Raw genomic sequence first — 115,343 nt, 5'->3', positions numbered from 1 at the left:
GAACGGACAATAACTAACGATTCGTTGTAAATTCTGCATTGTGACGGTTTTTCGCAAAAATATCTGTCGATATGCTGTTATTGCGTTTTGCGGACGTCGGTATATTATTTGCTCTTCGCTTCGTACTCTTCCGTCCATGCGGCGGTGCGGGCGAGCTCGGCTTCGGCGCGTGCGATGGCGGCTTCGACTTGCGGCGTCGCGGTGCCGCCGTAGACGTTGCGCGCGTTGACGACCGCTTCCGGCTGAAGCACGTCATAGATGCGCTCGTCGAACAAAGACGAAAACTGCTTGAACTCGTCCAGCGTCAGATCGAGCAGGAATTTGCCTTGCTGGATGCAGTAAAGCACCGTCTTGCCGATGACTTCATGAGCTTGGCGGAACGGCAGCCCTTTGTTCACGAGGAAGTCGGCGATGTCGGTCGCGTTCGAGAAGTCTTGGTTGACCGCGCGGCGCATGTTCTCCTTGCGGACCTTCATCGTCTCGATCATCGAGGCGAACAACTGAAGCGCTCCTTGCAGCGTCTTCACCGTGTCGAACATGCCTTCCTTGTCTTCCTGCATATCCTTGTTGTACGCGAGCGGCAACGACTTCAGCACCGTTAACAGGCCGACAAGGTTGCCGTAGACGCGGCCTGTTTTGCCGCGGACGAGCTCGGGCACGTCAGGGTTTTTCTTCTGCGGCATAATGCTCGATCCCGTACAGAACGCATCGTCCAGCTCGACGAACTGGAATTCGGTCGAGGACCAAAGGATCAACTCTTCGCTCAAGCGGGACAGGTGCGTCATAATCAGCGAGGCGCCCGCCAGAAATTCGACGATGAAGTCGCGGTCGCTGACGGCGTCCAGGCTGTTCTCGTACACTCGGCCGAAGTTCAGCTGCTGCGCCGTGAATTGGCGGTCGATCGCGAACGTCGTGCCCGCAAGCGCCCCCGCTCCGAGCGGCAACGCGTCGATACGCTTGTAGCTATCTTGCAGTCGCTCGATATCGCGTCCGAACATGGAGACGTACGCCATCAGATGATGCGCGAACAGTATCGGCTGGGCGCGTTGCAAATGCGTATAGCCCGGCACGATCGTATCGAGATTCTGCTTAGCCTGTCCGATCAGCGCTTCCTGCAGCTTGCGCAGCATTTCGACGAACTCCACGACGCGTTTGCGCAAGTACAGATGCATGTCCGTCGCGACCTGGTCGTTACGGCTGCGTCCCGTATGCAGCTTGCCGCCGACCGGTCCGATCTCTTCGATCAGCGCTCTCTCGATGCTCATATGAATGTCTTCGTCCGCGACCACGAACGCATGCTCGCCGCGAAGAATCCGCTGACGCACGATCAGTAGTCCGTCTTTGATCTTCTCGACGTCCTCCGCCGGAAGAATGCCGCATCTCCCGAGCATTGTCACGTGCGCAAGGCTGCCTTGGATATCTTCCTCGGCCAGCTCTCTATCGAACGTGATCGACGCCGTGTATTCTTCGACCAGTTGGTCGGTTTGCTTCGTAAATCTACCGCCCCACAGCTTGCTCATTGCCTTGTTTACCCCTCTCTATTCCTTCAACGCAAAACCCTTGCCGCTACCTCGCGAGAATTACCCGGTTCGGACGAGTATTTAAACGGCTGTCGCCGTCCTTAGCCGTTAAACGGCAAAAGGGGAGCCGGTCCCGCGAAGGTGCCTCCCGCATTGCCCCGCTGCCCGCGGAGGATGGTTCGGCAGGCCTCGCGGCCCTTCTCCCTTTCTGGTGGTGCTTATCCATTAATGCCCGAAGCGCCGTTCACGCCGGAAGATACCTTCAAGCGCAGCGCGTTCAAGCGGATGAAGCCGGTGGCATCGCCTTGATCGTACGCTTGCGTAGGGTCCGCTTCCATCGTGGCGATGTGCGGATTGTACAAGCTGACAGGGCTTTTCAGGCCGGCGGCCATGATGTTGCCTTTGTACAGCTTAAGGCGTACGGTGCCGGATACGTTCTTCTGGCTTTCGTTCACGAGCGCTTGGATGGCAAGTCGCTCAGGCGCGAACCAGAAGCCGTTGTACACGAGCGAGCTATATTTCGATATGAGGGAGTCGCGAAGGTGCATCACTTCGCGGTCCATCGTGAGGGATTCGATCTTGCGGTGAGCGGTGAAAAGAATGCTGCCGCCCGGCGTTTCGTACACGCCGCGGCTCTTCATGCCGACGAAGCGGTTCTCCACCATGTCGACGCGTCCGATGCCGTGCTTGCCGCCCAGCTCGTTCAGCTTCTCCATGATTTCCAGCGGGCTAAGCTTGACGCCGTTAACGGCAACGCAATTGCCGGCTTCGAAGTCGAGCTCTACGTATTCCGCTTGGTCCGGCGCTTTCTCCGGGGAGACGCTCAGCACGTACATGTCTTGCACGTCGTCCGCGCTGGAGTCGAACCATGGGTCCTCGAGCATGCCGCTCTCGAAGCTGATGTGCAGCAGGTTGCGGTCCATCGAGTAAGGCTTCGCCGCGGAAGCTTGCACGTTGATGCCGTGCTTCTCGGCATAGGCGATCATTTCCGCGCGTCCCGGGAACGCTTCGCGGAACGCCTCGTCGCGCCATGGCGCGATGACTTTGATGTTCGGCGTAAGAGCGGCGGCCGTAAGCTCGAACCGAACCTGGTCGTTGCCTTTGCCCGTCGCGCCGTGCGCGATCGCGGTTGCGCCTTCGGCGATCGCGATCTCCACCATCCGCTTAGCGATAAGCGGGCGGGCGATCGACGTGCCGAGCAAGTATTGTCCTTCGTAGAGAGCGCCGGCTTGGAACATCGGATAGATGAAGTCCTTGGCGAATTCCGCGCGCAGGTCGTCGATGTATACTTTGGACGCGCCGGTCTTGATCGCTTTCTCCTCGAGACCGTCCAGTTCTTCCTTCTGGCCGATATCCGCGGTGAAGGTGATGATTTCGGCGTCGTACGTTTCCTTCAGCCACGTGAGAATGACCGAGGTGTCGAGACCGCCGGAGTAGGCCAATACGATTTTTTCTTTAGCCATGGGATCGTTAAAGCTCCTTCATATCGATAAAATAATTACTGCTCAGCCTATCGTCACAGCCGACGAACGAGTCGCCAGCCTAAATAACAACCATTCGCAGTTATTTCTGGTCTTCCAATTGCATCTGTCGAAAATAACGACGATATGCCGTTATTTTCCCTTAATCTGCGCTTGCCGAACATCATTGCGAGAAACAACTGTCGATAGGCTGTTATTTCACCCAATTAGTCATTAATCACAGAAATAACTATCAATCCGTTGTTATTTCCGCTAAGGGGCGCCCGTGTAAACGACGAGCGCTCGCGGCACGCCTTACATAATCGCGGCCATGATCGCCTTCTGCGCGTGCAGCCGGTTTTCCGCCTCGTCGAAAATAACGGAGTGTTTGCCGTCGATCACGCCCTCGCTGACCTCTTCGCCGCGATGGGCGGGCAGGCAGTGCATGAACAGGTAATCGGACTTCGCCGACGCTACCAGCTCCTCGTTGACCTGGAAGCTGCCGAACGCTCTCTCGCGTTCCTTCTGCTCTTCCTCGAAGCCCATGCTCGCCCATACGTCCGTATAGACGATGTCGGCGCCTTCTACCGCTTCGCGAGGATCGCGAACGATGTCAACGCGGCCGCCGGTCTGCGAAGCGACGTCGCGGGAGCTCTTGACGACTTCCGCGGCCGGATCGTAGCCTTCCGGAGAAGCGCTGGAGAAGTGCATGCCCAGTTTAGCCGCACCCATCATGAGCGAGTGGCTCATGTTGTTGCCGTCGCCGATGTAGGCGATCTTCAAGCCTTCCAAACGGCCCTTCATCTCGAGCACCGTCTGGTAATCGGCGAGCGCTTGGCAAGGGTGCGAGCGATCGGACAGCGCGTTGATGACCGGGATCGTCGCGCCGCGCGCCAATTCGATCACGTTGCGGTGGCCGAACGTACGGATGATGATGCCGTCGAGGTAACGCGACATCGTCTGCGCGGTATCGCGGATCGTCTCGCCTCGGCCCATCTGGATATCGTTCTTGCTCAAGAACAGCGCATGGCCGCCGAGCTGGAACATTCCGACTTCGAAGGATACGCGCGTACGCGTGGACGATTTCTCGAAAATCATGCCGAGCGTCTTGCCGAGAAGCGGCTGATACACTTCTCCGGCTTTGCGTTTGCGCTTCAGCTCGATCGCGAAGTCGAGCAAATACCGGATTTCTTCCGGCGAATAATCGGTAAGTCCGAGAAAGTCTCTGCCTTTAAGCTGATGAGCGATCTCTTCGTGATTCAACGTCGTGTTCAACGTAAGTCCCTCTTTTCCTCAGGGGCTGACGGAATTAACCGCTGCCTGTTCCGTAAGTAAGGCGGCGATCTGATTCACCGCGGTATCGATTTCTTCATGGGTAACGATCAAGCTAGGCAGCAACCGAATGACGTTCGGGCCTGCCGTGACGACCAGCAATCCGCGGCGATGAAGCTCGGAGACGAGCTCCGCGACCGGCTCCTTGCAGAGGATGCCGATGATCAGGCCTTTGCCGCGAATCTGATCGACGATCGGCACCCCCGCGAGCTTCTCTTGCAGCTGCGCGATCAAATACTCGCCGGCTTCCTCGGCCCGAGCGACGACGTTGTCCTTCAGGAACGTCTCGATCGTCGCGATAACCGCGGCCATCGCAAGCGGCGTGCCGCCGAACGTCGTTGCGTGCGCCCCCGGCACGAAGCCGTTAACGACGTCGCCCTTCGCCAGCATCGCGCCGACCGGCAACCCGCTTGCGATGCCTTTGGCCAGCGTGATAATATCCGGCTCGACGTCGTAATGCTGATAAGCGAAGAGCTTGCCCGTACGGCCCATGCCGGTCTGGATCTCGTCGATGATCAGGAGCAGCCCGTGGCGATCGCACAGCGCGCGAACGTCGAGCAGGAATTGCGGGTCGACCGGAATGACGCCGCCTTCCGCTTGCACGAGCTCCAGCATGATTGCCGCCGTATGCTCGTTAATCGCCGCTTCGAGCGCAGGAATATCGTGAAGCGGAATATCGTAGCGGAATCCTTCCGGCAACGGCTGGAATCCTTCTTTGACTTTATCTTGGCCGGTGGCGGTCAAAGTCGCGAGCGTGCGTCCGTGGAACGATTGCTTGAACGTAATCACTTCGTAGCGATCGACGCCCTTGACCTTCTGTTGATAACGGCGCGCGAGCTTGATCGCCGCTTCGTTCGCTTCCGCGCCGCTGTTGCAGAAGAACACGGCGTCGGCGCAGCTGTTCTCTACGAGCAGCTTAGCCGCCTTCTCCTTGTTCGGGTTGCCGAACAAATTGGAGACGTGCCACAGCTGATCCAACTGAGCGACCAAAGCGTCCTTAACGCTATCCGGCGCATGGCCTAGGTTCGCAACCGCGAGACCGCTCATGAAATCCAAGTACTCTTTGCCCTTGTCGTCCCATACGCGGCTTCCTTTGCCCTTAACCAAGGTGATGGGATAGCTCGCGTACGTATTGAACAGTGCGCTTTCGCTCATGTCGATCTCTCCTTATCCGCGTGTGATCCGCGTTCCGATTTGTCCTTCCGTAACCGCCCGGCTCAGTACCCGCTCCGCCGCTCCGTCCACGATCAGCACTTCTTTCACGTTGCCGTGCAGGCAGCTCATCGCGGCGCGGACTTTCGGAATCATGCCGCCGTATATCTCGCCGCTGGCGATCATCTCTTCGATGTCCGCGAACGTGACCGTCGGCAATACGGCCTTCTCTCCGTTAACCGTCCTCATAATGCCAGGCACGTCGGTGACGACGATCATCGTGTCTACGCCAAGATGCGACGCGACCGCTCCCGCCGCCGTGTCCGCGTTAATGTTGTAGCGCTGGCTCGCGCCGTCGATCCCGATCGGAGCCACGACAGGAATATAACCCATAGAGATCACGCCTTCGATAATCTCTGCCTTCACGCCAGATACGTCGCCGACCAATCCGACCTCGTCGCTGTTCGCCACCGGTTTCGCATCGATCATATTGCCGTCCGTGCCGGATAGTCCGATCGCTCGCGCGCCGTTCTTCGCCAGCTTGCGCACGATCTCCTTGTTGATCCTTCCCGCCAGCACCATCTCCACGACGTCGAGCGTCGCTTCGTCGGTCACGCGAAGCCCGTTCACGAATCGGCTCTCGATGCCGAGCTTGCCGAGCGTCTCGTTAATCGCAGGGCCGCCGCCGTGGACGATGACCGGCTGAACGCCTCGTTCCTGCAATTCGCGCAAATCTTGGAAAAAAGCGTCCGGCAGCGCCGCGAGCGTACTGCCGCCGCATTTCATCACGAATCTCTGTGTACTCATGTCTGACTGCACGCTCCTCTTACGAACGATAGGCGGCATTAATGCGCACGTATTCGTACGTCAGATCGCAGCCCCATGCCAAGGCGGACCCGCTGCCCATGTTCAGGTTCACATGGATGTTGATGGTGTCGCCCTTTAAGTATTCCAACGCGATATCTTCATCGAACGCGACCGGGCTCGATTGCTCCAGCACGAGAATATCCCCCAGCCTGATATCCACCGTGTTCACGTTCACGGGCTGGCCCGCGCGGCCTACCGCGGCAATGATGCGGCCCCAGTTCGCGTCCGCGCCGTAAATGGCCGATTTCACGAGGCTCGAGCCGATGATCGTCTTCGCGATCGCCTGTGCGGCTTCATCGCTTACGGCCCCGATCACGCTCGTCTCGATCAGCTTCGTCGCGCCTTCCCCGTCCCGGGCGATCATCTTCGCCAGCTCTTGGCACACGTGGCGCAAGCCCGCGAAAAACGCCGCATAGTCCGGATGGTTGCCCGTCAGCTCGCGGTTGCCCGCCAGCCCGCTCGCCATCGCGACGAGCATGTCGTTCGTGCTCGTGTCGCCGTCGACCGTAATCATATTAAAGCTGAGGTTCGTCACTTCGCTAAGCGCTTGTTGCAGAAGCTCGGAGCCGATAGCGGCGTCCGTCGTCACGAAGCCCAGCATCGTCGCCATGTTCGGGTGGATCATGCCGGAGCCTTTGGCCGCGCCCGCGATCGTAACTTGCCGTCCGTCGATCGTAACCGATACGCAACTGACCTTCTTGACCAAGTCGGTCGTCAGAATCGCTTTGCAGAACTCTTCGGCGCCTTGAACGTCGTCCCGAAGCTGCGAAGGCAGCTTCCCGATGCCCGCGTTCACCTTCTCCATGTTCAGCAGAACGCCGATGACGCCGGTCGAAGCGACGGCCACTTCGTTCTTGTTCACGCCGAGCGCTTCCGCCATGCGCGATTGCATCTCTCTAGCGTCGGCTTCTCCTTGCTCGCCGGTGCATGCGTTGGCGTTGCCGCTGTTGACGAGCATCGCCCGCAGCGTGCGGCCCGCGATCAGACTCTCGCGCGTCACTTGCAGCGGAGCCGCCTGGAACAAGTTCGTCGTATAGACGGCGGCTGCGGCCGCCGGTACTTCGCACACGATCACGCCAAGATCGTTGCGATCCGTCTTCTTCAATCCGCAATGCAAGCCGGCCGCCTTAAAGCCTTTAGGCGTCGTAACGCCGCCGTCCTGCACGATCGTAAACAGCTGTTGTCCCATTATGTTCCGTCTTCCCTCTCGTCCGTGTATTAAGGATATACCGGCGCGAACGCCAATCCCAACGTTTCGTCCCAGCCCATCGTCAGGTTCAGGTTCTGTATCGCCTGACCCGCGGCGCCTTTGACCAGATTGTCGGTCACCGAGATGATGGTGATTCGGCCCGTACGCTCATCTGCGGAGAACCCGATATCGCAATAGTTCGAGCCGTACACTTCCTTCGTCGCCGGAAGTTGGCCCGCCGGACGAACGCGGACGAATTTACGCCCTTCGTAGAATTGCCGATAAAGCTCGACGAATGCCTCGGCGCTCCGCTTCTCCGTCATCGTCGCGTACGTCGTAGCCATAATGCCTCTCGTCATCGGAACGAGATGAGGCGTGAACGTCACGACGACGGGACGGCCCGCCGCCTCGGACAAGACTTGCTCGATTTCCGGCGTATGCTGGTGAGAGTTGACTTTATAGGCTTTGAAGTTCTCGTTGACTTCGGAATAATGATTGCCGAGGCTAAGTCCGCGACCCGCGCCGGATACCCCCGACTTCGCGTCGATAATGATGCTGTTCGGATCGATCCAGCCTGCCTTGACCGCCGGATAAAGGCCGAGCAGCGACGTCGTCGTATAGCAGCCCGGATTCGATACGAAATCCGTCGTCTTCACTTGCTCTCCGTACACTTCGGCCAGCCCGTAGACGGCGCGCTCGACGTCCGCCGCGACGGCAGGCTCGTGTTTATACCACTGGCGGTACGTCTCTCCGTCTTTCAGTCGATAGTCGCCGGAAAGATCGATGACCTTCAGTCCCGCAGCCAGGAATTCCGGCGCGAGCTTCATGCTGACGCCATGCGGCGTAGCGAGGAACACGACGTCCGCTTTCCCGCGGATCAGTTCTACGTCTACGCCGTCCAGCAGATCGGTATGGATCGCCGTCAAATGCGGAAAAGCGTCCGCGAACGACGTTCCCGCGCTGGAAGACGAAACAACCGAAGTGATTGTCACGTAAGGATGAGATTGTAGCAGTCGGATAAGTTCAACGCCGCCGTAGCCGGTAGAGCCGACGATGGCCGCGCGGATATGATTCGTATTCATAGAGATGCCTCCCCGCCTATCAAAGATATTCGTTAGGTCGCCGAGTGTGCCGATCCGGCCGATAACCTTGTCGCGCTCGCAGAAAACCACACTCATTGTACCGAATATAGGACAGGAATGAAAGCGAGTTTTTCAAGGTCTGATGATGAATTATTATACACTCGGAGTATTATTTATACAACATTTATGCATCATTTTTCACAACTTATTTTCACGGACACGCGCTATAGCAGCTTCTCGTCATAGAACCCTTCGCCCAGCACCTCTGCCGCGTTGCTAATAATGACGAACGCATCGGGATCGGCATCGCGCACGAGCAGCTTCAACCGCGTCACTTCGTTCTGACCGACGACGACGAGAAGCACCGGCCGATCCTCCCCCGTATAACCTCCGACGCCCTGCAGCCTCGTAAGACCGCGGTCCAGGTCGTTCAAGATCGCATCGGACACGAGCTGCGGTTGCCTCGAGATGATGAACGCGGCTTTGGAGGTCTGGACGCCGGTCTGCACGAAATCGATCGTCTTGCTCGTTACGAATAGACCGATCAGCGCATACAGCGCGTTTTCCAGAGAGATGAATAATCCCGCCGACGCGATAACCAGTCCGTCCAACACGGCGACCGAAAGCCCGAGCCGAATACCCGTTAACCGATGCAGGATTTGCGCCGCCACGTCGAGTCCTCCCGTCGAGCCCCGGCCGCGAAAGACGAGCCCTAGGCCAAGTCCGACTCCGAGCCCCCCATACACGGCGCCGAGCAGCGGCTCGTGGGTGGGAGGCTCCCAATGGGAAGTGAGCAGGACGAATAACGGCAGCAGCACGGAACCGACCGCCGTCTTCGCGCCGAATTGCCTTCCAAGCACGAGAATGCCCGCGAGGAATAACGGGATGTTGAGCGTCCATTGCGCGTATGCCGGAGGAATATCGAATAGATCGTTGATGATGACCGAAATACCGGACACGCCGCCCGAAGCGATTTTATTAGGTAATAAAAACAGGTTAAAACTAAGCGCGATTAAAAAGGAACCGATAAGAAGAGCCGAATAGCTCAGGATCGTCCGAATCGCCGGCGTCGTCTTGCGGCTGCGGCGGTTGCCCCCGTCTGCGCGGGATATAGGTTGAGCCATGCTTCCTTCTGCGCACCTCCTCGTGTTGTCATGTACAGCTTGTACCCTTGTCGTACAAAATATGAAAGATCTGCCGCGATTGCCAGCAGATCTTTCGCATAAGAGAGCCTATTCTACCGCGTAGCTACTCGGACTTGTCGATCCAACTGACGAACACTTCGACGACGAGCGGGTCGAATTGCGTGCCGCTCTTGTCGATAATCTCGCTAATCGCCTCGTCCTTCGTGAGCGGCCTCCGGTAAGAATGACCGTGCGTCATGACGTCGTACGCGTCCACGAGCGCAAGCAGACGGGACATCTCCGGGATTTGCTCCTGCTGCAGTCCGTAAGGATAGCCTTTGCCGTCCCATCGCTCGTGCATGGACAAGATCGCCTCCGCCAACGCCGGTTCGCCGAGCGAGAAGGCCAGCCGATAACCGATCTCGCTGTGCGTCCGCATGATCTCCCATTGCTGCGGCGTCATGTTCTTATCGTGCTGGAACACTTCGTGCGGAATGGCCATCTTGCCGACGTCATGAAGCTTGATGAGCAGGAGCAGCAGGTTCATCTGCGCCGAGTTGCGGGCGACGCCGAGCCGTTCCGCCAGCTCCACCGCCATCGTCGTTAAACGCCCGATGTGCGCGGGGTCCTCGACGCCCTGCGAGTACATCGTCTCCGAGATGTCCTCGATCAGCTTGCGACGAACGCTGCGGCTCTCGACCAGCTTCTTCTTATACATCTCTTTCTCCGCTTGCCGGAACAATTGCTCGTAATCCTGCGCAGCGGTTGCGGCCGTCGCGGTGCCGACCGCCATGCTAATCTTGATCGGATCGGGCTCCGTGGCGTCGCATGCTGCGCCGAGCGCTCTCACTTTCTCGGCGCAGCTCTTGGCGTCGGTCCCCGGCAGCAGGACGAGAAACTCGTCTCCGCCCCATCTCGCGCACACCGCCCCGTTGCCGAACGCTTCGCGCAACAGCGCCGCGCTGCGAATGAGCAGCTCGTCCCCGCGAAAATGGCCGAACACGTCGTTCACGAGCTTCAGCCCGTTCATATCCGTCATCACCAAGCTGAGAGGCGCGTCGATCGGTTGGAGGCGGTCTTTCACTAACCGTTCGATGAAATTCCGGTTGTACAAGCCCGTCAGCATATCGTGGGTGCTGTAATACTCGAGCCGTTCTCGGGATTGCCGCTGCTCCGTCATGTCCGTCAGTATGATCATGATCCGCGCGTCGTCGCCGCTGCGTCTTACGAATCTTTTATATTCGATGCGCACGAGCAATCCGTTCTTCTCGAACGTTCCCGGAAGCCTTGCCGCGAGCGCATCGGCATCGGCCGTCTCGTCGAGCATCAGGGTGAGCACATTCTCCGCGTCCATTCGCTGCACCGGGTCGTCCGGCCACAACAGCTCTCCGATCTTCTGTCCGGATATTTTGCGGCCTAGAATCCGTTTGCATTCCGCGCTGGATTGCTTCTGTACCTTCAAGGAGCGATCGATCGTCAAGAACCCCTGGCTCGCGTTGTCGAGCATCGATTTCAGCTCGGTTTCCATGCGCATGAGCGCAAGGCTTTGCGAGTCGCTGATGTTCCATATTTTATTCGTCTCGAGCAGGAACTTCTCGTAACGGCTCAATAGCGCCGCATAGGTGGCTTTGCGAGCATCGCCCATTTGATCGTCTGCTTCGAGCTCTTGGCGAACGGCTCCTATCAATTGCCGCTCTTCGGCGAACATCTCGAGCTCCCTTCTCCGCGTTCCCATGCGTCACCGCCTCTTAGTTTGTCGTTATACGTTAGGTTTGAATGCGAGCAGCGTCATGTCGTCCCTCTGGGACTCTTCTTGCATATAGGCGGACAGCGTAAGTTCGAACTGCTCCCGTTGCACGGCGAGCGGGGCCGTACGTTGCCGTGCCAGCCAATCCAGCAATCGCGTCCGGCCGAGCGATGCGGTGCTGCCCGCGCCGTTCTGATCCACGATGCCGTCCGTTATGAGATAAAATACCCGTCCGGCATCCGCTTCGAAAACATGATCGGTATACGCGATATCGACCGGCGTGCGACGGTAGCCGATTTTGCGCTTGTCGCCTTTAATGCTATGCATGCCGCTCTCGTCGCCGACCGCCAGCGTGACTCCCGTGCCGGCGTATACGGCGCGATCGTCCATGATGAACATCAAGCCAAGATCCAGGCCGTCATCCGATAATCCGTCTTGTTCCATCTGATGCAGCGTTTCCTTGAGCAGCACGTTCAGCTTGCCCAGCACCGCGGCCGGTGAATCGTGCTCCCCCGAATCGGCGATCCTGTCCAGCAGCGAGACGCTCAGCATCGTCATGAGCGCGCCGGGCACGCCATGCCCGGTACAGTCGCCTACCGCCACCCACTGAACGTCGCCGACTTTCCTCAGCCAATAGAAATCGCCGCCCACGACGTCCCGAGGCTTCCATACCGCGAAATATTCGCTGAAGCTGCTCTCCAGCCTCTCATCCGCAGGAAGCACGGACTGCTGAATCCGATTCGCGTATAGGATGCTGTCGGTCATCTCTTTGTTGCGTTCCGCCAGTTCCTTCGTCCTCGCCCGTACTTTGCTCTCCAACTCCTCGTTCAAGCTGATGGCGCGCTTATACGGATCGGCGAGCTTGCGAGAGATGTAGATGAAGAAGAAGACGATCAGAACGATGGAGACGATGACGGCGATCGCGGTATTCAGCTTAATCGAATCGAGGAATCCGACCGTCTCGTTGCGGGGAATCTGGGCGATCACCCGCATCTCCGCCGAACGGAGCGGATAACTGATCATATCGACGCGCCGGCCTTCGTTATTGTCGGTTTCCAGAATGAGCCGCTCGCCCGGCATCGCGTCCTGCAGCCTAGAAACCGTCTTTTCCGGCAAATAGTCCCCGATCTTCGCCCCCGTCTGGGCGAACGTATCGGACAGATGAATCGTGCCGTCCGAGCCGACCATCCACACGTGGCTTTGTTGGCCGTATTTATAGGCCACGAACTCCTCGGACAACGCCTTGAGGCTCATGCCGACGCCGGCTACCCCAAGAGGATCGTTCGGATCGCCGATCAGCACGTTGACGAACACGAATGTATCCTGACGGCTTTTGTTCGAATCTACGACGACTGCCGTACGTTTGCCCGAAGCAAGCGTATCGAAAAACCACTGATCGTCCGGATCGTCTTGGTTGACGCGTTCGAGCACTTCGCCGTTTTCCGCCCAGTATTGGTTGGTCACCGCACTGACGACGAACGAGTTTGTATAATCGAACGAATGCTGCAAATTGACGAGTTGCATCCTGACGATATCGCCGAGCTTCTCGTCCTTCTCTCCGCCGCTAAGCCACTCGGTGACGGACGGATCCATCGCGAGCCCGAGAGACGTCTCGACGGCGCGGTCGATTCTGGCTTCGACTTGGCTGCCGATCGATTTCGCGGTGCGGACGAGATCGTTCGTCTTCAGCTTGTTCATCACTTCATTCTGCGTGATCCGGAACGAGAGAATGCCGGTAATGCTCGTCGCGAACACGAGAAGCACGCCCGCCAATACGATTACCCGGAATACGCTTCTGTCGTACTTCAGCCGCCCTTGCGGTTCGCCGGTACGATTCATTGTTCCGCCGTCTTCGGGATAATCTGGAACGGAAGCGTTAAGTCTTCCTTGAACTCCTCCGCGCACTCCAACTCGCTCTCGTTATCTTCGTCGTATAGCCAGCGAACCGCAACCCGCAAGCCGTCTTCATAGGCAGCCTGCAGCTTATCCAGCAACATCAACAGACATTTCGTGCTCGTCGTGTTGATGTAAGGCAGCTGCAGCTCCACGGAAACTTCAATTCCCGGGGCAAGTTGCTCGAAATAATCGTCGATCCATTGCAAGAGCGGCTGATAGAAGGCAAAGGCGTTCTCCGGATACGATTGGCCGTCGATCGACAGTCGGTTCGCCGCAGGATCGAATCGAATCTCGGGCGTGCTCCTCGTTGCCTCCAGGTTGATCGCTTGTATCGTTCCCATCCTATACAACCGCCTTTAACGTGAAAAATGATAGGCTTTCGTCCAGCGGAGTCACCGTGTATTCGAGCGGGAGCGTCGCTTTGCGCGCCATGTCGATGAGACCGACCCCCGCGCCGGCTTCCGCCGGGTTCTCGGACAAGCCTTGCCTAAGCCGTTCTTTATAAAGCTTCTTCAGTTCGTCTTTGTTTAATTGAAGGATTGCGTCGATGCGAGACGTCAGCTCCGGGATGTCCGCGTTCTCGACCAGGTTGCCCGAGCATATAAAGTTGCCTTTATCGTTCATGCCGATCGAGACGACGCTCGATTGAGCGATTCGATCTTTAGCGGCGCCTTCTCGCCGATTGGCGCAATAGTTCTTAATATTCTGGGTTTGCTCGATGTAGATGGAGAACGTATGGATGATTTCTTTGGTGGATTGATGTTCGTTCTCCAAATACGTCTTAACGGCCTCGCCGTATTCCTCGATCAGCTGTTGCGACAGCCGTCCGGAAAAGGTGATCAATATGCCGTTCTTGCGAAGCAGAGATTGAACTTCCAACAAGTGATTATCGTTCATCGTCCGTACTTCCTCTCCGGGTATACGATATCCCATGGAATGGAAACGCCATTAGGACCCATTATAACATAATACGCCGACGCTTTTGACAGGCTGCGACACATCCCGAGTGAATAAAAAAAGCAGGGGACCCGCGCGGGGCTCCCTGCTTATCGTTATATGGATTAAGCATCCGACTGTCTGATCTGACTGCGCAAATATCCATCGATGAATGCGTCCAGATCTCCGTCCATGACCGCGCCGATATTGCCGGTCTCGACCTGCGTGCGGTGATCCTTCACCATGCTGTACGGGTGGAACACGTAGGAACGGATTTGGCTGCCCCACGCGATGTCTAGCTGCTCGCCGCGCACGGCGGCCAGCTCTTTCTGCTGCTCTTGGATCTTCAGCTCGTAGAGCTTCGATTGGAGCATCTTCATCGCTTTCTCGCGGTTCTGAATCTGCGAGCGCTGCGTCTGGGACGCGACGACGATTCCCGTCGGGAGGTGCGTCAGCCGAACGGCGGAGTCCGTCTTGTTAATGTGCTGTCCGCCCGCGCCGCTGGAGCGGTACGTGTCGACGCGCAAATCTTCTGGACGGATCTCGATATGAATGTCCTCGTTGATCTCCGGTACGACGTCGCAAGATACGAACGACGTATGGCGGCGCCCCGAAGCGTCGAACGGAGAGATGCGCACGAGTCGATGCACGCCTTTCTCCGCTTTCAAATATCCGTAGGCGTTATGGCCTCTAATCTGAATCGTAACGCTCTTGATCCCGGCTTCGTCGCCGGGCAAGTAGTCGATCAGTTCGACTTTGAAACCGCGCTTCTCCGCCCAACGGGTATACATCCGGTACAGCATGGACGCCCAGTCCTGGGACTCGGTGCCGCCTGCGCCCGGGTGAAGCTCGAGAATCGCGTCCAGCTTGTCGTACGGCTGGTTGAGGAGGAGCGTCAGCTCGAACGAGTCGATCTTGGTCGTGAGCGCGGCGACGCTGCCCGCCCACTCGACCGCCATGTCTTCGTCCATCTCTTCCGTCAGCATATCGAGCATCTCGGACAAATCCCGCGCTTCCCGCTCCAAGCTCTCGTACTGCTCGACGACGGACTTGATCGCGTTAAGCTCGCCGATGATCGACTGCGCCTTGTCGTTGTCGTCCCAGAAATTCGGTTCGGCCATCTTGACTTCGTAGTTCTCGATCTGCTCCCGCTTCAGATCTAAGTCAAAGAGACCCCCTAAGTTGCTGAAGTCGCTTCGCGTTCTCGCGAAGATCTTGCTTATCCTTCACATCGATTTCGTACATCGCAATATCACCTCATGAAGTCTAGAACGCCTTGCGGCGCTGTTCCGTTAGTTTATGCGGCCGTGGCACATTTTGTATTTCTTGCCGCTTCCGCATGGGCACGGATCGTTGCGTCCGATCTGCGCTTCGTCTCTCTTGACCGGTCTCTTCGGCCCTTCTTCGGCTTTCGGATCGACCGCTTGGCCTTCCGCGACCGCTTCGCGCTGCGGTTTCTTCTCGACTTGCGCCTTCATGATGTAGAGCGTAACCTCTTCTTCGATCCGCTCGATCATGCCGAGGAACATGTTGTGTCCTTCGAATTGATATTCGCGCAGCGGATCGTTGCCGCCGTAAGCACGGAGATGGATGCCTTGACGCAAGTGATCCATCGCGTCGATGTGGTCCATCCACTTGCTGTCCACGGCGCGCAGCACGACGACCTTCTCGAATTCGCGCATCGTCTCGGCGCCGATCGTCTCTTCGCGTTCGTTGTAGAGATTCTCCACGAGTCCCATGAGATTCTCGACGAGCTCTTCCTTCTCCTTGCCCCATAGATCGTCTTTGGTCAGACGGCCCTCTGGCAGGTAGTGGGTATGAGCATAAGAGACCAAGCCTTCCAAATCCCAATCCTCAGGAACGTCGTTGTCCGAACAATGGTTATCCACGGAACGGTTGACTACGGAACGAACCATCGGTTCGACGATATCGCGGATGTTCTCGGCATGGAGAATTTCGCGGCGATCTCCGTAAATTTTCTCCCGTTGCAGGTTGATCACGTCATCGTATTGCAGAACGATCCGACGGGCATCGAAGTTGCTGCCTTCGACCCGCTTCTGGGCGGACTCGACCGCGCGCGTGATGAGACGGCTCTCGATCGGAGAATCCTCGTCGAAGCCAAGGCGCTCCATCATTCCCATGATATTGTCCGCGCCGAACCGGCGCATCAATTCGTCTTGCATCGACAGATAGAACTGCGAAGAACCCGGGTCGCCCTGACGGCCCGCGCGACCGCGAAGCTGGTTATCGATCCGCCGCGATTCATGGCGCTCCGTGCCCATGATGTGCAAACCGCCCAAATCCGCTACGCCTTCTCCGAGGATGATGTCGGTACCGCGTCCCGCCATGTTCGTGGCGATCGTTACGGTCCCGCGTTGTCCCGCTTGCGAGATGATCGCGGCTTCTTCCGCATGGTACTTGGCGTTCAGCACTTGGTGCTTGACGCCTTTCTTCTTCAGCATTTCCGAGATGCGCTCGGAGTTCTCGATCGACACCGTACCGACGAGAACCGGTTGTCCCGTCGCATGGCGTCTCACGATCTCTTCGACGACCCATTTGTACTTGCCGTTCTCGGATTTATAGACGATGTCCGGCAAGTCCAGACGGATATTCGGACGGTTCGTCGGCACTTGAATAACGTCAAGCCCGTAAATCCGCTTGAATTCTTCTTCCTCGGTTTTCGCCGTACCGGTCATGCCGGCCAGCTTGCGGTACATCCGGAAGTAGTTCTGGAACGTTATCGTAGCGAGCGTCATGCTCTCGTTCTGGACTTTGAGCTGCTCCTTCGCTTCGATCGCTTGGTGAAGACCGTCGCTATACCGTCTGCCAGCCATAAGACGGCCGGTAAATTCGTCGACGATAACGACTTCTTCCTCTTGCACGACGTAATCGACGTCGCGCTTCATGATATTGCGGGCGCGAAGCGCTTGGTTAACGTGGTGGTTCAAAGTTACGTGCTCGTGAGCGTACAGGTTGTCGATGTTAAACGCGCGCTCGACCTTCGTTACGCCTTGTTCGGTCAAGGCTACGCTGCGCATCTTAATATCGACGGTGAAATCTTCGTCCGGTGTCAATTTGCTGACCAGACGATCCGCGGCATAGTACAGCTCCGTCGACTTCTGCGCTTGACCCGAGATGATAAGCGGCGTACGCGCTTCGTCGACGAGAATGGAGTCGACTTCGTCGATGATCGCGTAATGGAGCGGACGTTGTACCATCTGCTCCTTGTAGAGCACCATATTATCGCGCAGGTAATCGAACCCGAACTCGTTGTTCGTGCCGTACGTAATATCGCAAGCATACGCCTGCTGCTTCTCTTCGTGGGACAGCCCATGAAGGTTGCAACCGACGGTCATGCCCAGGAATGTATAGACTTGTCCCATTTCCGCACTATCGCGCTGCGCGAGATAGTCGTTGACCGTTACGACGTGAACGCCTTTGCCTTCGAGCGCGTTCAGGTAGACGGCCAGCGTACCGACCAGCGTCTTGCCTTCGCCGGTTCTCATCTCGGCGATTTTGCCGCTGTGCAACACCATGCCGCCGACCAGTTGAACGTCGTAATGGCGTTTGTTCAGCGTGCGTTGGCCCGCTTCGCGTACGACCGCGAAAGCTTCCGGCAAGATGTCGTCGAGCGTCTCGCCTTTCTCTAAGCGTGCGCGGAACTCATCCGTCTTGGCGCGCAAGCCCTCGTCGCTAAGGGCGGAAACCGTCGATTCCAGTGCGTTGACCTGGTCCACGATTTTAAGCAGCCGCTTCACTTCGCGTTCGTTGGCGTCGCCGAATATTTTTTTGACTAATCCGAGCATATGGGAAATACCCCTCTCTCCTGCGGGTAATACAACATCTTCTCATTTTAACAGTTTGGCGAAAATGGAGCAAGGAAAGGGCGGTTAAAGGGGCTATTTCCCTTCTTATAGCGAAAACCCGATCGCCTTCTCGGCGACCGGGTTGAATAGATGCGTTATGTTATTCGGCTTCGATCAAGCCGTACTTACCGTCATGGCGACGGTACACGACGCTGATCTCCTTCGTCACATCGTTGGTGAATACGAAGAAGTTATGGCCCACCAGGTCCATCTGAAGAATCGCTTCTTCGACGTTCATCGGCTTCATATTGAACTTCTTCGTCCGCACGAGCTCCAGATCGTCTTCTTCGTCGCGATCAAGCGTAGACACAGTGCTCTGTCCGCCGCCGAAATCTTCCTTGAAGAGCGCTCTGGCCGAGTCCGGATGCCGGAAGTTGCGATTGATCTTCGTCTTATGCTTGCGGATCTGACGTTCGAGTTTGTCCACTACGTAGTCAATCGAAGCATACATGTCCTCGCGTTTCTCTTCCGCGCGGAGGTAGAATCCCGGCAGCGGAATCGTAACCTCGACGGCCTGCTGGCCCTTCGTTACGCTTAGGGTTACGTTAACATCAGATTGGGGAGGGGCTTCAAAGTACCGTTCCAGCCTACTTAGCTTCTTCTCGACATAATCACGAAGAGCATCGGTAACTTCCATACGCTGACCACGAATGTTGTATTTCATGCGGCAGGCCTCCTTTGCTGATTACAGCTCTATCATAACATATTCGGAGGAGCCCATTCAAAACATTCCGCAAATAAATTTGAATTTTTAGAAAACTTTTAGACGAGCCATTAGGACGTGTATTTTTGCAGTCTTTCTTTCGCAGGCTCGTAGCCGTAGGAGTCCGACAACGCATAGTACTCCTTAGCATTGGCATCGTTCCCGATCGACTCGTAGAACACGGCAAGATTATAGGCGGCTAGATAGGTAGAAGCGCCGATAACGATCTCTTTCGCTCCCGCTCGGCCAAGCTCCAAACATTTCAGATAGCTGTTCTCGATATTGCCGACGACCGAGAAATCTTGCGCGTCGATGGCGTATTCCAGCAGGAACTGCGCGACGGAGAAGGCGAAGTCGGGGGATTTATCCAGCCACTCGACTTCGTTGCTTGCGAGCTCGAGCGCCGCTTCGTATTGTTTGTTAACCGTAAGCACTTCGAGTAATTCGATGATCGTCTCTAAAGCGAAAGGAGGATTGGAGCCTTGCAATAACCCATAGGCCTTCTCCGTATAATGCTGCGCAAGGTTATATTCGTCCGCTCCGCGGTATTGTTTGCCGAGTTGGAAATTCAAATAAGCGTCATCGGGTTCTTCTTCTAAAGCTTTCAGCAGTAACGGGATGTTGCGAGTTCCCTTGTCCGTCTGAAAATAACCGTCGTGCATCAATTTCAATCCGGTTACGACCGTAGGCATCAGCGGCGTCAATTGTTCATGAATGCGTCCTTCGAATCTCGCGCCGCGAGGAAACAGCCGAGCCATATAATCGGTAGAGTGGAGCGTCTGGCCATTCTGCTCGTATTTTGAAATGATTTCGATTAGGCCGGCGCGTTTCGCATTCGAATTCGTGAATTGCTTAATCGATTCGGAGAAATCCTCTTGGAAATACTGATCGGCATCGAGTACGAGCACCCAGTCTCCGGTTACATGCTCTAACGAATAGTTGCGGGCAGCGGCGAAGTCGTCGATCCATTCGAAGCGATATAATTTCGCATCGTATTGCTCTGCGATCTCTACGGTACGATCCGTCGAGCCCGTATCCACGACGATGATCTCATCTACCATATGCGCGGCGCTTTTGAGGCATCTGTCCAAGTATTTCTCTTCGTTCTTGACGATCATTGCTAACGAGATCATAATTGCGTTCCCCTTTGCTCGCATGTGAGTCTATCCTCTAGAATACAACAAAACCCCGGAGAATGTCTCCGAGGTTGAGTGACTGGCAATGGAAGTTACCTATTAGACGCTTACATTATTTATATGCGGCGTCTTCGCGCCGGTCAATTATACTTTGGTAACGTTAGCAGCTTGAGGACCGCGAGCGCCTTGAACGATGTCGAACTCTACGCTTTGGCCTTCTTCAAGAGCCTTGTAACCGTCCATTTGAATAGCGGAGAAGTGAACGAATACATCGCCGCCTTGCTCTGTTTCGATGAAGCCATAACCCTTCTCTGCGTTAAACCATTTAACTTTTCCTTGCATCTACTAAACATTCCCTTCATCTTCAAATGACGTTAGACATAGGCTATGCGGCCTGTTCCACAATCCGAATATAACATCAGGGAAAGTTTGGTGTCAATGATTTTTTGTAAGCGGTGTCATCGTTGGCGTTTTGGTGTATTTAGTTTTTTCTGAAGTCGTTTGAACGGGGGAAAGTACACCTAGACAATGCCCCCCTCCCGTAAAGTAGGATGTTGCTATGAATTACTGTCAACGAGTGTGAAAGTGTTCGATCTCGATTAGTGTTAATTTAGGATATGGAAGAAATTTTGCTCTCGTTTTGGCAAGAGAATTTACCGATATATATATTCAAAGATGCTAACGAGAGGAAAGTTGATATTGGTTCAAGATGAAATGTTACAGAATCCCCAACCTTTCTCCTTACAGGAACAATTCGATCAAATCCGAACTAAGTATGAATTATTTACCGATGTACCATCTTTCATGAGATGGCATATTAGAACGACGGGGAGCCGTATCCAATCAACCGATAAGGTAGCGATTTGGGGTGCCGGAGTACATACCGTTAATCTTGTGGAGTTTCTTGGTGGTAAAGTTCCGATATCCTTCATCGTAGATTCAGACTCTTCAAAGCATGGAACGGAATTAATGAGCATTCCCGTAAAACAACCGGAAGCCATAGACAGCGAAAATATAACCACGGTCATTGTATCAACAATACGTCATCGAGACGAAATAAAAGCGACATTAAAGTCACAGTACCCAATGGTAAAAATCGTTGATTTTTATGACATCTATACTGGAATCATATCGAGTGGCGAAGTGATTCCATTCTATTCGGAAGAAATCTATATTCCCTGTTTAGACATTCATCTGCTTCGTGCTCGGATTGAACTCGAAGAAGATGACGGAATTGTGGAAACTTTATACAGAATGCTTTTATCCTATTTACTAGACATCAAAGAATTGGATCAGTTTGCAACTTTCTCCCACCGTTATATCGAAAAAGGATTCTCGGATGCAAACCGTGTCGCTCAATTAAACAATGAGATAGAGCAATTGTTGATAAATGCGAATGAAGCGATCCGTCAACGCGCAACTAAAGACATCGTCTTATTGGTTTTTGATGGGATGCGGCAGCGGGATTTAGCAATGTGCCCTTCTCTGTATGAACTGGCAACCCGATCTATTTCCTTTCGCAGTGCATATAGTCCTTCAACTTATACCAAGAGAAGTTACCTGGGAATGTTCAATGGACAGGATCTGGCGAGAGATGAGTTTTTCACCGGACACGTTGACGGTTCGAAATCTTCCATATTTCAGTGGTTGGAAAAAAGGGATTACCTGCTTTTTCAATATGCTGCTCCCGTCTTTGAAAACGTTAGACGCTTAAATCATTTGAAGTTGGGGAAACAATCCGTTATTTCTATCAGTTGGTGGAATGTGATGTGTCATCTACACGACTCTGACGCTCCTCAATTTCATCTTATCCATGTAATGGAAACGCATTTCCCCTTTATTTGCGCACAACACAAAGGGACGATAAATACCAGGTACACTCCAGTGGATTACTTGAAGGGCAATGGCGAGCTGCATCGAGAAAGCCTCTCCCAGTATAAAGAAGTCTTATCTTTCATAGATGGAAAAATCAAAGATATTCGCTCCAAGCTTCCAGACAATTCAATGGTAATCGTGTGTAGCGATCACGGGAGCGCGATTGGCGGAGACGAACCCACAGGTCATCTGATGAAATGCAAGGATGAATATATTCATGTTCCATTTATCGTTAACCACAAAGATTTAATTCCAGAGACCCATGATGAACTATTAAGCATGACTGAGTTTGATTCAATGTTGACTAGTTTATTGGAAAGCGGCAAAGTAGACGATTCCCTATTCACAGCGGAAGTAATTACCGAAAGAGATACGATTTATAATACGGGTTGGCTCCTTTATCCGGTTGTCGTAAAGAACTTGGGTGTGTGGATAAACGCATTCAAAATGGTCCGAAACCATACTCACAAATACGTCCTGTTCGAGAACAGCGATGAACTGTTGTTTCAATTGCCCGATGAAACGACTAATCTTGTTTGTGATCCTCAACATCAGCATATTCTGCAGGATTTACGCAGCAAAATAACAGCCGATTTTAGCTATTTAAAACCAAGAAAAAAATAAGAGGTGGCCCCATTGAGTAGAGCATTTACGATGTTGTTGACAGGACTTAGCGGTGCTGGGAAAAGTACTACGGCTCAAGCCGTTGCAGAGCAGTTGAACATGAATGGCCATCGGGTCGAAGTTCTGGACGGAGATGTCGTCCGGGATGAAATCGGTCATCTTTTCGGTTATTCGAGGGAAGAACGGCTGAAGGTAAGCAAAATTCTTCGATTCACTGCAAAAATGCTCAATCGGAATGGCGTTTCCGTTGTAATCGCCGCCATATCTCCTTATCAGGAAATGCGCAACAATTATCGTCAAGAAATAGAGGATTACGTAGAAGTATACGTCGAATGCTCCCTTGAGGTATGTATTGATAGAGATACCAAAGGACTGTATAAGAAAGCTTTACGCGGAGAAATGAAGCACGTTATCGGCGTGGATGAAATATTCGAAGTCCCCTCTTCTCCGGATGTGGTATTACATACTTCGAAAAATACCCCAGATGAATGCATGGAACAATTATGGCAGTGGTTGAGGAACAAAAAATATGTATGAGCACCTTTATCCTTACGTTACGGAAGATAATCGGGAAAACAAACAATTTTATATGTACTCGACGTTCCATGGTTTCCCTTTTATCCAGGCATATAAGGAATCTCGTGATCTAGCGTTCAGACGCTTCCAAGACAAAGTAGAGGCTTCCTCTACAGATGAGCCCAATGTCGCTCTCGTCAATCCATTTCTCTTCGAAATCGGATATGATGTTACTAACGACAATTCAGACGTGTTGGACAAATGGATCCACAGCTTTGAAATCCGCAAACGAGTGTACAGCGCGTACGACATCGACTATAGACCCTTGGATACAAGCGATTATAAAGACTCCGGCCCATATGTTAGGTTAGCATCTGCCATAGCATTGAAGTTACATGATGGTGGAGGATTAAAATACCTAAACACGTTGTTAAAACTAGTCGACACGATCCTCTCATTCGAGGCCGAGCTTTCGAATAGAGAAATCGAAATCATGTTGATCGTTCTCGCTATTGAGAAGCAAACCGTTATGCAACTCCAAACCGCAAAGGGATTAGGCGTATGAAGATACTAAACGATTTTATATTGCTTGGAGCGAATACCGCTAGAACGAAAGCTTACTTGCAACTAATGGCGCGAAACGGTCTCATTCCTTCATATGCGTTAATCATGAGCCCTTCTCCCGAAAGTTTGCGCCAAGAGTTTATCTCCTACGAAACCCGTTGTGAATCACTTAACCAAAAGTCGATCGAATACTTTCAGCTTGAAGAGCCGGTCTTATTTACTTTGAATGAATACGGGATACCGTATACTCTCATTGAAACCGATTCCGTCAATTCGGAAGAATCGAAGAAGGCATTAGCTGAAGCTCCATCTCCATATATCGTTTATTCCGGTTTCGGTGGACAAATATTGAAGAAGCCTGTTCTTGAACTCGGCAAACGTTTCCTTCATATTCATCCAGGAGTCGTACCTGAATACCGAGGCAGTACAACGGTATATTATAGTCTGCTTAATGAGGGTCGTATCGGAGCCTCCGCCATTTTTTTGGAAGAAAAAATCGATTGCGGACCTGTGCTTAAAACCAAATGGTTTGAACTAAAGCACCCTTTGCCTAATTTAGACTATATACTTGATCCGTTCATTCGTGCTTCATTACTTGTAGAGGTTTTGAAGGAATTTGTAGACACTGGCCATTTTGAGTTTAGTACGCAAAGTGCCACCGCAGGAGAAACTTTCTACATCATTCATCCCCTCCTGAAACATTTCGCAATATTATCGACGCAATGAGATAGGGAGGCAACTTGCCATGACCTCTTTTACGTTCAAAACAAAAGCGCAAAATTTAGTTCAGCTTCGGCCGATAATCAATAAATCAAATATATTACAAGCCGTATACTTTACTGTTAGCCAGTGGGAGCAGAACCACTCCTACTGGATTGAACATGTCATCGCAAAATTTGAAGTCTCGTTGCTGGCGATAAGAAGCAGTTCTTTATGCGAAGATTCTTTCGAATCATCTCTGGCTGGGCAATTCGAAAGCATATTAAACGTCGAACCTCGCCCATCAGACATAAAACTTGCCATTAATGCGGTAGTTGCTTCCTATAAAGAATTTACAACGGATTATCAGGATTTTGAAATTCTCGTACAGCCCATGTTGCCTGATGTAAAGTGCAGCGGCGTTCTGTTCACTCGAACATTGGAGACGTTCGCCCCCTATTATGTCATTAATTACGACGATGTTTCATCATTAACGGATTCTGTAACGAGCGGGGCTTACAACACTCAGAAGCATGTTCTCGTGTACAAGCATGCCTCCCCCAAGAACCAATGGTGGAGTAACTTAATTGAAGCCGTACGTGAGCTCGAGTCTGTTTGCAACTGCGATTCGCTTGATATTGAATTCGCATTGAATTCGAACGATGAAGTCTTTATCTTTCAAGTTCGCCCTCTTGTATCGAATGTAATACGGCATCATGGCTTGATGGATCAAAAAACAAAAAAACAAATTTCAGAGATCCAGGCGTTCGCTGAATATAGAAGGCAGCGCAAACCAGGGATGTTCGGAGAACACACGATTTTAGGACAGATGCCGGATTGGAATCCCGCGGAGATTATCGGCACTCGTCCCAAACCGTTGGCATACTCGCTTTATAATCATGTCATAATGGATTCGGCATGGCGGAAGGGTCGCTCTGTACTAGGGTATCAAACTCCCGAATCCTATGGTTTAATGGTGCAAATTGCGGGCCGGCCTTATGTAGACGTCCGGTCGAGCTTCAATTCATTATTGCCTATGGGCTTATCTCCCGAATTATCGGAAAAACTTGTTAACTATTATATACAGAGGCTATTCGAGCACCCTCACTACCATGACAAAGTAGAGTTCTTTATCGTCCATTCCTGTTTGGATTTCAAGTTTTCTGAAGTAGAAGCACTTCTCAAGCAGCACGGCTTCTTCAACGAAGAAATTCATGCACTGCGTTCCTGTCTTCTGCAATTGACCCAGAACCTGATTGACGATAGCGATAAGTTAATAAATGGTTTACTGGAACAAGTCGATTACCTTCAAACTAGACGTAGGGCCTGGGAAACAGCGGATGCTCTTCCCACGACGTTGCTCACGGCCATCGATGTATTACTGAAGGATAGTATGGTTTATGGCACGGTTCCCTTTGCTTCGATAGCTCGGTGCGCGTTCATCGGCACTCAAATTTTACGCTCGCTGGTCAGTACAGGCGTACTGTCGGAAGATGAGCTGCATCAATTTCTAATTTCGATAGAAACCGTCGCAAGTGAGTATACAATGGATATGCACTCGTACTCCAAGGGGGAATTATCCTTAGAGGAGATGTGCCGCAGATATGGTCATCTCCGGCCGGGCACTTATGATATTACGGCACCTAGATATGACGAGCGTCCAGAAATCTACTTTTCCGCATCGGCAACCGAGATCCGGAAGGAACAACAATCCCGCTCGTTCCAATTCAGAGCCGAGCAGTTGAGTGCTATACAGTCTCTTCTCTCTTCCGAAGGCTTTAATGTTTCCGTGCATAAATTGCTAGATTTCATATCTAGAAGTATTATGCTGCGGGAGAAAATTAAGTTCGAGTTTACTAAAAACATTAGCCTTGCTTTAAAATATATCGGTGAATTTGGGAAGTATCATGGCTTTACCGTTGACGAGATGGCCTTCCTTCCGATTGAACATTTGCTTCGGTGGGAGCAGGAACCGTTGTCGGACAGCTTTGTGGATCAGTGTAGATACTTGATAGACGAACAAAAATTTATTTATACGGGACATGCTCAATTAGTCGTTCCCGATCTAATCATGAATACCGAAGACCTTGAAGTCATTCGAATGATTCAGTCGAATCCCAACTTTAGCTCAAGCCGCCGAATCGTAGCCGAATCGGTATTGCTCCAACACTCCGTTGCTTCGAACGATTTAGATCTGAAAGGAAAAATAGTCATGATCGAAAACGCTGATCCTGGATACGATTGGTTGTTTTCTCGTCAAATCGCCGGTCTCATCACGAAATATGGGGGGGTTGCCTCGCATATGGCTGTACGTTGCTCGGAGTTCGGAATACCTGCAGCGATCGGTTGCGGGGAATGGTTGTTTAAGGAACTTCAAAGAAGCGTGTATATCGACTTGAATTGTCAAGAAAAACGAGTACGTCCATGTGAGGCCGCATTATGATCGCAGTAATAACTCAACGAGTGATCCAGGATCCGTTATATGGGGAGATTCGCGACGCATTAAGCCATGAATGGTATAGCTTCCTGAAAGCTGCCGGATTCGATCTTGTCATTCCGATTCCTAATACGGGTAAGTCCGTATCTGATTGGATCAAGCACGTTAAGCCGGATTTAATCGTACTCTCCGGGGGCAATAATGTCGAATATGGCCAACTTCATTCGGAAACCTCTTCACCATTAAGTAAGATCAGAGACGAGTCAGAAGCTGCTCTGCTGGAAGTTGCATGCTCTGGACAGATACCGGTCTTGGGAGTCTGTCGAGGCATGCAATTTATTTACGCCTATTTCGGCGGTCAGTTGTTACGAAAAAGCGGGCATGTCGCAGCCTCGCATGAGATCAAACTTAATCTCCCTAATGATGCAGATCCAATGGAGTGGAAAAGCAATGTCGTGAATTCCTATCACAACTACTGCATCGGCAGTCATCTCCCCGAATGTCTGCAACCCATTGGTTATCATGTCGGGGATCATACCATAGAAGCTTTCGTTCATCGGGATTACCCCATGCTGGGCGTCATGTGGCATCCTGAGCGCAATAAGCCGTATTCGAAATTGGATATTGAATTGATTCATACGATCCTTCGTTTTCCTAAATAAGGAGGGCCTATCATGAAGGCTATCATATTAGCAGCCGGTCAAGGCAAGAGGTTACGACCGCTGACCGCAGATCGCCCTAAAGCCATGGTTGAGCTGCATGGTCAAACGCTTCTCGATCGACAAATAGCACGGTTTCACAAGTATGGAATTTATGACGTCACCGTGGTGACCGGATATTGCGGTGAATCGGTCAAGAGTAACTACTCCTTTAATGTTAAAAGCAATGAAAGTTATGCATCCACGAACATGGCATACTCTCTCTTTTGCGCCAGGGATCAATTGCTCGGCGGAGACGATGTTATTATTTCGTATGGGGACATCCTATATGATGATCAGGTGTTAGAAACGCTACTATCTAGTCCTCGCGATATCGCGATAGCAGTCGATATGGAATGGAAAAGATACTACTCAGAACGTTTCGCAAATCCATTCGAAGACGCGGAGAGTCTCATCTATGACAAGGAATATCGATTGATCAGTATTGGAAAAAGTAATCCCCATCCCGACGAAGTAATGGCACAGTACATCGGTCTACTCAAATTTTCCGGAGACGGGTGCAAATTTTTACTGTCCACGCACGAGAAAGCCCGCGATTCAACTGATTTGATTGGCTGGGGAAGGGCTTTCCCTAATGCTTATATGACCGATCTGGTACAAGAATTGATTAACAGAGATATACCGGTTCATGCCGTGCCGATTCGAAGAGGTTGGTATGAAATAGATAGCTTATCCGACTATGAAGTTGTAAACAGATCTATAATCCTTAATTAATAATCGAGTAGATGGGGGCGGCTAGCCCCCGACCTCTCACACCACCGTACATGCGGGTCCGCATACGGCGGTTCCTAAAAGTTAACGAGTTTCAAGATAACGAGTTGTCAGACTTAACAGCCCTTGGTCACTCCAGTAGGAGTGATTAAGGGCGTTGTTTATGTTTCGGGACATTTCCCAGCATCCGCGGCGAGCGTTTGCCATCATTCTTGCCGCCCACTCCGGTACACCTAGGGCACGTAAGTTTCGGAGCCTGGATTTAGGTAGTTTCCACTGCTTCCATAGGCACATGCGTAGTCTTCGGCGAATCCATTCGTCGAGTCGTTCGCAGTGCGTCTTTACGGATGCTAGCCGGAAGTAGCCTATCCAACCCATCAGGTAGCGATTTAATTCTTGCAGCCTCTTCTCCATCGAGACGCCTCGCGTACGCGAGGTTATCTCCCTGACGCGTTCCTTTAGTTGTTCCAGTTTCTTCGGCGCGATTCGAATCGTCGCGACTTTGTTGCTGAGAAAGCTGAATCCAAGGAACTTGCGGTTCCATGGGCGGTCTACCGCACTCTTGTCCCGATTCACTCTTAGTCTGAGCCTCTCCTCTACAAAGCGAATGACCGACGCCATTACGCGTTCACCTGCACGCTTGCTTCGGACAAAGATGTTGCAGTCGTCCGCATAACGCACAAACTTCAAGCCGCGTTCCGTTAACTCTTTGTCCAGATCGTCCAACAGGATGTTAGCTAAAAGCGGGCTGAGCGGACCGCCTTGCGGCGTTCCTTCCAGCGTCTCCTGCTTTGTCCCGTCGACCATGACTCCGGCATTGAGGTAGGAACGAATCAGCTTCAAGACACGCTTGTCCGCGACTTTTCGTGCTACCCTTGCCATGAGGATGTCGTGGTTCACTCTGTCAAAGAACTTCTCCAAATCTATGTCTACGACCCAGCGATTTCCTTCTTGAATGTAGGACTGCGCTTGTTTTACTGCGTCATGGGCACGTTTCCTTGGGCGGAATCCAAAGCTGTTCGGTGAGAATAACGGGTCGAAAATCGGTGTCATTACTTGCATGAGGGCTTGTTGGATCAAGCGGTCCATTACGGTTGGGATACCTAACAGCCGCACCCCGCCTCCGGGTTTGGGGATTTCCACCCGTTTGACTGGCATCGGTCTGTACGTACCCAATTGGAGCTGCGCTTTCACGGTTTCCCAGCATTCCCATACGTGTGCTTGTAGCTCGGCTACCGTCACGTTGTCTATGCCGGGCGCTCCTCCGTTTTGTTTCACTCGCTTGTAGGCTTCTCGGAGATTTCCCTCCTCGAGCATTTGATCCAGCAAGTCGTGCTTTCCTTCGCGAGAAGAAAGGTCGGTTTGTGCCGACGAAGAACTCGGCGCTCCGGCATACCCTTGCGGTTTCACCGCTACCCTTTGCCGCGAGCTCCCTTGCGGGATATTCTGCTGTCGTTGTTCTTCGCGCGAACGCATCGATTTCTTNTCTCCTTTAGGTTCAGCCCTTCCGGTGTTGTTGCAACAACACCGTACTATGGCTTCTGCTGACTCCTGCGGATTCAGCGCGACTTCTCAGCCACGGTTACGCAAATACTTCGCATATTCCACAGGTCTCCCCAGATAAGAACGTCATCTTTCCGCCCGCGCTCGCCCAAGTTTACGGCTGCAGCCTTTGGCAGCTTAGGATTTCGTCATGTGATGGTGACTCATCCGACTGCAACCGCCTCAAATTGGATTCGTGTACCTCGAGCCGTGCGTTTGCCTCCAGCTTCCTTCGGATTCCGCCTCGCGGCGGACACCCTTGCTCTTGGCTATGGTAGGCGCTTGCCAGCCCCCATTCCGGACTTTCACCGTAGAGATGACGCCCATGCTGGGCGTACATCAAAAAAGACAAAGGATATCCTCGGATATTCTTTGTCTTTTTTTGTTTGCAAGCCGTGACTATTTCACTTGTTGGGCAACGCATTCTTTAATCGTTTGATATACTTTTTGTCCGCTGGTCCCATCTATATTCGAATAAACCTTTGATGCCAGGTCTTTGCGGTTTTCAGCTAATGGATCCAACCCTTTTGCAAACTTTTTGATAATCTCGAACCATGGTTCGGACTGATCGAACGTGTAGTAAAATGCATCGGAAGGTACCAGAGAGCCTTTGGGCATATTCCCATCCCAAAAGAGCACCCTTTTCCCTGTTAAAAGATAGGAGCGTAGGAGCGAGCCATCATAAGATATTAATACATCAGCGGCCTGCAATGCAGGCAAATAGTCATCCGACTCATCTAAAATGATATGTTTATACGCCGGGTGTCCGTCATTAATTTTTTTAATTAAGTTAGAATAGTATTCGAATAAGTTAGGTGTGTACTTCATGATTGATATTTGCGTAAGCGGATGCGGGCGCCAAATGACTACGCTGTTCTCGACATATCGTGGAAAATGAAGAAAATCCGCTAATCTCTCGACTTTCCCTGGCGTTTGATCTGCGAAATATAGACACCCTGTATTTAATACATAAACCGTCTTTCCTTCGATTTTGTCTTTCCAAGCTTCGGGATAAGGAATTTGTTTATTAATAACTTTGGTCATTGCATCTAACTTGGGAGAACCGAGTACCAGCAACTTCTCCTCTGGTATTCCGTCTCGAACCGCGGCCTTCTTCAAATATTCTCCGGCCAAAATAACTTTATCTACGTTCTTAACTGAAGATAGATTATAACTGCGATCTCCCTGACTATTAGGTTGAATAAACGAGGACATATGATACGGGACATAAACCAGCATGTCGGTAAAGTTTTTCAAGTTGGAAGTAAAGTAATGTTCATGTACTCGGGTGATCGTGTTGTATTGATCGTAAATGTTATGAACGAATATAATGTCCGGTTCCTCTTGTTCCAAATTATAGTCATTATAATGAGTTATAGGTACATCAGGCGGAAACCGGTCCCCTTCGTAAGTAGGGATCGCCTCGTTTTGAGATAACTGATAATAGGGAATTGGAACAACGCGCGCCACGCAATGCTCATCCTTTGCCGCAGCTTCGTATATGGTTGCTAGGCTATCCCACATGGAAGCTTTGTAAGGTAGGAACACCACATTCAACTTCACATTAATTTCAACATTAAACATTTCTTTAAGCATTCCGATTTGCTCGGACAACGCATGAATCTTGTCCGCGTTTACTTCGACATCACCATTCCAGAATGCATTGAAAGAACCTTGTACGTTCTTAAGCAGATCGATTGTGCGAATAGGCGACTCTCTTTCTTGTTCCAAATGATATAGAATGGCATTTAACGCAGCTAAGCAATCGGAGACTGCAGTCTCAGGATCGTTAACTCGCAATAACAGTCCGTTCATTTCCGAGATAGTATCAAATAACTCTGCTATTTTTCTTTTTTTACTTAGAAACATTTCGTCACCTCTATTTTTCATTTTTTCTCAGCCATATGCTTCCACCTTGAACGGGTAAATCGTAAGGCCATTTCTCCAAAAATAGATCCATGTGCTTGTGATCCATCATATTCTGGAAGTACTGAATAGAATACGCCGAATTATTTAGCAAGAATGCTCTAAGTAAATAAAGCTCATTCCAAATCAAACCGTCCATGATCCACTTCTTGGGATATTCAAAGGGATAGAATATATCATGCAGGTGAATATATACCCCTTTTTTTAGTCGCGGCAGTATCTCAAAGAACAAATAGTTCACATCAGAGTTCACTTTGCTAACATGAGTGGAATCGATAAACAATATATCTCCGCTATCTAATTGTTCAAACACTTCCAATGGAACATCTTGCAGTCCTCTATCAATTAGGCTTATCCGATCGGTTGGTTTTAGAATCGATTTTAATAGATCAGGATATGGCTCGATAAAGGTTAATTGAACTCGATTATCCAAAAAAAATTCATTCGTATCCAGTGTAACTGCAGAGGTGTATCCTGATCCCACTTCAATCATTTTATTAGGCTTCAAAAGGCGAAGCATGCAATGCAGTCCGACTGCATCCGATGCGCTTAAGCTCGTATTTCCCAGTCGATGCCTTAACGGTGTAGAACCTAATTCAACAGAAATGTCTTCCCACTGTGGGAGCGAGGGATATAAATTAATCATTTCTCTAAGCAACGTAAGTTGTGTTTCTTCGTTCAAATCGATATCTAACACCTGTTTAGTTGGATCGAATATAGATTCGGACTTTTCCATAATCTCGTCAATATCCGGATAAAGCGAATAGAAGTGCCCGATATAGGGAAAGCGCTGATATGTATTTTCATTTTTGGATTGCGGTACAAATCTCAACAATCTTAAGACGTCAGACGAAATGACATGAGAAAACTGAAGACGCTCCAAATCCTTCATCATATCTTCTGAATGATAAGGGGATACAAATACGAGAGCGTTATCTTTATGAGAGCATAATTGCTCTATGGAGAGGCAGGGAATTCCGCGAATTAATGTTCCTTGTTTGCTCGGACTATTATCGCAGAAATAATTCACTTCGATATTTGCCGACATCAAATATTGCATTAATAACAACCCGTTTTGACCAGCTCCATAAATAACGATATAATCAGGCTTTTTGCTGTTCTCAAACCTGCTAAAGATCATATCCATTAGGGTTTTTCTTAAGTTCATTTTAATAACCTCTATTCTTGTCTTGTTTAAGAGGAATTATTTTCTTGAAAGTATTTAAAAAACAATTTGGGATTGGCAAACAACTTAGACTTGGACGCAATTTTCTCATCCGGCCATTCCCACCATCGTATCTCGTTTAAAATTGTTATTTCTTCCCGGCTAAACCGATACTTTATTACTTTAGCGGGCACTCCTGCGACAATAGCGTAATCCGGTACATCTTTAGTCACGACTGCCCCGGCCGCAACAATAGCTCCGTTCCCAATATGAACGGATGGCAATATTACTGTTTTAGCTCCGATCCACACATCGTTCCCGATTACGATTTTGCCATTCTTCGTTAATGCGTTTATATCCGCTAGGCTGTGGGTATCCAATAAGTCACTCGGTATAAACTCGCCCATATAGTCATTCGGGTGGTATAAAAACGGGTGGGTTGTAATCAAGGTTGTAGGGTGGTTAACCATCCCGATTAGCGAGTGCGTATTGATTGAGCAAAATGCTCCAACGCTCTCTAGGAGAGTATCCGGATAGCAATGTTGCTCGACTCCATAACTATACTTTCCGATTTTTACGCCATGGATAATCCGCTCTCCTCTTGCTGCTTCATTAAGTCTAGGTTTAAGGATCGAAAAGAACTCTTCGCCTTCCTTATACCCCATTTCCGACAGCTGGCGTTCAATTTCCTTGTAGTATGTACTGGCAATAAGAACAAACAATGATTCTTTCTTCTCTTCTTTTATTGCGTGCGGCGGCTGTACGGTAGTTCCCATAATTATTGAGCCATGTTTAATAGGATCGTTATCTACGAAGCAACTAGCTTCATTAGATACCATTTTTAATGCCGCGTGGGTTAACTTCCCTACTTTTCCGGAACCGAATATGATTATTTTTCGGTTTGCGATCGTTGCTTCCAACTCCATCAGTTTTTCAACGATTTTTATGAGTATCTTCAAACACCTCTTGATTCCTCATAATATTTACAAATTTCGAATATCGTTTGATTGAATTTAGGCAGTAATGCCTGCACTTCGGAAGACGAATAGTCAAGACCTTCAATGTCGTCCAATGCACTAATCCATTTAACCGGCGGTACTTTGACTAAGAGACCGTCTAGTTCACGTTTAGTCACGACATAAGGAAAACCAGTTGATTTCAATTGATTAACGATTTCGTTCGGCGTTTGTGTAGCAACAATTACAAGCGTACGTTCTTTGTCTTTCGCAAGCTCTTCCGGAGGAATGCATTCTACGTTCCCGAACTGCCGTCCCCACTTCGCAGGGTTATTATCCGAAAAGCAATTAACAAAAATCAATTTACTCCGCAACTCTTGAATCAATCGCAAACCGTATTGTCCTGCGCAAAAGATCGCCAACCTGTCTGCCTTGCCACTCGTTAGCCCTTTAATATATTTTCGAAGGTTAGAGAGTTCTTCCGACAGATTCTCAGGAACAGTTGCCGATTGCATTTTCCGATTCGCATAACGGTAGGATTCTTCCATGTTTATAGCCTTAAAAAAAATGCTCATTCTATGATAAAAATTATATGGGCTGCCGTACATAGCACTCATCTCGGCTTCGGTCAGCTCATCCATAAAGCCAATATGTATTTGATCGCGTTCGGTTTGATGCGAGGATAGCGTTTTTCCTCTTTGCGCTGCGTGCTCCCTGCCAATAACCAAGGGTTTGGGAACAAAAACGATCGTTTGATTCCTCATCATTCGAAACCAAAGGTCATAGTCTTGGGTCGTAACCAAAGCTTCATCAAAGACGCCAACGCGTTCAAAATGGCTTTTGTGAATCAGAAGCCCGCAACCATGAATCAACCCTTGCAAAACAGGGAGAACCGAATTGGTTAAATAGTCCATTGGATATGTGTTGCTGTGTATAACGTGGGTGATTGTTTTAGACGGCTCCTCCAGTAAATCGTATGCACAATGAACGAGTGCCGTCATATCTCCATTGTCACGCAACGCCTGAATTTGCCGCTCTACTTTGTCGGGGTAGTATAGATCGTCGTGCGATAACCAAGAAAAGTACTCCCCCGTCATCTCTTGGATGCCTAGGTTAAGCGCGGTAGAAACTCCCCCGTTTTCCTTAGATAAATAACGAATTTTATTCTCGTAGGATAATGCGATTTTTTCCGTGGCTCCGTTATCGTTAGAGCCATCATTGACTACAATGATCTCCAGATTGGCGTACGTCTGGGCAAGAGCGCTATCAATCGCTTCCCGTAAGTAATTCGATCCGTTATACACCGGTATGATGATAGACACTAAAGGCTCTCTCATTTCCATTCTCCTCTCATCCTATACTCTCGTATCTGGTGCCTTAACGTATATCGAACGGACAATAGGACTTTTCCCATACTTGCCGATATAATGTTTTTTCTTTTTTTTCAGCGCAAAATACAGGAGGTTTACAAGCCTCCACTTCATGAATAACGGAATGAAGACGCTATCTCCTTTTCTGAAGCGCTTATACACTTTGCCTGATCGAATTACGATTTCATTATTTACGATTGCCGATAGCCTTTGCTCAATATCCGTAAAATGTTCCGAATAAGCGACCATTCGTACGATTCCTGCAATTAATTTGTCGTAGAACAATTGCAGAAGAATGGTTTTCTGCTGCTCGTTAATTTGGCCCTCCACAATGAAATACAGCCTCTCAAAATAGATAAGCCTCAGTTCATAAAGATCCGGTGCAAATTGCGACACTGTACTTACGCGTTCCAATGGATCATAAATGTAATGGATGTAGAAAACTTGGTCGAGCACAAGTGCTTTTTTGCATTTAGAAAGATAGTCTAACGTAAAAAGCCCGTCTTCGCCCTTGGCATAAGACGAGTTGAATCGAAGTTCATTCGCCTGCATAATGTCGTTCTTAAACATCATATTACAAGAACTCCACACGATCGGTGCGACTTTGGAATCCTTGTAAGATAAAACCAATAACTCGCTTACAGCAAACAGCCGAGTTTCGGTTAGCCGGGTTTCTGCGCTAATTCCTTGCCTTTCTTGCCCAACGTTAGCAAATCCGCAAATCACGATATCGCAATCCGAATTTTCCATTTCGGTCACGAACGTTTCCGTCATATGGCTAACAATGACATCATCCGAGTCGACAAACTGTATGTAACGTCCTCGGCTAATCTCAAGCGCCTTGTTACGCGCCGCAGATACTCCGCTATTTATCTGGTGTACGACTATAACGCGAGAATCCCGGCGAGAATACTCATCGCATATTTCCCCGGACCCATCTTGCGAACCGTCATTTACCACAATCACTTCAATATTCTTGTAGGTTTGTTCCAAAACACTTTCTAAAGCTCGACCTACGAACTTCTCCGTGTTATAAACTGGGATAATTATTGAAACCAATGGTTGTTCACTATTGTTCATCACTCCCCCCCCAATGCGCAAGTTTATATTGAGCTACGCTTTTACAATCCGCAGAGACATCCTCTCCAGCATATAATTTCTCAATTACCTTAATCTGCTTTCTCAAGTCATAACCTGCCTCTTCAATGAGGCGGTCTTGCACGACACGTTCATACCCGACTGCAATCCGGCAAACCTGTTGTACCCAATTCGAAACCTCATCGTTGATAAACTCAAGGTTGGTGGTGATCTGCGCTTCTAGAGGGACGCTTTTGCTTGCCAAACATTTCAAGCCTGCAGCTTGAGCTTCGATAAGAACGAGGCCTAACCCCTCGAATCGAGACGGCAACAAAAAGACATCCATAGCCTGCAATAACTGTGGCACATCCGTTCGTTTTCCCAAGAATATCACGGATTCCGTTAACCCATAGTCTTGCACTCGTTGCCGAATTTCCGGTTCCAACTCTCCGCTGCCGACTAACATCAACCTAGCGTTAGGCATTTTCTGATAGATCTCTCGGAAAATCTCGATGAGCATGGCATGGTTTTTAGAATAGGTAAATCTCCCAATGTGCCCCATCACGAAACATCCGTCCAAATCAAGCTTTGCTCTGTATGCCGCCCTAATGTCTGGAGAAAAACTGAATTCGGAAAGATCGATTGCGTTATTAAAAATACGGATTTGATTCTTGGGAATCTGATCTCCAAACAACCAATCGGCAGCTGCTCTTGAACAAGCTAGAAAATGCGTGCCGTAATCAACCGGAATCGTATCTCTGTAATAATGATGTTTCTTTATGCTCTCGTTCCTATTTGTTTCATTTTGAATATCGATCATAGTGCTATGAGAGTGGACGATCACAATCGGCACTCCCCTCTCAATAGCCAGTTCCTCGACCAAATAACCTTTCCAATAAGACGTGTGAAGATGAATCGCATCATAGCCTTCGTCCAAGATTCGATGCATTTCCTTCTTGAACTGCTCTTCATCTTCTTCCGAGGAACAAGACAAGTAATGGATTTTGCAACCCTGGGCGGTTACCTCATCGGCGAAATCCAACGACTTACTTCTCGTCGCAAAATCGAACCGAAACCGACTTTGATCGATGAATCTCCAATTCTGAAGTACGTACTGAGAGACTCCGCTGCCTGAATTCGTTAGTGGCATATGCAGTATTTTGATTTTCTTCATAACGGACCTCGATTACACCTTAGTCGGTGTCAGTCTATTCGTTAAAAACGTCTCGATAATGCCGTTAATGGCAATCGATTCTTTCGGCGTCAGCTTGTACCCTTTTCTCTCGTTTCCGTAAATCATCGAGATGAAATCGCTCAATTCGTAACGAAGACCTTCCCCTGCAAACTTGGAAAAGAACTTTTCGTTCTGCTCCTGCTTCTCGTGGCGCACCTCAAAAAATTGCGTTTTCCACCACGGCGCCTCGACATAAATATATCCTTGCGTACCAGAAATCAGCAACTGACCTTCCGATTTGACACCAAGGCCGACTTTCGCGGTCGACGTCGCTCCCTTGTACTTCAAATAAATTTTAGTATACAAATCAACGCCGTTCTCGTCTTCGAATGAATCGAATCTGAAGTCTAGATAGTCTGTTCCAAGAAGTTTCACGATCGCAAGCAACGGATAACTTGCCAGTTCGGTTACGCTACCTCCATTTTCTTCCGTCCTTAACTCGCGAATATCGCCGGATACCAACTTCGTAAATGTAGCTTCTACATCGCGAATCTGACCGATTCGCCCGCTTTTCGCAATGGCCAGTAATTGCAGAAAACCTGGCGCATAAGCCGTTTTGATCGCTTCCAATAGCACGAGTCCTTTGTCTCGGGCAAGCTGATAGACTTCCTCAGCTTGACTCGCCTGCAAAACCATCGGCTTCTCGCACAAAACATGCTTGCCCGCTTCCAATGACTTGCGAATATATTCGTAATGAGAATTGTGAGGAGAAGCGATGTAAACGGCATCGACCTTGTCGAAGAAAGATTCTAATTCGTCCGTATGAAACTTTAATTCGAACTTTTCGGCGAACAGGCGCGCGCTTTCGAGTTTCGGATTAAACACGCCTTCAAGGTTCGTTCCGCTCACGTATTTAACCTCTGGCGCGAACCTTGCCGCTATTCTTCCGCTGCCAATGACGCCCAGCCTTATGATCTTGTAAGCCTGTTGCCGAATCATCGTGCTCGATATCCCTTTGGTACGTTCCAAATAAACGACATCGCAATATTGTTTGAGGAAGTCGAACTTCCCGAACCAATCCGACCCTACCGTAAATATATCGATGCCGTATTTCTGAATATCTTCGACCTTCTGACCCTCATGGTCTTCGATAATAATCTCGTCCGCGAAACCGGTCGCTTTAATATTCTCGATTCTCTCCATCAGAGAATTCACGACGTTCATTTTGCCTCTATACTCGTCATACTTCTCCGTCGTGACGCCTACGATGAGGTAATCTCCAAGTTCTTTGGCGCGCTGAAGGAGCCTGTAATGGCCATCGTGAAATAAATCGAACGATCCGTATGTAATGACCTTTCTCATAGACCGAACACCTCTTCTTGGGAGTTACTCTAGCGGCAACAACCGATATCGAGTGGCCGCGTGGCCTTGCCGCTGTTCAACCGGCGGGAGCTCCATGTACTTACCGAACTTAAACGTCAAATATTCGTCGTAATCTTTAGCGGCCGGGAACAGGTGACCTTCGAACTCGATATCCGCCAGGTCGACATACCATTTGCGAAAGTATCCGTATTGCCCGTTATTCGGCGTCGGGAACGTAAGCTTTCGAACCATTCGCGTTTCTTTGCGATTGCAGATCCACTTCAGTCCATCGTATAGGGTAAAGACCGTATCGCGCGGGACCCATGAGACAACCCGGTAGACGGCCCTCATCCACGGATTGCGATCCGACTTGGCGCCTACGGCAGACCAGAGCATCTTTCGCACGACTGTACACGCGAAATTATGGATACGGCGTAGGAACAAGCTATTTGGCACGTTGTCCATTGGGAAAATATCGATAAATACACCTGTCGGATACGGCATGTGTTCCTGTCCTTTGCGTACGAATTCCGTACCGACGCGTCTGACTTTGCCGTAGCCCCAACGATAGCCGGGAGTTTTCTTATGATCTTGAAAGTAAAATTTCGATTGATCTAAATCTCTCTCGCACGCGTCGCGGAATCGCTCGTACTCGTCTCTCATCATCGCCACGTCGGCATCGTCGTCCCAAGGAATGTATCCCTTATGTCTCACGGCGCCTAAGGTAGTACCTGCGATTATGCAGTATTTGATATCGTTCTTCTTGCAAACACGATCTACTTCTAGCAGCATTTCCAGTTGGATGAGCTGAAGTCGTCGTAAATCTTCCGGAGGCATTCTTTTGTATGAATCGTTCATGAGTTCCTCCATCGGTTCATTGAAAAGGTTTAATACATATATCGGTTAATTACGAGAAACATGTAGACTCTATAGCGATGTTACGAGCTGAAATATATGTAAATACAATTCCGTGTTCAATCTCTATAAATTCGTCAATCGCTCGACAAAATCCTTTATTATTCGCACTCTCTTAATACATCTTGGTCTTTTCGACCTTTTATTATAAGCTAGAGTCATAAATGAAATATCCACTCTCTGGAGGCTCTATGAACAACCTCGTTTCCTTATGCATGATCGTCAAGAATGAAGAAGCCTTCCTTGATCGTTGCTTAAAAAGCATGGAAAAGTACGTGGATGAAATCGTCATCGTCGATACCGGCTCCACCGACCGAACGAAGGAGATTGCCCGGCGGTTTACCGATAAAATTTATGATTTCGCTTGGATAAACGATTTCTCAGCCGCACGGAACGAATCGCTCAAGCATGCTACCGGCAAATGGATACTCGTCATGGACGCAGACGAATATATGGAGGAGAACGACATCCGCGGCCTCCGCGATTCCTTAGCAACAATCGAACCGACTACTCGCACGCTTTATCAATTGCCCGTTCGTAACTTCATGGGCGATCAATCGAACGCCGCGATCGTGGAAGCGCCCGTGCTTCGCGTCTTTGGCAATCGGATGAACATTCGGTTTCATCGGCCGATTCACGAGCAGCCAGTCCCGGCAAACGGAAAAGCCCCGGACATTGTCGCCTTGCCCTACCGAATCCTCCATTCCGGATACTTAGACACCGTCATTGATGCAAAAGACAAGCATGAACGCAACTTGTCTATCTTCAATGAAATGAAAAAAACGGCTGCTCTGAACGCTTATGACCACTGTATGATCGGACAACAGCTCGCGCTAATGAAAAAAGACGACGAAGCCATACAGCACCTTCAGATCGCACTCGATTCTGGAAACAATAAAGCCGAATGGTTCCGAATCGTTCTCTTTGCCTTGCTGGAAATCTATATGAGGCAAGGGAAGCTTCTTGAAGCTTGGCACCTGATCGAACGGTATCTCCAATCCTATGTTCAATACCCGGATATCCGCTGCATTCGCGGCATCATCTTACAAAATCTCGGCTTTCACGAGCTAGGCAAGCAAGAGTTTATCGCTGCCCATATGGAAGCCGAGAAGCGCGCCGCCAATAACCAGGTCCTCTCGATCGCAAACCCTGAATTCGGAACTCGGATGCCGCTTTGGCAGCTCGCTCTGACGTACGAACGTGATCAGGACTTGAATCAGTGCATGACCTACTTAACCCGATTGCTTATGGCCAACAACAAGGACATGAGCGCTTGGATAAAGATGGTCGAGATCTTGTCCCTAAAAGAAGCTGCCTCGAACATCGTCCGTTTTCTCGATAAGCTTCTAAGCGTGAGCGAAAGTGATGCGAAAATGAAAACGATGGGAAAAATCGCTATTTCCTTAGGAAACAAGGAGCTTGCGCAGCATTACTTCAATCGTTCGCCCCTTTCGTATAGCATCGCTGACAGATTGAAGTATGCTCTCTTGACGGATAACTTAGCTGATTTCGAAAGTATTATAAATACCAATACTCAAGAGGAGCTAGAAGACACAACCGTCGCTAAATCCGTTATTTGGGGGGCTATTGCTTGGGCTCGTCCCGATTGGCTCGTAAGATACAGAAACCGAGATTCAACCGATGACATCCATCGATATCTCACTTTCGTGGATTGCGTATTGTTCGATCAAGCCGTTCCTTCTGCTAACGAGGACTTTGACCGCACCGTCTTCGAAACGTTAACCCAACTCTACTTGCTAAAAAGATGGGATGTCTTTGACCGCCTAATCGAACGATACGCTACTCCGAGCGTAATCAATCAACTCGCCGACTTTTTTTTAACGAAACACTATAAAGAACCCGCATTGCAATTTTATCAACACTTGCTGGACAACGGCCAGTTAACCGAAGCTAGCTGCGACCGTTTGGCGCAGTTGCAACACATAGAAGGCGATCCTGAGGACGCCCTTGGTTTCTGGGCGCATGCGATCGAGCTTAATCCGGCCAATCCGAAACTATATATTCAATATTTAGCCCACTGTCCGGATTCGGAACGCCGCGCCCCGATCAAAACGAAGCTAATCGAGCGATTTCCCGAGTACGCCGAATTATCTCTTCTAAAAACTCTATAAAATCGAGTAGATGGGGGCGGCTAGCCCCCGACCTCTCACACCACCGTACATGCGGGTCCGCATACGGCGGTTCCTAAAAGTTAACGAGTTTCAAGATAACGAGTTGTCAGACTTAACAGCCCTTGGTCACTCCAGTAGGAGCGATTAAGGGCGTTGTTTATGTTTCGGGACATTTCCCAGCATCCGCGGCGAGCGTTTGCCATCATTCTTGCCGCCCACTCCGGTACACCTAGGGCACGTAAGTTTCGGAGCCTGGATTTAGGTAGTTTCCACTGCTTCCATAGGCACATGCGTAGTCTTCGGCGAATCCATTCGTCGAGTCGTTCGCAGTGCGTCTTTACGGATGCTAGCCGGAAGTAGCCTATCCAACCCATCAGGTAGCGATTTAATTCTTGCAGCCTCTTCTCCATCGAGACGCCTCGCGTACGCGAGGTTATCTCCCTGACGCGTTCCTTTAGTTGTTCCAGTTTCTTCGGCGCGATTCGAATCGTCGCGACTTTGTTGCTGAGAAAGCTGAATCCAAGGAACTTGCGGTTCCATGGGCGGTCTACCGCACTCTTGTCCCGATTCACTCTTAGTCTGAGCCTCTCCTCTACAAAGCGAATGACCGACGCCATTACGCGTTCACCTGCACGCTTGCTTCGGACAAAGATGTTGCAGTCGTCCGCATAACGCACAAACTTCAAGCCGCGTTCCGTTAACTCTTTGTCCAGATCGTCCAACAGGATGTTAGCTAAAAGCGGGCTGAGCGGACCGCCTTGCGGCGTTCCTTCCAGCGTCTCCTGCTTTGTCCCGTCGACCATGACTCCGGCATTGAGGTAGGAACGAATCAGCTTCAAGACACGCTTGTCCGCGACTTTTCGTGCTACCCTTGCCATGAGGATGTCGTGGTTCACTCTGTCAAAGAACTTCTCCAAATCTATGTCTACGACCCAGCGATTTCCTTCTTGAATGTAGGACTGCGCTTGTTTTACTGCGTCATGGGCACGTTTCCTTGGGCGGAATCCAAAGCTGTTCGGTGAGAATAACGGGTCGAAAATCGGTGTCATTACTTGCATGAGGGCTTGTTGGATCAAGCGGTCCATTACGGTTGGGATACCTAACAGCCGCACCCCGCCTCCGGGTTTGGGGATTTCCACCCGTTTGACTGGCATCGGTCTGTACGTACCCAATTGGAGCTGCGCTTTCACGGTTTCCCAGCATTCCCATACGTGTGCTTGTAGCTCGGCTACCGTCACGTTGTCTATGCCGGGCGCTCCTCCGTTTTGTTTCACTCGCTTGTAGGCTTCTCGGAGATTTCCCTCCTCGAGCATTTGATCCAGCAAGTCGTGCTTTCCTTCGCGAGAAGAAAGGTCGGTTTGTGCCGACGAAGAACTCGGCGCTCCGGCATACCCTTGCGGTTTCACCGCTACCCTTTGCCGCGAGCTCCCTTGCGGGATATTCTGCTGTCGTTGTTCTTCGCGCGAACGCATCGATTTCTTCTCTCCTTTAGGTTCAGCCCTTCCGGTGTTGTTGCAACAACACCGTACTATGGCTTCTGCTGACTCCTGCGGATTCAGCGCGACTTCTCAGCCACGGTTACGCAAATACTTCGCATATTCCACAGGTCTCCCCAGATAAGAACGTCATCTTTCCGCCCGCGCTCGCCCAAGTTTACGGCTGCAGCCTTTGGCAGCTTAGGATTTCGTCATGTGATGGTGACTCATCCGACTGCAACCGCCTCAAATTGGATTCGTGTACCTCGAGCCGTGCGTTTGCCTCCAGCTTCCTTCGGATTCCGCCTCGCGGCGGACACCCTTGCTCTTGGCTATGGTAGGCGCTTGCCAGCCCCCATTCCGGACTTTCACCGTAGAGATGACGCCCATGCTGGGCGTACACCGAACAAAACCGCTAAGGGCCATTTCCCTTAGCGGTTTTACGTTCGATCGAAGGCTTGTTCATCTATTGCGTGCTTTCCATAATCGGCTTCTTCATCGCCGTAGCCCAGGTCTCTCTCATATCGATCAGGTAGTTTAATACCTCGCGGGCAGGCTCGGCAGCTTTACGTGAATTCGCTTGAATCAGTTGATGCATCATATACTCATATAGTCGGGCGAGATTATTGGAAATTTCATAGTCGAAATTCAGGGACGCTGTAAGTTCGTTAACGATTCTCTGCGCTTTCTGCAAGTTCGTGTTTGCCTTCTCCGGTTTCCGTTCCTCTATACCTTCGATGCCCGAACGTACGAACTTGATAGCCCCATCGTATAGCATCAAGAGGAGCTGGGGGCCGGAGGACGTCTGAACCGCTGCTTGTTGATATTTCTGAAGATAGGGACTTGTGTTCATGGTCATACTCCTTTGTCGAACATAATGCTTTCGCCAGGGCCCACTTGACCGTATGCGTCCTGTTGTCTCTTCGTCGCATTCATACGCTGTATACCGAGTTCTGCCTCTTGTTTCAATGCCAACATCCGAGAGAGTATTACTTTCTCATATTTGGCAAGCTCACTCAGCAACGCTTTCTCGTCATCCTTAAGCAATCCCCGACTTTGCACTTCATCTACTAACGTCTGCCTTAAATCCGTCAATTCTACGAAGGCTTCGTAATCGGTATCCGGTTCGGACTTCGCCAACCGTATCGTTTCTGCCAATACTTCTCTAATCAGCTTGTCCATCATGCGTATTAATTCGATCCGAACAAGGCGCTAGATTGCGACTGAAAGCGGTTCATTGCCGTTTCCATCGCCGTAAACTGCTTGTAATAAGTAACTTCTAAGCGATTAAGCCGGTCATTCGCATTATAAATCTTAGTATCCAAACTTCGCAATAGTTCGCTGATTGAGCTCGTCTCAAGGAATGCCGCGTCTTTGCTTATGCTGTATTTAGACGTCCCGGCTTTCTTGGATAGATCTTCAATTGCTGTCATTAGCGTATTCGACAACCGATTGAACAACCCGTTATCCGGATTTGTTGGCGAAACTTTCAGCTTCGCATCTGTCTGCGTCGTCTGTTGCGTGAAGAACTGCTCGACTTGGGCCGGATTCGCTTCGATTGCTTGACGCAGTTTCGCCTCGTCCTTGATGACCAGCTTGCCCCGTTGCTGCCATTCTCCGGTCTCAATGCCGAAGGAAGCCAAGTTCACCCTGACGCCGTCGATGGTAATGTCGGTCATGGCTGCGAGCCGCATATTGTCTACCATCGTAGTAAGCGTCGTATCGCGACGGAGTAGACCGCTCTTGGCCTTGTCTTCCCACAGCTTAATTTCATCTTCGCTCATCTCCGCCTTCTGTTCCGAAGTTAACGGAGAAAATTTGCGGTAGCGCTCTTCGTTTACCTTGTTATTCACCGTCTCAAGCAAGTCGTTATATTCTTTGATGAACGTCTTGATCGAGTCCACGATCTTATCCGTATCGGAAGTAACGTTAAGAGTCGTAATGGATCCGGCGGATATGGTGTTCAGCGTAATGCTTACGCCATTCTCTGTGAAAGTATTGCTCGCTCGTTCCGTCTCGATGCCATTAATAACGACCTTGGCGTTCTGCCCGACGGTCTCGCCGGTCAAGTTGAATTTGGCGAATAAATCACCGCTTACGGCAACGGATCCCGAACCGTCCGATTTAATCGTGAGCTTGCCGGTCGTTCCGTCGATTGCAGCCGTTACGGCAGCACCCGCGTCGCTATTAATAGCATTCAGCAAGTCATTCAGCGTATCGTTCTCGTTAACCGTTATCATGCTGCCATTCATCGAAAAGCTTACATTCCCGAGTCCATCGGCCGTATAAGAAAGCTTGCCGCTCGTTTTCAAATCTGCCAAAGTATCGACAGCCGTGTCCACCGCACCGATACCGCTGGAGCTGGTAAGACCTCCAAGTTGAAAATCATCCAACAGGGTTCCGCCGGTCGTGATCGGCACTGGGCCACCCGTCTTGGAAGTAAGCGATAACTTGCCTGTAGTCCCGTCTATGAACGCGGTTACGTTCATATCTTTATTCGCATTGATCTTAGCGACCATGGTATTGAGCGTATCAATCGTCTCATCCAATTGGATCGTCTGACCGTTAATGGTAACAGCCACTTTACCACCGACTGCCGTGTAGTTCAAAGCACCGCCGTTTAATTGATTCAACGTCTTGTTCTTATCGACCGTACCGACACCGGCCGTACTGACGATGGACGAAGAAGTAGCCAATTGCTTGACTTCGATCGTCATCGATCCCGCGATCGCATTCGAATCGGCTTTGGCACTCACGGCTGATGTATTGCCTGAGGTCTTCACTTGCTTGGCGCTTACCGTGCCTTGCAAACCATAGTTAAACAATTTATTGTTGCGGAAATCAACCATCTTAATGTTGACGTCGCGATATTGTTCCCGTTGCCATTCTAACGCTGTCTTCTGTTGATTTAATTTGTCCAACGGAGCGCGTTGCGCTTTCAACAGATTCTTGACGATACTATCGATATCCAGACCGGATGAAAAACCCGATATTCTCATTACCATCGTATTCGCCTCCTATACTTTCTCGTCTACCAAGATTCCGGCAAATTCCATCATTTTCGCGACTAGATCTAAAGTCTTCTCCGGCGGGATCTCACGGATCAGTTCGCCGGTATCTTTATTGAATACTTTCACGGTAACGGCTTTCGTCTGCTCGTGCACTTTCATCTCGAACGTCGTCGAAGGTCCTTCCAGCGCCTTGATCGCACGATCGATCGCTCTGATGAGCTGTTCTTCCCCCACGGACACTTTAACGCCTTTCAATTCGGCTGTTTGAAGCTGTTTGCCGTTGCGAACGAGCCCTACATCCAGGTTCGAACCCTCAGGTTTGGGAGAGGCGCTCTCAGTCGCGGATTTATTGACAGATACGGTATTGCTAGAGTGCGATGCGTTCGTTGCTGGCGAGGATTGGATCTTCACTTTATCACTCCGTCCGAAAAAATAGTATTACCTATTATATCGACGAATGCCAAGCCATTATTTAGCGAAAAATAAAAAAAAAGACCTTGGGAGATTGATATGCTCCCCCTATGGTAGACAGTTGAAATAATAAAACTGTTTATCATTGGGGGAGTTCTTTATGTCTCGTAAAGCAAAGATTTCTGGATTAGAAAAGATAGCTGCCATTGAAAATTATCTGAGGGGGGAAGATTCACTCAATCACATAGCTATCTCGCTAGGCGTTTCTCATTCATCTGCCAAACAATGGCTTCAAGTTTATCACTCATTAGGTCCAAATGGACTCCACAGTTCATCCAGAAACATTGCATATTCTGCGGAATTAAAGGTAGTGGCTGTCAGAGATTATTTATCTGGCGGCGGTTCACATATGGAGATCTGTAAAAGATATGGGATTAAATCAACCCGTCAACTGCGTAATTGGATCCTAAAGTATAATGGTCATGAGGAGTTGAAAGCTTCCGGTACAGGGGGAACACCGATCATGACTAAAGGACGAGCAACCACTTACGATGAAAGGGTAGAAATCGTCAGATTCTGCATTGAGCATCAACACGACTATGCCCAGACAGCTGAGAAATTTCAGGTATCCTACCAACAAGTCTACTCATGGACGAATAAATACTTAAAATCAGGTGTGGAAGCACTTCAGGACAAACGTGGAAAAAGGAAGTCTGAGGATGAGATGTCCGAGGTCGAGAAACTGAGGGCTCAGAACAAACTGCTCCAGGCTGAGAACAAAAGAAAACAGATGGAGATCGACTTTCTAAAAAAGCTGAAAGAGATCAAAAGGAGGCGGTTCTAAGCCAAGTCCGATTAGAACCCGAGTATCTTGCCATACGCGATCTTCATGCTGCAAAAGCATACCCTATAGGTCAACTCTGCGAAATTGCAGGCATTCAGCGTTCTTCGTATTATAAGTGGCTTAACCGGAGAGAGAGTGACAACGAGAAATTTAACAAAACATTACTACCCCTAATTAAGAACGCCTACGAGGAAAAGAACGGCATCCTCGGGTATCGCCAGATGACCATCAAGCTAAACCGAGAACATCATTTGAGAGTGAATTATAAACGAATTTACAGGCTCATGAGCATCTTACATCTAAAATCGGTATGCCGTAGGAAGCGAAAGAGCTATGTCTCGTCCACGCCTGAAATTACGGCGGAGAACGTCTTGAACAGAGATTTCAAATCCGATGAGTTCGGTACAAAGTGGCTCACTGACGTGACCGAGATGAAGTACGGTCACAACAAGGCGTATCTTAGTGCCATCCTTGATTTGTCGGACAAAAGTATTGTTTCTTTTGTGGTGGGACATTCCAATAACAATGAGCTCGTATTTCGAACCTTTGATATTGCCCGCCAGATCTATCCTGGAGTTAAGCCCATTTTTCATAGTGACCGTGGTTTCCAGTATACGAGCAAAAGTTTTAAGAAGAAACTGGACGATGCAGGCATGACACAAAGCATGTCTAGGGTGTCGAGGTGTATCGACAACGGCCCGATGGAATCATTCTGGGGAATGATGAAATCCGAAATGTACTACCTCAACAAATTCAATACATACGAAGAGTTGGAAGCTGCCATTATCGAATATGTCGAATACTACAATAACCATCGCTACCAGAAGAGGCTGAACTGTATGACGCCTTTAGAATACAGACAATATCTTCTCCATTCAGCCGCCTAAAAAAATAGCACCGACCACGAATATGGTCGATGCCGAGTTTTTAATATATCAACTGTCTACTTTACAGGATGCACTTCAGATTCCCAAGGTCTTCGTTGCGAGCGATGATTAACGCAGGAGCGACAATACGCCTTGTGGCGCGGAGTTCGCTTGCGCAAGCATAGCTTGCGAGGATTGAAGCAGAATTTGGTTCTTCGACAGCTCGACCATTTCCTTCGCCATGTCCGTATCGCGAATACGGGACTCGGAAGCAGTCAAGTTCTCTACCGTAGTGCCCAAGTTGTTGGAGGTGTACTCCAGACGGTTTTGCATAGCACCGAGGGATGCACGTTCTGTCGATACAGCTTCGATAGCGGATTCGATAGCAGCGATATCGGAAGTGCTGCTCAGGCCGTAGAAGTTAGCCGTAGCAATACCCGTGATGCTGATTTGAACGCTACCATCGTCAGCTTGGATTGCAACCGTGCTCGTGATGTTGATGCCGTTGAACTTCGTGTTGTCCATGATGCTGTCGATTTGGTCGGCAAGAGCGTCCAACTCGACGTCGATGTTATCTTTTTGGCTGGTGGAGTACGTGCCGTTCGCTTTTTGAACGTTAAGTTCTTTCATACGAACGAGCATTGAGCTGACTTCGTTCATTGCGCCCTCAGCCGTTTGTACGAAGGAGATACCGTCTTGAACGTTGCGTTGCGCTTGCTCAAGACCGCGGATTTGACCGCGCATTTTCTCGGATACAGCAAGACCTGCAGCGTCGTCGCCCGCACGGTTGATGCGAAGACCGGAAGAGAGTTTCTCCATGTTCTTGCCAGTCGAAACGTTGTTCAACGTCATGTTGCGGTGGTTGTTCAATGCTGTGATATTGTGGTTAATACGCATGATAAATTTCCTCCTTGAATAGTTAAGTAAGTCCACATCCTTGTGGATATGCCAGAGTCAGGTCGGCCGCCCGGAACTGGCTATATATTCTTTATCGGTTTTGCCGTGATATGTTTTATAGCTTTTCGGTATTTTTTTTGATTTTTTTTAATTTCGCCGCCAAACCTGCCACGTCTATTTGTTGCGCCGCAGACTCGCGGTTAGATTCCTTGACGGCTACGACTAGCTCTTTACGTAGAATTTCGATGTCCCTCGGAGCGGAGATGCCGATCTTAACGACATCGCCTTCCACTTCCAGCACCGTAATTTCGATATGATCTTGTATGACGATCGATTCGCCCTTGCGACGCGATAGCACCAGCATACGTCCACCTCTTCCTATTTCGACTCCGACTCGCTCGGCTGAAACAATGCATGTCTTGTCGCATAGCTCGTCTTGGCTAGGACGACTTGTTTGCCTGTTCGTTCCGCACGATTAATAATAACGGGCGCTACCAAATTGGCGGTTGCCGATTCCAACTCTCCGTGAATGGACACGATTGCCCGAACCAAAACTTGTTCGGCGGAAACGATCTTCAGATCTTCGACGACCGGGACGGGCAGCTCGCATTCGAAGTCCGCGAAAAACTCGAACGGGTCGGTAACAATGAAGGACACCTCGCTGTCATCGATACATTGCAAATAGGAAAATGGTTCGTGATCCGGAACTTCGATCAAGACAAACCTCCTTAAGTCCTCGAATCCGGGAATGCCTTGCTCAAATCGGATCACTTCTTGCTCTTGAATGTCCAACTCGCCGAATCTACTCGTATGTATGATCATATCGTGCCCCCGATGGTATCAAAATAAATAAAAAGCTATAGCGCGCTCGGATCCTCGCCTATAGCCGAATTATGCCGAGATATCGATCACCGGCGGTGTTATAGTTACTTTAGGGTATTGTTCCATATAGATGTTGACGGAACCTCTATGGAAGTTGATCTGCGGACGTTGAATTTGCGCATCGATGTTAAGCTCGCCGGGGATGAATTGAATATTCACGTCATTCGGGATAAATTCGAATTTCGTGTTATCCACGGACGCTTCCCCGTACACCCGCAAGTCGGGTGCGCCCTCGACGAATTCGTCGAGCGCCATCGCCGGAATAAGATTCCCCTTAATTCGAAGGTCGCCCAACTGATTTCCCCGCTCAACGATCTTGGCTATATTCTGCTGCGCGATTTCCTTGTATTGCGAGTATATCCGGTTCCAGAAAGCCTCGATATTTCCGCCGTCAAGCGCTTCCCATGTGAGAGTATTGTCGATGTTAAGCTGCCCCGGTCGGTTATGGGCGATGATCTCCGGTTTGCTGGAGCTGACATTGAGCAGCGGCTGCGGCCTTCGTATCTCGTACTGGCCTCGTTCGGAATGAATCCCGATCTTGCCCTTCTGGGATTGAACCGATATGAAAGGCACCAATTCAATCCCTCCTTATCCGCATGCTTTATCTGAGAAAATCGACCAGCGTCGGTTGAATGACTTTGGATCCTACCGAAAGCGAAGCTTGATAGACGCTCTCGTTCACTTTCGCTTTAATAATAAGCTCCTCCATATCCGCATCCTCCGTCTTCGATTGCAGCGTCTGGAGGTTGACGTTCAAGTCCTTCAATCGGTCTTCGATCAATTCTATCCGGTTAACCCGCGCCCCGACTTCCGCTTGCTGCGTCAACACTTTGTTGTAGCGGGTCTCGAGATGCGGAAGTTGACCATTCACTCCGTCATAATCGCCGGAGCGCAGCGCAGTGATTATCTGATCGAGTACATGAAACAGGTTATCGTCCTCGTTCTTCGGAGCGGTAACCCCTGTCGGCGGGTAACCGAATACATCGTTGCCGATCAGGTTCACGTCCAATTGGACGCCGGTATTCACGATATAATTGATATAGCCGTTATCCGTTACAAGATTAGCCGGATTTAGAGCCGGATCGTACGGTATTTGATCCGTAAACTGACCGTTAAATATATATTTCCCTTTAAATTGGCTGTTAGCGATATCGACGATTTGTTCTTTAAGCTGAGCCATCTCGTTGGCAATGTTATTGAGAGCAACTTGCGGATTCGTGCCGTTCGAGCCTTGCACGGCTAATTCCTTGGCTCTCTTGATCACGTCGCCGACCTGAGAGAGCATCGTATCGTTGAAGTCGAGCCAGGAAGTCGCGGAATCGACGTTGGATTGATAGCGGTCGTTAACCGCCAGATCGCTCCGGTAACGAAGGGCGTACGTGATCCCGACCGGATCGTCGGACGGACGATTAATGGTGCGCCCCGTCGCCAACTTCTCCTGCAAGCCCGCCGACTGGCTCAAGTTCGAGCTAATATTGCGCAGCAATTGCGCCGTTATCGTTCCTTGCGTCACGCGACCCATCATAAGGGTTAGCCTCGCTCTCTATAGCGTACTATTATCTGCCTACCGTACCCATGCTGTTAATAATTCTATCCAACACTTGGTCGATTGTCGTCATGAACCGGGCAGCGGCGTTATACGCATGTTGAAATTTAATCATGTTAGCCATCTCTTCGTCGAGAGATACGCCGCTAACGGACTGCCGGCGGGCGTCGACCTGGTCGACGACGATCTGGGAGTTCTCCGCCTGACGTTGCGCCTCCTGAGTTTGGACGCCGAGTTGACCGACCACGGAGCGGAAAAAGTCGCTGACCGTTCCCTCGCCCGTTATGGCGGTTTCGCTTACGGAGCTGAAATCGATCTTCATGTCGTTGAACTGCGCGATCAGCATCGCCACGTCCCTATTCCCTTTGACCACGGTTTCGGTCGTTCCGTTCGTGACCGTGCGCATCGAAGAGGCGATATTGGACGCGTCCGCCTCGATGTCCGCGCTTATTCTGATGTTGCCCGCGGTAATCGGTCCGCCGTCCTTGGAGACGAAGAAAGGCCCTCCGGTTTTAAGCGTGTCCTGCGCGGTATAGCCAAGCTGGTGCAATCCGTTAAGACCCTGAACCGTAACGGTGAGATCGGAAGCGAGCGTCCGGTTGGCGCCGGTGTAGGTGACCCCGTTCAGCACCGTCCCATCCGGCAGCACCGATCCGGCAGGAATCGTGACCTTCACGTCTCCGTTCACCATGCCGTTAACGAGCGTGTTCAGCTGATTCTGATAATCGACGACGAACTGATCGCGGGAGCGGATCATGCCGAACACTTCCCCGCCGAGCAAGTCCGTTCCCGCGCTGGCGACGATGCCTTCTTCCGTCATGACGGCAGCGGTTCCGTTATCGACGAGCACCTGCGCTCCCATCGTGATTTGATAGGTTTCGCCGGCGTCTAGCACCTTAATGTTGGCGATCTTGGACAGCTCGTCGACAAGGACGTCCCGTTGGTCCCGAAGATCGTTCGCATTGTCGCCGAAAGCTTCGATGCGGCGAATTTGCGTGGTCAGTTCGGAGATCGTCTTCAAGGACGTATTCATCTGCGCGACTTTAACTCCGATGTTCTCCGAAAGATCGGCGCGCAAATCTTCCAATTGACGGCTTGTCTGATTGAAGGCGTCGGTCAATGCGCGAGCGGTTTCCCGAACAAGCTTGCGAGCCGTCAAATCCTCCGGGTTCTCGCTGAGATCGTGCCAGGAATTCCAGAACTTATCGAGTACCGAACGCAAGCCGGAGTCGGAAGGCTCGTTCACGATCGTCTCCAGCTTCTCCAGCGTATCGACTTGAATCGAATAGTTGCCGTTGTTCTGATTCTCGTTCCGGAATTGAACGTCCAAGAAGCTTTCCCGGATTCGCTTGATCGAATCGAACTCGACGCCGGTTCCGAGCTGTCCCGGGGCGTTCGAGCTTTGCATCCCGAGCGCTTCGATCGGGCGAGAGGCTACCATATTAACGGTCTGGCGGGAGTATCCCGCCGTATTGGCGTTCGCGACGTTATGCCCCGTCGTCTGCAGGGCGACCTGCTGCGTTACCAGGCTTCGTCTTGCCGTTTCGATCCCATGAAAGGTCGATCGCATGTCATCTTCCCCGTTTCGTCCGTAAGATGGTTATCTTATGCCCGGGAATCGAACATCTTAAGGTTCAACTTCCCTTGCGCGTTATCCGTAGGTCTTCTATATACGTAATCTTGGTCGTCGTATGCGCCGGTCAGCAAGCTGAGCGAGAAATCGTTGAATTCGATCGCCTGCTGCGTCAATCGGCTATTGATGAGACCAAGCTCCTTAAGCCGTCCGATCGCTCCGGTCAGCCGTTCTGCCAGCTCCGTCAACTTCAATTTATCTTCCGCGTTCGTGATCATCCGGATCAGATCCGCCAGCTTATAGCCCGACAGTGGCGTCAATCCCATCGACGACAACAAGAGAACGACCGCCTTCTGCCGGCGATTCTCCGTGTCCGCGACCATCTTCACCAATCTGGATTCCTTGTTCACGACTTCGTTCAGCTGGTCGATGTCATTGCCGATCAAGGCTTCTCTCTTGCGCTCGGCCAGCACGATCAATTGATCGTGCTGAACGACCATCGTCTCCAAAGCCTCGCATAATTCGCGGATATCCATGCCGTCACCTTCTATTCTTTGCCCGCCATCCGCGCGTTAGCGAAGGAACGGCAGCAATTTGTCGGCCAGTTCGCGAGCGTCTACATGGTAGGTGCCGGAAGTGACCTCGTTCTTAAGCGCCTCGATGCGCTGCGCGCGGTTAGGCTCCTCCGAACGTTGAGCGCCCAGCAGCTCCATCGCTTGAGCGGAAAATTGCACTTCGTCCTTGCGTTTCTTGCCTGCGGTTTGGTTTGCGCGCGTCTCGGCGTGCTGTTGATAAGCTCTGTATGCGCCAATGCGTCCAGTTTCGTTGATTTTCACTTCGATCACCCCTGAAAAATAAAAAAGACCGATAATTGATAAGTCTATTATCGGCCAAAGCGTATGAATTGTTTAGAGACATGTTAATTCCGATCTTTATCTTTAATCTGGAACCCGGTTCCTGCACTGCGGAATTCCCGAATCGCCGAAGACGCTTGCGCCTGCGCGTTCTTCATATCCTTCTGCAGTCTGCCTCGGCAAGCATCGCACATGTTGCTCTCCCGTATCAGCGTGCCGCACACTTCGCAAGGGTAGGTCATGTTAGGCGCGTCCATTAGCGAAATGCGTCCTTCCCTGATCCAGCGCGTAATTTGCTTGATGCTGATTTCCGTGTCCTCGGACAGCTGTTGAATCGTTAAACCTTTATTTTTCCGGAGATATTCGATGCAACGTTCGTAATCCTTCTCCAGCTCTTGATGGCAGTTGTTGCACACTTCTCGGAAATGCCGAGCGAACAGCTTGTTGCAGCGGGGACAATAGACAAGGTTGTTCATGCTTCGTCCTCCTCTCGAACGACATCTTTCGACTCTAATATTTAGATTATACTAAAATTTACAAGGTCGCGCTTGTGACCTTTGGACTAAGCCGAAGGTGCCACAGGCCGCTTCTCCGTGGGCTTCTCGCCGTATGTCGCTTTCAACTGTCCCGGCACGCTTCCGAATACAAGCCAGGACCAGCCGGTCAAACGGCTGAGAATCGTCACGACGATCCACGAAATGCCGAGGGCGCATGCGAATCCGCCTGCATACCAAAGGTGGTACAACATCGTGCCGCCCCCGCCAAGCGGGTACTTGCGATATACCATCAAGACAAGCGGGTGGACCAGATACACGCCGAACGATACGACGCCGAGATGCCGCAACCCGTCGACGAGCCAAGAACGGTTGATCCGGCTTCCGATCAAGAACGCGATTTGAAGCAGCACGAGCGGAGTCAGCATCGTATAAGCGTCCCATACGATGTCGTAGGTCCTCTGTTCATGGTAAACCTTGAGCAGCTTCATTTGATAGTAGAAGGTAACGTGCGCCGCCCCGAATCCGAGCCACGCCGCCCATAAGACGATCCATACGACCATGCGCGATCGCGTGACGTGCTCCTTCGCGATAATGAGCCACGTCTTGATCCGATCGAAGTAGATACCGAACCATGCGCCTAAGAAATACTGCCCGAAGTAAGCGGGAGACCAGCTCCCGCGATTGGTCACTTGCCAGTATTCCCGGTTAAAAACGAAGAACCCCCACTGCAGCGCCAACCCGATAACGATAGCCCAAGCCGCCATCCAGCGATATCTCTTGAACAGAAGCAAAATGATCGGGAACAATACGTAAAGCTGAATGTTGATGAAGACGAAGTATAAGTGCTCATGGGCTTTGCCGACGAGAAGCTGATCCCAGAACTTGGGCAGCATGGCCGATAGCTCCCACGCTTTGTGATTCATGTACCATTTGATTATAAAATACAGCCCAGAGAACAGGATGTACGGAATGATGATATAGGACAGCCGGTTGCGGTAAAACTTCTTGAACCGCTGAGCCGTAAGCGGCTGCGGATAATAGTTGTAGAACAACACGAAGCTGCTCAAGAAGATGAACGTCGTCGTCCCGATCCTGAAAAAGTTGTTCAGAAAATTATAAAGCCCGTAGCTGCTCGAATCCAGCATCGTAACGGTGGCGGCTGACGTCGAATGCACCATCAATACTCCGATGATCGCGATCGCCCTGACCAGGTCGAGCTCGTTTAATTTCGTGCGGCGTTCCACGGATGCCTCCCTCTCGAATCTGCGAATCTCGCATCGTTCGACTATTCTCATCGTCCCATCATATCATAGCGACAATTGCAGCGACTAGGACATTCGATTGACAGCATGTCCAAGTTTTCTATTTAACGAGCCCATGCAAGTCCGTAGATACGAGAATACGGATGGGCTCCGCGAATGATCCGCGCGCATTCGTCGATCGTGCTTCCCGTTGTATAAACGTCGTCTATGAGTAAAAGGTTTACTGGTCGCGGCGTAACGGAAGCCGCATCGTCCATGCATTCGAAAATTCCCTTCATGTCGATGACGCGGCTGCGTCTCGATTTGAGGCTTTGTTTCTCGGTGTGACGGGTTCTGCGAAGTAACGGTACATACGGAATGCTGTACCATTCGGCCAGTTGCACGGCTAGGCTCTCCGCTTGGTTAAAGCCGCGTTCGCCCAGCCGCTCCGGGGAGAGAGGCACGCTTGTAATCGCGCCGATGGACATGCTCGCGAACCGGGATTCATAAACGTAAGCGAGCATGGCCGCCAATATCGGGGCCAACCGTTCGTTCCCCCGGTACTTGTATCGGGCAAGCCAGTCCCTCATCCGATCATCGTACCTAACGGCGCATCGGCACGCTTCGAAATACCTAATCTTCCTTCGCGCACAATCGCCGCACCTTTCGGCGCGCCCGCACACGCGGCACAGCGGATGCGTAATCCAAGGAATGTCCGAACGGCATACCCCACATAAAGCTTGCAGAATCCGTCGCGGACGCGGATGTCGGACCGGGAGAAGGAGCGGCGAATGGCTGCTGCGGCGTTGACCGCATATCGGGCAAGCGTGCCGCGAGACGGCGAACCATTGGGAGATTCGATCGAGCGCGCTCATGATGGGTTCGCCTCCGTGGACAGTGCTCCGCGATGCAAATAGCCGAGTTTGTTCGCCAGCCGGTTCATGCCGCGAATCTGGCGGACGGCGGCTTGTTGCGCAGCGGTTCGTCTCCGGGCGGCGTAGCAAACCATCCCGTTCGGATCGTCGGCCGATCGTCCGGCGCGACCGGCCATCTGTACGAGCGCGGCAGCGTCGAACAACGGATCGTCGGCGTCTAGTACATACACGTCGCTCTTCGGGATCGTAATGCCCCGCTCCAGAATCGTCGTCGTAACGAGAATGCGAATGGCGCGTTCGCGGAACATGGATACTTTATCCGCGCGCTGAGAATCCTTAGATGAAGTCCCCTCGATCCGCGCGGCGCTGTCGACCCCGAGCGTTAACGCGTTCCGTCTAAGCAGTCTGACTAGCGGCTCCACGTGGCGAATCTTCGGGACGAATAAGAATAGCTGCGCGCCTCGCCGGACCGACTGCTTCAAGGGATTCGCGAGGCGTTTAGGTACCGCTGTCCATTGTGCAAGCGAAGGCAGAGAGAGGCACTCGGGCACTGGCAGCGGATTCCCGTGGTAGCGCACGGGCACCCGCGCGCACGGAAGGCGGCGGCGAGCCGCTTCCCGCTGCATGGCCGGGGGCGGCGTGGCGCTGAGATAGAGCGTTGCGCCGCCGGGCTTGCAGCACTTGGCGGCTGCGAACTGCAGCGTCTGGTCGTCCTTATAAGGGAAGGCATCCATTTCGTCGATAAGCACGAGGTCGAATGCGGCTTGAAAACGTATAAGCTGATGCGTCGTCGCGAGCGTAAGCGAGCTGTTCTCCCAACGGTCGGCGCTGCCTCCGTAGAGGGTGGACCGCGAATAGCCGGGGAACGCAGCCGCAAGCCGCGGCGCGAGCTCGAGCACGACGTCCCGCCGGGGCGTGGCGACGAGCGCGCGGCCGCCGCGCGACAGCACCGCTTCCAGCAGCGGGAAGATCATCTCGGTTTTGCCGGCGCCGGTGACCGCCCAGAGCAGGAACGCGTTGCCTGGGCGGCGGACGGAGCCTCGCTCGCCGGCGAGGAAGCGCAGCGCGGCGGCAGCGGCTTCGCGCTGCGCGGGGCTCAGGCGCCAGCGGCCGAGCGAGCTTGCGGCGGCCGCCTGCGCCGGGTGCGGCGCGCCGGTGTCGCGGGGCGCCGCGCCGATGACGAGCAGCCCGCACGCGCGGCTGCGTCCCATCGTTAGGCATGCCTCGCAGTAGGCGCAGGCATGCCCTTCGCAAGCGGCGCAAGGCGTGCGCCGCAGGTTGTCTGCGCCGCTGCCGCAGCGGCGGCACCTCGGCGCCGCGGAGCGGCGCTGCTTGCGCAGCCAGCCCCAACCCCGGCGGGGGCTGGCTGCGCCCGGGGGTGCGACGGCGGCGACCAGCCGTACCGCGCCCGCGAGCTTGGCGCGCTGCAGCGCGGCGTAGCACGCGGCACGATCCGCGCCTCCGGGCGCGGACGCGAGCAACTGCAGCGCCTCTTCTTCGAGCAGCGCCCGGCCTGCCAGGCGCGCGCCCGCTTCCCGCGCTAGCGCCGCTATGAGGCGCGATCGCGTTCCGTCCGCCACTGCCAGCGCAGCCCCCTCAACCGGCTCGAACGAAGGCGCCTCCTCGTCCTCTCCCGCCTGCTCTGCCCAGGTTATTTTCGCGATGCGGCTTAACTGCTCTTTCACCTCTCGCGCTTCTAAGCTGCTTCTCTCTAGCTCCGCGTTCATACGCTCGCACGCCAACTCCGCCATGCCGAGGGACAGCTTGTCCGTCAGCATGACGATCGATTCGCCTCTTAAGCCTCGATCGCCCAACCAATTCGCGTCGGCGTCCCAAGCGATCGAATACTCCGCCGTCCACCGCCCGCTTTCTTTCACCGCATACAGAATCGCCTTCATCGCGCTTCGCCTCCAACAAAAAAAGCACGCTCCCAACCGTCATCCGACGATCGAGGCGTGCTTCACCCGATTATGTTCCTTAACATGGGACAACGTCGCATACCTCCCAGGCTACAAACGCCGCCAAGGCGGCAGCTTCGCTGCATGTTCCTCGCGTCCAAGCTCCACCCAGACGACTTGCTCGGACACGTTCCCCCCGTCGCCTGCCCGAGAACACTCCCAACGATCCCTATTCGCTATCGCTCTCTCGTCTTCGTGCCTCACCAGCTCGATCCCGGCATTGCCGCGCGAGAATCTTTCCACGATCGCCCCCGTCTCGTCGGTCGAACGATCCAGCACGACGGTGATGCCGATATCGGTGCCCGAACGCCGCGAGAACCGTCGAAGCGCCCTAACGTAGCCTTCAATGTGCAATTGGTGATTACCAGCGACCAGTACATAGTGACGGCGGCTTGCGCCCGCGCTCTGCCTGTAAGCCCAATGCGCCCATACCGCCGCCGCCACGTAGAATCCGATGATCCATAATAAATCGGGAATCACGGCGGCCACCTCCTTAGGGTTGTGCCTCAATATATGCCGTACCGGAGGAAGGCGTTCCATATCGCTAATCTTCGATTAATGCAGTCGATGCACCTTCGCGTAAGCGTCCATCGTTTCATCGACCGTAATCGTAACCGCATCGGACTTAACCGTGCCGTTCGTATACGTCGCGGTGAACACGAAGGTGTAAGTTCCGTCCGTCAGCAGGGAGAAGTCGATGTCCGTATCCGCGCTCCGATATAAAGCGTTCCACCTCGTCTTGGCCGCATCGGTCGAACCCAATGCTTTCGGTTGCTGCCCGAACGCTACGACGGTTACGCTTGCCGCCTTCGTGCCCGAGGCTCCCGTATCCGTAGTCGTTGACTCCAGCACGTACGCTTCGCCCGCCCAGAACGTACCGCTCGGCCGATCGGGGTCGTACTTCTCGTTGTAGACGAGCCGATTACGTTCCCATGCCTCCGTATGCTTGACTGCTCCCGCCACTCCGAGCGCACCGACCTGAACCGTTTTCGTTACAATAACCTCCGGAGCCTTCCCGTCGCTGACCGTCATCCTGATCGTCCATGTCCCCACAGCCTGCATTCGAATGGATGGGCCTGCGTGCGTCGAGTAAGGGGGATGGAACGAATGCGAGAACGTTTGCTTCGTTCCGTTTGGCGATACTACCTCATAACCGACGGCAAGCGTATCGTTGTCCGGATCGCTTGCGGTCGTGCTGAACTGGACCGCGTCTCCCTCATATACCGGTTTTGGCGACCAATCGAAGTCCGCCGCGGGCGGCCGGTTGATAGAGAAAAATTTCGGCGCGCTCCAGTCGCTCCATTCCGCGCCGTCGTACACGCGCGCTTGAACGTACAGGTTCGTCCCTCCGGGCAAATCGACACTCGGTACCCAGCTCGTCGCGGTACCCGTCCGGATTCCGGACGACAGAAGAAGCGTTCCTCCATATCGCATGATGCGCAATTCATATTGAGACTGGGGATCTCCGTCTTCGTCCGCATATGTCCAATGGAATGTCGGACGCACCACGGCGAACTTCGTCGGGTTGTTCTGATCCGTACTCGCAGGCACGGTTACATCAGCGGTTGGAGGGCGGTTTATCACTGGCGTTTCGATTGTAATGGTCTGCTCTTCCCAATCGCTCCACGCGCCGAATTCGTCTCTCACCGTCTCGGCGACGGTGTACTCTCCCGCCAATGTCGGAACGACCAGTTGCCGATTCACTTGCTTGCCGTCAGGGTCGATAAAGTAATATCGCCTTTCAAGAACTCCCCGCGTCGTCCTATAATCAATTCCCGTGGCCTCAGAGCTGTAATTCGTAGCACTCAGCCATCTATCGGGGTCATAGCTTGTATCCGCCCACTCCACTAATTGGGTGGTGCTATTGATCGATAGTGAAAACTGGGCAATCGGCCGTCTGTGAACCACGATATGATGATTCGCAGGGTCCGACTCTTGTCGGAATTCTTCGAACGCCGTCTTCGGATACTTGTACCCGCTAGGAGCAGGGTCGTCCGTCTCCGCCAACTCGACGCTGTATACGCCAACCTTGGATAAAGAAGGGCTTGGTTGCCGCACGATGACCCCATTGTAGCTATTCGTTCCTACGGGATCGGAAGTTCCGTCGCCGACGTTAAGGAATTTATAAGGCTGGATGTTCGTAAACTTCCATGTTGTTTTATCGGATAGGAGCGGGTCGTTTTCTAAATCGGTGTATGTTTTGTTGTACGTGATAGGAGCATTCACGATGGCTAAATTCTCCACCTCATCACCCGTTAGTTCGTGTATCGATGCACAAAAGTCTTTAATTACAGCATACGGAACTTCGGCAAAAAGACCAAAGGTTCCGGATGTAAATGTAGGATCTGTTTTCTCTATTATTGGAACCCCATTCATGTAGACCTTAACTTTTGTCCCGTTTACTTTGACTTTTAGGGTATAAGTTTGTTCGGTTTTAATAGGGTAAGCATAGCTAGCTAAAATCGTTCTTATACCTTCTACAACTTTAACAAAAGAAACTTGACCTGTAGAAACTTCGACTTTATACATATTCTTATGATCTTGCGATCTGAAACCCACGCCGACTCCGCTTTGATTGCTAAAGGTATTTTTATTGAATATGACTTTTAGCGATAGGTCGCCGTTCGTTATGGTATCTGTTCCGCTAATGTAACCGTAACTGTATGAATTATCGGAAGACGGCGTTGTTTGAATTGTCAGTGCTGTTTCGGTTACCCTATCATCGCTATCGCTACTTCCATCATCGTTCGTTCCACGACCACTGAAAGAATATTGGTAAACTATTCTAACTATTCCGTCTTGTGTTAAAGCTATACCCTTTATTCTGTTGTTAGACCAGCTATCGCTTTTACTACTGCTATTATGATAGCCATAGGATCTAACATCCACTGCGTCTGTCATACCCGTTGTGATATCACCTTCCTTAGCAAAGGTCTTCATGTCATAAATTAAAACATTCGTGTAATAATTAGCGATTATAAGCTTGCCGTCTGAAGAAATAACGGAGGCAGGAGTTGCTCTAATCCAAGTACCCTCAGTATCGTTGCCTCCGCCAACAGAAGTTTTTCCGATGAATTCTTTAATGATGCCAGCGCTTACCGTATTTCCCGTTACTAAATGATAAAATTTAAGTTCCCATCTCGCTTTCGCCCCGACAACCGTTTGAAACCCCGAATCAACCGTTTGGGCGATATAGGCCACAACATCGTCATAAACTCCCAAATAATAATTATTGTTAGTTGTGAAAGAAGCTACGTAGTGATTGAAAAATGAATGATTGGGAGTTTGATATAATCTAAGAATCTCACTACCGTTACTACCGTTTAAAATAGAATCGGTTTGAACATATGCATTATTGTTATTACTCACAGGAGCATTTCTCAAACCGCTTACAATTAACTTGGAAGAATCTGTAGATATATAGTCGATAACAGGTGCTTGAGAATAGAAGTCACCTGTATATCCCCATAATTTTTGTCCAGATGCGCTATATTTAGCGACCTCGCATGAACTAAAGAAGGTATAAGGATATCCATTTGTAAGGCATGAGTCTTTGTACTTATTGCCTAGCGTATCCTTGTTAAAATTCGATACTGTGGTTGTGCTAGTGGTGGTGGTTCCATCAGGATTTTTTCTTTCGACATCCAAATTAACACCATCAAGCACTGTTGCTGGCAATGTAAACGCACTTGGCATTGGAGGCGGTGTAACCATATTAGAGTAGGTTGGTAATTGGGAAGTTACAGAGCTGCTAATCGTGCTTAACAGATTTGTAGCACCTGTAGATAGGTTTAAATTGTAAATACGATCTGTCCAAAAAAAACCATAACCATATGAATACATAGGATTTTCTCTAACCCATATGCGTCCTGCATTCGGGTTTAGTGTTACATAACCATTTCCTATCGATACTGAACTAAGAACAGGCTCTTGACCATACCCAGTATGTCTAAACGTACCGTTTTCATTAAAGAAGAAAGCGTATGAACTCCCGTTTCCGCCTTGAGCCAACCATAGGCTTTCCCCAATCCGTTTAGTTGAGCTGAAATCGAAGTAATACCCGCTTACACTCCCCTGATTGCCGCATTGACCACAATAACCTCTTTGAATTTCTTGCTTACTTATCACTACATTGTTTGCCGTTAAACCTTTGTACGGTTGAACATGGCCCATACCTCTAGTTTCTAACGTATTATTGGAGACATTCAAGTTATATTCTTTACTCACCGATGCTTTCAACGGCGAAGAAGCATGCCATTCGGAAGAAGTCATTAGTGTATTCATTGTCGGTGAAAGTACCGTGATTTCCGGTGGTTCAGGATTTACGCTAAGCGCACTAAAATCAACCTCGGGGGATTCATTGATAACAGATAAGATGAAATCTTTTTTTGCTGTTTTCCCCCAATCTTCTTGTGCGAATACAGTAAATGAATACTTGCCGACCTTTGTAGGCGTGAACATAAATACGTCATCATCGGACATGATCGTATAACTGGATTCTTCCGCAAAGTTCCCGTCATTGTCCGAATCATACCTATACGATACGGTATTGATGACGATTTCATCGTTGTCCGGACTATATGTCGTATTTGTAAATTCAACAGCGACATTTCTTAATGTGATTGGCACAAATTCCAACTGAGGAATAGGCGGCAGGTCCGGTTTTACTTTCAGGCTATGCGCTGCTGGCGAAAGAGACTTTAAACCCGCGCTATCGAATACTTCGAGCGTGATGGTCTCGGTGCCCGGCGTCATATATTTATCTCGTTTGTTCGTCCATATATCCCTGCTGTGATCGATCGTACGTCCCATTGGGCTGTAGCTTCTTGCCCCGCTTATTGGGAACGCTAAAGGCCGCCCTTCAACGACTTCGCTCGGGGCATCGATGATTGGAACCGGGTTCGGTGGAACGACGTTGATACACGCCTGTTTTCTCGTGCTGCCGCCATACGGGTCTCTACCCGTAACATACACGCAGTGATTGCCTAGCTCGTCAGCCAACATATTGTTATAGGACTCTTCGTGAATATACGGGTCGTTAACCACGCCGATATTTCGTATCCATGAACTAGCGCTTCCCGCAAACTCCCATGTGTACGATATAGGATCCCCGTCCGGATCGTACGGTTCTTCCGGATCCGTCATAGGGTTATTCATGATCCTAAGGTCAACTCTATTACCTACGACAACCTCATAGAGTGGATTGATATTGCCCCGATCGTACTGCTTGAAGAAGCCAGGATTGAAAACCGGCGGATTGTTACCGGCAGGGACATTAACAGTTAATACCTTATCTGCGATCCACCCGGAATCTGCACAATCCGCGACGACTTTTATGGAGATGTTATTACTGCCGACGACTAGGTTATAGGGATAGTTGGCATAGGAATAAGTAGAGTCCGCTGTCCGACTCGTCACCTTGCCGCTGTACCAATAAACGCCGTCCGAAATCATCTGATATTCGTGATATTGATAAGTACAACCATTAGGGATGACGAAGTTTTTAGGCTTTAAAGTATAGGTGTCGCGCCAGTTGATGGAGTTCGAGGGGAGAACATCGAAGTCGCCGGTAATCGCGTAGGTTGGGGGTTCGGTAGTCGGTGTTGGTTCTGGTCCTGGCTCCTCACCAACCGTTAATGTAACGGAATTTGAGATCAGATACGTTTCAGGGAATCCTTTGTTGACGGTAAGCTTTACGCTGCCATCGGGCTGGCTCACCGAAACTAATTGATCTACCAATACTGGTTTTGTCCACGTAGCTGTAATCGTAGCCGTACCTTTTTTAAGCGCTTGAACGTTTCCGCCTTTACTTGCTACGGACACGATACTTGGATCAGAGGATGTCCACGTTGTTTCCATATCGGATCGAACGGATACCGGACTTCCAAAGTATGAGCTCGTGAATGCTTTCGTTTGAATTTTGGCATCAAGTTGCTGTGCCCCGCCGACTTTCATTGCCGTAGCAGGAGCAGACACCGCGATTTTCTTTGTTTCAGTCAATTGGCCTGCCCATTTGATCTTAACGGGCGTTTCATATAGAACTTGATATTTGCCTCCAGCAATAGGGGTTCGAATTGAAATTGTAGACGACCCACCGGTCGTTGTTTTAAACTTCGCTACTGTATCGCCTACTGGAACTGGATCTACGGCAGGAGTAAAAGTTCTCTTAGAAGTATCAAACACAATGTCATAAATCTTTACTCCCGAGGTCAAGCTCTTAGTAATAGGTTTCCCTTCGTAATCGGCCCAAGCCGTAGGGATCTGCCCTCCGTAATCGTATTCGTCAGGGACTACGCCTTCGGCGGGGTATGGACTACTACTCGACCCTGCATTATTAACTGTAATTTCACCCTTCCCCCACGAGTTATCCCATGTCGCATGGAATTTGCCATTATCCAGTTGAGTCCAATAGACGCCCGCCGGAGGGTCTGACGTGACGGATCCTGACAAAATAGTCGTTGTAATGGATTGTTCCGAAGAAACTGAACTTGATGCAGCCGAAGCACTGCCAATTATGAACGTATAGTTAGACAAAATTAAAAATACTGCTAAATAGAGCGATAATGCTTTTTGGGCCATGTGTATCACACTCTCCGTTCTATATAAAAATTGGGTATCAAACGACATTCGCTAAATACCCAATCATGTCGTTAAGGGCGGCCGAAGCTAAATTCGGTTCCATCGCTAGCTTTGATAATTCCAACAACTTCATTAGAGTCAATAGCACCAACTGACCATATATCTCTTTTTGTTCCTTTACTCAGAAACTTCATAGGCTCGTCCATCGGAACTACTGTAAGTCCAAGCCTCTTCGTTACATCGTCATCTACCCGCATGAAGTCGTACATATTGTTGTTTCTATTTATCTCTCCTGACAGCTTCAGGAAATCTGTCACATCCGTTTTACGTGTAATTGTGGATTCAAAAAAGAGATAGTAAAACCCTTTCTGATTCGACTTCCGTTCCTTTCCTACAAATAGTGGTGCATACAACCCTTTTTGTTCATTGGTTGTCAGGTCAACGACGATCATTCTATGGATGACAATATCGAGATCCGGATACGACAGCGTCTTACCTACAATATTCGTTAACTTGTTCTCCCTTCTGAACTTATAGTCGGTAACCCATTCAAGGTTCGTCTTCTCCACGCCCACTGCCCGCATTTCGTTTAGATCGTTATATGCGTCTGCCTTCGAACCTTCAACCTTCGCATATTGCATCATCATCGTCAGCACTTCCGCTCTCGTCGCTTGTCCACTCGGTTTGATCGAACCATCGGTATAGCCCGAGATAATACCTGTACCCCGAACGAGCGCAATGTATGGAATTTGTGCATCTTTAATCGCACCCGTAAACGACTCAGGCGTAGGCAACAACGTATCCTTGGTATCCTTCAACGCCTGTGCCATCGTGCTATCCGACTGCGCCAATCCGCTGGCCATCCATTTCATCAGCTCATATCGCGTAATAGGCTTGTCCGGTCCAAATCCTTTGCTATAATCCGACGCCGAGATCACGCCCATCGAGATCAATCTTCTAACGCTCTCTTTGGCCCAATGCTTGTCCATATCCGGCAGTACAATCGGGTTCGCGCCATTCATCAGCTTAGTGACACGATCCATGATAGATGCGACTTCCGCACGGGTTATGTTGTTATCCGGTCTAAACGTACCGTCTTGATAACCGCTAACGTACCCCTTTGCGATCGCCTGCTCGATCGTAACTTTCGCCCAGTGCCGATCGGATACGTCTTTGAACTTACTAACACTATGGTCACTCTCCGCCAGAACATCGAACGGAAGTAGCATCGCAACGCACACTAGCATCGCCAATAGAATATTGCCTTTTTTCATCATTAATCTCCCCTTACTCATTTCATCTCTTCGAACCTTCCGACGCGCGGCAAAACAAAAGCACCACGAAACGAGGGATCAACCCCCTGTTTGCGCGGTGCTTCCGGCTGTTTATGCGATTTCCTGATCTTATGCGATCAATATAACACCAACTGACATCATTTGACAACTACATTTTCCTGCATCGCAGCCTTCTCCCCACTGAAAAATAACAACCTTTCGCAGCTATTTCATCTCCCCAAGCGTCCCCTTCGCCGAATAACATCGATTTGCATTTATTTCTCCCACCAGGAGTGAATTTTCGAGATTTCAAGGAAAATAACTATCGATTCGCCGTTATTCCCCGCCCCGAACCAAATTTCCGAACAATAACTATCGTTTTGCCGCTAATTCCCGCCTCCAATCAGATTCCCGAACAATAACTATCGATTTGCTGTTCTCGCCCCCTCAACATCCATCTAGACGCCCAAACGACAAAAAAACGGATGCCTCTCCCTTGGAGAACATCCGTTCACGACGCGCTTATGTAGATTCGATTACAGCGTAACCCAACCATACTTGATCGAGTTGATAACCGCTTGCGTGCGATCGTCTACTTCCATCTTCTGCAGAATGCTGCTGACGTGGTTCTTGACCGTCTTCTCGCTGATGAACAGGTTCTCGCCGATCGTCTTGTTGCTCTTGCCCTCGGCCATCAGACGAAGCACTTCGGCTTCGCGTCTCGTCAGCGGGTTGTTGCCGCGCGGAACGAATTTCGTGACCGTCTCGCGGCTCGCCGCGGCGCCGGAAGTCGCGCCGATCTCGTCGAGATACGTCATGCGGCGAAGCTGGTTGATCAGCTTGCCCGTCACTTTCGGATGGATGTAGGCATGCCCTTCAGCTACCGTACGGATCGCGTTGATGAGCGACTCGGCTTCCATGTCCTTCAGCAAGTAACCGGTAGCGCCTTTGCGAAGCGTCTCGAACACGTAGCTCTCGTCGTCGTGAATCGAGAGAATAATGACTTTAATGTCCGGAAAAATATCGCGAAGCCTTTCCGTAGCTACGACGCCATTCTCGATCGGCATATTGATATCGAGCAGGACGACGTCCGGTTTGTGCCGGTTGCAGAACTCGAGCACCTGAATGCCGTCTCCGCACTCGCCGATAACCTCCAGATCGCTCTCCATGTTGAGTATGCGTTTAAGCCCCTCGCGGAAAAGCTGATGGTCGTCGGCAAGTAACACCTTAATTACGCGGGCCGCTGTTTTAGTCTCCACTAACGATTAACTCCTTTCCAGGATCTGCTTTGATCGGAACTTCAATATTCAACTTCGTGCCTTGACCTTTTGCTGACTTAATATCGATTTTCCCCTGCATCAACTCGACTCGCTCTTTCATGCCGATGATCCCGAAACGAGAATCGTATCTAGCCTTGGCGACTACGGAATCGAGGTTAAAGCCGACTCCGTTGTCTCCCACGACAAGTTCGACCGTATCTTCCCTGAACTCGAGTTCGAGCGACATATACGTAGCCTGCGCATGCTTAAGCGCATTGTTGAACGCCTCTTGCACGAGCCGAAACAACGCCGCCTCCATGGCCGATGGAAGCCGTTTCTCCTTGCCTACCGTCTCGAACACCGACCGGATATGCGTTCTCTCTTCGAAGTCTTGCACGAACTTACGAAGAGTCGGCACGAGTCCGAGATCGTCCAAAGCCATCGGTCTGAGGTTGAAAATGATTTTCCGGATCTCTTCGAGGCCGTAGCGGATTTGCGACTTCAGGTCGATCAGTTCGTTGCGTATGACTTGCAAGTCGCCCGTATCCAAGAGCCGCTCGGCAATCTCCGTCCTGAGCACCAGGTTCGCCAGCGATTGAGCCGGCCCGTCGTGAATTTCCCTGGCGATGCGCTTGCGTTCGTCCTCTTGCGCCAGAATGATCTTAAGCCCGATCATCTGCCGGTTTTTCGCGGATTCGAGAATTCGCGTCACTTGATTCAAATCGCCGGACAAATAATCGAGCACGACCGTCATCTGCAGGTTGATCGTGTCCGCGCGTTCGATCGACAGCTCTACGTTCCTGGCGCGTTTCTGCAGGTCGTCGCGGCGGGTTTTGAGATAATGTTCCTTCTCCCGGTATACCATTAGATCCAATTGCAGAGCCGTCGCTCTCTCGTAAGCCGACTTGATATCCTGCTCCGAGAAGCGTACGAAGTCGCGGCTTACTTCCGTCAGCCGCATTCTTGCCTTGCGGTAGTCGCGCTCCAGCGCGTCGACCTTGTCGATCGTGCTGGTCGTCTCGGCCATGACAAGGTCCAGCTCTTGGTTAAGCGAATGCAGCTCGCGGCGGGCGGCTTCGCAAATCTCGAAGACTTGCATCTTGCTGTCTTCCATGACGCTGATCGCGTTGTGTATGACGCGGTCGATCTGGTCAGTACTGAAATTCATCTTACCTTCTCCCTTGCATGAAAGACGCGCAACCGTGCCCCCGCTTGATGCCGCTTATCCGAATAAATATACACTCTTTATCATAACATATATCGTCATTGCGTTGAGAGAGCGTTATAGTGAAAAAACATAGAAAATTAATGAATCGTAATCGTTTTCGTTTTGGCTTCCCAATCTACCTTCTGCCCCAACTGTTCCGATATGACGCGTACGGGTACGTAGACGCTGTTCTTCACCAGGATCGGCGGCACGTTGATCGGAGTGCGTATGCCGTTAACCGTCATCTCGTTCTTGCCTAGCCACAATTCCAGCATCGTATCCCCGCGTACGACGGTTACTCTTTTCGCCGTGCCATCCCACTTCACGTGGGCTCCAAGACGATCCGCCACGAACCGCAACGGCAAGTAGTTCGTATACGTACCCTTCTGCGTGAAAGGCGCTCCCGGCAGCGTGACGGTCTGGCCGTCGACGGTCGCCTTCGTCTTGCCGACCTTCATCACGATCGTCGGATGGTACACTTTGATCGGATCAGGCGGATATTGCACCATCAGGTTGTCGAACGCCAGCTCGCCTTGAAGCAGCCTCTCGTCCTGGTCTTCCTCCATGTTCACGACATATAGCTTCGTCAACTTGGACGGGCCTTTCAATCCCGCAGCCGTCAAGTCTATGCGAATGTTCTTCCAACCGGACCAATCGATCTTATCGGCGATGGTCAGGTATACCGTATTGCCGCTCGCATCGATCGCTTCCGCGCGCAGCCAGCTCATGCTTTGGTCGCCCAACACGTCGAGCGTTAGCGCAGTCGGCGTTCCTTCGATCGCGATACCTTTACCGTCGTTCAAGTTGGCGTATGCGTAGCGTTTGCCCGATCCTACCGAGAAGTCGTAAGTCAGGTCCAGCACTTTGGATGACTCTCTGCCCGGAACGCCCGTCACGATCGAAGCCGAACCCGTCGTCTCGGCCGGGGCGCCGGTAAAGCCCACGTTGTATTTCACTTTCTCGAAGTCCTCGAGCGTCTTCTCCGTACCCGGAGTCAGCACAGCCATCGCCCCGAAGCCGTCGTATCTCGCGATCGCGTAACCGGCGATGATGTTCTTATCCACCTTATCCACGGTAAGCTTGCCATTATTCATCGTTCCCGTAAGTCCGCGGAACTCCCAATCGATCGATGCGGCCGGAACAGCCAGCACGCGTCCGTCCGTTAGCTGCGCCTTAACCGGCAGCGAGATGACGCCGCCTGGCTTCAAGACGGTCGAACCCGGCTCCACGATTAGGCGCGCGATTTGGGCCTCGCCGACAACCTCCAATGGCAATGTGGCGTTAGCGTTGCCAGCTTGCACTTGCAACGTCGTCGTTCCCGCGGAGGCGACTTGCAGCACGCCGTCTTGGAACTGACCAAGCGCGTCGCTTAAGCTCCATGCGGGTTGAAGCCCATTCGGGTCGATCGGGTTGTAGAACGTATCGTAAGCTTTCAGCGAGTAAGTGGCTTGTTGTCCGATGAACAGCGTCTTCGGACCGCTTGCGACGATTCCCTTCAGCTCTCCTTGAGGAGCGGAAGTAAAAACTCCGATCCCGTTCGTGACGAGGCGCTGCGTCGTACCGTAGAAGGTCGGGTGAGCGAGCGAAACTTGGAATTCGCCGAGCGGGCGGGCGACCATCGTCGTCGAACCGCCGCCGTCCATGTTGACGGCTTTCCAAATGCCGAGCTCTTTCATCATGAGCTGAAGCTCTTTGAGCGAGACGCCTTCCCGGCCGCCGTTCTCCTCGACCGTGATGAGGTAGGCCTTGTTGCCGTCCTTGGAGTAACCGACCGCCGTCCGCGCGCGATCCGCGTAGCCGCTGACGCCGTTAACGTCGCGGGAGAACTTCGCCGGTTGGCCGTTATCCATCAGCAGCGTGTGGCCACCGATCATCATCTCGAAGTCCGATTCCGTATACACTTTCTTGTCCGTAAGCGATTCAAGCTGATAGCGGGAAACGACCGGCTCCCCGACCTTCAATCGGTTCACGATGAATTTGCCGGAGTCGTATCCTTTGTGGCCGCGCAGGATGTAGCCGTTCGCGGGGATCGTCTTCGCGTCCAGCGCTTTGTCTGCCGACACTTGCGTAACGATGCCGTCCACGACTAGCGCCTCGACCGGAGTGATGCTGCTCGACATCGGCCGTTCGGCGCCCGTCCACGCGCTTGTGTAGATGTACAGCGCGTTGTTGTGGCTGTAGCCTTTGTCCGGCTCCGTACGGTAAGCGGACTTGTTCATGCCTGCCAAAGCGAATGACGTTCCATCAGCGGAAGTAACGTCGCCGGTGAACTTAAAGGCGTCGATCAATGCCTTTCTGTCCTTCGTAACCGCGAAAGCGTACATTCCTTGGAGCTGAGACGTACTGACGAGAAGCTTGCCGGACGTAATCTGCGCGCCCATCGGGGCGCCTTCGCTGGTAGACGCCGTTTGGAATACGTCGCCGTTGATCCCCGCGATCGCGCCCGTCTCCCTCGCCATCGCGCCGACGGACTGCCTAGCCGTTACGCTGCCGGCTTTACCGCCCATCGTATCCAACCTAACGTAGGGATTGGTCAGATCGGCCTCGAGTACGTGCATCACTTCCGTCGCTTGCTTCTTGTCGGACGATACCCATGAATACGTGATTTGCTTCACGCCGGAAGTCACGTACGACTCCGATTGCTTGACGAGCTTATACGTGACGACGGCTTTGTCCGCTGCCGAGGCGGCCTGAACGACGGGCGGGAACAAGCTCAATGTTGCCGGCGTGGACAAGACGAGCATTCCCGCGATGATCGGAAGGACGAGTCTGTTCGTGCGTTTCGATAGTTTGGATTCGATTCTATTTGCCTTCATATTCCACTCCCGTGAATCTATTGTATTTTTAGAGAGTAAGCTTTGCCGCCTCCTCTTTCTGTATAAAGTAATAGACTCTATTTCGGGCGAAAAGTTACTTGCGATAAGAGAATACAATCACATCGTTACCTGCGAAAAAATAAAACTATTAATCCCGGGCACCCTATAAAATAAGCCTTCTCGCGATAGGCGAGAAGGCTTATGACTTAGGCATATTTCTACAATTCCAACAGCGCTCGTTCCGCTCTCGCGAGCTTCGACCGGACTAAGCGATACGATTGCTCCAGCATGGCCAGGAGCTCGTCTTCGGGTACAGTCCCGTTCAGCACCACGGTGTTCCAATGCTTCTTGTTCATATGGTACCCGGGAAGCACGGCGCCCGGATATTGCTGCCGCAGCATCCACGCTTCCTCCGGATCCGCCTTCAGGTTCACGCTCTCGTCGGCTCCCGTCCTTCCAAACAAGGCGAACATCTTGCTCCCGACGTACAGCACCGGCAGATCAGGATCGAACGGGTACTTCAATGCCGTTCCGGCTTTATTCAAACCGATCTTAATGAGCCGTTCGTGATTCATAGCAATTCCGCGTACTCGAGGAATTTCATCAGCATGACGGAAGCTTCGGCGCGCGTCGCGTTGTTCAGCGGCTTAAGCTCGGTCGCCGATACGCCCTGGATGAAGCCCGCGGTCACGCAGATGGACACTCCTTGCTTCGCCCAACTGCCTACTTTAGATGCATCCTTGAAATTATCCAGCGCTGTCGGTGACGCGACCACGGAGATGCCAGCATGGTTCATGGCGCGAACGAGCATCGACGCCATCTCTTGGCGGGTAATCAGAGCATTCGGACGGAAGTTGCCATCCGTTCCGCCCGCTACGATCCCCGCTTTACTAACTGCTCCGATATACGCCGCGGATGCATCCCTCTGAACGACGTCCGGATAGCGTGCAGCCGAGGCTCTATCCCCATTCAAACCGAGTCCGCGAGCGAGATACTCGGCGAATTCAGCCCGTGTGATGCTTTTGTCCGGGGCGAAGGTTTTAGGAGTCGGACCATCGACGATGAACTTGGAGGCCAGCTTAGAAACCGTACTTTTCGCCCAATGCTTCTCCATATCGCTGTAGGCAGTATTATTACGAACGACGGCGTAGACGCCGTTATTCTTGCTTAAGAAATCAATATTAGTCCCTTGGCTTAACTGCGTGAATCGAGTCGGGACATAGACCAACTCGCCGGCGTCTTTGTCGTAACGTACGACCGTAACATTGTCGGTATTCCCCACAGACGACTGGAGGGTGAACGTCCGAGTGACGTACCTTTCGTAACTTTCGATAGGCTTCACTTGGCTTCCAATAAGCTGCCCAGCAGAAAACTCGGTTGGCGAAATGAGCAGATTCGCAGATGATAAATTGATCGCGGAAGTCAAGCTCGCGTCATATGTCTTCTCTATCGTGAGCAACAACTTAGCAATAGAGATATCCGCGTTCGCCAGATTCAATTCTTTGCTGTAATTAATCGCGGATAGCGGTAACGTATATTGAAGATCTCCCAATTCGATGCGAAGCGTAGCGTTCGATGATCTAGTCGCCGCGTCCATCATGGAGCTAAATGGTACGCTGACTTGGGCATTCTGGTCCGCGGGTAATTTCAAAGTCAGGTTTGGACTCGACACGCCATAGCTAGACCCTGTCCTAATGACGTCATACGCGGCTAACAGTTTGGCACCGTCGATGGCGTATCGATATCCGGAACGACCGGAAGGCAGCGCGGCATACTCCATAGTTGTCGATTTGGCGACGTTAAGACTTACTCCACCTATACTGTCTAACACAAGATATTCCGGCAAGCCCGATGAGGTAGCGGTTCCGCCTCCCGTTGTCGTTCCGCTACCGGTCGAACTTCCCGAGTTTGTATTATTAACGTTCAAATCAGAGAAGGAATCGAAGATGAAGCCCGATGTATCCCTAAGCGAAGTACCGGTTTTGCTATAGCTCAGCGTCACGGGTACGCCGCTCAGCACTGACGTTGCCAGCGTAATATTAACCTGGGAACCTTGTACACTGACGGTTGACACACCGCTATATGCACTGCCCGCCCGGATTGCAAACTGAGACGTTAACGGGATTGTCGTCGAATCAAGCATTCTATTATAAAACAGAGTAATGACATTGTTCGTAAGTACCGCCATGTCTACATCTGCGGAGGTAGAATTGGCTGTCACAGACTGACCGTTAATCGCTGCCGCCGGATTGCCTGATAGATCAGCAATTCCAAAGCTGCCCGGAACATAGTTCAGATAGACAACCGCTCCCGGTTCGATCGCTTGACCTAAAGTAAGTAAGACGCTATTATTCGCGATCGAGATGCTCGAGATCGACATCATTTTAGCGTTGCTTACTACAGTGAAATTGTTCTTGGAAGGCACCTGTGTTGGCAGTAGACCTTCATTGTAAATCAGTCTCACCAGCGCTCCGGATACGGTCGCACTCGTTAAGGCAGGCGGTCTCGTGTCATTTGCATTTTGTACGTAGAAGTCTGCGAACGCGTTCACGACGTTTCCGCTAAAATCGCGAAGAGGCGATAAACTTGGTATATAAGTAACAGATACCGATTCCCCGCTAGCCACTGGTTTGACTAGCGTTAACGTAAGCATCGAGCTGTTAATACTTGCTGCTGCGACGCCCTGATTGACCCCGTTTATTTTAACCGTGAATTGGGATGTCGCAGGCGAAACTGTCTGCAACGAGCCATTAAAATTTATATTTACTGTTTTATCTGAAACGCTTCCGCTAGACGGCTGCGTCTGTGTTGTAACCGACAAGCCTGTAACGGCTTGACCATTGAATGAAGTCGCCAAGTTTCCTGATAAATCCTGTAATTTATTGGCCATATTGCCGTCAACTGTATAGGATACTTTAACGATCTGTCCTGCGGCAACACCAGAATGAAGCGTTAGTCGAACGGTATTGCTACTAACAGCGACAGCGTCGACTTGCATCGGTATGTCGCTTACCGTCACATAATAATTGCCGGGGAAAGGTACATGGCCACTATCCAATTCCTCATTGTATGTGAGTACCACCGTGCTTCCTTCTAATTTAACACCAGCAACAGTTGGAGGAGCTAGATCTGACCCCATGGTCATGAATGTCCATCGGTAATCATTCAGTATTCCCGGATACGGGTTAAGATAATAGTCCGTAATCGCATTATTCGGGATATTGACGACGTAAGAAGTCGCGGGTTGTAAACCTGTTACATCGAACGAAACTTTCCGCGGGTCCGTGATTTCCCGTACTATCGGGAATGTTAAAACCCCGCCCGAAGCTGATTTAAGCTCTGCGACTGCGCCCGAATTGATAATGACATCTTCGTTGAATTGCATCGTGAATTTGGTACTTGTCTTTACCGCCTTATTGCCGTTCGAAGGTGTCGTGCTAATCAACTCCGGGTTACCCGCATCCGCTATAATATTGAAGAGCCAGGAACCGTTAGTAATACCGCGAAAATAATTCCCTGACAAATCCGATATCACCTGTTCACCTATCGTGACGGAGTACAGATTCCCTTGCGAAAAATTGCCGCAGCCAAGAAACGATGACGCCGGCGTAATCGTAAGCGTATCCGTGCCGCTGCCGACGACCGCTGTGGAAGTTACCGGGATTGTGCAGAAATGACCGGAAGGAGCCGTTATGCGTTGAATAGATATGGTGCCTCCGACTACCTGTACAGGCTCGCTGAATTTAATCGTTATTGTACTGTTATTCGCCGAGATTGAACTACCATGTGCCGGCGACAAAGACACGACCGACGGCTCTGTTGTATCCGTTGTAGCTGCAGTCACGAACGAGTCGCTTGCGACCCAGAATTGGCTAAATAACGTCAGAATAAGCCCGAGTAATAGATATCTACGTAGATGCATTGTAGGATTACCTCCCGAAAAAAGTCACACTAGTACTTTTTATGTCGGCTTGGAGGCTGGAGAATTTTAGGGCGTAACGACCTATTTCTTCGCGTTAAGAAAAATAAAAAAGGCTCCCGCTGTCGCGGAAGCCTTATCTACATATGGCTATTTGGTTTATTCCAAAGCGCCCTTCTTCAACGCTTCTACGCGGTCCAGACGCTCCCATGGAAGGTCGAGATCGGTGCGGCCGAAGTGGCCGTATGCCGCAGTCTGACGGTAGATCGGACGGCGAAGGTCGAGCATCTTGATGATGCCGGCCGGACGAAGGTCGAAGTTGTTCGTGATGAGCTCGACAAGCTTCTCTTCGCTGACTCTGCCGGTGCCGTAAGTATCGACGTTAACCGAAACCGGTCTTGCAACGCCGATCGCGTAGGCAAGCTGGATTTCGCATTTGTCGGCGAGACCCGCCGCGACGATGTTCTTGGCGACGTAACGCGCCGCATAAGCAGCGGAACGGTCCACTTTCGTCGGGTCTTTGCCGGAGAACGCGCCGCCGCCGTGGCGTGCGTAACCGCCGTAGGTGTCCACGATGATCTTACGTCCCGTAAGACCTGCGTCGCCTTGCGGTCCGCCGATAACGAAACGGCCCGTTGGGTTGATGAAGAACTTCGTCTCGCCGTCAAGCCATTCTTGCGGCACGACAGGAGCGATAACATGCTCGCGGATGTCGCGTTGAATTTGTTCAAGCGTTACATCCTCCGAGTGCTGCGTGGAGATGACGATCGTATCTACGCGAACCGGCTTGCCGTCCACGTATTCGATCGTTACTTGCGTCTTGCCGTCCGGGCGCAGGTAGCCCAGCGTGTCGTTCTTGCGAACTTCGGACAGACGGCGGGACAGGCGGTGCGCGAGCGCGATCGGCAACGGCATGTATTCCGGCGTCTCATTCGTCGCGAAGCCGAACATCAAGCCTTGGTCGCCTGCGCCGATGTCTTCGTTCTCTTGCTTCATATCTTTGCCGTCGCGGCTCTCGAGAGCGGCGTTAACGCCTTGCGCGATATCGGCGGATTGTTCGTTGAGGGAAGTCAATACGGCGCAAGTGCTGGAGTCGAAGCCATACTTAGCGCGCGTGTAGCCGATTTCCTTAATCGTGCGGCGCGCGATCGCGGAAATATCGACGTAATCGGCCTTGCTCGTAATTTCTCCGATAACAAGCACAAGTCCTGTAGCTACGGATACTTCGCACGCTACGCGAGCGTTCGGGTCCGCTTCCAAGAACGCGTCGAGAACCGCGTCGGAAATCTGATCGCAAATTTTATCCGGATGGCCTTCCGTGACCGATTCGGATGTGAAGAGATGCCGTCCTTTAATCGACAATTTCTTCAACCCCCATATACAAAAAATGAACCTTTTCCGATTGGAAAAGGCTGTAAGACAAACCTTCGAATAATAATGATACCGTAATTGTCGAGGGGTGTCAATGTAAAGCCCTTGATCCTCGTTCGCCTCAGATGATCGTTTGTTGCGCTTGTTGTACGAGCCTTTTCGTGATTTCGCCGCCGATCGATCCCGTTTCCCGCGACGTTAAGTTCCCAAAGTATTGTTGCCCGAAGTTCGCGCCGCCGACGCTGCCTAATTCTCCTGCGAACTCCGTATCCATGTCCGTCGATCCTTGACTCAGAGGCACTCCGAATTCTGCAGCGATCTCGTACTTCATCTGATTGATTGCGCTCGCGCACTCCGGAACGATCTTCTGTCTGCGGTTAGCCATAATTCAATTGCCTCCTTGATAGGTGATGGCGTTAGTATGCGCTGTCTACATGCGGTCAAGGCGTATGAGATTATGGGTGTACGGGGAAAATGTTCTAATCGCCACCGCAATCGCGGCTCATATAATCGCGCAAGGCGGCGCGCCAATGTCGAAGCGGTTGGAATCCGGCATGGATGAGGTTATCGTTGCCTAGCACCGAATACTTCGGCCTTGGCGCAGGCCGAGGATATTCTTCCGTTGTGCACGGCGCGATAGGAATATGTTCCATGCCCGCTTCCTCGAAGACTGCTTTCGCGAATTCGTACCACGTACAATGTCCGCTGTTCGTCGCGTGATACACGCCGTATTTCTTAGTTTGCACTAACTCGATAATGAATTTAGCCAGGTCGTGCGTATAGGTTGGACTTCCCTTCTGATCGTTCACGACCTTCAGCTTGGTATTCTGTCGCGCTAACCGCAGCATCGTGCGAACGAAGTTGTTGCCGTATTTTCCGTACACCCAGGATGTCCGCACGATGAACGTCTTCTCGCATAAAGCGGATGCCAGCCTCTCCCCCTCGAGCTTAGTCTTTCCGTATACGCTCCTTGGATTCGGAACATCCAGCTCCCCGTAAGGTATCGTGCCTTCGCCGTCGAAAACATAATCCGTACTTATATAGCAAAAACTAGCTCCGACCGCCTCTGCCGCTCCGGCGACGTTCCGCGTCCCTTCGACGTTAACGCGCCAGGCGCCGTCTTTGTCGGTCTCGGCTCGATCTACGGCGGTGTAAGCAGCCGCGTGTACGATGGCATCGGGCTGCAACCGCTTGATCCCGAGCAGGCATTGATACTTATCCGTAACATCCAATTGCGATCGGTTCAGACCGACGACTTCGCAACGCTTCGAACATAATCGAACAAGCTCTTGTCCAAGCTGACCGTCGCCTCCGGTGACGACAATGGTTAGCGGGCGTATCGGTCCATCGCTCATCGGCGGTAAGCTCCCGAGATAATACGCTCCATCCACGGTCCGTTCGCCAAGTACCAATCGATCGTCGCCTTGATGCCGGACTCATATCGATGTTTGGGAGACCAACCTAATTCGTTTTTGATTTTCGATGCATCGATCGCATATCGGCGATCATGACCAAGACGGTCATCTACGTATCGGATTAGAGATTCGGGTTTGCCTAAGTGCCCCAGGATCGTCCTCACGACGTGAAGATTCGTGCGTTCATTGTTCCCGCCTATATTATAGATTTCTCCATCGCGCCCTTGATGAAGCACGAGATCGATCGCGCTGCAATGATCCTCCACGTACAGCCAATCCCTTACGTTCATTCCGTCGCCGTATACGGGCAGAGACCGATCGGCGAGCGCATTGCGTATCATGAGCGGGATCAGCTTCTCCGGAAATTGATACGGACCGTAGTTGTTGGAACATCGCGTGATGTTGACCGGAAGCCCGAACGTCTCGTGATAGGCGCGGACGAGCAAGTCGGCTCCCGCTTTGCTGGCCGAATAAGGGCTGTTAGGCGCAAGCGGGGTCTCTTCCGTGAACAATCCTTGGTCGCCCAGCGTTCCGTATACTTCGTCCGTAGATATTTGAACGAACTTCTGGACCTTGTACTTTAGTGCCAGGTCTAACAAAGTCTGCGTTCCGAGCACGTTGCTATGAACGAATATGCCGGGATTTGCGATGCTGCGATCTACATGTGACTCCGCTGCGAAGTTGAGCACTGCGTCGATGCCATTTTCAAATAGCGGCTCAAGCGCTGCTCGATCTGCGATATCCGCCTTGATGAACCGATATTGAGGCTGATTGTCCAATCTAGATAAACTATCTAGATTACCTGCATAAGTTAATAAATCCACGTTGATCAAACTGTACGATGGATGTCCCCGCTGCATGTAATGCAAGAAATTGCTTCCGATAAACCCCGCTCCGCCAGTAATGAGCAATCTCATGCGATTCACCCTCTACATAGAACTTACGCATCGTACATATATATTCCCGAGGACGGCTTATTGCGATTAGATAAAATAATAACTGCCGAAGCTATTAGCTTCGACAGTTACAATGTTTTGATATGGAATGATTGCCAGATATCCTATTGCAGCGTAAACGCACCACGGACAAGTACGATCAGACCCTTCGTTTGCTTCGGGTCGGCTTCAACACCGCGCTGTCCTCTTGGGTTCAGTATCAAATGATTGTTGCCTACTGGCTTGCCGGGTTTAATGTCCAGTCCGTCCGTCAAGTCGGATAAACCGTTCGCGTCGGAACTGACGACAATCGCTTTGCCCGATCGAACGATCATTTCTCCACCGTCTGAGACAATTAGTTTAGATCCAAACGGTACCGTAACGACTTCCAACTTAGCCGATCCCTCATCCCCGCCGCCAGCACTCGGACCGAGCTTTGCGATCTCTTGCTGGACAAGATTTGCGATCGCGCTATCGACATAACCTTTGGTTACGAGCGGATCGTTGGTAGAACCCGGAGTGGATGCTTGCGTGTCAGCTTGCACCGAAGACAATATAACAGCCGTACCTATCATCAGCGCAGCAACAGCAGCCGTTCCCCATTTAACCCACTTTTTCTTATTATGCAACTTCATCTCTCCCGTTTCGACAAGATTCTATCTCTTGTACGTAGTTTAAGGAGTGAAAGTTGCGTTCTGAATGTTGCAATAACCCTATTGTCAACAAACGCGTGATTATAGCCGTTTTCTACTAAAGAGAGTAGCCTCCATCAATTACAACATTTGTTCCAGTAACCCACCTAGATGCAGGGGCAAGCAGATACCCGATACTGAAGGCAATATCATCAGGATTACCCATTCCTAGTAGGTGCTTATCTTTAACTTGAGTAAATTGCTCTTCACTTAAGCTAAGTTGGATATGTTTACTCATCTCAGTTTCAACCATACCCGGAAGTATGCTATTTACTCTTATTTTACGTTGAGATAGTTCTACTGCCGCCGACTTTACTATCGAATTGATTGCTCCTTTAGCAGCTGAATATCCCATAACTGCTTTTTCCCCTACGATCGATGAGATGGAAGAAAGCAATACGACTGAACTTCCATCATTAGAGATGTTTCTGTTCGAGAAACTGCCTAAGAGGGATATCAAACTTTTTACGTTCACATTCCACATTTCATCTAGATATTCTTGATTAATACTTCTTAAAGGTGTGAAATGATGAACTCCCGCAGAATAAACCATCCCGTCCAGTTTTGCCCCAAAGTCTGCAACCAATTCTTTTAACCAGGTTTTTACCTGATTCTCATTCTGTAGATCAAGCGTCTTAATAAGGTGATGTTTAGTGTTGTCCATCTCATTAAGCGTTTGTTGTAATCTTCCTTCATTACGACCAGCTAGAATTACTCTAGCACCCAATGTACTAAGAAATTTGGCAGTGGCTTTACCAATTCCCGACGACGCACCAAAAACCACAATCGCTTTATCTTCCAGGCTATATGGATTCAAGTATTGTATCCACTCCTATTTTCAAGAAACACTTATTATAGATGCTTATTAATATGTTTCACGATGTCTCCAAATACAGATAATTCAGCGAGTTCGTTGGCGGTTAATGTAAATCCGTAGTTCTCGTCTAAACAAGCATTCAGTGAAATATACGCCAAGGAATCCCAATCCGATAACTCCTGAAGAACAGTATCAGTATCTACAAAACCTGGGTCTATCATAACAATGTCTGACTCAAATACTTCTTTAAATTTCTCAACTGTCATCATATCAAATTCCTCCCGAATATTTATTATTCATTCCAGGTCAATGAAGCAGCAGCCCATGAATACCCTACACCAAATCCTACAAGCATAACTTTATCGCCTTTTTTAATCTTTCCGTTCTCTAGTTCCCTCTTTAAAGCAATGGGAATGGTTGAAGATACTGTATTTCCGCAATCACCAAATTGTATCGAGAATTTATTTGAATCTATCTTCAACTTTTTCCTAAGATACTCCAACATGTATTGATTAGCTTGATGAAAAATAAAGAAATCAAAATCCTCGAGATTACAACCTTCTTTTTCGAGTAGTTTATTGATGGATGCCGGAACCTCATTCAAAGTAAAATTAAATATTTCAGGTCCGTTCATATACAGGTTACTGTTCGATCTAATGTTACCGAATGCGTCCGTTTCTTCCTTTAAATTTGCTTCTGACAACGGATTTCTGAGCCCGCCTGCAGGCACGATCAGATTATTGCTTCCACTTCCGTCTGTCCCGAACACAAAAGATTTCAAACCAAACGGACCTGGTGCAGCCGTTAATAAGGTGGCTGTCGCTCCGTCCCCGAAAAGCGGTTTCACGCTTCTGTCCTTAGGATGTATGAATTTGCTATACGTATCTGCTGTAATAAATAGAACATTGTTAGCTTGTCCGCTTTCGATTAACCCCTTTGCTAAGGATAGCCCGTAGACATAGCCAGAACATCCTAAATTGATATCGAGTGCTCCAATTGATGTTGGAAGCGACAGCCTGTTTTGTAACACACAAGCTGTAGTCGGCAAATAATAATCCGGTGATTGTGTACAATAAAGCAAGAAATCAATATCTTCCCGCTTAATGTCGTTCTTCTCAAACAATTGATTGGCTGCTGCTATTGCCAAATCCGATGCATATTCATCAGCTTTAGCAATGCGCTTTTCAAATATACCAATTTTGGTGGTTAGCTTATCATTGCGATCATTTACTTCCACATGTTCAGGAAGATAGTACTCAATGCTTTTAATGGTAACCATTGTCTCTCCCCTTTCTAGAATACTTCATTAGTTTTCTATCGATTTAAATGGGGGTACATGGATACAATCATATCGATTCAACCAGAAATTAGACAAGCCGTTATTTTTCCCAGGAGTCGTTGCAAATCCCGCTTTGTAGCCATGCTCTCTTAGAATTGGCTCCAAATCACGGAACATTGCTTTATATTGTTCTCCTCCTCCAAATGCAGGTGTGTACCATTCCGGAGTAATGTTAAGTTCATTCTTTAGAAACAGACCACACGGCTCAATTTCATCTTTATAGAAGATGTTGGCGTCACCGCAATATGGAGTATGGTGTGCACAGTGGACACCTATCGTCATACCCTGACTCTTCATCTCCATAAATTCATTTTTACTCACGTAATATTGATCAATCAAATTCTTACTCGTACCAAACACCTTAATTGCCTTCTCCTGCAAATAATCCCTAGCTTGATCCTTAGTTAAAAAGAAATTAAATGCATACTTGTTATATCTTCTATAAATATCTTTCTCATAGCTATAAATTCCGGATAATTGCGGCACCTCATCGACATCATATCTGCCCCTTAAATCCCCCCATATTTCTTCATCCGAATGGAACGAAAGAACGATGTGGACCAGATGAAAAATAGGCACCACTTCATCAAGTAATGGACTAGACATGACTGTAAAATAACCGGGAACGCCCTTGTTTTTCATAATTTGAAAAGCAATCGTATATTGATCTTTGGTTCCGTCATCAAAAGTTAATACGCATCTTGGTTTCAATCCCCTCGGCTTACGTAAATCGTCAGGACTCACAATCTCGTAAGACTTATTCAATATATCAATTTGTTGCTCAAATATTTCAGGTTCTAATGAAACAATGCCTTTCCAATCATTAGTCTTTACATAATGATACATAACGGCTATATCTTTCATAGTTCCTCCTAAAAGCTAATTAGGTCGATCCTGGTCCGAATCTCCTTTAGTGATGTAGAAGCAGGATTCCTCTGCAAGATTAATCTTGTTCTTAATATCTGATTGTATCGAAAACGCAGCCATCATGTTTGTAATTGTTAAATCAATGGGCTGAAATCTTGTAGGGACCACGACAGGATCATTCTCACTCGCCAGTATTTTTTTAAATCCGATGGCCTCCAAGCCCCAAGTACTAATGGATGAGAAACAATAAAAATCCAAGAACAAGCAATCTTTGGCCTTTTCCGCGACCGCATTCGCAAGACTAACAGAACTGTCTTGATCCACGGCGATAAACTCCACTATTCTTCCAATTTTCTCACAATTGTTAAGTACGGATTCGATACGGATTATAGCCATTCCCCTAATATTATTATTTCCGTCTTTACAGGTAATTATATTATAGTTGAACGCGGGATGGTTTATATAACGCCATTTAATAAATTGAAAATTCCTGGAGAACCCGATCGTTTTAGGAGCAAAGGATTGTTCGTAAAACTGATCCCACTGTTCATCTATATAATCAAAAATTTGATATTCGCTATTATACTGATATGTCTTCAACTCATCCCAAAATCTTAGCGACCGTTCGTTTCCGTTCAACATCTTATCTACCGTTTTCTGTTTGTTCACGATCCCTACCCATCTTGGTACATCCTGAAGAATACTCCACCCCATTTTCTTATATAACTTGGCGACGGTACTATTAATACCTAAGGACAGAATCATCTCGGGATTACGTTCTTTAACCGTATGAAACAAAGCATAACCAGCGCCAGTACTTCTATACTCTGGGGGGACTATCCAGTTCGTCAAACTACATCCAACTTGCGTATTCCCTTTATTATTTACTTCAAACGGCATAACACCTAGCAAACCGACCACTTTATTATCTTCCCATGCTCCCAAGAAACTATAATATTCTGCATCAACCCAATGATGCTTTGCTGGATTTTCATAAAACATATAGTTTAACAATTGTTCATTTCGGCCTAGAACGTGATTTGGAGCCCACACAGAGTGAATTGCATTCTGTAATAATTCTGTTTCAGAACGTCTGAAATATCGAATCTCCATTGGTAACACCTCGCTATTTTATCGGAATCCTCCTTCTTTTCAAGGCTTATTCGCCTCGATCGAAGACGTCGCTTTATGTTGCATACTTGCTCTATATATTAATAAAAATCTTATGATTTCTGCAGAAATAGACGAAATAATCGCACCGTATAAACCAAGTAACGGAATCAGTATTGAATTAAAGGCTACATGGATAATTGCAGCAATCGTACTGCTTGTTGCAATCGATTTTGTTTTTTTCTCATAGAAGAGCTTTGCAACGGGAATAAAGTAAAACCCGGTAAATATTTTGCCAACCAGCAATAATGGGATCAATGCTATTGCATCATAGTAATCGTCTGACGATATTAATTTAATTGCGTACATAGCTACCGGTATTGACGTAATGCCAAAGGAAATAACAACATAGAAAAATATTTTCAGCAATTTATCCGCCTTTAAAGCATGGCCTTCCATTCGTAACCGCGTATATCTTGGAACTAACGCATCATTAATGCTTGAGAAAAATAACCCTAATACCATCGACACTTGTGCCGCTAACGCATATATACCGACTTCAGTAATCCCCACGAATTTTTCTAATATTACTCTGTCTGAGGAATTGATGATCCAACTACTTGCAACATGGGGCAACAAAGGTATACTGAACAATAAACTTTGCTTAACGAAAGTTCGTTGCATATTGAATTTTAGAAATTTGAACTGAATGAAAAAAATAATGACAACAATAATAGTTGTAATGATAAGTTGTGAAATTAATTGGCCCTCTGCCCCGAATCCTTTATTAATTATTAAATAGGAAGAGCACCCCATAATCAAAAGTTCTTTGATGACATTAAATAACACAAGCAATCCCGCTTTTTCTTGTACCCTAAAAAGCGCAGTTTGTAGTGCCGATAACGCAATTATCCATGATAATCCGATTAGATAAAAGTAATACGGATTTAACGGTATATTTTTGAATAATAATGATCCAATCGGTTTATTGAAGATAAATAACATGATCGCTATCAAAGTGGAAAAAAACAAGACAAACACAAATATAGATCCAATATATTCTTTTTGTTTTTCTGGTTGATCTAAAAAGTCATAAAAAAAACGCGTTACAGCTCCATGCAGTCCGAGTAAGAGAAGGAATTGCATTAGACCCATAATCGTCAAGACTGTTGTCATCGTCCCATATTCAGCCGGCGTTAAATGCTTCGTAAAAATAGGGAGCATAACTAGCCCAATGATCGGCGTCATCATTGAGCTTATGGTATACAATATTGAATTTTTGAAAAATTTGTTTCTCAATAAATTATTAATGTTTAGGTTCATAATTTTGATTCTTCTTTTTTTGTATTTTAATTAATAAGGGGTTTTAGTTAATAACTTAATATTGTCTCTTACCTCGCTAAGCTTCGGATAATGATTAAACAAGTGCTCCGCGATAACTTTCATCATCTCTAAATCGCTTTCATGATCTATATCAAGTACAGCCGTATCCATCATCTGGATCACATCGCACTTTCCTTCAAATATTCCTTTCCCACTCCCGAGAAAGCTCGGAGAGTAAGCATATAATGAAGCATTCATGTCGAATATTTCCGGTGCTTCCTGTCTTGTATTGAATGAGGATTTAATAACTCGTTCATATCCATTCTCTGTTCGAACAACCATATTGAAATAAGGATTTCTTCTTGCATTGGTTACTGAAAACACTACATCGGCTAAGGAAGTTATTTTCTTTTGAATAAGATTACTAACATCATCAACGCTTCTTATCGGAGAGGTTATATCTAAGTCAACAACCATATTATATTTTATCGACTTACGTACCTGCATGATCTCAAAGCTGTTTCGAATGACTGCCACCTTGGGGGTATTATCCAACCCAAGTGTTGCATCTCTATCAACCACGTCAACCTTGATTCTCAAAGAACCTTGAAACAATTCAATAAGATCTTTACTGTCGGTGTTCAAGACGATATCACATTGTACGTGTGGATTTCCCCTCATGTACAAGTCGATCGCAGAGACAGTGAACAACGGCAATGGATATCCCAAAAAGTCTTTCAAGTTTTTGTTTTTGATTCCTTTAGAACCGGCTCGTCCACAAATCGTAAACAGGATGTTCATTACAGTTCTCCCTCCTTTGCGATCTTAAGCGTGTTCAAAGCTGTCGATAGAGAATTATGATTTATTTCTTTCCCTTCAATCATTTCAAAAAAATACGCAATTTCTCGATGTTGGAAATCATTTCGCGATTCATTGAATGAGAGTTTTTGTCCGCTCTTCATGAACCGGATTTCACTATTAATCAAATCACCAACTATAGTATCCTGATCTGTGAATAGCTGAATTTCCCTTATCGGTTTACGGCCGAAATAGTCTAAGTGCACCTCAACAGCCATGCTCTTATATCTTGCAATATAAATCGATAAATCATCGCTGTCGATTTCTAGGTTAGAAAATTTATCGCGAATATTGATTAGTTTCTCAGGGTAACCGAATAAGTAGATCAGATAATCCCATTCATGAATTAAATCGATCGAAACCCCTCCACCCTCATCTTTTTTGGCACTGTAGGTGTTTCGATAATCCACGTTTGGTCTCCAATCGGGAAGATAGCTCGAGGATATAACTCTTACGGAATACACTTTGTCAGCTTCTATGTTGTGCTTTAAATACTGAATAACATTGGTATATCTCAATGGACAGGCCACATAATATTTCTCGGAGTTACGCAAATCCAACTTTTCTACGGAGAGATCAAGCTTGTCAAATACAGGTTTCTCGATGAACATAAAATCGGTTTTTGGTGAGTACTGCTTGATCGTTTCAAAATGTAAGTGCGTCGGGTTGGTCACGAATATTACATCGTATCCATACGGCACTTCCTCATAGGAGTAATAAGTATGATTAACGAGATGAGCAATCTCATCATTAACTTCTTGAGCTTGTCTGCTTCTTATCAAGTCTATCGTAAAAGTACAGCCCTTTTCCCCTAGTACGGAGGCCACGTTCTTCAAGTGTCTGGTTCCGATTGAACCTAGTCCGACAATCCCGATCTTATATTCTCGACTCATGTCAGCCCTCAATTTTATCGATCAATTTTATAATTTCTAGATCATTCTCGAAAGTATAGATCGGGACTTTCCGTTCGTGTATCGATTCAAAAAAAGAAACGATTTCGTTCAAATAAGCATTTTCCACGACGAACTTTGCATAGTTGCCTAATTGATCGATCTCGTTGTACACATCTATTTCCATATCGGTTTTGTTCTCGAAATCATAAACCTTTAAACCGGTTGGCGAGCCGTTCCAAGAGAGGAATAATTCCTCGCCGAATACCTCTAAGTTTCTTACTGCTTTTCGAGAAATAACATCCAGAGCAAGAGTTCCTTTATGTCCCGATGAATGCTCGATGACGACTAAATAGTTGTCATTGTAGTCAATGTTCAAGGTACTTATTTTGTTCTTTACTACATTTACGTTGACGATTTCTCCAAATACATCGATTAACCAAGGCAACTCGATTGCGAACAGTTCTCTGCAACCGTTGGAGCGTTTGTCTCCAACAAAGTAGTCTTTATAACTTTCCCACGGGTGCCAGTCGGGCAAATATTGGCCAACATGATAAGTATAATTAAGCGGACTCTTCACTCTTCGAACTTGGGACTTAATCTCCCTTATTTCATCACGATATAAAAACGTAGAAGACATAAACAATATCTGATCATTCTTCTTTGCTAATGCAATATTCTGTTCATATCCATCCGCAACCAAGTTCAATTCGCTGAACACATGTACTCCCTGTTCTAGACATGGAGTAATAATACTGTGGTGCGACAAAGGAGAGGTACAAATAAACGCACAATCGACTCGATGGGCATGGAACAAGTCTTCCAAACGTCCATATGTTTGGATGCCATACTCCTCTACACAGGCTGTACGACGATTTTCGCTTGTATCAACACCGACGATTCTGATTGACGCGTTGTACTTTTGGATTAAACGTAACCTTCTTTTTCCCATAGAGCCTAACCCGATAACAGCTGCAATCATGTCATGTACACCACTCGATCCAAGAATGAACTAATATATTAAATCATGTCGTCTTCCAAATAATCTTTAACTGCCTTTTGACCTAAGTATTCCCAATACTGCATGGGAGAAACTCCAAACCCAGGCCTCTTAAACGTCAGATTCTCTTCAGTGAAAATCTCTCCCGCTTGAATATCTCTTGCAGCGACAAGACTTTTGCGAACGACATCTTTATTGTTTAATTCCGATGGAGCCGGCTTCTTGTTCGGACTACCTATTGACACTTCAACTTGTCGGATGGATTGTACCATCTGCTTTAGTTCATCAGGTTCTAATGAAGCCTTATGATCCGGCCCTAGCATGTTGCGATCCAGCGTGAAATGCTTCTCAATGACTTTCGCCCCACGCGCAACGGCCGCGATGGGAATCGCGATTCCATTCGTATGGTCGGAGTAACCAACTGGCAAATGAAAAGCATGGGACAGTGTGTCCATCATCTTTAGATTAACTTCGTTAAAAGGAGCAGGATACTCCGATGTGCAATGCAATAGTGTAACTCTTTCTTTCAACTGTTGCTGACCCTCTTCCGAGCAGTAGGCGTTCAGAAAAGCCGTCATTGAGGGTTCTTCGCCGATATCCTGATAACCAAACGCAAGGATGGCTAACGCCGACTCCACATCAGCAATCGTGCACATGCCCGTTGACATGACGATCGGCTTCATCGTGCGCGCCATCTTCAGCAACAACGGTCCATTAGAAATTTCTCCTGAAGGTACTTTTAACATTGGTAAATCAAATGTATTAGCCAATAAATCTACACTCTCTAAGTCGAACGGCGTGGATAGGAACTGTATCTTTTTCACATTGCAATACTCAATAAGAACCTGATGCATGGTTTCATCCAATTCCAGCTTCTTCAACATTTCGAGTTGCGTTTCATTTGAATCCGTTGTCTTCATTTGATACTGCGCCTTAATCGCTTGCCTCTTAACGATCTTCTCCGATTTGAACGTTTGAAACTTCACAGCATCTGCTCCGGCCTCTACTGCTGCATCAATCAATTGTTTAGCAATTTCAATAGATCCATTATGGTTTACGCCGGCCTCGGCGATGATGTACGTGTGGCCCATTCGGTTCATCACGATTCCCCTTATGACATATTGAGCATATCATAAAATTTTTTAACAGTAATACCGTCTAGGTTTACCATTTTGAGCACATTCTTTATTTGAATAGCTACATTACCTGCCCCATAAAGTGATTCAATGTGGGCAAGACTAGTTTGAAAGTCTTGGGACAATGCTATGCTAATGGCATTAACGATATCTTCCTTCTTCTCATTGCAATCAATTACGGAATCTGCCTTCAGTCGCCCGCTTTGTCGATCTCCTAGATTAATCGTAGCTTTTTTAAATAATGGAACTTCAATTAACCCACTTGAAGAATTGCCGATTACAACATCTACATGTTGTATTGCACTTAGATACCTCAACTGACCTAATGAGGTAAATGCAACTGCTCGCCCGCTATTCGCCCTTACATACTCGTCAATCATTTGATTAATAATTCGTCCATCAGTATCGGCATTTGACTTTGTGAATATAACATGTGCCTCCGGGTACTCGTCAAATGATCGAAGTAGTTCCTCGAAGGCACGTTCAGGTCCTTGTTTATACAATGTAACTGGATGATACGTGACTAGGAAGTTCCTTTGGCCCAACGAAAAACTTATAGAGTTCTCAAACTCTTCTCGGTCTAAAAGCTCTAGTTTTACAATATTATCAATACCCGGAGCACCGAAGTTAAATACTCTTTGCGGGTCTTCCCCTAGTTGAATCACTCTTTGGCGGTAAGGCTCTGCAGCAACAAAATGAAGGTGCGACATCTTGGTTATTGCATGACGAATCGCTTCGTCGATCACACCCTCGGTCGTTTCCCCTCCATGCAAATGAGCAATGGGAATTCTTGCAATCATGGCCGCTTGCGCTGCTGCCAATATTTCAAACCTATCTCCTAGTATAACGACGAGATCGGGTTGTAGTCTCTCATAAGCATCCGCAAAACCAATAGTCCCGAGGCCGATTGATTTCGAAATTCCGACAGGGCTGTCGCTGGACAGAAGCATTTCTACTCTAGCATCGATCTGAAACCCATCTTGTTCAATCTGCTTATATGTCAGTCCGAACTCGGGTGAAAGATGCATGCCGGTAGCGATCACTTGCAAATCAAGTTCTCGATCCCCGTTGATCTCCTTCATTAGCCACGTCAGCAGCCCGTATTCTGCTCTGGTTCCGGTTATCACACATATCTTTCTTCGCTTCACATCTTCACCTCCGGACTTCCCTGCAAGGATTCCCAAATGCCGTCACATTGTCAGCGATTTCATCTGTAACAACGCTACCCATTCCGATCATGACGTTGGCACCGACCCTGACCTGTTGTTTAACGACACTGCCTGCTCCAATATGCGAGTTCGTGCCGATATGCACTTCCCCGCACAGAACAGTTCCTGGAGCGATATGTACAAATTCATCGATCACACAATCATGCTCTACGACTGCCGAAGTATTAATAATAGCACCTTTATGAATGATTGACCCAACGTTTACTACCGCATTTTTGCCGATAAAAACACCTTTATCGAGCTTTACATCTTGACCAATGAGCGCAGTATTGTCCATAATAATCGGAATCTCGAATCCAATCATCTCTAGATGATGAAATAATTTAACGCGTTTGCCTGGATTTCCAATACTGCCTAACGTTACGAATGCATGAGAGTATCCGTACTGAAAAAAACGTTGTAAATCATTATCGTTGCCAATGACGGGAACAGACAAAACGGTCTTGCCGATGTTCTCATCCATGTCAATAATTCCGATCTCGGAATAATGGCCGGTCTGGAGAAGAGCATCCAGAACCGATTTGCAATGCCCGCCTCCACCAACCAGCAGAATCTTCTTATTCATCGCGCTCAAGCCTTCTTCTCATCTTCTCCAACTCATCCATCTGCCCCATGTCCAACCATGAGTATTCACTTATTGGATAGACACCGATTTTTTCTCCGGCATGCTTATACTTCTCGATAATGTCCGGAAAACCAATTGCCTTATTCTCTTCCAACTCTTTGATCACCTGAGGTTCGACGATATACATACCCGTATTCGTAAAGAACGAGAATTCCGGTTTTTCCTTCATCGCTTCGATTTCACCGGACTCGTTAATTTCAATAACACCGTAAGGGATCTGAACCTTCTTCAAGGAACACACCATCGTTACAAGGTTTTTCTCGTTCTTATGGTACGAATAAATCTTATCGTAATCCTCATCGATCAAAATATCGCAGTTGGTCAGAATGAAAGTAGAGTCGATCTTTCCTTTGAGCAGACTTAATCCTCCACCTGTCCCCAATGGTTGATCCTCATCTACATAAGCAACATCATAATTTTTATCGATTTCGTTGAAATAAGCTTTAATCATATTCTTCTTATGGTTTACGACGAGATAGAACTTGTCGCATCCGTGTTCATTGAAACGGTTTATGATATGTTCGGCAATCGGAATTTCACCGATGGGGATGAGAGGTTTCGGGAGCACCTTCGTATAAGGATAGAGTCTCGTTCCCAATCCGCCCGCCATAATAACTACAGGTGCCTGTAGCTTATTTTGCTTTTTGATTTCATCATGCCATAAAATTACGGAGATGATTTCTTTGTCGCGATTAAGGACAGGCAGCGCCTCGATCGATAATTTGCGCATGATTTCCTTCGCGGACGCCCTGTCTTTCTCATAAATAAACTTTGGGTTATAGTTTGCGATGTCTTTCACTTTTGAGTCTAGGTTTCCTTTTTTCAGGATCCACCTTCGAATGTCCCCATCTGTAATGGAAGCAGAGAACTGGCCATCCTTCACGACAAAGAGCACTTTCTTGGCTATTTTATCAAGCAACGCCATAGCTTCAAGCATGGAAGCCTCTTCGTCGATTAGAAAATCTTTTACATCCACATAATCTACCTCCTCAAGGCACTCTACGGAGTTACCGATGGTTTTTTAAACACTCGATGACATAAAGTACATCTTCCTTACCCAAGTTTGAACTGCATGGGATGTTTACTACCTTGCTCCAGTAATCTTTAGCTCGTTCTATTTGATAGGATTGGCTGCCGAGATAAGGCTTCTGTTCGTTGATCAAGCCCCATATCGGTCTTACTTGAACCTGTTTGGATGCTAAGAACTTTATAACCTGATCTCGATCTAGCGGATATTCGTCACCCACGTATAAGGAATAAAACCAATAGTTGCTTCTAATCCGGCTGTTGAAATTCAGGATCGACAAGCCGGGAATATCTTTGACCAATTGTTGATATAAGTAGTAATTTTGTTTCTTCGTCTCGATGAAGCGTTCCAGTTGCTCTAACTGAGCTAACCCTAGTGCAGCTTGAAGATTCGTCATGCGATAATTATAGCCGATCTCATCATGCGTATAGTAGAGTTCATCGCTCTTCGCCTGAGTGGTCAAATGTTTCGCTTTCCGGAGCAACTCTTCGTCGTCCGAAACGATCATGCCACCGCCTCCGGTAGTCATGATCTTGTTTCCATTAAAAGAGTACACGCCTACCTTTCCAATTGTGCCGGCATAACGACCCTTAAATTGACCTTCCGTATAGTAGGTTCCAATTGCTTCCGTTGCATCCTCGATCACCGTTAGATTAAATCGGTCTGCTACTTCCATTAACTTTTCCATTTCGCCCATATTCCCGAATACATGAACGACAATTAGAGCTTTTATATGCTTTTTCGTCTTATTATTGACAAGCTTCCCATTCACAAAACTGCATTCGTTTACGCAGAATTCCGAAAGCTTGTCCGCATCCATACAGAGAGAATCATCGCAGTCCATAAATACGGGGGTCGCGCCGATATATCGGACCGGATTCACCGCGGCAATAAAGGTGAGTGCAGGCACTATGACTTCGTCATCATTAGTGACACCGCAAATCTGCAGAGCGATATGTAGCCCTGACGTTCCATTCTGAACCGACACTGCACTCTTTGAATTTACATACTGAGCCGTGTTATTCTCAAATTCATTCACAAATGGTCCGCCAGTAGATACCCATTCCGTTTCGACTGCATGTGTCACGAGTTCCAATTCTCTTCCTTTTAGATGAGGCACAGAAAGAGGGATGAATTTTCGGCTCATTTGCTCCTCCTTCTAGATGTTATAGATTTCCGATTTGTACTTATCTAAATTGCTTTTGAAAAATTCGATGGTTTCAGCAAGTCCTTGTTCGAATGTGTATTTCGGTGCCCAGTTAGTCAGGGATTTTATTTTCTGATTGGAACCAAGCAATCTGTTGACTTCGCTTTTTTCGGGTCTTAGCCGCTGTTCGTCACAGAGAATTTTGGCATTCGGATTGATTTGTCTGATCAACTCTTCAGCAAGCTGGCCTATCGATATTTCCTGTTGCGTCGCGATATTAATTTCCTCGCCGATCGTTTTCTCTGACTTGGCGATCTCGATAAAGCCTTCAACAGTATCTTTAACGAAATTAAAATCTCTTGTCGGCGTTAAGGAACCTAATTGAATCTCTTCTTTTCCTGCCAACAGCTGCGTGATGATCGTCGGTATGACAGCACGCGCGGACTGTCGCGGCCCATAAGTATTGAACGGTCTGACAATAGTAATCGGCGTGTTGAAGCTTCTAAAGAACGATTCCGCTAACCGGTCAGCTCCTATCTTGGTAGCAGAGTACGGAGACTGACCCTGATAAGGATGATTCTCGTCGATAGGCACATATTGTGCAGTACCGTACACCTCTGATGTCGATGTCACAAGCAATCTGGCAGTGTTAAGATCTCTTGCGGCCTGCAAAACATTCAATGTGCCTTTAATGTTTGTATCCACGTACGTATGGGGAGAGTGATAGCTGAAGGGGATGGCGATAAGTGCCGCAAGGTGATAAACCTCGTCCATTCCTTTCATGGCTTCTTTTACGCCGTGCGGGTCCCGGATGTCCCCAGTAAACACTTCGATTTCTGCTTTGATATCCGTATCGAGAGTATCCAACCATCCCCAAGAGTTAAACGAGTTATAGTATGCGAACGCCGTAACCTTTTTCCCTTTTTTAACAAGTTCCTCAACTAAATGACTTCCGATGAATCCATCTGCCCCGGTAACAAGTATACGATTCAACTTTCTGTCCCCTTCCATAAATTCTCGATGTTTCGAGATGCACTATTATTATTCACTCTTATTTTTTCTAAATATAAATACAGCAAGTATATAAAATGGAATAAGCCAGAAATACCTATATATGAAAAGTCCCCCACGGTAGTGAGATCCAATATATATAAACTCAATCGTATAGATTAGAATCCATGATAAATAACCTGTTCTCGCTTTATAAAAAGCATACGCTATCCATGCAAGGTACAGCATTAATACTGGAATACCTAATATATAATAAAAACTCAAATACAAATCCGCTTCTATTGGCCATTGTTGAGTTCCTGATACTGCATGGTCTTGAGGATAATAGATCGACGTGAGCCAGATGCTCATATCATGAAAAGGGACGTTAATGTGATATCCAAATTTCATAAGGATCCAGTTCAAAGGCAGAGGGATTGTCTGTAAGAATGACGGCTCGTAATCTTTAAGCATGACAACAAACATCTCATACGTATTAAAGTAATTTAAAGAGTAGGGAACAAAATCTGAAAGCGTTATCCATGTGTAATTCCTTTGATAAATGCCCAACGTGAATATTGCGAGGACTGTACTAATCACCCAAAAAGCCCATTTCGTAATCAACCGCCTATTTAGAACAAACAGGCCGATCGAAATAAAAATAAGGAGCATCATTTGGGACTTGGAGCCGATAAACACCGATAACAATAAAATAATGAGGAAGAAGATGCCGAAAAGTGTCTTGCTTCTCTTTTTAAAAATTAACACTCCGTAGGCTAATGCGAATAACATTAATGAATGCAGGAAAAGCAAATAAAAGCCGCCCGCTCCTCGTCGATCTATGAACGCATTCGTGGGGTTTTTAATCCAATTACTGATCCCGCCTGTTTTCTGAATGTAGCAGAATAAAGATATTAAGATCAATGCGGCACTGATCACGATAACCTTATTAATTTTCCGAGGTTTAATTAGTTCATGATCGTTGCTTTTAAGTTTATTCTTCGATTCAAAGTAAGCTTCGCAAAACGTAAGGAATACTATAGAAACACCATAAGTAAAAAACAACATTAAATATGCCGACTTTTCTGCGGCGGTTGTAAAAGTATACTCTTGAAAGCGAAGTGCGAAGGCAGGTGCCATTGCGTACCACAAAAAATAGTAGGCAAAAATCATATTTTGTGGAGAGAATAGATACTTTGGCAACGATATAATGTACAATACGCTAATAAACCACATAAAAACTAGAGGCGGAATATAGGCTGCATAATAGATTATGACCATTACGATTTGAAGTACAACAAAAGAAATCAAAGAAACCCATGACTTCGTCACTATCATTCATCCTATTCGGAAAGTTATTGCTACTTCAGTTTATCATGTTCGACAATAATATAATCAATTAATTCAATCAAAGCTCTCTCATCTTTTGGTTTAAATATTCGTTTGTCATTTAAATACTCACTATGTCCTGTTAACACGTCAGTATCGCTAATCAAGCGAATAACGGTTATTGGAGTTGAATCATTATAAATGGCCTCAAGCAGAGCGGTAGATAAAGTAGATATGCATACATTCCCAATAATTGATTCACGAAAATCATTTATGAACTCAGTATTTTCAACAACAAAATCTAAAGGGTTATCGATTGGGTGGAGCTTCAGATATAATTTTTGATTTTTAGTCTTCAGATGGTTAGCAATCATAACTATTATATTTTTGGTTCGTTCAGCAAAGCTGGGCTGAGTAAAGAATACGAAGTGTTTCTCTCGATCTCGATAGTGATCACTAACACTCTTTTTAACCTGATACATCCGTATTGTGACTTCCTGGTCAAAAGTAAACTTTGACGTTTCATATACATTGTTCAACTTTTCTGCCATTTCTAATGATGAACAATAAAATACATCCCCTACATATCCGCCCGGCATCTTGACTGTCGTTTCTACTCCGTGTGGAATGCATATCAATCTTTTATTATATTTATTTGTTATTCTCCCCGTAACTAAAGCAAATCGATCATGCGTGGCCCCTATATAAACATCGGAAAAAGGATAACTAGATATTACGTTCTCAACCGCATTTCCATAAACCACCGTATGGGGAATGCGATTAACATACCACGAAAGAAAAGCAAGCCGGTTGGGAAACAGTTGTTCATCACGCAATATATCTTTAATTGTGTAAAAGTCACGAAGGCATAACTTTACATAAGATGTACAAAGAAACATCAATCTGGAATAGCGGTTTCCAATTCGATAAATCGTGAAGTCCCTGTTCTTGATATTATCCCCAATAAATTGCAACCCAGGTCGGACATTCATGATTCTATCCTTTTCTCTAGCTACTCTCGCTACGGCAAGTTCTTTACTGTCATCGATCTTATGCTTATGAACTAAATTAATAATTAATAAGAGAGCAGACACTAATGTATAGACAATAAAAAGAAAATGCACTCTAAAGTTGGACTTATGTTGATTGGCAGAACCTAATAATTGCTCATTTCTGGTCAGCACGAAGAATTCGTTCACATAACTACAGTCGTTATATCTTCTCAAATGTTCATAAAGCCGTCTATCATGATGCTCAGTAGCCATGAGAAACACTCCAGTATATTTTATGTGCTGAATAAGCTAACCCTTCAAGAACCTTCTTGAAATCGCCTATGTTTCATGCTCCACCGCAAGCGATTACAGGAATTGAGACTAAGGTCGTTCGAATACACACATTCATTCGACTCGCGAACGCATTCGTCGAATAATATTACCACCGGCTAGTACATAAATACCTTCATTCCCCTCGACCCGACTTCCTATTTCTTTCTCCATACCGTTCTATTGACGTAATCCGTGTAGGAAATAATAATTCTAAGCACCTTCTCCGAGACATTCGGCATGCTATAGTCTGCAACGCGCCTTAACGTATCCTTCTCTTGCGTCTCGAGAACCGCCAGCCCCTGAAGGATTCTCTCTTTCTTCAACCCGACCATCATGACGGATGTTTCCTCCATTGCCTCGGGTCTCTCGTGAGCTTGTCTAATATTGAGTGCTCTAAACCCGAGAATGGAGGATTCTTCGCTAATCGTTCCGCTATCGCTTAGCACCGCTCTAGCTTTTAGTTGAAGCTTGACGTAGTCGTTAAACCCGAGCGGCTTCATCGTATTTACTAGCGGATGGAACTCGATCCCTCTGGATTCGATCATCTTCTTCGTTCTTGGATGCGTGCTGACGATAATCGGAAGCTGGGTTTGTTCGGCGATCGCGTTCAAGCTTTCAACTAAATCATAGAAGTTCACTTCCGAGTTGATGTTCTCTTCCCTGTGAGCCGATACGACGAAAAATTGTTCTTCATTGAGTTCCAGACGGCTAAGAATATCCGAGCTCTCAATGTCGTCTTTTCTAGAGTTCAGTACTTCGAACATCGGGCTTCCGGTTTTGATCACTCGGTCAGCAGGCAAACCTTCTCTCAACAAATACTCTCTTGCAATATCGCTATAGGTTAAGTTAATATCTGCTGTATGGTCGACAATCTTGCGATTCGTCTCCTCGGGAACGCGTTGATCGAAGCAACGATTGCCGGCTTCCATATGGAAGATTGGAATTTGTCTACGCTTGGCCGCGATCGCGCACAAGCAGCTGTTCGTGTCGCCAAGAACCAGTACGGCGTCCGGGTTGACCTCTTCCAATATAGGATCTATCTTGATCAATATGTTGCCGATCGTCTCTACGGCGGTTCCCGTAGCGGCATTTAGGAAGTAATCCGGCTTTCTAAGTTTGAAGTCGTTAAAAAAAACTTCGTTCAGCTCATAATCGTAATTTTGTCCCGTATGGACCAGCGTATGTTCAATAGCATTGGACTTCTCCAGTTGAAGAATGACAGCCGATAGCCTAATGATTTCCGGCCTCGTTCCCACGATTGTCATGACTTTGAGTCTCTTCACGCTCATACCTCCAAAAAATGCGTATCCGGCTTTTCGGGATCAAAGAACTCGTTAACCCACATAATCGTAACCATATCTGTATCGCCGAGATTTTCTATGTTGTGCGTGAATCCGGGAGGGATATCGACGACCTTCAATTTATCTCCGCTGACAAAGTACTCGATGATTTCATACGAATCTATGCCTCTAAAGCGAATAACTCCCCTGCCGCTGACAACAAGAAACTTCTCGCATTTCGTATGATGCCAATGGTTCCCTTTCGTGATGCCTGGCTTTGATATATTGACGGATACTTGCCCTCTGTCCGGCGTCTTAAGAAACTCCGTAAATGAGCCTCTATGATCGATATTCATCTTCAGATCGTAACTGAACCCGCCTTTTGGCAAAAAACTCAGATAAGTGCAGTACAGCTTCTTCGTTAAAGGATCCGACACATTAGGAATCGATCGATTCTCGCGGCTTTCTTTGAAGGAATTGAGTAAATCGACGATTTCCTTAAGCGACACCTTATAACTTACTGGGACTCGACAATAATTCCCTGACGTGTTTTCTTTGCCGTTCATAGCGTTAATGAACTCTTCTACTACGTCATCGATATATACAAGGTTCATGATCACGCTCGGATCATTCACCATGATCGGCAAATCATGCGCGATATTGTGACAGAATGTCGCTACGGCGCTGTTATAGTTCGGTTTGCACCACTTACCGAAGACATTGGGTAGCCGATAGATTAGCGTTTTGGCACCTGTCAGATCCGTATACAAAGATAACAGATCCTCGCTGGCTTTTTTGCTAACCCCATACGGGTTATCAAGCTCTGCCTGAATCGACGATGAGATCAATACTGGACATGCATTGCCATGTTTTTTCAATGACTCCAATAGCGACGCCGTCAATCCATAGTTTCCTTTTGTAAACTCGGATGGTTCCTTCGGGCGATTCACTCCAGCAAGATGGAATACAAAATCCGCTTCTTTACAAAACTCATCTAGAGAGGAAGCGGAAGAATGTTTGCCGTACTCGAATATTTCCGTATACTTGCGATTCCTTAGCTCTGCAATTAGATTTCTACCAATGAAGCCCTGTGCACCCGTAACAAGTATTTTCACTAATTATTCCAACCCTTCAACTGTTCTCGGACGTATTCCAGATTCAATAGTCGATCTTTGATTTCTTCGACGTTCAAAATCCGAGTGTTGTGAGAGTTGTATTCATCTTCCGTAGACAACTTGTGATCGCCCTCAATGAAGAATTTATCATAGTTAAGGTCTCTCTGGTCCGCAGGTACCCGATAAAATCCGCCCATATCCTGCGCTACGGCATGCTCTTCCTTGGTCAGAAGCGTCTCATACAGTTTCTCGCCATGTCTAGTACCGATAATTCTTGTTTCGTTATCTGCGTTGAAGAGTTCCTTAATCGCCTGAGCTAAGTCTCCAATCGTAGACGCAGGCGACTTCTGTACCATGATATCTCCCGCTTCCGCGTTTTCGAATGCGAAAAGCACGAGTTCCACCGCTTCTTCCAGACTCATAAGGAAACGGGTCATATTCGGATTCGTTACCGTCAGCGGCTGTCCGCTTTTAATCTGATCGATAAATAATGGGATTACCGAGCCTCTGGATGCCATCACGTTGCCGTATCTGGTTCCGCAAATTAAGGTTCTGCTCGAATCTACCGTCTTGGACTTCGCGACGAACACCTTTTCCATCATCGCTTTGGAGATCCCCATCGCGTTGATCGGATACGCCGCCTTATCCGTAGACAAGCAAATCACTTTTTCAACTCCGCTCTCTACAGCGGCGACCAACACATTCTCCGTGCCTAATACATTCGTCTTCACGGCCTCCAGTGGAAAAAACTCGCAAGAAGGTACTTGTTTCAAGGCAGCGGCATGAAAAATGTAGTCGACGCCGTACATCGCGTTTTTAACGCTGGCCAAATCTCTAATATCGCCGATATAGAACTTGAGTTTCTCATTCTTATAGAGCTTGCGCATATCGTCTTGTTTTTTTTCATCTCTGGAAAAGATGCGGATTTCTTTAATATCCGTTTCGAGAAACCTTTTCATCACCGCGTTTCCGAAAGAACCCGTGCCGCCCGTGATCAAAAGTGTTTTATCCTTAAACATACTTAATTCACCTCAGAGGATGTGTTGTGACGGAAATAAGCATCCATTCTATTTAGCAACTCTTGCTTGTTAAAGTTAATATCGTAATATGCTCTTCCATTATTCCCTAGCTGCTCTAACTCTTCTGGCGACTTAGCAATTAAGTCCATAATATTATATGCAAGTTGCGACGGATCTCCGGCTGGACTAGAAAATCCCGCATGCGATTCGCCAATAATACGGCTGGTTTCTCCGTTGGCGGAAACTAAGATAGGGATTCCGCAGGCCATATAAGACTGAAGTTTTGCAGGGATGGTCATTGCAAACAACGGACTGTCCGTTAAACTCAAAAATGCAGCATCGCATACTGCCATCATCTCCGGGATCCTAACCGCCGGTTGCTTCTCGATAAAGTTAAACATGTCGGAAACGTGATTAGAATTGACGAATTCCATCAATTCATTCTTATATCTGCCGTCCCCTACGACATTGAATCTAATCCTTCTGGAGGGGTTCATTTCCTTTAGTAATACTGCGACTTTCGGCAACACGTCTAACCCCTGCGCATGACCAATATTGCCTGCGACAATTATATTAAAAGCCCCATCATTAGCGATTTTAGGATGGCTTCTTATCTCCAATGGAATATAGAAATCCTCTGCATATTGCGGCCAATACTCAACCTTTGCCGAGGGAATCCCACGATTCTGAATCGCCCCCACAAAACTTGTCGAAGTTGCGAAAATCTTCGTACAGCGGGAATATATATAATCAACCATCTTGCCAATTGATCCAATAATGTACTTATTCTTAATGCCAGTAATGATCTCTACGTTTTCTGGCCATAGATCTTGTACGTAAAGATAGCACGGTATCTTCTTCTTTTTAGCATACCAAACACCCGGTAAAGCCTGCGTCATAGGAGACACTTCATAAATAAAGACATAGTCCGCTTTAATTTTCGTGAACAGCTTCCAAAGGTAGCCGGATACGACGAATGAAAGATAATTAAGAGCTAGCATAATGGAATTCTTTCCTCTTGGTATGAGCGGTATCCTAATAATGTCCATTCCGTTATACGACTCTCTTCTCTTCTTAAAGAGCCCATATCCCTCAAAAAACTTGCCTTGCGGATAGTTCGGAATCCCAGTTACGACCGTAACTTTGTAGCCTCTGTTTACCCACTCGGTGCAAATATCATTGATACGAAATTGTTCGGGGTAGAAATATTGCGAAATGACCAATATATGCTTTTTCAATTTCGTAGCAACCTTTCATCCCTATTTTTCGGTTAATACAATCGAATCTCTCAGGCTTCTTATCGCATAATGCTCTTTATACTCGCTCATTGACATCTCATAACACAAATTTCCAAACAATTTATTTATCATCCGAACTTTCGATCTCATTACTTTCAATATAGGATTAAACGCTTTGGTCAGACGAATTCGTCTTCCGTGAACCTCAGCGATCATTTTCACCATTTCGCTCGTCTTTACGTATTCCTTATTTTGAGGGAAGAAAGCCCCCCGTTCTTCATTATCAATAACGAGGCGAATGAACTCGCACAAATTATCGATATGAAGCAAGCTGCGCTGATTATGAATGTCGGGAAAAATGGGGAGTTTCCGCGCTGCTTTTGCTAGCTTAGGATAGTTGCCCTTAGAACCTTTCCCATATATCATTGGCGGTCTGAGGACAACAACTTTGAAGCTGTTGTCTTCTAACGGTTGTATCCCTTGTTCGGCTTGAAGTTTGCTCTTGCCGTAAAAATTGCTCGGAGTTGGCACTGTATTCTTATCAATAATCCTTTGATGGCCGCTGCTATCCCCATATACAATGATGCTGCTCATAAAAACAAATTGTTTTACGCCCTCTGCTTTTGCTTTTCGTGCGACATTAACGGTTAAGTCGCGATTCACCTTGTAGTACATCTCTTCCATTCGTGGATCAGCCGATACATGCGCAATGCCAGCCAAATGAAGGACTGTTTCGTAAGCCGAGAAATCCTGACCTCTCCATGCTTCGTCTCTCAAACTAACGGTGTCCACTTGATACTTACCCATAAACGTCTCTAACCATGCGACTAGGCTTGTTCCTATATAACTGTTCGAGCCTGTGATCAGTATTTTTCTCATTTCGATATAGTCTCCATATCGCTTCGAACTTCGCCTTTCTTAGAACCGGTTCCGCCTTCGACCACTCCGTCACTCTTTGCAACACTTCGAAGAGTCCCTATGAAACATTTAATATCGAATAATAACCCCATTCTCTGAACATACTCCCCATCTAACCTTGCTTTAACCTCGATGGAGAGCTCATCTCTGCCGTTAATCTGAGCCCAGCCCGTTAATCCCGGTCTAACATCGTTTGCACCGTATTTATCTCTTTCCTCAATTAAGTCAATTTGGTTCCAGAGTGCCGGTCTCGGACCGATAATCGCCATCTCGCCTTTAATAATATTCATGATCTGCGGCAACTCGTCCAAGCTAGTCTTCCTTAGGAACTTACCGATCTTCGTGATATACTGCTCTGGATGCGCGAGCAAGTGTGTCGGAGTATCCTTTGGCGTATCAGTTCGCATTGTTCGGAATTTCAGTATATTAAAGTGTGACTTGTGAACCCCAACACGTTTTTGCTTAAAGAAGATTGGGCCTTTCGAGTCCAATTTGATCGCTACAATAAGGATGACAAACAGAGGAGATAGTATGATCATCCCTATGCTTGACAGGATAAAATCCACCCATCGTTTCATGATCACATAGTTCATCATCACACTACCTCCATGTTAAACTTCGATTATTTAGAATTGATCTGCGACAAGCTTTTCAATTAACTGCTTTTCTTCCGGGTAAGCGCTAATCAAAGCCTTGCGTATCTCCGTATCGCTTTGAAGTTTTAACAGCGTCGCGATGTACCAGCGGGCTACTGTGCGATTTTCAATCGTGCTGAGATTCGTCGAAATGAACAACTTAAACATAGAAAAAGCTTCATTATATTGTCCCTGAATATAGTGTATTTTCCCCACAGTCATCGCCATTGACGGAGTAACATCGAAAACGATTAATTGCTGGCTGCTTGGCAAAGACTTGAACTCTTCTATCTTTTGTTTGTACTTCTCGAAGAAGGCCAATGACTGCTCCCAAGACTCCGCCATTTTCTCATTAGCGCCTTGAAGACGCGCCTGATAACCAATATCGAAGTACACATTAATAACTTTCTCGTAAAGATTGATATCCCATGGATGCAAACTCATTTTCGATTGCAGCCACTCTGCTGCTTGATCGTACTTGCCATTAACTATAAACCAGGAAAATTCACTCTCAATTAATTGTCGATTATAAGGCTCTGATTTCTCTAACTTCTGCAGTAATGCTTCAGCCTCAGCGCTATATTGTTCATCTTTTGTTTGATTAAAGACAGATAGGAGCACGTTAATTTTGAATAGATTATATGTTGGATGATTGGGTTGCAGATTCAAAGCGGCATTTAATGGTTTCACGATGTTATTGTAATCATGGGTTTGTACGGCTGCTTGTTGAGATTGTTTATATAGTTTATCTGCTCTGAAAGCCTGGAGAGCGTTAATAAAGACAACCACCGCGATACATGCAACAATAATCGAATAAAGCTTGACCGACGAATATTTCTTTCTCGACGTTTGCGGAGACTTCGTCTTTGATTCTGTTCCCGCAACAAGTACCCCAAGAGAAAGAAACAGAAGCGCAGACAAATACGCGAACGATAAATCGAAATCAATTGTACTGTGAAGCAAAATCGTCAAACCAAATAACGGAAAGATAAGCCGTTGCTCGTTCCATTCCGAGTTTGGGAGCATTCTCGTGCTGCGTATAAAAATATACCAACAGAGCCCAATGAAAAGAAAGAAAATAACAAATCCTACAAGCCCGGTGTCCACCAAAACTTGCGAAATCACATTATGAGTTTGCGCGCTTGTGTAGGGAAAGCTTTTATATTCGTTATACAAACTAGCCCATGCGCCGCCTCCGGCCCCAATAATCGGATAATCCTTCGCGATACTGAATGAATCTTTATAGAATTCAATCCTTGATGTTATGCTGGCATCTTCCAAACTTATTCTTTGGATCTTTTGCTTAATGCCAGATGGCAACTGATCGGATACGATGTTATTTGCGATGAGCAAGTAAGCTCCAATAATCCCGAAAGCGATAAAACTCAGCGGGATGATCAATTTATTTATATTGACTACATTCTTTAGATGATTGGGCAGTTTTGAACCCGCAATAAACCTTTGAATCGTATATATAATGCCTGTAATCACTATGGAAAGTGCGATTACAATTACCCATCCCTTCATGGATTCCGAGCCGATGAACTGTGTACTGAGGTTTGTCTGTATCGTAGTCATTCTACTGTAAACCGCTAGCGCAGCGCCCCCGAGGATTGCGAGGTATATCAGAACAAGCAGTTGTTTGGTCCATGGGATACAGATTAGATACACCAACAATACAAGAGGTATAATGATCAAGCCTCCGCGCGAAATGGTCAATAGAAGGGAGATCATGATCGGAAACAACATGAATGCGTGAGGAATTATCGTGTACCATTTCTTAGCATTAGTAACGAAGATTAAAGATACAATCAGAATTCCAAACAAGTAAGCGGCATACGTATTCGGATACTGGAATACTCCGGATAATTGATTTGCTAATACTGCTTGGAAATAATGGACATTGCCGAACCAATTCAGCAACCCATGAATAACAATTACATATCCGGAACCGACCAAGCCGTATTGAAGAATGGCAGCTCCCAACTTACTTTTGAAAAAATATGCTCCTATCAAAAAAAATACGATATAGACTACATGAAATAGCAGTTCCACTTTAGCTGAATAGTAGGATACCGCGCTAATAAATGAAATCAAATAACTCAGCGGTATTAGCCAAGCGACGATCGTCATCCAATCCGTCGGATTATTCATCCTCCAATGCTTATATAAGTAAATGGAAATCACTACGAGGGTAACTGCAGACCATATGCTCAATATATAGAGGGGGCGTTCGAATACCTGTCCCCCATTAAATAACCCTTGATAGAATGGTGCAACGATAAAAAATATACACATGAAACACATGACAAACCAAAAAGTCCATGATTGTTGACCAATTGTTCCTGTTAATTTCGCATTTTTCATAACAAACCGCCTGACTAAAATTATTTGTGTTCTATTGCAGCAACTAATTCTAACGAGGCTTTAATTTGTTCATCCACAATTTCTTTATCGAATGTATCGTTAATCTCATTGGACTTATAGGTTGAAACGAGTCGTTCCAAGTGCCGCTTTATCAGGGAGCGATCATTGATATCTTGCAACAAGTGCTTCTCCATTTCATTTAACTCGTTCAACAATTTATCGTTATCCACATCAGAAGGTCGGCTTACATATATTCGATCATGCTTGGTAGCTGATGCTCCTTCTTCATTCGTTAATATTTCTTCAAACAGCTTTTCTCCTGGCCGCAAACCGGTGTATATGATCTGAATATCTTTTCCGGGTTCAAGGCCCGATAAACGGATTAAATCGCTGGCCAATTCAGCGATTTTCACAGGTCTCCCCATATCCAAAATGAACACTTCTCCACCGGTCGCCAATGAACCAGCTTGAATAACAAGTTGTACCGCCTCGGGAATTGTCATGAAATATCGGATCATCTCAGGGTGGGTGACAGTCACCGGTCCACCTTCAGCGATCTGCTTTTTGAACACCGGTATTACGCTTCCACGACTGCCTAATACGTTACCGAACCTGACCGCAGTAAAAATCGTGCTGCTACTTGAATTAGTATTTTGCAGAATCATTTCTGCAATTCTTTTCGTTGCACCCATCACACTTGTTGGATTTACCGCTTTATCCGTAGAAATAAGCACGAATCTCTTGGCTCCAAATGCATGCGCGCATTCTGCAACGTTCTTCGTACCAAACACATTATTCTTAATCGCTTCTTGCGGATTTGATTCCATTAACGGCACATGCTTGTGCGCCGCCGCATGAAACACAACTTGCGGTTGATATTGACGAAACACTTCGGCGATCCGCCCTCTCGCCTGAACATCCGCTATAATCGGGTGTAGATTTAAAGAAGGGTAAGTTCTTCGCAACTCCATCTCAATTTCATATATGCTGTTCTCGCCATGTCCCAATATCAGCAGACTCTTTGGTTTCACGGCCGCAACTTGGCGGCAAATCTCCGAGCCAATGGAGCCTCCCGCTCCCGTAACGAGTACGACTTGTCCCTTCAAATAGCTCGTAATTTCATCCATATCTACTTTTACCGGTTCTCTGCCAAGCAAATCTTCCACGCTTACTTCCCGCAGCATATTGATTGTAATTTTCCCATTTATTAAATCATTCATTCTTGGAATAATCTTAATTTGGCGTCCTATCTCTTTGCATCTTTTAATGATATCGGATATATCCGCGTGCGATGCTGTTGGAATGGCTACGATAATTTCATCGATCTTGTACTTCTTCACAGCATGGGGTATTTCTTCGCGAGTTCCCGCTACAGGAATCCCAATCACTTCATAATTTTGTTTCTGTTTGTTATCATCAATGAAAGCGACCGGGTAAAGCACTGAGCCCGCTCGGCGCAGTTCCTTAACCACCATAACTCCAGCCTCTCCAGCTCCCACAATTAAAGCTCTTCTATGATGGGGCATTATCTTACCATAACTGTCCCTAAGCAGCCTCCATACTATTCTGGACCCGCCTACTGTCAAGAAAATAATGATGAACGTCAATGGATAGATGCTTCTGGGAACAACAATATCAGAGTAATATTGTTTGACGAGTAGATGGTGAACGAAGAAAGAGGCGCTGCCGCTTAGCAATGCGCCTTTAATAATTGCGAGCAGATCTCCCATGCTTGCATATTGCCATATACGTTTGTATATCTTGAATATATAGAAGCTAAATAGATTTAAGATTACGAACAAAGCAAAAACATACGGAAGCGTGTCAATAAACTCTTGACGAATCGCAAAATCAAAACGCAATAAATACGCAGTGTATACCGATGTGGTAACAAGAATTGCATCAATAAGAAGCAATGCAATCAATCTAACATATTTATTCATCCTTTACACTCCTAGGCGTTCCTTTCAAGTAATTCCGCAAGAATACGAAAACGAGACTTAACATTGCGCCAAGAACAGCAGCTAATATGACACTCAATACAATATTAGGGCCAACTGGCACTTTGGGTTTTATTGACGGCGAAATTGTGATTACATTCATTTCATCTAAGATTCTTATCGTTTTATTGCCACTCAACTTTTCACTAGCAAGTTTATTTTGTATTTCTTGTACTCTGCTTGTATTCTCAATCACCTTTTGTTTCAGAACTTCTTCCTCAGATAATAGTAGGTTTAGTGCAATGGATGCTTCTGCAACGACCTTCTGCATATCTGTATATGCCGGGTTAATAACTTCGCTTTCCATCTGGAGACTTGCTGATGATTTAACATCTGTGTTTGCGCTTTCTTGCAAAACCGATCGTAACAATTCATTATTGGACAACACTTGCTTTTCTCTTTGAACTGCTGGAATTTTCTCTAACTGCACTTGAGATTCGGAAAGTTTTGTTTTCGCTATGGCAATCTCTTTTTCCAACTCTTTCAATCTTTTTTGGGCGGCACCGATGATTAGTGAGCGATCATCCGTTTCTATTAATATGCCCAATTCATAGGCCAACATATTAGAGATTTGCGTAATTCGTTCGGGACTCTCGCCATGCACTATTAATTTAATATAACTATTATCAGGCGTGGTTTCCAAACTAAACATTTTACGCAGAGAAGTCACAGTATAGATATTCTTGAGCTCATTTTTTTCAATCAGTGCATTAAGTACAACTGAGCTTTTGATAGACTCTGTAAAAAACTTTGTTTTTATCGTTTCATCTTGTGAGTTGCTTTGAATATTCACGATAGAGAAGGTCTCGTATTTAGGACTTAATACAAATAAACTTAAGCTTGCTGCAATTAATATTGAAGCAAAAGTTACGATAATAATCGTCCATTTTTGTTTGATTATGACTTCAATTACATCTCGCAAGCTAATTTCCTTCTCCATAACTGCACCTCAGTGTCGAATTCTCTCGAAATTCTCGAATTATTACCCCATCATTCCTATTAATTATACAGTTGTCATTTCTGTATAACAAGCATACGGATACTGGAAGCCGTTCCATAAGTATTATTTTCCTAGCCACCGCTCGGCTACATCCTTGCTGACGATAGCCGCCCCTTTAGCATTCAAATGGTTCGTATCGCGGAAATATTGATCATCAGGCAGCCCTTCGTTAGACATAACGACGAACTCCGCCTCGTATCTCCGAGCCAGGTCCTCGATCGTGGCGAAATAGCGTTGCTGTTCTTTCGGGAATAGTTTGGTCACCGCTGTTTCGAAAAGCGATGAGCGAGGGATTTGCAATAACGTGGTGCGGACACCGCGTTCATGCAAGTCACGCAACAGATCTTCCAACGAATCCGTCTGCAGCCCATCGAGTTGATAGTTCTCAAACCAACGAGTAGCGGTATCTTCTGCATTCTGAGCGGTCAACGGAGCTTTGGCGGTTCTTGCGCGAATCCCTCCCAGTTTCCATTTCACTGGATCCGGCAGATCGTCTTCAAAATACTTATCCAACATAGGCGCCCAGACTGAACGCATGTCGTACGCTTTAGACACCCAACCGAGCAGCAATTCCCCATAGTTATTCATATTCATGACGCGCAAACGATCCCCGAAACCCGCGTAATAGCGGAACTTAGTATCCTGATCAATACCGGAGGAGTTTAATTGATGTTCGTTAACGACAATGATCGCATCTCGTAGCGATGGAAGCTGCTTAGCATACTGGAGGTATGTGTGATAGATATCGTAAGCTTTACCTCCGCTGATACTGAAATTAAACATCGTTCCTGCTTCGCGTCCAGCCGCTTCCTCCATCAAGTCGGGACGAAGGGCATCGATGCTCTGCGAATCGCCGAATACGGCCGCCATGATGCGCTCGGGCTCCATAAGCTCGAATGAATGCTCCAATTCGGATAACTGCCCGACGAAGCTATAGGGCTGCATACCGTAAAAGTCGAGGTTGCGGAACACACGGTTCTCGGCGATCCCGAACAGTACTATTAATCCGATCAGGCCAAAGTTATACAGCCTTCGCCGTTTTCTAAAATTGGAAATAAATGAACTCATACTTGTCTCCCTTGGAGTAATAGATCAGACCTACAACGACGATCAAGTATACCGCGCTGCGCAGCGGGAACGGCACGTACCGCCATGTTCGTCCTACTGTTCCTTCATATTTGCGGAGTAGATACTCGGCAATATGTACGGCGAACAGACAAACTATGAGCACGAAAGTCGGATGTGTCACGACGTTGTCAATGTGAGCGTGGAGCATCTTCCAAGTCATATCCAGCGCCACCTCGATCGACGGAGCGTGGAAGAACACCCACGTCCAAGTAACGATATGGAAAAACACGAGAACAGCTACGACTCGGTATGGACGGCTCTTACGTATGGCAGCGATCCAGCCGAATCGGTTTAAGCCAAGTGACAGCCTATGAACGACTTGCAACAGTCCGTGTATGCCGCCCCAGGCGACGTACGTCCACATGGCGCCGTGCCATAAGCCGCTAACCAGCATTGCTCCGAGCAAATTGACATAAGTGCGAAACCGCCCCTTACGATTACCGCCAAGTCCGATATAGATGTAGTCCCTGATCCAACGGGATAACGTAATATGCCAGCGGCGCCAGAACTCGCTCGGATCACCGCTCAAATACGGGGATTTAAAGTTGTCAGCGAATCGAACGCCGAGCATAATACCTAATCCGATAGCCATATCCGTATAGGCCGAGAAGTCGTTATAGATAAAAAAGCTGAAAACGTACGCGGCAATCCACGATTCAGTTCCAGTGAGTGACGCACCCTTATCGAAGTATTCTTTGACTATGGGCGACAATTGATCCGCGATCACGAGTTTTTTAATGACCCCTAACGTGAATAGATACACGCCGTATTTCATTTCCGCCCAGCCAATCTTGCGCTCCGATAGCTTGTCTAATTGCGGAATGAGCTCGTCTCCTCGCATGATCGGGCCTGCGATCAAATGCGGAAACATCGAGACGAACACCCAGAATTCGAAGAAGGAGCGTGTAGGCTTCGAATCGCCGCGCCGCACGTCGACCAAATACGAAATGAATTCGAACGTATAGAATGAAATGCCTAGCGGGAGTACGATCGAATCCGCGAAGGCGTCCGACCACGCGCTTTGAAACCCTAACAGTTTTAAGTTATCGAGCGCGAAAATCGTGTATTTGAATAAAGCGAGGTTCAATACATTTAATATGATACCGACCCAGAACAACCATCGCCATCCCGGACGTCCCATCAGATGAACGATGGCGAACGTGAGCAGGCACATGCCGAGGAACAAGACAATGAACCCCTCGGGATGAACTGCGTAGAACAGGGCGTTAGCGGCAGCAAGCAGTACCAAACGTTGTTTCTTGAAGATCAAGTACGGGACGAGCAGTACGAGCATAAAGACGATAAAGTTCGGCGAGTAGAAAAACATCCAAGGCACCTCAAATGGGCTAATGTCGATAGTTATCCTTATCATGTGTATTATAGCGAATTTGGGAACACACTACTACGTCTACAAAATCTATGCATCAAAAATGCACCCCCTAGTTTCCATCGGATAAACCAAGGGTTTATTCCAATGTCCATCTAAGGGGTGCGATTCACATATCATTCCCAGTTTTACTCTAACATCCTATTACGGTGTAATCACCCGGTCCGCGAACCATCTAATCGTTTGCGTGGCAATCAATTGTTTGTACCCAGGTTGGATTTGATAATACACGTTAAATTCATATTGATCCATCTTCTCAAGTACAAAATGAATATCATCTCTGTTCGGCCATGATAATTGTAACGTATTTTTACCAATTGCAAAGCCCTGTGTAGATTCGGAAGAGGTGTTTGATGGCAGATCCACTTCTTTAGAGAAAACATATGTGCTGTTGTTCTTATCCTTTATCTCGATTACGATCTTATGATCTTTGAGATTCGCGCGGGTCAACAAGTCTTGAGTTAAGTTGTAATCAAACTTGACGCTGACTGTAGAGCTGACATACTCTAATTGAGTCCTGATTTGATTAAAAGTCAGCGTGAATGGAGACATTGAGATATCAGCTAAGCTGGTCTTCGCTTGTTGATCGGCAGGTAGTACGAAAGAGTATGGCATTAGGTACCCCGCTAATTGGGTGCTGCTTTGCCCACTGCCGGATGCATTGTCCGATTTCACCTCAACGGCTTTACCAAGAACAAGCTTGAATTCTTGCGTCGCGGCGGTCTTCGGTATCGTTGCCCATGCATACAGAATAGCATTCCCGTTTGGTGCGACTTTTTCGGTTGGCAGTTCCAGATTTACCGGATAGATCGTTCCATCGTCTTTCTCATAGTATCCAGCTAGCTTAGGAAGCGTAGCCTGTCTTTTCTCTGAATTCACGACTTGAATCTGTGCAGCTATAATATCCGCATTCAAGCCGATAAAACGTTTCATTTCGCTGATTTTAACATCAGAGCGATAACCCACGTCTTCAATCTTGAATCCAGTATTCCAAGCCACTTCCTTAACCTTAGTGAACTCCCCAGAGTGCGCAAATTCAACTAGATCAGTTACTTCGGGAGTACTCCCGCTGCCCGTATCAGATTGCTGTACGGTTACGTTCATCTTAGAAATATCAAAAGTGTATGGGACTTTTCCCACAAGTTGAACACTTGTTGTCTCACCTGGTTTAAGCGCAATCAATTTATCGTTGTTATTTGAGGTAGCGCTAACTTCAATTGAATCGTTCAATAGGTACTCTCCACTTAGTTTGGGTATCGTTAGCGTTTTCGTGCTTTTATTAGCCAAGGTTAAATTAGACACGATCAGATCGTCATCTTCAAAGGGCAGACGGTTAACCGAATCAAGTTTGATATAATACATCCCCTGCGCGTTAGTAAAGCTATAATATTTTCCTGATTGTTCACCGACTTGAACGTTACTCTCAACCAATTCGAATAATGCAACCGGTATCTTTTCTTTCCCTTCTAGAATGGGGTTCATAATACCGAGCTTCCATCCGCCTGCCTTCGCACTTAGCGGAATGGAGACTGTTAGCGTGAATTCTTTCTCCATTAGAGGGTTAAGCACAGTACCCTTAATTCCCTTGTTTTCTAACGGAAACATTACATTGTTACCCGTAATCACATACAACTGATAATCTGGCAGCGTTACTGCTCTTTTTCCGTTGTTTTTAATATTCAACTTAATTTCAGGACGATAATAGCTTTCGCTCTTTCCCATAACGGTTTGCTTGATTGTAAACACAGTTTCAACATCTTCTACAGCAACCGCTATTCCGCTATTCGCCGGAGTTACGGGATTATAACGTGCAGCTACGGATACTTCGCCTAATACACGAGAGTAATTCGTAGCTGAGAAGTCCCACTGTATGACTTTAATGATAAGATCAGAGAGCTTTATATTGTTAGCTACTTTGCTGAAAAAAATGATATTAGCCGATGTCTTCGCAGGAACTTTATTTACGTTATTGGTTGCCATCTGAACATTCATTTTCGTCCCTGACTTGGTCGAGACATTGGCCCAGTAGTCGATTACATTCAATTCAGAATTGCTGTTGTTCGTTATACTCAACGTAAAACTCAACACTTGATTGTTGTCAGAAGGCATCAAGAGAACATTATTTACGATGGCAGTAACATTTTCCTTGAGTTTAACCGTTCCAAGGGTTACGGGCTTAATAATCTTGGCTTCAGGCTCCTGTTGTCCCTCTGCGTAGACAGACATATTCATAAGACCTATTAAGAGACTAAATGTTGCGAGCAACGCCAACAGTTTTCTAATTTTCCTCATCGCCTAAATCCTCCAATTAAGTGTGCTACAACATATAACGATGAAAGATTATCAATAGTTGCGGAGGATTCTCAAGTTTATAGAAATATTTGTTTGAAATACAATAAAAGAAGACCACGAAGGCCTTCGTTTATTTTGAAACCCTATATTCTGTTAACTGTTTTAATGCTTTTTCATGAATCTCTAGAGCAAATTTACGATACAGAATGAAATTCCTGTAATCAGAGTCGTTGTTGTTCACCGTATAATTTTGTAGTGTTTTGATGGCGATCTCATAATGATCACCGATATCTTTTATTGATTTTATTATTTCAAGAATGTCGTTCACATTTTTATTATCATCATCGTTACTTTTTTGATAATCGATAACTTGCATATTTAACATTTGAATATTATTTTTAAGTTCCGTTATTTTTACGTTTTCGATTTGATTAATCCATTGTTTATCATTTAATGTTTTATAATAATCATAAGCTAATGAAATCTGTTGATTAAGATTTAACAGTAAATCCAGCTCTCTTTCCATATTCAAATTTAGTATTTCGAATTTCTTATTATCAGTCTGATTTTCTGAAATGAGCTGTGCTTCTTCTTTGATTACACTTACAGTTTGTGTCTCATCATCCCATTCCACAGTCGCCCCCATGTTTTCCATGACAAGACGTATCGGCACATAACTTGTCCCATTGATCTTATACCCTTCGCCGCAAACTTCATTATTGCATGCACCATCCACTTTAACATTTACAGTCTGAAAACTCCCAGATGTACTGTCTTCAACTTCTTTCCCAAGAGCTGAACTAGCGGATGATAAAATAAGGCCCACTACAAGAACCATTCCAACCAGGCTAGTTTTTTTCATTTCTAGCACCTCCACAATAAATCAATGTTAGTATACCAAAAAGTTTATAAATCGAGTAGATGGGGGCGGCTAGCCCCCGACCTCTCACACCACCGTACATGCGGGTCCGCATACGGCGGTTCCTAAAAGTTAACGAGTTTCAAGATAACGAGTTGTCAGACTTAACAGCCCTTGGTCACTCCAGTAGGAGCGATTAAGGGCGTTGTTTATGTTTCGGGACATTTCCCAGCATCCGCGGCGAGCGTTTGCCATCATTCTTGCCGCCCACTCCGGTACACCTAGGGCACGTAAGTTTCGGAGCCTGGATTTAGGTAGTTTCCACTGCTTCCATAGGCACATGCGTAGTCTTCGGCGAATCCATTCGTCGAGTCGTTCGCAGTGCGTCTTTACGGATGCTAGCCGGAAGTAGCCTATCCAACCCATCAGGTAGCGATTTAATTCTTGCAGCCTCTTCTCCATCGAGACGCCTCGCGTACGCGAGGTTATCTCCCTGACGCGTTCCTTTAGTTGTTCCAGTTTCTTCGGCGCGATTCGAATCGTCGCGACTTTGTTGCTGAGAAAGCTGAATCCAAGGAACTTGCGGTTCCATGGGCGGTCTACCGCACTCTTGTCCCGATTCACTCTTAGTCTGAGCCTCTCCTCTACAAAGCGAATGACCGACGCCATTACGCGTTCACCTGCACGCTTGCTTCGGACAAAGATGTTGCAGTCGTCCGCATAACGCACAAACTTCAAGCCGCGTTCCGTTAATTCTTTGTCCAGATCGTCCAACAGGATGTTAGCTAAAAGCGGGCTGAGCGGACCGCCTTGCGGCGTTCCTTCCAGCGTCTCCTGCTTTGTCCCGTCGACCATGACTCCGGCATTGAGGTAGGAACGAATCAGCTTCAAGACACGCTTGTCCGCGACTTTTCGTGCTACC

At 48.1% G+C, this 115,343-nt stretch carries 97 protein-coding genes and 1 pseudogene (1 of these 98 running past the window's edge); 10 read left to right on the top strand and 88 right to left on the bottom strand.

The genetic code is table 11. The features are described 5' to 3' along the window. Positions 1–104 precede the first annotated feature (104 nt). The 17 genes from argH to COHPA_RS0116470 all read right to left on the bottom strand — a co-directional run bounded on the left by argH (position 105) and on the right by COHPA_RS0116470 (position 20,352). Positions 105–1,520 (bottom strand): argininosuccinate lyase, encoded by a 1,416-nt coding sequence (gene argH / locus COHPA_RS0116555; RefSeq protein ID WP_027087280.1) that lies wholly within the window; start codon positions 1,518–1,520, stop codon positions 105–107. A gap of 218 nt (positions 1,521–1,738) precedes the next feature. Continuing rightward, the gene (locus COHPA_RS0116550; protein WP_027087279.1) at positions 1,739–2,983 is read right to left on the bottom strand and encodes an argininosuccinate synthase; all 1,245 of its coding nucleotides are present in this window, start codon (positions 2,981–2,983) and stop codon (positions 1,739–1,741) included. Between the two features lie 312 nt (positions 2,984–3,295). Next, a complete protein-coding gene (gene argF / locus COHPA_RS0116545) occupies positions 3,296–4,255 on the bottom strand; it encodes an ornithine carbamoyltransferase (RefSeq protein WP_027087278.1) in 960 nt (319 codons plus the stop codon). Positions 4,256–4,273: 18 nt separating this feature from the next. Next, complete coding sequence (locus tag COHPA_RS0116540) at positions 4,274–5,467, bottom strand: acetylornithine transaminase (RefSeq protein WP_027087277.1); 1,194 nt, start codon at positions 5,465–5,467, stop codon at positions 4,274–4,276. Positions 5,468–5,479: 12 nt separating this feature from the next. Beyond that, positions 5,480–6,271: an acetylglutamate kinase gene (gene argB / locus COHPA_RS0116535; RefSeq protein ID WP_035119587.1), complete on the bottom strand. Its 792-nt coding sequence runs from the start codon at positions 6,269–6,271 to the stop codon at positions 5,480–5,482. Between the two features lie 19 nt (positions 6,272–6,290). Next, positions 6,291–7,520, bottom strand: coding sequence for a bifunctional glutamate N-acetyltransferase/amino-acid acetyltransferase ArgJ (gene argJ / locus COHPA_RS0116530; protein WP_027087275.1), 1,230 nt, complete (start codon positions 7,518–7,520; stop codon positions 6,291–6,293). A 29-nt stretch (positions 7,521–7,549) separates the two neighbouring features. After that, positions 7,550–8,602 carry an N-acetyl-gamma-glutamyl-phosphate reductase gene (gene argC / locus COHPA_RS0116525; RefSeq protein ID WP_027087274.1) on the bottom strand — a complete coding sequence of 351 codons (1,053 nt, stop codon included), beginning with the start codon at positions 8,600–8,602 and terminating at the stop codon, positions 7,550–7,552. A 224-nt stretch (positions 8,603–8,826) separates the two neighbouring features. After that, positions 8,827–9,726 (bottom strand): YitT family protein, encoded by a 900-nt coding sequence (locus COHPA_RS0116520; RefSeq protein WP_027087273.1) that lies wholly within the window; start codon positions 9,724–9,726, stop codon positions 8,827–8,829. 124 nt (positions 9,727–9,850) lie between these two features. Then, on the bottom strand, positions 9,851–11,461 hold the full coding sequence (locus COHPA_RS0116515) for a diguanylate cyclase domain-containing protein (protein WP_027087272.1): 1,611 nt from the start codon (positions 11,459–11,461) through the stop codon (positions 9,851–9,853). 24 nt (positions 11,462–11,485) lie between these two features. After that, positions 11,486–13,312, bottom strand: coding sequence for a SpoIIE family protein phosphatase (locus COHPA_RS0116510; protein ID WP_027087271.1), 1,827 nt, complete (start codon positions 13,310–13,312; stop codon positions 11,486–11,488). Further along, positions 13,309–13,710 carry a DUF1987 domain-containing protein gene (locus COHPA_RS0116505; protein WP_027087270.1) on the bottom strand — a complete coding sequence of 134 codons (402 nt, stop codon included), beginning with the start codon at positions 13,708–13,710 and terminating at the stop codon, positions 13,309–13,311. The genes COHPA_RS0116510 and COHPA_RS0116505 overlap by 4 nt, the downstream gene beginning before the upstream one ends. Before the next feature lies 1 nt (position 13,711). After that, positions 13,712–14,266 (bottom strand): SiaB family protein kinase, encoded by a 555-nt coding sequence (locus tag COHPA_RS0116500; protein WP_027087269.1) that lies wholly within the window; start codon positions 14,264–14,266, stop codon positions 13,712–13,714. 164 nt (positions 14,267–14,430) lie between these two features. Beyond that, positions 14,431–15,550, bottom strand: a protein-coding gene (prfB, locus tag COHPA_RS0116495) for a peptide chain release factor 2 (RefSeq protein WP_245590305.1) whose coding sequence is annotated in 2 segments (ribosomal slippage) — positions 14,431–15,471 and positions 15,473–15,550 — 1,119 coding nt in all. Because the reading frame shifts where the segments join, the coding sequence is not laid out codon by codon here. Positions 15,551–15,597: 47 nt separating this feature from the next. Next, a complete protein-coding gene (gene secA / locus COHPA_RS0116485; RefSeq protein ID WP_027087267.1) occupies positions 15,598–18,111 on the bottom strand; it encodes a preprotein translocase subunit SecA in 2,514 nt (837 codons plus the stop codon). 160 nt (positions 18,112–18,271) lie between these two features. Then, complete coding sequence (hpf, locus tag COHPA_RS0116480) at positions 18,272–18,835, bottom strand: ribosome hibernation-promoting factor, HPF/YfiA family (protein ID WP_027087266.1); 564 nt, start codon at positions 18,833–18,835, stop codon at positions 18,272–18,274. Positions 18,836–18,945: 110 nt separating this feature from the next. Then, positions 18,946–20,007, bottom strand: coding sequence for a glycosyltransferase family 2 protein (locus COHPA_RS0116475; protein ID WP_027087265.1), 1,062 nt, complete (start codon positions 20,005–20,007; stop codon positions 18,946–18,948). A gap of 147 nt (positions 20,008–20,154) precedes the next feature. Then, positions 20,155–20,352: a cold shock domain-containing protein gene (locus COHPA_RS0116470; protein ID WP_027087264.1), complete on the bottom strand. Its 198-nt coding sequence runs from the start codon at positions 20,350–20,352 to the stop codon at positions 20,155–20,157. Positions 20,353–20,709: 357 nt separating this feature from the next. Here COHPA_RS0116470 and COHPA_RS0116465 point away from each other — a divergent pair, with 357 nt between their 5' ends. The 7 genes from COHPA_RS0116465 to COHPA_RS0116435 are packed head-to-tail and all read left to right on the top strand — an operon-like array spanning position 20,710 to position 28,158. Continuing rightward, positions 20,710–22,509 carry a sulfatase-like hydrolase/transferase gene (locus COHPA_RS0116465; RefSeq protein WP_027087263.1) on the top strand — a complete coding sequence of 600 codons (1,800 nt, stop codon included), beginning with the start codon at positions 20,710–20,712 and terminating at the stop codon, positions 22,507–22,509. A 12-nt stretch (positions 22,510–22,521) separates the two neighbouring features. After that, entirely contained in the window at positions 22,522–23,046 is a 525-nt protein-coding gene (gene cysC / locus COHPA_RS0116460) for an adenylyl-sulfate kinase (protein ID WP_027087262.1), read from the top strand. After that, complete coding sequence (locus tag COHPA_RS0116455) at positions 23,039–23,590, top strand: hypothetical protein (protein ID WP_027087261.1); 552 nt, start codon at positions 23,039–23,041, stop codon at positions 23,588–23,590. Before cysC ends, COHPA_RS0116455 begins: the two co-directional genes overlap by 8 nt. Further along, positions 23,587–24,315 (top strand): formyltransferase family protein, encoded by a 729-nt coding sequence (locus COHPA_RS23675; RefSeq protein WP_027087260.1) that lies wholly within the window; start codon positions 23,587–23,589, stop codon positions 24,313–24,315. The genes COHPA_RS0116455 and COHPA_RS23675 overlap by 4 nt, the downstream gene beginning before the upstream one ends. Positions 24,316–24,334: 19 nt before the next feature. Continuing rightward, entirely contained in the window at positions 24,335–26,731 is a 2,397-nt protein-coding gene (locus tag COHPA_RS0116445; RefSeq protein WP_027087259.1) for a PEP/pyruvate-binding domain-containing protein, read from the top strand. Further along, positions 26,728–27,387 (top strand): gamma-glutamyl-gamma-aminobutyrate hydrolase family protein, encoded by a 660-nt coding sequence (locus COHPA_RS0116440; RefSeq protein WP_027087258.1) that lies wholly within the window; start codon positions 26,728–26,730, stop codon positions 27,385–27,387. The genes COHPA_RS0116445 and COHPA_RS0116440 overlap by 4 nt, the downstream gene beginning before the upstream one ends. 12 nt (positions 27,388–27,399) lie before the next feature. Continuing rightward, on the top strand, positions 27,400–28,158 hold the full coding sequence (locus COHPA_RS0116435) for a phosphocholine cytidylyltransferase family protein (protein WP_027087257.1): 759 nt from the start codon (positions 27,400–27,402) through the stop codon (positions 28,156–28,158). An 81-nt stretch (positions 28,159–28,239) separates the two neighbouring features. Here COHPA_RS0116435 and ltrA (COHPA_RS0116430) read toward each other — a convergent pair whose 3' ends face one another. From ltrA (COHPA_RS0116430) to COHPA_RS0116390, 10 genes and pseudogenes are all read right to left on the bottom strand, one after another. Then, a complete protein-coding gene (ltrA, locus tag COHPA_RS0116430; protein WP_027087256.1) occupies positions 28,240–29,631 on the bottom strand; it encodes a group II intron reverse transcriptase/maturase in 1,392 nt (463 codons plus the stop codon). Positions 29,632–30,096: 465 nt separating this feature from the next. Next, the gene (locus COHPA_RS0116425; RefSeq protein ID WP_027087255.1) at positions 30,097–31,566 is read right to left on the bottom strand and encodes a hypothetical protein; all 1,470 of its coding nucleotides are present in this window, start codon (positions 31,564–31,566) and stop codon (positions 30,097–30,099) included. 10 nt (positions 31,567–31,576) lie between these two features. Next, positions 31,577–32,791, bottom strand: coding sequence for a class I SAM-dependent methyltransferase (locus COHPA_RS23670; protein WP_027087254.1), 1,215 nt, complete (start codon positions 32,789–32,791; stop codon positions 31,577–31,579). 26 nt (positions 32,792–32,817) lie between these two features. Next, positions 32,818–33,747 (bottom strand): CatB-related O-acetyltransferase, encoded by a 930-nt coding sequence (locus COHPA_RS26270; protein WP_027087253.1) that lies wholly within the window; start codon positions 33,745–33,747, stop codon positions 32,818–32,820. Continuing rightward, the gene (locus tag COHPA_RS24555) at positions 33,744–35,087 is read right to left on the bottom strand and encodes a glycosyltransferase (RefSeq protein WP_084760764.1); all 1,344 of its coding nucleotides are present in this window, start codon (positions 35,085–35,087) and stop codon (positions 33,744–33,746) included. Before COHPA_RS24555 ends, COHPA_RS26270 begins: the two co-directional genes overlap by 4 nt. A gap of 12 nt (positions 35,088–35,099) precedes the next feature. Next, entirely contained in the window at positions 35,100–36,194 is a 1,095-nt protein-coding gene (locus COHPA_RS0116405; protein WP_027087251.1) for a glycosyltransferase family 2 protein, read from the bottom strand. Next, positions 36,184–37,365: a glycosyltransferase gene (locus COHPA_RS0116400; protein ID WP_027087250.1), complete on the bottom strand. Its 1,182-nt coding sequence runs from the start codon at positions 37,363–37,365 to the stop codon at positions 36,184–36,186. The genes COHPA_RS0116405 and COHPA_RS0116400 overlap by 11 nt, the downstream gene beginning before the upstream one ends. 12 nt (positions 37,366–37,377) lie before the next feature. Next, positions 37,378–38,364 carry a Gfo/Idh/MocA family protein gene (locus tag COHPA_RS0116395; protein ID WP_245590350.1) on the bottom strand — a complete coding sequence of 329 codons (987 nt, stop codon included), beginning with the start codon at positions 38,362–38,364 and terminating at the stop codon, positions 37,378–37,380. Next, positions 38,353–38,727 (bottom strand): annotated as a pseudogene (locus COHPA_RS26500) (FAD synthase family protein); the annotation flags it as partial. The gene COHPA_RS0116395 and the pseudogene COHPA_RS26500, both read right to left, overlap by 12 nt. 24 nt (positions 38,728–38,751) lie before the next feature. Further along, positions 38,752–39,585, bottom strand: coding sequence for a LicD family protein (locus COHPA_RS0116390; RefSeq protein ID WP_027087248.1), 834 nt, complete (start codon positions 39,583–39,585; stop codon positions 38,752–38,754). 248 nt (positions 39,586–39,833) lie between these two features. Between COHPA_RS0116390 and COHPA_RS0116385 the strand changes: the two genes are divergently transcribed. Then, the gene (locus COHPA_RS0116385; RefSeq protein WP_027087247.1) at positions 39,834–41,774 is read left to right on the top strand and encodes a tetratricopeptide repeat-containing glycosyltransferase family 2 protein; all 1,941 of its coding nucleotides are present in this window, start codon (positions 39,834–39,836) and stop codon (positions 41,772–41,774) included. A gap of 80 nt (positions 41,775–41,854) precedes the next feature. Here COHPA_RS0116385 and ltrA (COHPA_RS0116380) read toward each other — a convergent pair whose 3' ends face one another. The 5 genes from ltrA (COHPA_RS0116380) to COHPA_RS0116360 form a co-directional block, all read right to left on the bottom strand. Then, a complete protein-coding gene (gene ltrA / locus COHPA_RS0116380; protein ID WP_027084843.1) occupies positions 41,855–43,246 on the bottom strand; it encodes a group II intron reverse transcriptase/maturase in 1,392 nt (463 codons plus the stop codon). 469 nt (positions 43,247–43,715) lie between these two features. Beyond that, positions 43,716–44,102 (bottom strand): flagellar export chaperone FliS, encoded by a 387-nt coding sequence (gene fliS / locus COHPA_RS0116375; protein WP_027087246.1) that lies wholly within the window; start codon positions 44,100–44,102, stop codon positions 43,716–43,718. 2 nt (positions 44,103–44,104) lie between these two features. Continuing rightward, complete coding sequence (fliT, locus tag COHPA_RS0116370) at positions 44,105–44,434, bottom strand: flagellar protein FliT (RefSeq protein ID WP_027087245.1); 330 nt, start codon at positions 44,432–44,434, stop codon at positions 44,105–44,107. 5 nt (positions 44,435–44,439) lie between these two features. Further along, positions 44,440–46,254 carry a flagellar filament capping protein FliD gene (gene fliD, locus COHPA_RS24550; RefSeq protein WP_027087244.1) on the bottom strand — a complete coding sequence of 605 codons (1,815 nt, stop codon included), beginning with the start codon at positions 46,252–46,254 and terminating at the stop codon, positions 44,440–44,442. Between the two features lie 12 nt (positions 46,255–46,266). Beyond that, positions 46,267–46,671: a flagellar protein FlaG gene (locus tag COHPA_RS0116360; RefSeq protein ID WP_027087243.1), complete on the bottom strand. Its 405-nt coding sequence runs from the start codon at positions 46,669–46,671 to the stop codon at positions 46,267–46,269. 160 nt (positions 46,672–46,831) lie between these two features. On the opposite strand from COHPA_RS0116360, the gene COHPA_RS23650 reads away from it, so the two are divergent. Further along, positions 46,832–47,515, top strand: a complete 684-nt coding sequence (locus tag COHPA_RS23650; protein ID WP_035119581.1) for a helix-turn-helix domain-containing protein — start codon at positions 46,832–46,834, stop codon at positions 47,513–47,515. A gap of 32 nt (positions 47,516–47,547) precedes the next feature. Continuing rightward, positions 47,548–48,402: an IS3 family transposase gene (locus tag COHPA_RS0116350; protein ID WP_084760760.1), complete on the top strand. Its 855-nt coding sequence runs from the start codon at positions 47,548–47,550 to the stop codon at positions 48,400–48,402. Between the two features lie 108 nt (positions 48,403–48,510). Here COHPA_RS0116350 and COHPA_RS0116345 read toward each other — a convergent pair whose 3' ends face one another. The 56 genes from COHPA_RS0116345 to ltrA (COHPA_RS0116070) all read right to left on the bottom strand — a co-directional run. Further along, complete coding sequence (locus tag COHPA_RS0116345; RefSeq protein ID WP_027087240.1) at positions 48,511–49,278, bottom strand: flagellin N-terminal helical domain-containing protein; 768 nt, start codon at positions 49,276–49,278, stop codon at positions 48,511–48,513. A gap of 115 nt (positions 49,279–49,393) precedes the next feature. Continuing rightward, a complete protein-coding gene (gene csrA, locus COHPA_RS0116340) occupies positions 49,394–49,642 on the bottom strand; it encodes a carbon storage regulator CsrA (protein WP_027087239.1) in 249 nt (82 codons plus the stop codon). A gap of 14 nt (positions 49,643–49,656) precedes the next feature. Beyond that, positions 49,657–50,100, bottom strand: coding sequence for a flagellar assembly protein FliW (gene fliW / locus COHPA_RS0116335; RefSeq protein WP_027087238.1), 444 nt, complete (start codon positions 50,098–50,100; stop codon positions 49,657–49,659). A 69-nt stretch (positions 50,101–50,169) separates the two neighbouring features. Beyond that, complete coding sequence (locus COHPA_RS24545) at positions 50,170–50,733, bottom strand: DUF6470 family protein (protein ID WP_156926685.1); 564 nt, start codon at positions 50,731–50,733, stop codon at positions 50,170–50,172. A gap of 28 nt (positions 50,734–50,761) precedes the next feature. Continuing rightward, complete coding sequence (gene flgL, locus COHPA_RS0116325; RefSeq protein WP_027087236.1) at positions 50,762–51,685, bottom strand: flagellar hook-associated protein FlgL; 924 nt, start codon at positions 51,683–51,685, stop codon at positions 50,762–50,764. 31 nt (positions 51,686–51,716) lie between these two features. Then, positions 51,717–53,276: a flagellar hook-associated protein FlgK gene (gene flgK / locus COHPA_RS0116320; RefSeq protein ID WP_027087235.1), complete on the bottom strand. Its 1,560-nt coding sequence runs from the start codon at positions 53,274–53,276 to the stop codon at positions 51,717–51,719. 35 nt (positions 53,277–53,311) lie between these two features. Continuing rightward, positions 53,312–53,815 (bottom strand): flagellar protein FlgN, encoded by a 504-nt coding sequence (locus COHPA_RS0116315; protein WP_027087234.1) that lies wholly within the window; start codon positions 53,813–53,815, stop codon positions 53,312–53,314. A 36-nt stretch (positions 53,816–53,851) separates the two neighbouring features. Continuing rightward, entirely contained in the window at positions 53,852–54,115 is a 264-nt protein-coding gene (gene flgM, locus COHPA_RS0116310; RefSeq protein WP_027087233.1) for a flagellar biosynthesis anti-sigma factor FlgM, read from the bottom strand. Positions 54,116–54,198: 83 nt separating this feature from the next. Next, complete coding sequence (locus COHPA_RS0116305; RefSeq protein ID WP_027087232.1) at positions 54,199–54,609, bottom strand: flagellar protein; 411 nt, start codon at positions 54,607–54,609, stop codon at positions 54,199–54,201. Between the two features lie 86 nt (positions 54,610–54,695). Next, positions 54,696–55,874 carry an acyltransferase gene (locus COHPA_RS0116300; protein ID WP_027087231.1) on the bottom strand — a complete coding sequence of 393 codons (1,179 nt, stop codon included), beginning with the start codon at positions 55,872–55,874 and terminating at the stop codon, positions 54,696–54,698. Between the two features lie 122 nt (positions 55,875–55,996). Beyond that, positions 55,997–56,746 (bottom strand): ComFC family protein, encoded by a 750-nt coding sequence (locus tag COHPA_RS0116295; RefSeq protein ID WP_027087230.1) that lies wholly within the window; start codon positions 56,744–56,746, stop codon positions 55,997–55,999. Next, positions 56,743–58,644, bottom strand: coding sequence for a helicase-related protein (locus COHPA_RS0116290; protein ID WP_027087229.1), 1,902 nt, complete (start codon positions 58,642–58,644; stop codon positions 56,743–56,745). The genes COHPA_RS0116295 and COHPA_RS0116290 overlap by 4 nt, the downstream gene beginning before the upstream one ends. A 111-nt stretch (positions 58,645–58,755) precedes the next feature. Beyond that, positions 58,756–59,184 (bottom strand): hypothetical protein, encoded by a 429-nt coding sequence (locus COHPA_RS23640; RefSeq protein ID WP_027087228.1) that lies wholly within the window; start codon positions 59,182–59,184, stop codon positions 58,756–58,758. Between the two features lie 75 nt (positions 59,185–59,259). Continuing rightward, positions 59,260–65,283 carry an Ig-like domain-containing protein gene (locus tag COHPA_RS25225; protein ID WP_169733273.1) on the bottom strand — a complete coding sequence of 2,008 codons (6,024 nt, stop codon included), beginning with the start codon at positions 65,281–65,283 and terminating at the stop codon, positions 59,260–59,262. 71 nt (positions 65,284–65,354) lie between these two features. Further along, complete coding sequence (locus COHPA_RS23635) at positions 65,355–66,557, bottom strand: S-layer homology domain-containing protein (RefSeq protein ID WP_027087226.1); 1,203 nt, start codon at positions 66,555–66,557, stop codon at positions 65,355–65,357. 536 nt (positions 66,558–67,093) lie between these two features. Continuing rightward, the gene (locus COHPA_RS0116270) at positions 67,094–67,816 is read right to left on the bottom strand and encodes a response regulator (RefSeq protein ID WP_027087225.1); all 723 of its coding nucleotides are present in this window, start codon (positions 67,814–67,816) and stop codon (positions 67,094–67,096) included. Continuing rightward, positions 67,806–68,984 carry a sensor histidine kinase gene (locus COHPA_RS0116265; RefSeq protein WP_027087224.1) on the bottom strand — a complete coding sequence of 393 codons (1,179 nt, stop codon included), beginning with the start codon at positions 68,982–68,984 and terminating at the stop codon, positions 67,806–67,808. The genes COHPA_RS0116270 and COHPA_RS0116265 overlap by 11 nt, the downstream gene beginning before the upstream one ends. Positions 68,985–69,121: 137 nt before the next feature. Further along, complete coding sequence (locus COHPA_RS0116260; protein ID WP_027087223.1) at positions 69,122–71,839, bottom strand: phosphodiester glycosidase family protein; 2,718 nt, start codon at positions 71,837–71,839, stop codon at positions 69,122–69,124. A gap of 218 nt (positions 71,840–72,057) precedes the next feature. Continuing rightward, entirely contained in the window at positions 72,058–72,414 is a 357-nt protein-coding gene (locus COHPA_RS0116255) for an MmcQ/YjbR family DNA-binding protein (RefSeq protein ID WP_027087222.1), read from the bottom strand. Further along, the gene (locus tag COHPA_RS0116250) at positions 72,411–75,761 is read right to left on the bottom strand and encodes a SwmB domain-containing protein (RefSeq protein WP_027087221.1); all 3,351 of its coding nucleotides are present in this window, start codon (positions 75,759–75,761) and stop codon (positions 72,411–72,413) included. Before COHPA_RS0116250 ends, COHPA_RS0116255 begins: the two co-directional genes overlap by 4 nt. Before the next feature lie 156 nt (positions 75,762–75,917). Then, complete coding sequence (gene metK, locus COHPA_RS0116245) at positions 75,918–77,120, bottom strand: methionine adenosyltransferase (protein ID WP_027087220.1); 1,203 nt, start codon at positions 77,118–77,120, stop codon at positions 75,918–75,920. A gap of 130 nt (positions 77,121–77,250) precedes the next feature. Then, entirely contained in the window at positions 77,251–77,514 is a 264-nt protein-coding gene (locus COHPA_RS0116240) for an alpha/beta-type small acid-soluble spore protein (protein ID WP_027087219.1), read from the bottom strand. 94 nt (positions 77,515–77,608) lie between these two features. Further along, on the bottom strand, positions 77,609–78,484 hold the full coding sequence (gene rfbD, locus COHPA_RS0116235) for a dTDP-4-dehydrorhamnose reductase (protein WP_027087218.1): 876 nt from the start codon (positions 78,482–78,484) through the stop codon (positions 77,609–77,611). Continuing rightward, positions 78,481–79,461 (bottom strand): dTDP-glucose 4,6-dehydratase, encoded by a 981-nt coding sequence (gene rfbB / locus COHPA_RS0116230; protein ID WP_027087217.1) that lies wholly within the window; start codon positions 79,459–79,461, stop codon positions 78,481–78,483. Before rfbB ends, rfbD begins: the two co-directional genes overlap by 4 nt. 143 nt (positions 79,462–79,604) lie before the next feature. Then, positions 79,605–80,108: a hypothetical protein gene (locus COHPA_RS0116225; RefSeq protein WP_027087216.1), complete on the bottom strand. Its 504-nt coding sequence runs from the start codon at positions 80,106–80,108 to the stop codon at positions 79,605–79,607. 121 nt (positions 80,109–80,229) lie between these two features. Continuing rightward, the gene (locus tag COHPA_RS0116220) at positions 80,230–80,988 is read right to left on the bottom strand and encodes an SDR family NAD(P)-dependent oxidoreductase (RefSeq protein ID WP_027087215.1); all 759 of its coding nucleotides are present in this window, start codon (positions 80,986–80,988) and stop codon (positions 80,230–80,232) included. A 35-nt stretch (positions 80,989–81,023) separates the two neighbouring features. After that, positions 81,024–81,257, bottom strand: a complete 234-nt coding sequence (locus tag COHPA_RS0116215) for an acyl carrier protein (protein ID WP_027087214.1) — start codon at positions 81,255–81,257, stop codon at positions 81,024–81,026. A gap of 23 nt (positions 81,258–81,280) precedes the next feature. Next, positions 81,281–82,267: a 3-oxoacyl-ACP synthase III family protein gene (locus tag COHPA_RS0116210; protein WP_027087213.1), complete on the bottom strand. Its 987-nt coding sequence runs from the start codon at positions 82,265–82,267 to the stop codon at positions 81,281–81,283. Between the two features lie 27 nt (positions 82,268–82,294). Further along, positions 82,295–83,191, bottom strand: a complete 897-nt coding sequence (locus COHPA_RS0116205; protein ID WP_027087212.1) for a polysaccharide deacetylase family protein — start codon at positions 83,189–83,191, stop codon at positions 82,295–82,297. A 15-nt stretch (positions 83,192–83,206) separates the two neighbouring features. Then, a complete protein-coding gene (locus tag COHPA_RS0116200) occupies positions 83,207–84,307 on the bottom strand; it encodes a GNAT family N-acetyltransferase (protein WP_027087211.1) in 1,101 nt (366 codons plus the stop codon). 39 nt (positions 84,308–84,346) lie between these two features. Further along, on the bottom strand, positions 84,347–85,627 hold the full coding sequence (locus COHPA_RS0116195; protein ID WP_027087210.1) for a lipopolysaccharide biosynthesis protein: 1,281 nt from the start codon (positions 85,625–85,627) through the stop codon (positions 84,347–84,349). 30 nt (positions 85,628–85,657) lie between these two features. Continuing rightward, entirely contained in the window at positions 85,658–86,428 is a 771-nt protein-coding gene (locus COHPA_RS0116190; RefSeq protein ID WP_027087209.1) for an acylneuraminate cytidylyltransferase family protein, read from the bottom strand. Continuing rightward, positions 86,428–87,378 (bottom strand): Gfo/Idh/MocA family protein, encoded by a 951-nt coding sequence (locus tag COHPA_RS0116185; protein WP_027087208.1) that lies wholly within the window; start codon positions 87,376–87,378, stop codon positions 86,428–86,430. The genes COHPA_RS0116190 and COHPA_RS0116185 overlap by 1 nt, the downstream gene beginning before the upstream one ends. 1 nt (position 87,379) lies before the next feature. Next, the gene (locus COHPA_RS23630) at positions 87,380–88,357 is read right to left on the bottom strand and encodes a Gfo/Idh/MocA family protein (RefSeq protein WP_035119573.1); all 978 of its coding nucleotides are present in this window, start codon (positions 88,355–88,357) and stop codon (positions 87,380–87,382) included. A gap of 38 nt (positions 88,358–88,395) precedes the next feature. Then, complete coding sequence (gene neuB, locus COHPA_RS0116175; RefSeq protein ID WP_035121111.1) at positions 88,396–89,466, bottom strand: N-acetylneuraminate synthase; 1,071 nt, start codon at positions 89,464–89,466, stop codon at positions 88,396–88,398. A 20-nt stretch (positions 89,467–89,486) separates the two neighbouring features. After that, a complete protein-coding gene (neuC, locus tag COHPA_RS0116170; protein ID WP_027087205.1) occupies positions 89,487–90,659 on the bottom strand; it encodes a UDP-N-acetylglucosamine 2-epimerase in 1,173 nt (390 codons plus the stop codon). A 4-nt stretch (positions 90,660–90,663) separates the two neighbouring features. Next, entirely contained in the window at positions 90,664–91,305 is a 642-nt protein-coding gene (locus COHPA_RS0116165) for an acetyltransferase (RefSeq protein WP_027087204.1), read from the bottom strand. Continuing rightward, on the bottom strand, positions 91,298–92,341 hold the full coding sequence (locus COHPA_RS0116160) for a sugar phosphate nucleotidyltransferase (RefSeq protein WP_027087203.1): 1,044 nt from the start codon (positions 92,339–92,341) through the stop codon (positions 91,298–91,300). The genes COHPA_RS0116165 and COHPA_RS0116160 overlap by 8 nt, the downstream gene beginning before the upstream one ends. Before the next feature lie 31 nt (positions 92,342–92,372). Continuing rightward, positions 92,373–93,539, bottom strand: a complete 1,167-nt coding sequence (locus tag COHPA_RS0116155; RefSeq protein WP_027087202.1) for a LegC family aminotransferase — start codon at positions 93,537–93,539, stop codon at positions 92,373–92,375. Positions 93,540–93,551: 12 nt separating this feature from the next. Further along, a complete protein-coding gene (locus COHPA_RS0116150) occupies positions 93,552–94,532 on the bottom strand; it encodes an NAD-dependent 4,6-dehydratase LegB (RefSeq protein ID WP_027087201.1) in 981 nt (326 codons plus the stop codon). Between the two features lie 48 nt (positions 94,533–94,580). Beyond that, positions 94,581–95,861 (bottom strand): O-antigen polymerase, encoded by a 1,281-nt coding sequence (locus tag COHPA_RS0116145; RefSeq protein ID WP_027087200.1) that lies wholly within the window; start codon positions 95,859–95,861, stop codon positions 94,581–94,583. 29 nt (positions 95,862–95,890) lie between these two features. Beyond that, the gene (locus tag COHPA_RS0116140; protein WP_027087199.1) at positions 95,891–97,123 is read right to left on the bottom strand and encodes a hypothetical protein; all 1,233 of its coding nucleotides are present in this window, start codon (positions 97,121–97,123) and stop codon (positions 95,891–95,893) included. A gap of 215 nt (positions 97,124–97,338) precedes the next feature. After that, a complete protein-coding gene (wecB, locus tag COHPA_RS0116135; protein WP_035119571.1) occupies positions 97,339–98,466 on the bottom strand; it encodes a non-hydrolyzing UDP-N-acetylglucosamine 2-epimerase in 1,128 nt (375 codons plus the stop codon). 2 nt (positions 98,467–98,468) lie between these two features. Then, the gene (locus COHPA_RS0116130; protein WP_027087197.1) at positions 98,469–99,578 is read right to left on the bottom strand and encodes a capsular polysaccharide biosynthesis protein CapF; all 1,110 of its coding nucleotides are present in this window, start codon (positions 99,576–99,578) and stop codon (positions 98,469–98,471) included. After that, positions 99,578–100,597 carry a polysaccharide biosynthesis protein gene (locus COHPA_RS0116125; protein ID WP_035119570.1) on the bottom strand — a complete coding sequence of 340 codons (1,020 nt, stop codon included), beginning with the start codon at positions 100,595–100,597 and terminating at the stop codon, positions 99,578–99,580. The genes COHPA_RS0116130 and COHPA_RS0116125 overlap by 1 nt, the downstream gene beginning before the upstream one ends. A 2-nt stretch (positions 100,598–100,599) precedes the next feature. Continuing rightward, positions 100,600–101,835, bottom strand: coding sequence for a glycosyltransferase family 4 protein (locus tag COHPA_RS0116120; RefSeq protein ID WP_027087195.1), 1,236 nt, complete (start codon positions 101,833–101,835; stop codon positions 100,600–100,602). Positions 101,836–101,856: 21 nt separating this feature from the next. Beyond that, positions 101,857–102,714 carry an NAD-dependent epimerase/dehydratase family protein gene (locus tag COHPA_RS0116115; protein ID WP_027087194.1) on the bottom strand — a complete coding sequence of 286 codons (858 nt, stop codon included), beginning with the start codon at positions 102,712–102,714 and terminating at the stop codon, positions 101,857–101,859. After that, entirely contained in the window at positions 102,711–103,346 is a 636-nt protein-coding gene (locus COHPA_RS0116110; protein WP_035121109.1) for a sugar transferase, read from the bottom strand. Before COHPA_RS0116110 ends, COHPA_RS0116115 begins: the two co-directional genes overlap by 4 nt. 33 nt (positions 103,347–103,379) lie before the next feature. Then, the gene (locus COHPA_RS0116105) at positions 103,380–105,755 is read right to left on the bottom strand and encodes an O-antigen ligase family protein (protein ID WP_027087192.1); all 2,376 of its coding nucleotides are present in this window, start codon (positions 105,753–105,755) and stop codon (positions 103,380–103,382) included. A gap of 20 nt (positions 105,756–105,775) precedes the next feature. Beyond that, positions 105,776–107,698 (bottom strand): polysaccharide biosynthesis protein, encoded by a 1,923-nt coding sequence (locus COHPA_RS0116100; RefSeq protein ID WP_027087191.1) that lies wholly within the window; start codon positions 107,696–107,698, stop codon positions 105,776–105,778. Then, entirely contained in the window at positions 107,691–108,695 is a 1,005-nt protein-coding gene (locus tag COHPA_RS0116095; protein WP_027087190.1) for a Wzz/FepE/Etk N-terminal domain-containing protein, read from the bottom strand. Before COHPA_RS0116095 ends, COHPA_RS0116100 begins: the two co-directional genes overlap by 8 nt. A gap of 123 nt (positions 108,696–108,818) precedes the next feature. Continuing rightward, positions 108,819–109,823 carry an SGNH/GDSL hydrolase family protein gene (locus COHPA_RS0116090; protein WP_035119569.1) on the bottom strand — a complete coding sequence of 335 codons (1,005 nt, stop codon included), beginning with the start codon at positions 109,821–109,823 and terminating at the stop codon, positions 108,819–108,821. Further along, positions 109,798–111,210: an MBOAT family O-acyltransferase gene (locus tag COHPA_RS0116085; RefSeq protein ID WP_027087188.1), complete on the bottom strand. Its 1,413-nt coding sequence runs from the start codon at positions 111,208–111,210 to the stop codon at positions 109,798–109,800. The genes COHPA_RS0116090 and COHPA_RS0116085 overlap by 26 nt, the downstream gene beginning before the upstream one ends. Before the next feature lie 204 nt (positions 111,211–111,414). Further along, positions 111,415–113,562 carry a hypothetical protein gene (locus COHPA_RS0116080; RefSeq protein ID WP_027087187.1) on the bottom strand — a complete coding sequence of 716 codons (2,148 nt, stop codon included), beginning with the start codon at positions 113,560–113,562 and terminating at the stop codon, positions 111,415–111,417. Between the two features lie 130 nt (positions 113,563–113,692). Beyond that, positions 113,693–114,424, bottom strand: a complete 732-nt coding sequence (locus COHPA_RS0116075) for a stalk domain-containing protein (RefSeq protein WP_027087186.1) — start codon at positions 114,422–114,424, stop codon at positions 113,693–113,695. 129 nt (positions 114,425–114,553) lie between these two features. Then, positions 114,554–115,343, bottom strand: the 3' portion of a protein-coding gene (gene ltrA / locus COHPA_RS0116070) for a group II intron reverse transcriptase/maturase (protein WP_027087185.1). 602 nt of this gene lie beyond the right edge of the window; 790 of the gene's 1,392 nt are visible here — the last part of the coding sequence; its start codon lies off the right edge, out of view; it ends in the stop codon at positions 114,554–114,556.

Origin of the sequence: Cohnella panacarvi Gsoil 349, from assembly GCF_000515335.1 — a bacterium.
GTDB classification, from domain to species: Bacteria; Bacillota; Bacilli; order Paenibacillales; family Paenibacillaceae; genus Cohnella; species Cohnella panacarvi.
This window is presented reverse-complemented; position numbering and strand designations above follow the sequence as displayed.

Excerpts from the sequence above, each read along its gene's own strand:
- argH (WP_027087280.1), bottom strand. The coding sequence starts at position 1,520 with ATGAGCAAGCTGTGGGGCGGTAGATTTACGAAGCAAACCGACCAACTG.
- COHPA_RS0116550 (WP_027087279.1), bottom strand. The coding sequence starts at position 2,983 with ATGGCTAAAGAAAAAATCGTATTGGCCTACTCCGGCGGTCTCGACACC.
- COHPA_RS0116540 (WP_027087277.1), bottom strand. The coding sequence starts at position 5,467 with ATGAGCGAAAGCGCACTGTTCAATACGTACGCGAGCTATCCCATCACC.
- argB (WP_035119587.1), bottom strand. The coding sequence starts at position 6,271 with ATGAGTACACAGAGATTCGTGATGAAATGCGGCGGCAGTACGCTCGCG.
- argJ (WP_027087275.1), bottom strand. The coding sequence starts at position 7,520 with ATGGGACAACAGCTGTTTACGATCGTGCAGGACGGCGGCGTTACGACG.
- argC (WP_027087274.1), bottom strand. The coding sequence starts at position 8,602 with ATGAATACGAATCATATCCGCGCGGCCATCGTCGGCTCTACCGGCTAC.
- COHPA_RS0116520 (WP_027087273.1), bottom strand. The coding sequence starts at position 9,726 with ATGGCTCAACCTATATCCCGCGCAGACGGGGGCAACCGCCGCAGCCGC.
- COHPA_RS0116515 (WP_027087272.1), bottom strand. The coding sequence starts at position 11,461 with ATGGGAACGCGGAGAAGGGAGCTCGAGATGTTCGCCGAAGAGCGGCAA.
- COHPA_RS0116510 (WP_027087271.1), bottom strand. The coding sequence starts at position 13,312 with ATGAATCGTACCGGCGAACCGCAAGGGCGGCTGAAGTACGACAGAAGC.
- COHPA_RS0116505 (WP_027087270.1), bottom strand. The coding sequence starts at position 13,710 with ATGGGAACGATACAAGCGATCAACCTGGAGGCAACGAGGAGCACGCCC.
- COHPA_RS0116500 (WP_027087269.1), bottom strand. The coding sequence starts at position 14,266 with ATGAACGATAATCACTTGTTGGAAGTTCAATCTCTGCTTCGCAAGAAC.
- secA (WP_027087267.1), bottom strand. The coding sequence starts at position 18,111 with ATGCTCGGATTAGTCAAAAAAATATTCGGCGACGCCAACGAACGCGAA.
- hpf (WP_027087266.1), bottom strand. The coding sequence starts at position 18,835 with ATGAAATACAACATTCGTGGTCAGCGTATGGAAGTTACCGATGCTCTT.
- COHPA_RS0116475 (WP_027087265.1), bottom strand. The coding sequence starts at position 20,007 with ATGATCTCGTTAGCAATGATCGTCAAGAACGAAGAGAAATACTTGGAC.
- COHPA_RS0116470 (WP_027087264.1), bottom strand. The coding sequence starts at position 20,352 with ATGCAAGGAAAAGTTAAATGGTTTAACGCAGAGAAGGGTTATGGCTTC.
- COHPA_RS0116455 (WP_027087261.1), top strand. The coding sequence starts at position 23,039 with ATGTATGAGCACCTTTATCCTTACGTTACGGAAGATAATCGGGAAAAC.
- COHPA_RS23675 (WP_027087260.1), top strand. The coding sequence starts at position 23,587 with ATGAAGATACTAAACGATTTTATATTGCTTGGAGCGAATACCGCTAGA.
- COHPA_RS0116445 (WP_027087259.1), top strand. The coding sequence starts at position 24,335 with ATGACCTCTTTTACGTTCAAAACAAAAGCGCAAAATTTAGTTCAGCTT.
- COHPA_RS0116440 (WP_027087258.1), top strand. The coding sequence starts at position 26,728 with ATGATCGCAGTAATAACTCAACGAGTGATCCAGGATCCGTTATATGGG.
- COHPA_RS0116435 (WP_027087257.1), top strand. The coding sequence starts at position 27,400 with ATGAAGGCTATCATATTAGCAGCCGGTCAAGGCAAGAGGTTACGACCG.
- ltrA (WP_027087256.1), bottom strand. The coding sequence starts at position 29,631 with ATGCGTTCGCGCGAAGAACAACGACAGCAGAATATCCCGCAAGGGAGC.
- COHPA_RS0116425 (WP_027087255.1), bottom strand. The coding sequence starts at position 31,566 with ATGTTTCTAAGTAAAAAAAGAAAAATAGCAGAGTTATTTGATACTATC.
- COHPA_RS23670 (WP_027087254.1), bottom strand. The coding sequence starts at position 32,791 with ATGAACTTAAGAAAAACCCTAATGGATATGATCTTTAGCAGGTTTGAG.
- COHPA_RS24555 (WP_084760764.1), bottom strand. The coding sequence starts at position 35,087 with ATGGAAATGAGAGAGCCTTTAGTGTCTATCATCATACCGGTGTATAAC.
- COHPA_RS0116405 (WP_027087251.1), bottom strand. The coding sequence starts at position 36,194 with ATGAACAATAGTGAACAACCATTGGTTTCAATAATTATCCCAGTTTAT.
- COHPA_RS0116400 (WP_027087250.1), bottom strand. The coding sequence starts at position 37,365 with ATGAAGAAAATCAAAATACTGCATATGCCACTAACGAATTCAGGCAGC.
- COHPA_RS0116395 (WP_245590350.1), bottom strand. The coding sequence starts at position 38,364 with ATGATTCGGCAACAGGCTTACAAGATCATAAGGCTGGGCGTCATTGGC.
- COHPA_RS0116390 (WP_027087248.1), bottom strand. The coding sequence starts at position 39,585 with ATGAACGATTCATACAAAAGAATGCCTCCGGAAGATTTACGACGACTT.
- COHPA_RS0116385 (WP_027087247.1), top strand. The coding sequence starts at position 39,834 with ATGAACAACCTCGTTTCCTTATGCATGATCGTCAAGAATGAAGAAGCC.
- ltrA (WP_027084843.1), bottom strand. The coding sequence starts at position 43,246 with ATGCGTTCGCGCGAAGAACAACGACAGCAGAATATCCCGCAAGGGAGC.
- fliS (WP_027087246.1), bottom strand. The coding sequence starts at position 44,102 with ATGAACACAAGTCCCTATCTTCAGAAATATCAACAAGCAGCGGTTCAG.
- fliT (WP_027087245.1), bottom strand. The coding sequence starts at position 44,434 with ATGATGGACAAGCTGATTAGAGAAGTATTGGCAGAAACGATACGGTTG.
- fliD (WP_027087244.1), bottom strand. The coding sequence starts at position 46,254 with ATGGTAATGAGAATATCGGGTTTTTCATCCGGTCTGGATATCGATAGT.
- COHPA_RS23650 (WP_035119581.1), top strand. The coding sequence starts at position 46,832 with ATGTCTCGTAAAGCAAAGATTTCTGGATTAGAAAAGATAGCTGCCATT.
- COHPA_RS0116345 (WP_027087240.1), bottom strand. The coding sequence starts at position 49,278 with ATGCGTATTAACCACAATATCACAGCATTGAACAACCACCGCAACATG.
- csrA (WP_027087239.1), bottom strand. The coding sequence starts at position 49,642 with ATGCTGGTGCTATCGCGTCGCAAGGGCGAATCGATCGTCATACAAGAT.
- fliW (WP_027087238.1), bottom strand. The coding sequence starts at position 50,100 with ATGATCATACATACGAGTAGATTCGGCGAGTTGGACATTCAAGAGCAA.
- flgL (WP_027087236.1), bottom strand. The coding sequence starts at position 51,685 with ATGATGGGTCGCGTGACGCAAGGAACGATAACGGCGCAATTGCTGCGC.
- flgK (WP_027087235.1), bottom strand. The coding sequence starts at position 53,276 with ATGCGATCGACCTTTCATGGGATCGAAACGGCAAGACGAAGCCTGGTA.
- COHPA_RS0116315 (WP_027087234.1), bottom strand. The coding sequence starts at position 53,815 with ATGGATATCCGCGAATTATGCGAGGCTTTGGAGACGATGGTCGTTCAG.
- COHPA_RS0116305 (WP_027087232.1), bottom strand. The coding sequence starts at position 54,609 with ATGAACAACCTTGTCTATTGTCCCCGCTGCAACAAGCTGTTCGCTCGG.
- COHPA_RS0116295 (WP_027087230.1), bottom strand. The coding sequence starts at position 56,746 with ATGAGCGCGCTCGATCGAATCTCCCAATGGTTCGCCGTCTCGCGGCAC.
- COHPA_RS0116290 (WP_027087229.1), bottom strand. The coding sequence starts at position 58,644 with ATGAAGGCGATTCTGTATGCGGTGAAAGAAAGCGGGCGGTGGACGGCG.
- COHPA_RS25225 (WP_169733273.1), bottom strand. The coding sequence starts at position 65,283 with ATGGCCCAAAAAGCATTATCGCTCTATTTAGCAGTATTTTTAATTTTG.
- COHPA_RS23635 (WP_027087226.1), bottom strand. The coding sequence starts at position 66,557 with ATGAAAAAAGGCAATATTCTATTGGCGATGCTAGTGTGCGTTGCGATG.
- COHPA_RS0116265 (WP_027087224.1), bottom strand. The coding sequence starts at position 68,984 with ATGAATTTCAGTACTGACCAGATCGACCGCGTCATACACAACGCGATC.
- COHPA_RS0116260 (WP_027087223.1), bottom strand. The coding sequence starts at position 71,839 with ATGAAGGCAAATAGAATCGAATCCAAACTATCGAAACGCACGAACAGA.
- COHPA_RS0116255 (WP_027087222.1), bottom strand. The coding sequence starts at position 72,414 with ATGAATCACGAACGGCTCATTAAGATCGGTTTGAATAAAGCCGGAACG.
- COHPA_RS0116250 (WP_027087221.1), bottom strand. The coding sequence starts at position 75,761 with ATGCATCTACGTAGATATCTATTACTCGGGCTTATTCTGACGTTATTT.
- COHPA_RS0116240 (WP_027087219.1), bottom strand. The coding sequence starts at position 77,514 with ATGGCTAACCGCAGACAGAAGATCGTTCCGGAGTGCGCGAGCGCAATC.
- rfbD (WP_027087218.1), bottom strand. The coding sequence starts at position 78,484 with ATGAGCGATGGACCGATACGCCCGCTAACCATTGTCGTCACCGGAGGC.
- rfbB (WP_027087217.1), bottom strand. The coding sequence starts at position 79,461 with ATGAGATTGCTCATTACTGGCGGAGCGGGGTTTATCGGAAGCAATTTC.
- COHPA_RS0116215 (WP_027087214.1), bottom strand. The coding sequence starts at position 81,257 with ATGATGACAGTTGAGAAATTTAAAGAAGTATTTGAGTCAGACATTGTT.
- COHPA_RS0116210 (WP_027087213.1), bottom strand. The coding sequence starts at position 82,267 with ATGGTTACCATTAAAAGCATTGAGTACTATCTTCCTGAACATGTGGAA.
- COHPA_RS0116205 (WP_027087212.1), bottom strand. The coding sequence starts at position 83,191 with ATGAAAGATATAGCCGTTATGTATCATTATGTAAAGACTAATGATTGG.
- COHPA_RS0116200 (WP_027087211.1), bottom strand. The coding sequence starts at position 84,307 with ATGGAGATTCGATATTTCAGACGTTCTGAAACAGAATTATTACAGAAT.
- COHPA_RS0116195 (WP_027087210.1), bottom strand. The coding sequence starts at position 85,627 with ATGAACCTAAACATTAATAATTTATTGAGAAACAAATTTTTCAAAAAT.
- COHPA_RS0116190 (WP_027087209.1), bottom strand. The coding sequence starts at position 86,428 with ATGAACATCCTGTTTACGATTTGTGGACGAGCCGGTTCTAAAGGAATC.
- COHPA_RS0116185 (WP_027087208.1), bottom strand. The coding sequence starts at position 87,378 with ATGAGTCGAGAATATAAGATCGGGATTGTCGGACTAGGTTCAATCGGA.
- COHPA_RS23630 (WP_035119573.1), bottom strand. The coding sequence starts at position 88,357 with ATGATTGCAGCTGTTATCGGGTTAGGCTCTATGGGAAAAAGAAGGTTA.
- neuB (WP_035121111.1), bottom strand. The coding sequence starts at position 89,466 with ATGGGCCACACGTACATCATCGCCGAGGCCGGCGTAAACCATAATGGA.
- COHPA_RS0116165 (WP_027087204.1), bottom strand. The coding sequence starts at position 91,305 with ATGAATAAGAAGATTCTGCTGGTTGGTGGAGGCGGGCATTGCAAATCG.
- COHPA_RS0116155 (WP_027087202.1), bottom strand. The coding sequence starts at position 93,539 with ATGAGCCGAAAATTCATCCCTCTTTCTGTGCCTCATCTAAAAGGAAGA.
- COHPA_RS0116140 (WP_027087199.1), bottom strand. The coding sequence starts at position 97,123 with ATGGCTACTGAGCATCATGATAGACGGCTTTATGAACATTTGAGAAGA.
- COHPA_RS0116125 (WP_035119570.1), bottom strand. The coding sequence starts at position 100,597 with ATGTTTAAGGATAAAACACTTTTGATCACGGGCGGCACGGGTTCTTTC.
- COHPA_RS0116115 (WP_027087194.1), bottom strand. The coding sequence starts at position 102,714 with ATGAGAAAAATACTGATCACAGGCTCGAACAGTTATATAGGAACAAGC.
- COHPA_RS0116110 (WP_035121109.1), bottom strand. The coding sequence starts at position 103,346 with ATGAACTATGTGATCATGAAACGATGGGTGGATTTTATCCTGTCAAGC.
- COHPA_RS0116105 (WP_027087192.1), bottom strand. The coding sequence starts at position 105,755 with ATGAAAAATGCGAAATTAACAGGAACAATTGGTCAACAATCATGGACT.
- COHPA_RS0116100 (WP_027087191.1), bottom strand. The coding sequence starts at position 107,698 with ATGAATAAATATGTTAGATTGATTGCATTGCTTCTTATTGATGCAATT.
- COHPA_RS0116095 (WP_027087190.1), bottom strand. The coding sequence starts at position 108,695 with ATGGAGAAGGAAATTAGCTTGCGAGATGTAATTGAAGTCATAATCAAA.
- COHPA_RS0116090 (WP_035119569.1), bottom strand. The coding sequence starts at position 109,823 with ATGAGTTCATTTATTTCCAATTTTAGAAAACGGCGAAGGCTGTATAAC.
- COHPA_RS0116085 (WP_027087188.1), bottom strand. The coding sequence starts at position 111,210 with ATGTTTTTCTACTCGCCGAACTTTATCGTCTTTATGCTCGTACTGCTC.
- COHPA_RS0116080 (WP_027087187.1), bottom strand. The coding sequence starts at position 113,562 with ATGAGGAAAATTAGAAAACTGTTGGCGTTGCTCGCAACATTTAGTCTC.
- COHPA_RS0116075 (WP_027087186.1), bottom strand. The coding sequence starts at position 114,424 with ATGAAAAAAACTAGCCTGGTTGGAATGGTTCTTGTAGTGGGCCTTATT.